65 protein-coding genes and 2 tRNA genes are annotated in these 81652 nt (G+C 68.7%); 36 read left to right on the top strand and 31 right to left on the bottom strand.

Translation table 11 applies throughout. The features are described from left to right. Positions 1-1244 precede the first annotated feature (1244 nt). From PLE19_10590 to PLE19_10560, 7 genes are all read left to right on the top strand, one after another. Positions 1245-1877, top strand: a complete 633-nt coding sequence (locus PLE19_10590) for a hypothetical protein (GenBank protein ID HPD15389.1) — start codon at positions 1245-1247, stop codon at positions 1875-1877. A 30-nt stretch (positions 1878-1907) separates the two neighbouring features. After that, the gene (locus PLE19_10585; protein HPD15388.1) at positions 1908-2165 is read left to right on the top strand and encodes a small basic protein; all 258 of its coding nucleotides are present in this window, start codon (positions 1908-1910) and stop codon (positions 2163-2165) included. Positions 2166-2243: 78 nt separating this feature from the next. Further along, the gene (locus PLE19_10580; GenBank protein HPD15387.1) at positions 2244-4496 is read left to right on the top strand and encodes a hypothetical protein; all 2253 of its coding nucleotides are present in this window, start codon (positions 2244-2246) and stop codon (positions 4494-4496) included. Between the two features lie 163 nt (positions 4497-4659). Next, on the top strand, positions 4660-5793 hold the full coding sequence (locus tag PLE19_10575) for an alanine--glyoxylate aminotransferase family protein (protein HPD15386.1): 1134 nt from the start codon (positions 4660-4662) through the stop codon (positions 5791-5793). Then, positions 5790-8363, top strand: coding sequence for an FAD-linked oxidase C-terminal domain-containing protein (locus PLE19_10570; protein ID HPD15385.1), 2574 nt, complete (start codon positions 5790-5792; stop codon positions 8361-8363). The genes PLE19_10575 and PLE19_10570 overlap by 4 nt, the downstream gene beginning before the upstream one ends. A 4-nt stretch (positions 8364-8367) precedes the next feature. Next, positions 8368-9240 carry a sugar phosphate isomerase/epimerase family protein gene (locus PLE19_10565; protein HPD15384.1) on the top strand — a complete coding sequence of 291 codons (873 nt, stop codon included), beginning with the start codon at positions 8368-8370 and terminating at the stop codon, positions 9238-9240. Positions 9241-9345: 105 nt separating this feature from the next. Then, positions 9346-10599, top strand: a complete 1254-nt coding sequence (locus PLE19_10560; protein HPD15383.1) for a (Fe-S)-binding protein — start codon at positions 9346-9348, stop codon at positions 10597-10599. Here PLE19_10560 and PLE19_10555 read toward each other — a convergent pair. Next, positions 10590-13514, bottom strand: coding sequence for a DUF4091 domain-containing protein (locus PLE19_10555; protein HPD15382.1), 2925 nt, complete (start codon positions 13512-13514; stop codon positions 10590-10592). The two genes, PLE19_10560 and PLE19_10555, sit on opposite strands and share 10 nt — an antisense overlap. A gap of 445 nt (positions 13515-13959) precedes the next feature. Between PLE19_10555 and glpK the strand changes: the two genes are divergently transcribed. The 6 genes from glpK (at position 13960) to PLE19_10525 (ending at position 19716) form a co-directional block, all read left to right on the top strand. Then, entirely contained in the window at positions 13960-15438 is a 1479-nt protein-coding gene (glpK, locus tag PLE19_10550; GenBank protein ID HPD15381.1) for a glycerol kinase GlpK, read from the top strand. After that, a complete protein-coding gene (locus tag PLE19_10545; protein HPD15380.1) occupies positions 15435-16364 on the top strand; it encodes a glycyl-radical enzyme activating protein in 930 nt (309 codons plus the stop codon). The genes glpK and PLE19_10545 overlap by 4 nt, the downstream gene beginning before the upstream one ends. A gap of 84 nt (positions 16365-16448) precedes the next feature. After that, positions 16449-17054: a hypothetical protein gene (locus PLE19_10540; GenBank protein ID HPD15379.1), complete on the top strand. Its 606-nt coding sequence runs from the start codon at positions 16449-16451 to the stop codon at positions 17052-17054. Positions 17055-17477: 423 nt separating this feature from the next. Further along, the gene (locus tag PLE19_10535) at positions 17478-17957 is read left to right on the top strand and encodes a DUF116 domain-containing protein (protein ID HPD15378.1); all 480 of its coding nucleotides are present in this window, start codon (positions 17478-17480) and stop codon (positions 17955-17957) included. Then, a complete protein-coding gene (locus tag PLE19_10530; GenBank protein ID HPD15377.1) occupies positions 17933-18634 on the top strand; it encodes a DUF116 domain-containing protein in 702 nt (233 codons plus the stop codon). Before PLE19_10535 ends, PLE19_10530 begins: the two co-directional genes overlap by 25 nt. After that, complete coding sequence (locus PLE19_10525; protein HPD15376.1) at positions 18619-19716, top strand: radical SAM protein; 1098 nt, start codon at positions 18619-18621, stop codon at positions 19714-19716. The genes PLE19_10530 and PLE19_10525 overlap by 16 nt, the downstream gene beginning before the upstream one ends. Positions 19717-19742: 26 nt before the next feature. Here PLE19_10525 and PLE19_10520 read toward each other — a convergent pair whose 3' ends face one another. The 9 genes from PLE19_10520 to gltX all read right to left on the bottom strand — a co-directional run bounded on the left by PLE19_10520 (position 19743) and on the right by gltX (position 27080). Then, positions 19743-21095 (bottom strand): hypothetical protein, encoded by a 1353-nt coding sequence (locus PLE19_10520; protein HPD15375.1) that lies wholly within the window; start codon positions 21093-21095, stop codon positions 19743-19745. Between the two features lie 110 nt (positions 21096-21205). Further along, positions 21206-21283 (bottom strand) — tRNA-Glu (locus tag PLE19_10515). Between the two features lie 5 nt (positions 21284-21288). Further along, a tRNA-Lys gene (locus PLE19_10510) sits at positions 21289-21361 on the bottom strand. A gap of 91 nt (positions 21362-21452) precedes the next feature. Then, complete coding sequence (gene frr / locus PLE19_10505; protein HPD15374.1) at positions 21453-22013, bottom strand: ribosome recycling factor; 561 nt, start codon at positions 22011-22013, stop codon at positions 21453-21455. Between the two features lie 20 nt (positions 22014-22033). After that, on the bottom strand, positions 22034-22774 hold the full coding sequence (gene pyrH / locus PLE19_10500) for a UMP kinase (GenBank protein HPD15373.1): 741 nt from the start codon (positions 22772-22774) through the stop codon (positions 22034-22036). A gap of 6 nt (positions 22775-22780) precedes the next feature. Continuing rightward, the gene (tsf, locus tag PLE19_10495; GenBank protein ID HPD15372.1) at positions 22781-23368 is read right to left on the bottom strand and encodes a translation elongation factor Ts; all 588 of its coding nucleotides are present in this window, start codon (positions 23366-23368) and stop codon (positions 22781-22783) included. A gap of 43 nt (positions 23369-23411) precedes the next feature. Then, positions 23412-24212 (bottom strand): 30S ribosomal protein S2, encoded by an 801-nt coding sequence (gene rpsB / locus PLE19_10490; GenBank protein ID HPD15371.1) that lies wholly within the window; start codon positions 24210-24212, stop codon positions 23412-23414. 224 nt (positions 24213-24436) lie between these two features. Then, complete coding sequence (locus PLE19_10485) at positions 24437-25369, bottom strand: hypothetical protein (GenBank protein ID HPD15370.1); 933 nt, start codon at positions 25367-25369, stop codon at positions 24437-24439. Positions 25370-25631: 262 nt separating this feature from the next. Further along, the gene (gene gltX, locus PLE19_10480; GenBank protein ID HPD15369.1) at positions 25632-27080 is read right to left on the bottom strand and encodes a glutamate--tRNA ligase; all 1449 of its coding nucleotides are present in this window, start codon (positions 27078-27080) and stop codon (positions 25632-25634) included. A 324-nt stretch (positions 27081-27404) separates the two neighbouring features. On the opposite strand from gltX, the gene PLE19_10475 reads away from it, so the two are divergent. After that, positions 27405-28436, top strand: coding sequence for a Gfo/Idh/MocA family oxidoreductase (locus tag PLE19_10475; GenBank protein ID HPD15368.1), 1032 nt, complete (start codon positions 27405-27407; stop codon positions 28434-28436). Beyond that, positions 28437-29492 (top strand): WYL domain-containing protein, encoded by a 1056-nt coding sequence (locus tag PLE19_10470; GenBank protein ID HPD15367.1) that lies wholly within the window; start codon positions 28437-28439, stop codon positions 29490-29492. It begins immediately after the preceding gene. 1 nt (position 29493) lies between these two features. Here the strand turns inward: PLE19_10470 and PLE19_10465 are convergent, their stop codons facing one another. Both PLE19_10465 and PLE19_10460 read right to left on the bottom strand, forming a co-directional pair. Then, positions 29494-30177, bottom strand: a complete 684-nt coding sequence (locus PLE19_10465) for a peptidylprolyl isomerase (GenBank protein ID HPD15366.1) — start codon at positions 30175-30177, stop codon at positions 29494-29496. A gap of 836 nt (positions 30178-31013) precedes the next feature. Next, complete coding sequence (locus PLE19_10460; protein HPD15365.1) at positions 31014-32369, bottom strand: sulfatase-like hydrolase/transferase; 1356 nt, start codon at positions 32367-32369, stop codon at positions 31014-31016. 225 nt (positions 32370-32594) lie between these two features. Here PLE19_10460 and PLE19_10455 point away from each other — a divergent pair, with 225 nt between their 5' ends. Continuing rightward, entirely contained in the window at positions 32595-33272 is a 678-nt protein-coding gene (locus PLE19_10455; GenBank protein ID HPD15364.1) for a hypothetical protein, read from the top strand. Here the strand turns inward: PLE19_10455 and PLE19_10450 are convergent. The 4 genes from PLE19_10450 to PLE19_10435 form a co-directional block, all read right to left on the bottom strand. Next, a complete protein-coding gene (locus PLE19_10450) occupies positions 33241-35904 on the bottom strand; it encodes a hypothetical protein (GenBank protein HPD15363.1) in 2664 nt (887 codons plus the stop codon). The two genes, PLE19_10455 and PLE19_10450, sit on opposite strands and share 32 nt — an antisense overlap. A gap of 11 nt (positions 35905-35915) precedes the next feature. Next, positions 35916-38915, bottom strand: a complete 3000-nt coding sequence (locus PLE19_10445; protein HPD15362.1) for a glycoside hydrolase family 20 zincin-like fold domain-containing protein — start codon at positions 38913-38915, stop codon at positions 35916-35918. Positions 38916-39027: 112 nt separating this feature from the next. Beyond that, entirely contained in the window at positions 39028-39831 is an 804-nt protein-coding gene (locus PLE19_10440) for a PIG-L family deacetylase (GenBank protein HPD15361.1), read from the bottom strand. After that, complete coding sequence (locus PLE19_10435; protein HPD15360.1) at positions 39828-40892, bottom strand: Gfo/Idh/MocA family oxidoreductase; 1065 nt, start codon at positions 40890-40892, stop codon at positions 39828-39830. Before PLE19_10435 ends, PLE19_10440 begins: the two co-directional genes overlap by 4 nt. Positions 40893-41092: 200 nt before the next feature. On the opposite strand from PLE19_10435, the gene PLE19_10430 reads away from it, so the two are divergent. Then, positions 41093-41488, top strand: coding sequence for a hypothetical protein (locus tag PLE19_10430; protein ID HPD15359.1), 396 nt, complete (start codon positions 41093-41095; stop codon positions 41486-41488). A gap of 56 nt (positions 41489-41544) precedes the next feature. On the opposite strand, the gene PLE19_10425 is transcribed toward PLE19_10430, so the two are convergent. Further along, on the bottom strand, positions 41545-44364 hold the full coding sequence (locus tag PLE19_10425) for a hypothetical protein (protein HPD15358.1): 2820 nt from the start codon (positions 44362-44364) through the stop codon (positions 41545-41547). A 301-nt stretch (positions 44365-44665) separates the two neighbouring features. On the opposite strand from PLE19_10425, the gene PLE19_10420 reads away from it, so the two are divergent. Both PLE19_10420 and mfd read left to right on the top strand, forming a co-directional pair. Then, positions 44666-44890: a hypothetical protein gene (locus PLE19_10420; protein HPD15357.1), complete on the top strand. Its 225-nt coding sequence runs from the start codon at positions 44666-44668 to the stop codon at positions 44888-44890. 283 nt (positions 44891-45173) lie between these two features. Next, positions 45174-48404, top strand: a complete 3231-nt coding sequence (gene mfd, locus PLE19_10415; protein ID HPD15356.1) for a transcription-repair coupling factor — start codon at positions 45174-45176, stop codon at positions 48402-48404. A gap of 233 nt (positions 48405-48637) precedes the next feature. Here mfd and PLE19_10410 read toward each other — a convergent pair whose 3' ends face one another. From PLE19_10410 to PLE19_10400, 3 genes are all read right to left on the bottom strand, one after another. Beyond that, positions 48638-49996, bottom strand: a complete 1359-nt coding sequence (locus tag PLE19_10410) for a DNA methyltransferase (GenBank protein ID HPD15355.1) — start codon at positions 49994-49996, stop codon at positions 48638-48640. Between the two features lie 7 nt (positions 49997-50003). Further along, positions 50004-50819 (bottom strand): sugar phosphate isomerase/epimerase family protein, encoded by an 816-nt coding sequence (locus tag PLE19_10405; protein HPD15354.1) that lies wholly within the window; start codon positions 50817-50819, stop codon positions 50004-50006. Positions 50820-50953: 134 nt separating this feature from the next. Further along, a complete protein-coding gene (locus PLE19_10400; protein ID HPD15353.1) occupies positions 50954-51853 on the bottom strand; it encodes a hypothetical protein in 900 nt (299 codons plus the stop codon). Positions 51854-52280: 427 nt separating this feature from the next. Here PLE19_10400 and PLE19_10395 point away from each other — a divergent pair, with 427 nt between their 5' ends. Continuing rightward, positions 52281-52808: a DUF192 domain-containing protein gene (locus PLE19_10395; protein HPD15352.1), complete on the top strand. Its 528-nt coding sequence runs from the start codon at positions 52281-52283 to the stop codon at positions 52806-52808. Between the two features lie 46 nt (positions 52809-52854). Here PLE19_10395 and PLE19_10390 read toward each other — a convergent pair whose 3' ends face one another. After that, positions 52855-53610: an NYN domain-containing protein gene (locus tag PLE19_10390; GenBank protein ID HPD15351.1), complete on the bottom strand. Its 756-nt coding sequence runs from the start codon at positions 53608-53610 to the stop codon at positions 52855-52857. 217 nt (positions 53611-53827) lie between these two features. Further along, positions 53828-54385 carry an HDIG domain-containing protein gene (locus PLE19_10385; protein HPD15350.1) on the bottom strand — a complete coding sequence of 186 codons (558 nt, stop codon included), beginning with the start codon at positions 54383-54385 and terminating at the stop codon, positions 53828-53830. Between the two features lie 508 nt (positions 54386-54893). Between PLE19_10385 and PLE19_10380 the strand changes: the two genes are divergently transcribed. The 5 genes from PLE19_10380 (at position 54894) to PLE19_10360 (ending at position 60138) form a co-directional block, all read left to right on the top strand. Then, entirely contained in the window at positions 54894-56435 is a 1542-nt protein-coding gene (locus tag PLE19_10380) for an FHA domain-containing protein (GenBank protein HPD15349.1), read from the top strand. A 6-nt stretch (positions 56436-56441) separates the two neighbouring features. After that, positions 56442-58106: a uridine diphosphate-N-acetylglucosamine-binding protein YvcK gene (gene yvcK, locus PLE19_10375; protein ID HPD15348.1), complete on the top strand. Its 1665-nt coding sequence runs from the start codon at positions 56442-56444 to the stop codon at positions 58104-58106. Between the two features lie 142 nt (positions 58107-58248). Then, on the top strand, positions 58249-59559 hold the full coding sequence (locus PLE19_10370) for an ATP-binding protein (protein HPD15347.1): 1311 nt from the start codon (positions 58249-58251) through the stop codon (positions 59557-59559). After that, on the top strand, positions 59556-60008 hold the full coding sequence (locus PLE19_10365; GenBank protein HPD15346.1) for a hypothetical protein: 453 nt from the start codon (positions 59556-59558) through the stop codon (positions 60006-60008). The genes PLE19_10370 and PLE19_10365 overlap by 4 nt, the downstream gene beginning before the upstream one ends. Positions 60009-60015: 7 nt before the next feature. Beyond that, positions 60016-60138 (top strand): hypothetical protein, encoded by a 123-nt coding sequence (locus tag PLE19_10360; protein HPD15345.1) that lies wholly within the window; start codon positions 60016-60018, stop codon positions 60136-60138. 303 nt (positions 60139-60441) lie between these two features. Here the strand turns inward: PLE19_10360 and PLE19_10355 are convergent, their stop codons facing one another. Genes PLE19_10355 through PLE19_10340 form a run of 4 tightly spaced genes read right to left on the bottom strand, consistent with a single transcriptional unit; the run spans position 60442 to position 63489 of the window. Further along, positions 60442-61326, bottom strand: a complete 885-nt coding sequence (locus PLE19_10355; GenBank protein ID HPD15344.1) for a hypothetical protein — start codon at positions 61324-61326, stop codon at positions 60442-60444. Next, complete coding sequence (locus PLE19_10350) at positions 61323-62285, bottom strand: hypothetical protein (protein HPD15343.1); 963 nt, start codon at positions 62283-62285, stop codon at positions 61323-61325. The genes PLE19_10355 and PLE19_10350 overlap by 4 nt, the downstream gene beginning before the upstream one ends. Positions 62286-62300: 15 nt before the next feature. Beyond that, complete coding sequence (locus tag PLE19_10345) at positions 62301-62603, bottom strand: hypothetical protein (GenBank protein ID HPD15342.1); 303 nt, start codon at positions 62601-62603, stop codon at positions 62301-62303. 16 nt (positions 62604-62619) lie between these two features. Beyond that, positions 62620-63489: a metallophosphoesterase gene (locus tag PLE19_10340; GenBank protein ID HPD15341.1), complete on the bottom strand. Its 870-nt coding sequence runs from the start codon at positions 63487-63489 to the stop codon at positions 62620-62622. A 168-nt stretch (positions 63490-63657) separates the two neighbouring features. Here PLE19_10340 and PLE19_10335 point away from each other — a divergent pair, with 168 nt between their 5' ends. Genes PLE19_10335 through PLE19_10315 form a run of 5 tightly spaced genes read left to right on the top strand, consistent with a single transcriptional unit; the run spans position 63658 to position 70492 of the window. Then, entirely contained in the window at positions 63658-65691 is a 2034-nt protein-coding gene (locus PLE19_10335; GenBank protein HPD15340.1) for a DUF6259 domain-containing protein, read from the top strand. Positions 65692-65703: 12 nt separating this feature from the next. Further along, positions 65704-67008, top strand: coding sequence for a radical SAM protein (locus tag PLE19_10330; GenBank protein ID HPD15339.1), 1305 nt, complete (start codon positions 65704-65706; stop codon positions 67006-67008). Between the two features lie 24 nt (positions 67009-67032). Next, positions 67033-68295, top strand: a complete 1263-nt coding sequence (locus PLE19_10325; protein HPD15338.1) for a hypothetical protein — start codon at positions 67033-67035, stop codon at positions 68293-68295. Position 68296: 1 nt separating this feature from the next. After that, the gene (locus tag PLE19_10320; protein ID HPD15337.1) at positions 68297-70111 is read left to right on the top strand and encodes a hypothetical protein; all 1815 of its coding nucleotides are present in this window, start codon (positions 68297-68299) and stop codon (positions 70109-70111) included. 6 nt (positions 70112-70117) lie between these two features. Continuing rightward, positions 70118-70492, top strand: coding sequence for a hypothetical protein (locus PLE19_10315; protein ID HPD15336.1), 375 nt, complete (start codon positions 70118-70120; stop codon positions 70490-70492). Positions 70493-70630: 138 nt separating this feature from the next. Here PLE19_10315 and PLE19_10310 read toward each other — a convergent pair whose 3' ends face one another. Both PLE19_10310 and PLE19_10305 read right to left on the bottom strand, forming a co-directional pair. Next, the gene (locus PLE19_10310; protein HPD15335.1) at positions 70631-70762 is read right to left on the bottom strand and encodes a hypothetical protein; all 132 of its coding nucleotides are present in this window, start codon (positions 70760-70762) and stop codon (positions 70631-70633) included. A 123-nt stretch (positions 70763-70885) separates the two neighbouring features. Next, positions 70886-71107, bottom strand: coding sequence for a hypothetical protein (locus PLE19_10305; protein ID HPD15334.1), 222 nt, complete (start codon positions 71105-71107; stop codon positions 70886-70888). A 1016-nt stretch (positions 71108-72123) separates the two neighbouring features. On the opposite strand from PLE19_10305, the gene hisA reads away from it, so the two are divergent. The 4 genes from hisA to PLE19_10285 are packed head-to-tail and all read left to right on the top strand — an operon-like array spanning position 72124 to position 77062. Continuing rightward, positions 72124-72849 carry a 1-(5-phosphoribosyl)-5-[(5-phosphoribosylamino)methylideneamino]imidazole-4-carboxamide isomerase gene (gene hisA / locus PLE19_10300; protein ID HPD15333.1) on the top strand — a complete coding sequence of 242 codons (726 nt, stop codon included), beginning with the start codon at positions 72124-72126 and terminating at the stop codon, positions 72847-72849. 17 nt (positions 72850-72866) lie between these two features. Further along, positions 72867-74000: an alanine--glyoxylate aminotransferase family protein gene (locus PLE19_10295; GenBank protein HPD15332.1), complete on the top strand. Its 1134-nt coding sequence runs from the start codon at positions 72867-72869 to the stop codon at positions 73998-74000. 9 nt (positions 74001-74009) lie between these two features. Next, positions 74010-75593: a phosphoglycerate dehydrogenase gene (gene serA, locus PLE19_10290; protein ID HPD15331.1), complete on the top strand. Its 1584-nt coding sequence runs from the start codon at positions 74010-74012 to the stop codon at positions 75591-75593. Between the two features lie 17 nt (positions 75594-75610). Continuing rightward, complete coding sequence (locus tag PLE19_10285) at positions 75611-77062, top strand: trypsin-like peptidase domain-containing protein (GenBank protein HPD15330.1); 1452 nt, start codon at positions 75611-75613, stop codon at positions 77060-77062. Here PLE19_10285 and tsaE read toward each other — a convergent pair. From tsaE to PLE19_10270, 3 genes are read right to left on the bottom strand one after another with little or no spacing between them, the layout of a single operon-like run. Next, the gene (tsaE, locus tag PLE19_10280) at positions 77013-77510 is read right to left on the bottom strand and encodes a tRNA (adenosine(37)-N6)-threonylcarbamoyltransferase complex ATPase subunit type 1 TsaE (protein ID HPD15329.1); all 498 of its coding nucleotides are present in this window, start codon (positions 77508-77510) and stop codon (positions 77013-77015) included. The two genes, PLE19_10285 and tsaE, sit on opposite strands and share 50 nt — an antisense overlap. After that, positions 77507-78436: a thiamine-phosphate kinase gene (locus PLE19_10275; protein ID HPD15328.1), complete on the bottom strand. Its 930-nt coding sequence runs from the start codon at positions 78434-78436 to the stop codon at positions 77507-77509. Before PLE19_10275 ends, tsaE begins: the two co-directional genes overlap by 4 nt. Before the next feature lie 23 nt (positions 78437-78459). Next, positions 78460-79623: a hypothetical protein gene (locus tag PLE19_10270; GenBank protein ID HPD15327.1), complete on the bottom strand. Its 1164-nt coding sequence runs from the start codon at positions 79621-79623 to the stop codon at positions 78460-78462. A gap of 172 nt (positions 79624-79795) precedes the next feature. On the opposite strand from PLE19_10270, the gene PLE19_10265 reads away from it, so the two are divergent. Then, positions 79796-81184 (top strand): nicotinate phosphoribosyltransferase, encoded by a 1389-nt coding sequence (locus tag PLE19_10265; protein HPD15326.1) that lies wholly within the window; start codon positions 79796-79798, stop codon positions 81182-81184. After that, positions 81181-81652 (top strand): isochorismatase family cysteine hydrolase (locus tag PLE19_10260; GenBank protein HPD15325.1); only part of this gene is annotated, 472 nt, incomplete at its 3' end. The genes PLE19_10265 and PLE19_10260, both read left to right, overlap by 4 nt.

Raw genomic sequence — 81652 nt, 5'->3', positions numbered from 1 at the left:
CTATTTCGCTCCTTCGGAGCTCCCGCAGCCACCTACAATTCCGGCCCACACCCCGGCAGGTGCGGAGGCGGTTGCGATGTTTGAAGCGGTCGAACGCAGATCACGTGGGCGCGGCTTCCGAAGATTGCCCCCCAATCGCCCCCGGCCGTCTGGCGGTTCATGGCCTCTCTGGAATGCGGCATTCTCTCTGGCGCGATTCCAGAGGCTATTGCTCCCGAAGGTTCCAATACCTTCGGGAGGGTAACAGGAAAGGCGAGCGCTGGGGCTCGTACCCTCCCGAACGTATTGGAGAGTTCGGGAGGGCGGGCTCTCATGCTCGGCCCTACGCTCCGCGTGGGGGCGGAGGTCACCGGACGCTCCTGCGTCCAATCCCATCCTCCCGCGGGTTTGCAACCCGCGGGAGGTTCAGGAAGACGAAGAGGCCGCAGAGCGGCCAAGAGGCCCGTCCCCACGCAGAGCGTAGGGACGAGAAGAGGGAGTAGAACGTGGGGACGAGAAAAGGGGGCAGGGCGTAGGGACGAGAAAGAGGGCCGCAGGCGGGATGCTCGCGGCTACCTTTGCAGCGGGCCTTGCCCTGTTCCGGGGACTCCTACACCAGAGACCGGCATAGTTCAAGCCCGCGCCCGCGGCTGGCGGGCGCAGCCTGTCCATGCTGTATCAACCCCGTGAGGGGGAGAGTGATACAGCATGGGTAGAAGGGCGAGAATGGGCGATTCTCGCGGTTTCTGCCATAGGCGCTCATCTGCGCGATGAGCAAGTATGGGAGGGGGAATGGCCGGGGAGCATAAGGCGCGGTGGCATATGGGGTTATGCGGTGGCACTCGCGGGCGCCGCAGGACCAGCCCGACGCTGCCCAATGGCGGCGACGTCGGGATCGCCAGATCCAGATGAGCCTGATCCTCCTTCTCTCTGGGGTGAGCAGGTGTGGCGCGTGAGCGACCCAAGGCCTGCCGCAGCCGTCCCGGCCCCCTGGACCTGTTTCGCTCTCACAAGGTGGGTTGAGGCGAGGAGCCGGCAGGGCTTGGACTGTCCTGTGCCGGAGGCGGCCAGAGCTGGGCGCCATGCTCTCGGCGGGTGGCCAGCAACCGGCGAAATGGCGTTGACTCGTCGCCGCTTTTCTGGTACCGTAAGGGCGAGTTAGGTGCAGGGCGACTCTCTCTGCCGGAGAGGCGCCCAGGGTCTTGATGATATCCCCGTGTTCGCTCCATCCCCGGGTATCAACCTGAGTGTTTCGGAGTTCAGCCGTGACACGCGCCAGTGGCCCGGAGGAGTTCTTCGAAGCCTTCCGGGGGATGCAGCAAGCCAAGAAGAGGCCAGAGGGCGAGGCGCCCGATGAGGCGCCCGTCCAGGGGGCCCCTCGCGCCGAGTCCCAGGTGCTCGCGACGGGCGAGGTGACCTTGAGCTACCCGGCCGTGGCGGGCGGGGTGGTGATCGTGCTGCTCCTCGTGGTGCTCGGGTATCTGGTCGGCCGCCAACACGGGTGGCGGGCCTACGAGGGCGCGATAAAGCGTCAGGCCGAGGAGGCCGCCCAGAAGCCCCAGAGCGCGACTCCAGCCGCCAAGGCCAGCGGCGCCGTGTCGTCGGAACCGGAGGTGATCGATGGCATGGTATTCACCATGCTGACCCTGGGCAAGACGCCCGCCGACCGTGCCAGCGTGGAGAAGGAGGCCGAGTACCTGAACCGATACGCGCCATTCACGGCCTTGCAGGTCGAGGCGTACGTCTGGCGCGACAAGGCCGGGCGCTACCGCTTGTGCGCCCGGGGACTTCAGGCGATGGACGCCGCGACCCGCGCGCAGGTGCGGGATCAGATTCGCAACCTTGTCTCGCGCCAGGGGCGCCGCGAGTACCGCGACAGCGACTTGTTGCCCCAGTGACCGCTACGACCCCACCAGGAGGCATCCCCTATGTCGTTGCACAAGAGCCTGGCCTCGAAGTCTGCCCTGAAGCGCCATCGGAATGTGCTGACGCGTGCGGAGCGAGTCAAGCGCCTGATGGACGACGAGGCCTGGCAGGAGGGCCAATCCATCTTCAGCCTGCCGAAGGTCAAGATTCGCCGGGTCAAGGCCGGCGGCAAGGTGAAGAAGGCGGAGAAGGCCGCTGCGGCCGAAGGCGCCGCCGAGGGCGCCGCCGCCCCTGCCGCCGACACCAAGAAAGCCAAGTAGCTTCGCATCCTCTCGGCTTGCCGCCAGCGCTTGAGTCCTCGGTTCCGCGCCGCAGCGGCGTGAAGGGGAGCGCTCGGGTTGGACGCCATCGAGGTCGTCAGCGGAGCGAGACGGGCGGTCTTCCATCGCACCGACGCAGGATGGACGCCTGACTGGTTCTACGCGGGCCAGCGGCGCATGCTGCGCTTCAAGGACCACGAGTGGCTCTCGATCGGCCACGTGAAGCCGATGGCGGCCTCGCGCGTCGAGCGCCTGGCCGACGGTGCGGTTTTCAGCGGCACGGCGCTCTATGGTCGGACGCCTGTCGCCTGGCGCGTTGCCGTGCGGGCCGATGGCGGGGCAGGCGGCTTCCTGATCGAGTGTGGCTTCACCCCCGAAGCCAGCATCGAGCTGCTGGAAGCCTACTCGACGTTCGAAACCCCCTACGAGTACGACGGCTCGGAAACGGTGACGACCGTGATCGGGATGAATCCCGTCTCGCGGTGGGTCGGCTCGCAGCGAATCACCCCGCCGATCTGGGAGAACCCGGCCTGGGTCTACTCGCGTCCGCAGGCGGTCCGCCTCACGGGGTCGTGCCACGCCCCCTTCCTCTGCCAGAGCCTCGTGGCGGCGGGCGGGCCGGGCGACCGTCATGTGACCTTCGCGGCTGACTGGGGGGTGTGCGGGGTGCACGACGTCTACGTCACCCCCACCCGCAACACCGCGGTGGGCCCTCCAAGCGTGTGGGGCGGCATTGCGGAGGCCAGAGGGTACAAGTACATCGTGGGCGCGCTCAACTGGTCCAGCGCCTTCGCGAAAGACCCGAACGTGCTGTTCGCCGGCGGCGAGGAGCACCGCCAGCGTCTCGTCCTCGACTTCGCGGCGGAGATGCCGGGCGGCAGCCTGGATGCGATGCTCTACCGTGCGTGGGAGCGTGCGGCGCGCTTCAGCCTCCCCGAGGGCGGCCGCATCGAGGCGTTCGACCGCGCGACCGCGCGGGGCGTCACCTGGCGCCAGGCGGTCACGTGGCTGCGCGACGTCTTCTGCCGCGAGGCGCCGACCGAGGGCCTCTACCGCCCGGGTCAGGGCATCTGCACCTATGCCACGGGCACCCGGCCGAAGGCGGGAGGCGACTACAGCTTCTTCTGGTGGCCGCAGTGGGCCGGGCCGCTGCACTACCGGGCGCTGCTCACGCGCGACGCCGAACTCGAGGCCGCCTGCCTGCGAAACGATGGCCAACTCGCCCGATGGGTTGAGGAACACAAGAGCAGCTACTTCGGCTGGATCAACTCCACCGTGCCGTTGCTGCCGAGCGTGTGGTGGGTGGCCGGCGCGGGCCGCGGCAGCACGCTGCACGGGGCGATCAGGCCGATTCTCGATGCGATGCTCGAGAGATCGGTGTCCGAGAGCGGCGGGGCCCGCGAGATGGACTACGGGGCTCAGGCCACGATTACCGAGGCGCTACTGCTGGGTTCCCAGGCCTACGGCGTTGCCGCCATGCGGGAGCAAGCCATGGTCCTCCTCGCCGAGATGGCCGAGCGGCTCGACGGCCGGTTCTGGGAGTTCAACGTAGGGCGCGCCGGCAGCCTGATGCACGGGGGCCAGATTCGCAGCCTCGGCCACGGGCACGCCATCCTGGCCAACCTGCTCGCCCACAGGTTGACGGGCGAGGCGCGGTTCCTGGCCAACGCCCGCCGCTTCGCCCGCTACCTGCTCGCCATCAACTACGCCTGCCACAATGGCTCGGCCGACCCCGACTTCGACCTGCGAGGCTGGTGCAACGGCTCGAACGCGGGACGCGACCAGATTGCCGAATGCCCGCCCTGGGAAACGCAGAACGGCTTGTTGTGCCTGGCCGCGCTGGCGGGTGAGGCAGAACTCGAGGGCGGCTTCTACGACGTTCTGTGGTACATCGCGCGCACTGGCCTGGCACAGTTCCCCGCCGCGCGGACGCTCAAGCGCGTGCTCGACGAGGCGATGCGCCCGCACTACGTGCCGCGCGAGGCCATCGCCAGCGAGCGCGACTTCTACGACACGTTGCCCTACCTGGCCTATGAGAACCCCCACGACCAGACGCTGCTCGCGTCGTACCAGGGCAGCGACTGCGTGCTCGGCGAGTTCGTGTACGGCGGCGGCCTGGCCCGCGCGGCCGACGCCCGCCTCGGCACCGTCGTGCCCCGCGCCGCGACGATGGACCCCGCCGAGGTCCACGAACGGCGGGTCCACGTCTGGAACCCCACCCCCGAGACCATCGAGTCCGAGGTCATCGCCGTCTGGCCTGATGGCAGCCAGTCGGCGCGGCGGGTCGCGGCGGGGGCGCGGAGCGTGGTGCGGCTCGTCCTCACTCCCTGACGGCCTCGATGCCCTCGCGTGTTGTTGCAGAGGCCCAGGGCGGGTATAATGCGCCGCGCACGGCGCCCGGCGCCGGGGGCCGCGTTTGCGTCCACACCGAGGCATTGGAGGCGGAATGGAAGCAGGAAGGTACCGAGGCGTGACAGTTCCGCAGCGCGTGCTGATGGGGCCGGGACCGAGCGACGTGTCGCCGCGCGTGCTCGAGGCGATGGCGGCTCCGACCATCGGGCACCTCGACCCGAAGTTCCTCGCCATCATGGACGAGACCCAGGAGCTTCTGCGGTACGTCTTCCAGACGCAGAACGAGTTCACCATTCCCGTCTCGGGCACGGGCAGTGCGGGGATGGAGACGTGCTTCGTCAACCTGGTGGAGCCGGGGGACGAGGTGGTGGTGTGCGTCAACGGCGTGTTCGGCACCCGCATGGCCGACATAGTGCGCCGGCTCGGCGGCAAGCTGGTCAAAGTGGAGGCCGAATGGGGCAGGGCGGTGGCGCCGGAGGCCGTCGAGAAGGCCCTCGAGGGGCGCAGGCCGAAGCTCGTGGCCGTCGTCCACGCCGAAACCTCCACGGGCGCCTGTACGCCGCTCGACGACATCGCGTGCATCGCCTCCGCGGCGGGGGCGCTCTTCCTCGTGGATACAGTGACTTCGCTGGGCGGCATGCCCGTGGGCGTGGACGCCGTGGGGATTGACGCGGTTTACAGCGGCACGCAGAAATGCCTGTCGTGCCCCCCGGGACTGGCGCCGGTCTCGTTCAGCCCCGAGGCACTGAAGGTGCTGGACGGCCGCAAGTCGCCCGTGGCGAGCTGGTATCTGGACATGACGATGGTGCGGCAGTACTGGGGCGGCGCGCGCAAGTACCATCACACGGCGCCGATCAACATGATCTACGCCCTGTATGAGGCGCTGCGCATCATCGCCGAGGAGGGCCTCGAGGCCCGATGGGCGCGCCATCGCCTCCACCATCGGGCCCTGGTGGCCGGCATCGAGGCCATGGGGCTCGCCATGTTGGTGCCCGAAGCGGAGCGGCTGCCCATGCTCAACGCCGTGCGAATCCCCGACGGGGCCGACGACACGCGCGTGCGCGCAGCACTGCTCACCGACTTTGGCATCGAGATTGGCGCGGGCCTGGGGCCGCTCGCCGGCAAGGTGTGGCGGGTGGGCCTGATGGGGCACGCCTCGACCCGCCGCAACGTCACGCTCTTCCTGTCCGCGCTCGAGTCGATCCTGCGGGCCGAGGGCGTCAAGGTCAACCCCGGAGGGCTGGAGGCCGCCGCGGCGGTCTACGCCGAACGATGATCCCCGCCGGGCTGCTCAACCAGCTTCGCCGCATCGTGGGGAAGGCCAATGTCGCGGCCGGCCCCGTCGATGCCGAGGTCTACTCGTACGACGCCTCGCTGGCGATCGGCATCCCGGATGCGGTGGTCTTCCCCGCCTCGACGGAGGAGGTCGCCGCGGTGGTGCGCGCAGCGAACGCCGCCTGCGTGCCTGTGGTCCCGCGCGGTTTCGGCACCAACCTGTCGGGCGGCAGCATTGCGCCGCGCGGCGGCGTGATCGTGTGCCTGACGCGGATGAACCGCATCCTATCCCTCGAGCCCGAGCGTCGCCTGGCCCTCGCGCAACCGGGGGTGACGAACCTGGAGCTTCAGGCCGCGTTGGCCCCTCTGGGCTTCTATTTCGCCCCCGACCCCGCCAGCCAGAAGGCGGCCACGCTGGGGGGCAACGTGGCCGAGAACTCAGGCGGGCCCCACTGCGTGAAGTACGGCGTCATGACCAACCACGTGCTGGGCATGGAGGTGGTACTGCCCAGCGGCGAGGTGACGCGCCTGGGCGCCGGGGCGCTCGACCCGCCCGGTTACGACTTGCGGGGCCTGCTCGTCGGCAGCGAGGGCACGCTTGGCGTCGTCACCGAGATGACGCTGCGCATCCTCCCTCTGCCCGAGAAAGTCATCACCCTGCTCGCCATCTACGAGAGCACGCAGGCCGCGGCGCGGTCGGTGTCGGCCATCATCGCCCACGGCATCGTGCCGGCCACGCTGGAGATGATGGACAATCCCGTGATCCGTGCGGTCGAGGCGAGCTATCCTGCCGGCTACCCGCTCGATGCGGCCGCGGTGCTCATCATCGAGGTCGAGGGGCCGGCGGCCGGCCTCGACTCGCAGGCCCAGCGCATCGAGGAGCTGTGCGCGGCCAACGGCTGCCGCAGCATTCGCCGAGCCCGCGACGCAGCGGAGCGGGACCAGCTCTGGGCCGGGCGGCGGGGCGCCTTTGGCGCGCTGGCGCGCATCGCGCCCAGCTTCTGGGTGGCCGACTGCACGGTGCCCCGCAACCGCCTGCCCGAGGCCCTCGAGCGCGTGGCGGAGATCGCGGCGCGGTTCGGATTTCCCAGCGGCAACGTGCTGCACGCGGGCGATGGCAATCTGCACCCTCTGCTGTTCTTCGACAACCGCGACGCTGGCCAGACGCATCGCGTGCACGAGGCGGGCCGCGAGGTGATGAAGGCCTGCGTGGCGCTCGGCGGCACGATCACTGGCGAGCACGGCGTGGGCGTCGAGAAACTCGATGGGATGCGGCTCATCTTCTCCGACGAGGACCTGGCGTTCCAGCAGGCCGTCAAGCAGGCCTTCGACCCCGCCCAATTGATGAACCCGGGCAAGGCGATTCCCACCATCGCCGCATCTGCCCAGCCCGCGGCTCGCCAGTCGCAATCGGGCGTCGCGGGTTCCCTCGTCCCCTCCAGTCCGGCGGAGGCCTGCGAGATGGTTGCGGCCGCCATAGCCGCGCGCCAGGCCCTCGTGCCCGTGGGGGGCGGACGCCGCGCCGACTTCGGCAACTGGTCTGACCGAGCCACAGTCCCACTCCGCACCGAGCAGCTCTGCTCCGTCATCGAACACGACGCCGACAACCAGACCGTGACTCTGGGCGCAGGGATGACTCTCGTGGCAGCCCAGGCGTTCCTGGCGCCGCACAGGCAGTGGCTGCCGTTCCGCCCTCCGCTGGCCGACGCGTGCACGGTGGGCGGCATGGTGGCGCTCGGCGCGTGCGGCCCCGAGCGGTTGGCCTATGGAGCGCCCCGGGACGCGCTGCTCGGCCTTCGCTTCGTCTCAGGCATGGCGAAGCACATCAAGGCGGGGGGCCGCGTCATCAAGAATGTCGCGGGCTACGACATCACCCGCCTCCTCGCCGGGTCGGCCGGCACGCTGGGCCTCCTCACGGAAGTGACGTTCCGGGTCTGCACCGTCCCTGAAATGTGCCGCGCCCTCTCGGCTTCAGGGACGCTGTGCCAATGCGCGGCTGCCGCTGGCGAGCTTCTGCGCTCGAGGCTGAACCCCGCCTTCGTCACGGCCGCTCCAACAGCACGTGGATCGGATTCCTGGCGGTTGAGTGTTGGGTTTGAGGGCTTCGGGGTGACAGTTGGGGCGCAGCTCGATGCCGCTGCCGGCATCCTCAGAGCCGCCCGACTGCGGGACGATGAGGCGGCAAGCTACCCCCTCTATCAGGGGACCCACGCCGAGGTTCTGCGCTCCGCGTTCGCCGCCTCGTTCGTCGTCCGTGTTGATGTTCCCGTCGGACTCATGGCGGCGGCGGTCGAGGCTCTTCCGCGCTCAGCCGATGCCCTGCTGGACTTCGGCTGCGGGCGGGCCACGCTGGGGTTTGCGGCGTTCTCAGAGGAGCAGTGGGCGGCCCTTGCGGCCGCCGCGGGGAACTGGGCAGGGCATGTGGTCATGGAGAAGGCTCCTGAGGAGTTCAAGAAGACCCACGATGTCTTCGCCCCGGAGCGAAGCGACTGGAAGGTGATGCACCGGCTCAAGGCCGCTCTCGACCCCCACGGCGTCTTCGCCCCCGGCCGCCTGCCTGGAAGGAGATGAACCGATGACACGACGCGAAATGATGGCTGCTGCCGGCCTCGGACTGGCTGCGGCGCGCGCCCGCGCGGCGGGGGAGAGGCCGGGCGGTTGGCAGATCGGCTGCTGGACGCGCCCGTGGGACAAGCACGAGTACCACGTGGCCCTCGACGCCATCGCAGAGGCGGGCTTCAAGCACGCGGGCCTGATGACTGCCAAGGGCAAGAACAACCTGGTGATCTCCACGGCCACGACCCTCGAGGAGGCGCAACAGGTTGGCGAGGAGGTCAGGAAGCGTGGGCTCAGCGTCCCGTGCGTCTACGGCGGCGGGTTCCCGCTGGGCGAGCCGGGCGTCGCCGCGCTCAAGAAGCTCATTGACTGTTGCGTCGCCGCAACCGCCAAGGCCCTCATGGTCGGCGGCACGGGCGACGCGAAGGCCAACGACGCCTACTACAAGACCATCGCCGAAGTCTGCCCGTACGCCGCCGAGAAGGGCCTCGAAATCGTGCTGAAGCCGCACGGCGGCCTCAACGCCACCGGCCCCCAGTGCCGCCAGTGCATCGAGGCCGTCGGGCACAAGAGCTTCCGCCTCTGGTACGATCCCGGCAACATCTACTACTACTCCGACGGTGAACTCGACCCTGCGAAGGACGCCGCGACGGTGGACGGCCTGGTGAGCGGTGTGTGCATCAAGGACTACAAGCACCCCAAGAATGTCGCCGTCACGCCGGGCACGGGGCAGGTGGACTTCCGGGCGGTGCTGGGCGCGCTCAAGAAGGGCGGCTTCACGAGCGGCCCGCTCGTCATCGAGACCCTCGCCCCTGGCGACCTGCCGACCCTGCTTGGAGAAGCCAGGGCGGCTCGCAAGTTCGTTGAGGGCCTCGTGGCCTCGATCAACTGAGTCGGAGGATGAATGGGTGATTGGATGGATGGATGACTCCCCGCTGTCTTTCATTCATCCACTCATCCACCCATCCATTCATCCCTTCAGGGGTCTGCTGCGCTGATGGATATCACCGACCAGTACGACCAGATCGTGCGCTGCAACCGCTGCGGCTTCTGTCAGACGGCCTGCCCGATCTTCCGCTCGACCGGGCACGAGGCGGGCGTGGCTCGCGGGCGGCTGGCACTCCTGCGCGCCATCGTCGAGGGGCGCGTCGAGTGGTCGTCGGACCTCAAGGAACCGCTCTTCGCCTGCCTGCTGTGCGGGGCGTGTACGGCCCACTGCTTCCCCGCGGTGCCGACCGCCGACCTCATCACCGCGGCCCGCGGCCAGTTCCTCCAGAAGGTCGGGCGGAGCCGCCTCCACAAGCTGCTCTTCCACCGCCTGCTGCCCTATCCAGGCCGCTTGCGCCTCGCCGCGCGCGCCGCAGCCCTGGGCAAGAAGGCGAAGCTCTCCAGCGTCGCCAAGGCGCTCGGGCTCCTTCGCATCTTTGGCCGCGACTTTCCGCGAGCCGAGGAGATCGTCGAGCGGTTTCCCGCCAGGGCATTCCGCGACAGGGTGAAGGCCGGCCGCTACGACGGCCATGGGGATGCCCTCCACATCGCCTACTTCGTCGGCTGCGGCATGGACATCATGACGCCCGACGCGGCCGAGGCGTCGCTCGAACTGCTCAAGGCGCGGGGAAAGACGGTCACCGTCCTGCCCAACTGCTGTTGCGGCCTGCCTGCCGAGACCTACGGCGACCGCGAAGCCGCGCTGAGCCTCGCACGCAAGAACCTCCAGTGTCTCGGCGCCGCCCCCTACGACCTCGTCGTCACCGATTGCTCGTCGTGCGCCTCGTTCCTCAAGAAATACCCCACGCTCTTCCCCGAGGCCGACCCGCTCCGCAGGGAGGCCGAGAAGCTCGCCTCCCGCACCCGCGACGTGGTCCAGTTCCTTGCCGCTTCTTGCTCTTCATCACGCATCACGCATCACGCATCGCATCTCGTAGTCACCTGGCACGACCCCTGCCACGCCTCTCGCGGCCAGAAACTCGTCAAGGAGCCCCGCGACATCCTGAAGTCCCTGCCGGGCGTCGAGTACCGCGAGCTGCCCGAGGCCGACTGGTGTTGCGGCGGAGCCGGCTCCTACGCCCTCGGGCACTACGACCTCGCCCGCCAGGTTCTCGACCGCAAAATGGACAACGTTGTGAAGACGGGTGCCAACGTCCTCGTCACCTCGTGCCCCGCCTGCATCATCCAGCTTTCCTACGGCGTCCGCCTCCGCAAGCTCCCGGTTCGCGTCTGCCACCTCTCCGAACTCCTCGTCTACCGCTGAGCGCCGTCGGAGCCCTTCTCGGCCACGGGCGGACGCGGCTCGGGGAGGAAGGTGGGCAGCTTGCTCACGTCGCGGGCGGGCGGACGCAGGTCCACGAGCCGACGCTTCCATTCGGGCTTGGCCCTCGACAGAATGCTGCCGACCTGCGTGCGGAGTTCCCATAGGGCGACCGGCGACAGGTCGCGAAACGAGATCCGCCCCGCATCCTCGATGCCGCCCACGTCGGGGCCTTTCTGCGCGGCGCCGACGAGGCGCAGCTTCTCCTGCACGGCTTGGCCAACTGCCCAGCGGGGGGCCTTGAGGTGCTGCGCGAGCATCGTCAGGTACTCGACGTCCTGCTGGCCACGGCGATAGGCTTTGAGGCGGACGCTGGGGATTGGCTCGGCGCTGCCCACCTTGCCGCCAGGGTAGAAGAGCGAGCACTCGTCGGCATTGGCCCACGAACCCTCGCTGCCAATGGTCTGCCAGGGCACGATGCCGTCGGCGCCCAGGCACCAGGCGCTCACGCACCAGCCGGCGGGCTGGACGTTTGACGCCTCAATTGGGTTGGACGAGCCGTACTCAAAGATAACCATGCCGTTCCGCCGCTGGCGGTCGAGGATCATACGGCGATACTTGCGGAAGACGCCGCTGCACACGTAGAAGTCGGTCAGCGGCGTCAGGCAGTCGCGCTCCCACTGGGGCCGCGAGATGTCAATGCGGTAACCGAGCTTCGTCTTGCCACGTGCCGCGGCCGAGCCCTCGTGGAAGGCGGTGGCGAACCAGCGGAGCGCCCAGTAGTCCTGGAAGCTCGCCGGCTCGTCGAGTATCCACGGCGACGCCCCCCGCGACCAGCCGCGGTCCTTGTAGTTGTTCTTGTTGTTCAGGTAGAATTGAAGGAATGTGTCATTCCAGCCTTTCTCGGCGAAGTGCTCGGCGAAGAGGCGCGAGACCTTCACAAACGTCTCGCGGTAGGCGGGCGGGAAGGCCCTATCCGCCCAATACGAGCCGTTGTAGTCCTTGAACACGTCGCCCGGCCAGTTCTCGTGGAGCGGCAGGTAGAAGGAGTCGAGCGGCACGGCGCGGCGGGGCAGGTCGGAGAAGGCCGAGCCATTGAGGAGCGGGCCGAAGCGCTTGTCCCACTCCGTCCAGTCCAGCTTCTCGCCGTCCCACTTCGGCGCGGCGCGCACGCTGCCGCTTTGGCTGTAGGGGAGAGCGTTGACGCACGTGCGGTGGGCGTGGCCCACGCGGTAGTAGCCCAGCTCTGGCGACGGCAGCCCGTAGCTGTTCATCTCGGGGATGAACGACAGGCAGTCGGGCAGGCAGAAATCCCACACGTTGAGCTCGATGGCGATGGCGAGCGAGTCGCCGTCCTTCATGAGCGTGAGGGTGCCTGTGTGTTTCCCCTCGGGGGTCTCGTGCGGCACATAGAGATCGGCAAGGAACGCGGCGCACCGCGGGCCATAGGTTGTGGGCGGTGTGTCCCCACGCCGCGTATCGCGGGACGGGGACGTCCCGCCCACAATGCCACCCGACGTGAGGGCGACCCTGATTGGCACGAGCGGGTCGGGGAGCGGGCCGCTCTTGGACTTTACGTTGTGGAACTCCAGGAGCGTGGCCTTGAGGGGCTCGGGGAGCTTGACGGCGGGCGTCGCCCCCGCCGCGGCGCCCTTGAGCACGACCTGGAAGGCGACGAACTCGTTCTTGGCGGCATAGAGGCGCACCAGCTTGTCCTTCGCTGACCACAGGTGGTTCGCCGCGAGATAGGCGGCATCGTGCGATGGGATCAGCTCCCCTGAGTCCGGCTTCACCTTGTCCAGCGGGTCAATCACCGCGACCTCGGCCCCGCCCAGCTTGGGCAGCGGGACAGCCTCGGTGAACTTCGCCGCCGGCTCGCCGCCGATTGGCACGGTGGGCGGCGTGGCGGAGAGCTTGACGGCGGCGGGCGCTGGCTGGCTTGTGTTGCCAGCGGCATCCACTGCGGCGACGCCTACGCTAAGAGTCTCCCCACCTTCGAAGCCCAGGTCTCCTATGTGCATTTCCACCCGCTGGCCCGGTGCCGCCATTGGTATGAGGTAGCGGGGCACAGCCATTGCAGGGTTGCTGCCCCGGAGCAATTTGACGTTGAAGCCTAGTGCGTCGGGGGGTGAGACCCAGGAGACGATGGCCTCGCCGGCGGGGAGGACGGCCTCGTCCTGGCGGATGTCGGTGGGAGCGGCGGGCGGCCGCTTGTCCTCGTCGCCGAGGTAGATGGTGAAGTAGGGGGCGGTCTTCGCGCCCGATTCGCGGCTGTGGACGAAGCGGTTGGGGAAGATGAACCGCTTGACCTGTTCGCCGTTCCGCGTCCACTCGCTCCCCGTGTCATCGAAGACCACGAAGCCATGGGAGAGGCCGGCGACGCGGGCGGCGACGACGCGCGGCTCCACAGCCACCGTCTGCCAGCCCTCGGCGTCGGGCGGCGTGGCGTCCCACGTGGCCCAGAGTGTGTTGCCCTCGCCCATCATCACGGCCGTGAGATCGCTGCCGGGGTAGGCCCAGGGGCGCTTGCTCAACTCCGCCTCCTCAAAGCAAGAGCTGCCCGGCTGCTTGGCATAGCCCGTGCCCGTGCCCTCGACCCACTCGGAGGCGAGGGACGAGACGGCCAGGCGCTTCTGGATGTCCTTCGACGCGCAGTGCAGGTGCAGCACGGCGCCCGTGATGACCCGCCCCTTGAGCGGCGCGGGGTCAATATCCAACAGGAAGAACTCCTGGTACGCCTTCGTCTTCAGCTTGTCGGCGCCGCCGTTGTTGCCCTGGGTTTCGCCGGGGCACGACGAAACCCACAGGTCGCGCGTCACTGGCACGCGCAGCGGCGTGCCCTTTGGCGGCCAGGCGTCGGCGGCGAGTGCTAACGAGGCGGCCAGGCAGAGCACGGCACCGGCAAGCCAACGACCCATCCGTGGACCTCCTGAGAACAGGTCGGGAAGAGAACTGTGCTACTGGCGGCACCAACTCAGGACAACTGCCTTCGCAGCCCGCCATGGGCGGGCGGCAGAGTGTAGCCACGGGCGTAAGCCCGTGGAAGGGAGGCGCAACCCCAGACCCAGCCCCCGCAAGGGGCGGCAGGAACCTGGACCTCTGCCGCCCCCCGCGGGGGCTGGTGGGTGGGGCATTGCGGTCCACGGGCTTACGCCCGTGGCCACCACCTGCCGCCCTTCGGGCTGGGCCGCGGCGCCAAGCTGGCGCCGGTCAACCGTGATGCTCTATGCTATAGCAGAGCCGCGGCGGGAGATCAACGATGCCGCCAACGCGGTTGATTTTCGTCGCGTCCCCGCGCACAATGGTGGGGGCGGGGCCTCTGTGCCCTGCGATGGTGTGGCGACGAGGACGAGGACCGGCAGAATGGCGAAGCTGGTGTTGGCGCTGGACCTGGGGACGACGGGCAATCGGGCGATTGCCTTCGACGCCAGCTTCCGCCCCGTGGCCCAGGCATACTCCGAGTTCACGCAGCTCTTCCCTCGGCCAGGGTGGGTCGAGCACGACCCGTTCGAGATCTGGGATAGTCTGCTCACGTGCCTCCGCCGCGTGTCGCGCGAGGTGAGCGTGGCCGACATCGCCGCGGTGGCCGTGACCAACCAGCGCGAGACGACGGTGCTGTGGGACCGCGAGACCGGCCGCCCCGTCCACAACGCCATCGTGTGGCAGTGCCGGCGGACCGCCGAGCGCTGCGCGGAACTGAAGGCGTACCGCGCCAAAGAGGTTCATCGCAGGACGGGCCTGGTGATTGATGCCTACTTCTCCGCCACGAAGATCGCCTGGATGCTGGAGAACGTGCCCGAGGCCCGGGCCCTGGCTGACCAGGGCCGTCTGCTCTTCGGCACGGTGGACACGTGGGCGATTTGGAACCTCACCGGCGGCCGCGTTCACGCCACCGACCCCTCCAATGCCTCGCGGACGCTCCTCTACAACATCGTCGAGGGGCGATGGGATGACTGGCTTGTGGATCTCTTTGGGATCAAGGGGGTCACGCTTCCCGAGGTGCGGCCCTCCATGTCGGTCATCGGCCTCACGGACGGGGCCGTGCTCGGGCGCGAGGTGCCGATCGCGGCCGACCTGGGCGATCAGCAGGCCGCGCTCTTCGGCCAAGGCGGCTTCTCGCCGCGGAATCTCAAGAACACCTATGGGACCGGCCTCTTCCTCCTCGTCAGCACGGGCCCACGCCTTGAGCTTTCGGACAAGCTGCTGACGACCGTGGCTTGGCAGAAGGAGGGGCAGCCGCTCCAATATGCTCTGGAGGGAAGCGTCTTTATTGGCGGCGCGGCAATCCAATGGCTCCGCGATGGGCTGAAGCTCATCGAGAAGGCGGGCGAGAGCGAGGCGATGGCGCGGTCGCTGCCCGACAACGAGGGCGTCTACTTCGTCCCCGCCCTCGTCGGCCTCGGCGCGCCGCACTGGGACAGCTCTGCCCGCGGCACCTTCGTCGGCCTGACGCGCGCCACGCGACGCGAGCACCTGGTGCGGGCGGCGCTGGAGGCCATGGCCTATCAGACCCGCGATGTGGTCGAAGCCCTCCCGCCCGAGGTGAGAGGCGAAGTCCGTGCCCTCCAGGCCGACGGTGGTGCGACGGCGAACGACTGGCTCATGCAATTCCAGGCTGACATCCTGGGGATCCCCGTCGAGCGCAGCGCCGTGGCCGAGACGACGGCCCTCGGCGCGGCAGCGGCCGCGGGGATAGCGGCTGGCCTCTGGAGCCAGGAGGGGTTTCTCGAGAAGCGCGGCGTGGACCGCGTGTTCACGCCCGCGATGGAGCGGGGGAGGGCCGAGCGCCTCTACGCGCGATGGTGCGAGGCGGTCTCGCGCGCCCGAGGATGGCAAGCATGACGGGGCGCGTGTTCAACATCCAGCGCTTCTCGATCCACGATGGGCCGGGCATTCGCACCACCGTATTCCTCAAGGGCTGCTCGCTGGCCTGCGTATGGTGCCACAACCCGGAGTCCATCGCGGAAGCGCCCGAGCTGGCCTTCTTCCCGGCCAAGTGCATCCGCTGCGGCCATTGCTTCGCGGCGTGCGAGACGGGAGCGCGAAGGCTCGAAGGAGGCGAGGCCAGGTACGACAGGGCGCGCTGCCGGGTGTGCGGCAGGTGCGCCGAGGTCTGCTACGCCGAGGCCATTGTGGTGGAAGGGCGCGAGTTGACCGCCGACGAGGTGGTGGCCGAGGTGCTCAGGGACAAGCCGTTCTACGACAACTCGGGCGGCGGCGTGACTCTCTCGGGGGGCGAGCCGCTGCTTCAGGCCGACTTCTGCGCTGAGGTGCTGTCGCGGTGTCGGGCGCGGGGCGTCCACACGGCCCTCGACACTGCGGCGTGCGTGCCGTGGGCGGCATTCGAGAGGGTGTTGCCAGATACCAGGCTGGTCCTCCTCGATCTCAAACTCGCGGACTCTGACCGCCATCGCCGGGCCACCGGCGCGGGGAACGAACTAATCCTCGCCAACGCGCGGCGGCTGGGGACGACAGGCGTGCCACTGAGGGTCAGGGTCCCGATCGTCCCTGGATGGACCGACGACGAGGGGAATCTGGCGGCTATCGCGGATATCGCGCGCGAGCTGCCCAACCTCGAAGGCGTCGAACTGCTGCCGTACCATCGCTTCGCCGAGTCGAAGTACCAGCGGCTTGGGCGCGCCTATGCGCTGGAGGGGACGCAGGCGCCCGAGGAGGCCCGGCTGTCCCGCCTGGCGGCAGTGGTCTCCGAGCGCGGGGTGCGCGTGGTGATGGCCGGCCGCGAGGGAGCCGGAGGCGGAGGCCACTGAGGGGGCCGCTTGACGCAGCGGGCCGGGACTGCGATACTACTGGAGCGCAACTCGGCCCGCACGTCCACGAACAGGAGAGTCCGAGTGAGAAGCTGGAGGCGAAGCCTGCTCGCGTTCATGCTGTGCGCCGGTGCGGCAGGGTGTGCACAACCGCCTCGAGGCTATCTGGGGAAACGCGGCGCGGACCTGACCGACTGCTTCAAGTTCACGGTCGGATACGGCCTGATCACATATACCAGGGTGATGGTGACCGATTGGGCCGTGCTTGGGATGGGAATGGCCGCGGGCGAGAACTACGGCTGGCGCGGGCGCTACGGCGACCGCGGGTGGCAGAAGCAGCGGGGCGGCGACGTCTACATCGGCGATATCCACTATCAGGCGGGCCTGCCTCTGGTGGCCAATGAAGAGGGGAGCGACGGCTCGGGGAACCGCGTGCATACCTTGGGCACGTCTATCACGAAACGCCGCTACGCCAAGGACCTGGAGCCGACGCGCGGCGGCAAGGTGGGCGAGCGCTTCTGGATCGGCATTGCCGCTACCGCGGGCCTCTCTATCGAGATCGGCTTCAACATCGCGGAACTGGTGGACTTGCTCCTTGGGATCACGACCCTGGACATCCTCGGCGATGACGAGTGGTGCCCCAGGCCGCTCCGGGGCACGGAGGCGGCGGAACGCGGGCCGGATCGGTGATCCTCTCCCCTCAAGTAACGTTCTCGCATCCTGAACGTCCTTGAGAGCAACGGCAGTTGGGCCGCCGATCGGTTTGCGGCGGTTACGCTAACATCCAAAATCTTCTCAGGCAATGACTTATGGTTACTGGGGTGTTGGGTCTGGTACCCACTGCATCATCTTTCTTGCATTTGCGCATAGATTTAGTGTACAATCAAATAGTTGACGGCCCACCGCCCCAATGACCTCACAAGGAACCTCCCTGTGGTCCTCAACCTGTTATTCGGCGCACTCGGGGTGTTATCCCTGCTCGCCGGCGCAGTACTAGTGTGCCTGGTTACAACCACGGTGGCCCTGCTGGTGGCTTACCGGAGGTCCGGTGCAGTCGCCTGGCCCCGCTTGGCTGTCCTCGGTGGCGCGCTGCTTCAGTCGCCGATGGCGCTGGTGCTGCGACGGCTGGGACGGGATGGGCGACTCTTCGACCGTTTCCTCATCGAGGCGGCCAACCGGGTTGGAGCTGCCGCCTTCTCGCACGCCGGCCCGCGTCGCCTGCTGGCCGTGCCGCAGTGTCTGCGGGCTCGCGACTGCCGGGCGCGGCTGGATCCACGGCTGGGTTACCGTTGCGTGCGGTGTGGGAAGTGCAGGCTCGGTGAGCTGGCTGAGCGGGCCGAGCGGGAGGGCTTCTACTTCTGCATCGCGCCGGGCGATGGGTGCGTCAAGCGGCTCGCGAAGGAGCTTGGAGTGGACGCGGCCATCGGGGTGGCGTGTGCGGCCGAACTCAGCGGGGCGATGCTGGCCGGACTGCGGATGGGCGTGGCGGCCCGGGGTGTGCCGCTGGCGTCGGATGGCTGCTTCGAGACCACGGCGGACCTGGACCTTGTGACGGAGGCGATGACGCAATGTGGAGCGTCGCCGAGCAGATAGGAAGAGCCGTGGCCGCGGCAGCCCTGGCCGGGCTGACGTGTGTGGCGCTGTCGCTGGCCATCGCCGTGCGTGTGGGCCATGGGGGCTCCGCTCCGCTGAAGCGGTTTGCCCTGGGTGTCCTCGAACTTCTCTACCTGCCGTTGAGGATGCTCTGGGGAGCGCTTCCCGTGAAGGCGCCGCTGGATGTCCTGATGGTGCGCCTGCGCAACGAGGCCAACCGGGGCCGGCTGGCTGTGGCGCGACGGGGGCTCGTGCTGGCGCCGGCGTGCCTGCGGCATCTTGCCTGCGCGGCGCCCAGCAGCCGACGCGGGATTCAGTGCGGGCGATGCGGGCTCTGCAAACTCCAGGCGATCCATGAGGAGGGCGCGCGCGTGGGCTGGCGGGTGTTCATCCTGACCGGCTCGGCGTACGTGCCGCGGCTGGTCGCCGAGGAGCGGCCCGAGGCGGCCCTGCTGGTCGCCTGCGCGCACGAGTGCAACAAGGTGATGATGGCCCTGGGACGCCTGCCCACCTACGGCGTGCCGCTGACCCGAAACGGATGCGTGGCGACCGATGTGGACCTCGACCGCGTGCGGGCGGCGCTGCGCCTGAGCGGCTGGACCGATGCGAACGGGGCGAAAGCAGAGGAACACGAGGGGACAGGAAGAAGGAACCCAACCGTATGCTCGACATGGTGAAGGGGTTGATGGGCTCCCTGAGGACGCCCAGGACGTTCAGCGAGTACGTCACGCAGCAGATGGGGCGGGGCCTGCTCACGGGGCCGCCCGTGCGCGCCGATGTGATGAAGCTGGCGCCCGCCTGGCTCTCGAGGATGGGCCGTTGCGAGAGGCTGCGCGCTGCCGCGCGCAAGGAGCGAGGGCTTCACGTGCCTTCGGTGCTGTTCATGGCGATCACCGGGCGGTGCAACTACCGGTGCCCGCACTGCTACACGCAGCGGTACGCCAAGGAGCACATGGCCGTGCCGATGGCCCGCCGCATCCTCCACGAGGCGGAGGAACTGGGGGTGGGCCTCATCGTGGTGTCGGGGGGCGAGCCGCTGCTGCACCGCGAGTTCTTCACGATTCCCGGGGAGATGCCGGAGGTGCCGTTCATCGTGTTCACCAACGGCAGCCTGCTCCGGGGATTCCTGGACGATGGCCTGGCGACGCCGAACATGCTCTGGCTGGTGAGCGTGGATGGCCCGCTGGAGGCGTGCAACGCGCGCCGGGGCGAGGGGAGCTTCCAGACCGCCCTGGACGCGATGGCCGCGCTCCGCGAGCGCGACATCCCCTTCGGCTTCTCGATCACGCTGTCGGGGGACAACGTCGCTTCGGCCACGACCCCGGAGTTCGTCGGCTCGCTCGTCCAGCGCGGGTGCCGTAGCGGGTTCTTCCTCGAGCAGATTCCGAGCCCGCCGGTCGAGCCTCCGTTGTCGGAGCAGATCGAGGCGGGCCTCCAGCGCTGCCGAGCGGCGCTGGAGGTGCCCATCATCGGCTTCCCCGCCGACGAGTTGCGTTTCGGCGGCTGCCAGGCGGGCGGCAATGGCATCGCCCACATCTCGCCCGACGGCTTCCTGGAGCCGTGCCCGGCCGCACGACTGGCCGCGGACTGCCTGGCCGAGGTCCCGTTGGCGCAGGCCTTGGCCAACCCGTTCTTCAAGGAGTTCCGAGACCTGAAGGATCGCTACTCGCACGACGGCGATTCGGCGTGCAGCTACTCGGGCCACGAGGAGACGTTCGAGCAGGCCCTCACACGGCTCGGCGCGCGATGCACCGTGTGAGGGCACCGGGTAAGGGGCCGTCGCGCCTACCGCGCCGGCTGGCCGGGGCGAGGCACCTTGGAGACGAACAGGGGGCACTTGCCGCCTGGCGTGCGCGGCAGGCTGTCGGCGAACGTGACCGACACGGTGAACTCGGCGTGGAGGCGCTGCGAGAGGCGATGCGCGAGGCGCGCGGCCATCGCAGATGGGTCGCACCGTTCGCGGGGAACGGCCACGACGTCGAAGTGCGACGGCGAGACCTGCACGACCTGAGCCGCCCAGACCGGCTCGCCGTGCACCAGTTCCACGTGGATGGTGGCGCAATGGGCCAACTCGCCTGAGGGGAGCACCACGAAATCGTCGCCGCGGCCCGGCGGGAAACTCAGAAGCGGCAGGGAGCGCCCGCAAGAACAGGGATCTGGCAGCATCGCCGCCCGGTCGCCGAGCCGGTAGTTGAGCAGCACGGTCGCGCGATTCACCAGGTTGGACACCACGACATCCCCCTGCTCACCTGCCGGCACGGGACGGCCCTCCGCGTCCACTAGGCGAAGGGGGTGGAGATCGATGTTCAGGTGGATCCCTCGGTGGTGGTCGCACTCCTGGCCCATGTTGAATGCCTCGACCGCGCGGTACCAGGCGAACACAGGAATGCGCAGCTCCTCGAGCAGCAGCCGTCGAACGGCGGGCGACATGGCGTCGGCGCTGTAAGTGATGGCCTTCGGGTAGTGAAACGGTGCGCCGCTCGCGCGCGCGTGGGCGAGAAGCATGTCAATGTAGGAGCCGTATGAGAACAGAAGATCGGGTTTGAAGTTGTTGAGTTCGGCCGCGGTGTGTGCCAGCGGCGCGGCAATCTTGTAGATTCGGCGCTGCACCCGGCGGCCCGGAGGGAACCACGCGTGCTTGTGGCAGAAGTCGAGAACCAGGGTCGTCTGAGCCACGTCGGGCGCGATCAGTGCCTCGCGATACCCGAAGCTTCTCCCCAGGATGGGGATGACGTTGGCCCGTTCGCGGCCCGTGTGGGCGGCGGATTGGAAGAGGGCTGGCAGGTCGAGGCGGATTCGGATCGGGACGCCGCAGCTCCCGCTGGTGGGCAGGAGCAGGCATTGGGAGTCGGGAATGGCCCGCGAGTAGAAGCGCTCGGGGTCCCGTTGGACCTGCTCGCGTTCGATGAGCGGCAGGCGAGCCAGGTCGTCTGCCGAGTGGAAGTCGGCTGGCGTGAGGCCCAGGCGCCGCATGGCCTCCTGGTAGTGGGGCACGTGGCGGTAGGCGTGGGAGAGGATGCGACGGAGGCGACGCGACTGGGCTCGGCGGATGACGGGCGGGGGTTGGAAGGCCCAGCCGCCCTGTCCCCGAAGGTGGGAGGCGATGTACGCAGCCCAGTAGAGGCGACGGAGGAGCACGGGGCGCTCCTACGGGGGCGGCATCGAGGAAGAACCGAGTCCCAGGAACATGCGGCGGTGCCACGAGGAAAAAGAGACCCGGGGCCGGCGAACCGGACCAGGTCCCTTCTTGGCGACCCCAACGGGATTTGAACCCGTGTTCCAGGCTTGAAAAGCCTGTGTCCTGGACCTGGCTGGACGATGGGGTCTGTTGTGAGGGCGGGAGGACTCGAACCTCCGACCCACGGCTTAAAAAACCGTTGCTCTGACCACTGAGCTACGCCCCCGCGGATCCGCCATGGTTACGGGTTTCTCAGTATAACAGATTCGGGGCGGCGCGGGAAGCGCGATTTTCGCCGCAGCGGGCCGCCCGGGGTGTCAGACTTCCATGATCTCGGCCGTCTTGTGGTCGAGGGTGTCGGTGATGGCCTTCTCGTGCTCGTTGGTGAGTTCCTGGATGTCCTCTTTGAGGCGGAAGAAGTCGTCCTCGGTTAGCACGCTGTCCTTCTTCTCCTGCTCGGCGAGCTTGAGGGCGTCGCGGCGCACGTTGCGGATGGCCACCTTGGCCTCCTCGGCCATGTGACGAAGTTGAGCGGCGATCTGGCGGCGGCGCTCCTCGCTGAGGGGGGGGACAACGACTCGGATGAGGCGGCCGTCGAGGCTGGGGGTGAGGCCGACGTTGCTGGCGAGGATGGCCTTGTGGATGGCCTCGGCGGCGCTGGGGTCGTAGGGCTTGATGACGAGGAGCTGGGGGTCGGGCGCGCCGATGCCGGCGAGCTGCTTGAGGGGCGTGGGCGTGCCGTAGTACTCGACGCGGATGTTCTCGACGAGGCCGGGCGTGGCGCGCGAGCTGCGGACCGTGCGGAACTCGTCCTTGAGGTGCTGGACGGCTTTGTCCATGCGGTCCGTGGTGTCGAGGTAGATGTCGTCGTATGGCATGGCGTGCCTCCTGTGCTTGGTTATCTGCCCTTGGCGACGAGGTCGTCGGTCGCCACCAGGGTGCCGAGGGGCTCCCCGCAGATGACGCGCTGGACGTTTCCAGGGGTCAGGAGGTCGAAGACGATGATGGGGAGGGCGTTCTCGCGGCAGAGGGTGATGGCGGTGGCGTCCATGACGCGGAGGTTCTTCTTGAGCACTTCCATGTAGCTGAGGGTCTCGTAGCGCTCCGCCTTGGGGTCCACGTGGGGGTTGGCGGAGTAGACGGCGTCCACCTTGGTGGCCTTGAGGAGCACCTCGGCCCCCAGCTCGGTCGCGCGGAGGGCGGCGGTGGTGTCGGTGGAGAAGTAGGGGTTGCCGGTGCCGGCGGCGAGGATGACCACGCGGCCCTTCTCGAGGTGGCGAATGGCGCGGCGCCGGATGTAGGGCTCGGCCACGTCGGCCATGTGGATGGCGGTTTGGACGCGGGTGACGACTCCGAGGGCCTCCAGGGCGTCCATGAGGGCGAGCGCGTTGATCACGGTGGCGAGCATGCCCATGTGGTCGGCGGTGACGCGGCTGATGCCGCGCTGGGCGAGCACCTGGCCGCGGATGAAGTTGCCGCCGCCGATGACGATGGCGAGTTCCACGCCGAGGCGGTTGACGTCGCGGCACTGCTGGGCGATGGAGAGGAGGGCATCGTGGTCAATGCCGCTGGCGCCCTCGCGGCAGAAGCCTTCGCCGCTGATCTTCAGGAGCACCCGCTGGTAGCGTGGGGTGGGCATGCGCGGTCATTCCCCGAGTTGAAGGCGCACGAACCGGTTCACGGCGATGTTCTCGCCGAGCTTGGCGATCAGGGCGTTGAGGAGGTCGGCGACCGTGTGCTTGGGGTCCTTGACGAAGGGCTGATCGAGGAGGCAGTGCTCCTTGAAGAAGGCGTCGAGCTTGCCAGCCACGATCTTCTCGACGGCCTGGGGCGGCTTGTCCTTGACCTGCTCGCGGTAGATCTCGCGTTCCTTCTCGATGACCGCGGGGGGCACCTGGTCCCGGGAGACGGCGATGGGCCGGGTGGCGGCCACCTGCATGCACAGGTCGCGGGCGAGCTGGCGGAAGTCGTCGTTGCGGGCGACGAAGTCGGACTCGCACTTGAGTTCGAGGAGGACGCCGATCTTGGAGTTGGAGTGGATGTAGGAGGCGATGACGCCCTCGGAGGTTTCGCGGCCGGCGCGCTTCTCGGCGGTCTTGAGGCCCAGCTTGCGCAGGTATTCGACGGCCTTCTCGAGGTCGCCCTGGGTGGCTTCGAGGGCTTCCTTGCACTTCATCATGCCGAGGCCGGTCATGTCGCGGAGTTGCTTGACGGTTTCAGCGGTGATGGCCATGTGGTTCCCCTAGGAGTGGGTGGGACGGGTGTAGGCTCGGGCGTCACGCGGTGGCCGACGCCTCGGGGGCCGCGGGCGGCGCGGCCGGGGGCGCGGGGGGTGCTGCGGGCTTCGGGGCGGGCCGCTGAGGGCCTGCGCCGGCCCCCTTGTCGGCGGCCGCCGACAGGTTCCAGCCCTCCACGACGGCTTCGATCAGATATCCCAGGATCACCTGCACCGAGCGGATCGAGTCCTCATTGCACGGGATGCAGATGCTGATGTTCTCGGGGTCCGAGTCCGTGTCAATCAGGGCGATGACGGGGATGCCGAGCTTCACGGCCTCGTTGACAGCGATCTTATCGCGCTTGGGGTCCACGACCACGAGAGCCGCGGGGCGCCCGTTGAGGTTGCGGATGCCTTCGAGGTTGCGCAGGATCTTGCGCTTCTCGCGCATGTGGATGGCCACGACCTTCTTCGGGAGCGAGGCGAACTCCGGGGTGGTCTCGATCCGTTCGAGCTCCTCGAGGCGGCCGAGGCTCCTGCGGATGGTCTGGAAGTTGGTGAGGGTGCCGCCGAGCCAGCGGTCGGCGACGTAGGGGATGCCGCGCGAACCGGCCTCTTCGCGAACGGTGGCAGCGGCCTGGCGCTTGGTGCCCACGAAGAGCACCGGGAGGCCCTGGCTCGCGACCTGGGTGAGGAAGCGGCGGGCTTTGGCGAGACCACGGACGGTCTGCCGGAGGTCAATGATGTGAATCCCCTTGCGCTTGCCGTAGATGTACGGCGCCATCCGGGGATTCCAGCGGCTCGTGCGATGGCCATAGTGCACGCCCGCGTCCAACAACTCCTTGACCGAGATGCTTGTCAACCGCGCTCTCCAGAAAAAGGGCAAACTGCTCGCGTCGCCACGCTTCGCGCGCGAAAGCTTTAGAATCATCTATTATAGCCGGATGGGCCGGCCGGTCAAGGAGTTTTTGGGGTTTGCTGGAGGCGGGTCCCAGGGGGCGTGGCTTGCCGGGCGCGCCGACGCGGGGCGAAGGCCACCCCGCGTCGGCCGGCGGACACTGCATCCTGCCGGAATTCGCCTCCTTCTCAGTGGGGAATGATCTGTGCATGGGTGGCCATGATGGTGATCCACCATCTGCCCATTGACTTCGCGTTGCCGTTGGGATTGGCATTGCGAAGGTTGACGGTCATGCTGCCGCCGGGCAGAGGGGCGATTTCGTACGTCGCGCCGTTCTGCACAGCGTACGGTTCCCCGTCTACGGTGAGCCCGTTCTGGTTGCCGTTGCCTTTGGGCCGCACGGTGATTGCGAGCGCGGGGCCTGTGTAAGTGAAGGTCCGGCCTGCCTCCTGGAGCGTGTCGCGCGTGATTCGAGTCCCGTCGGGTTTGAGGAGGTCAAACTCGAAGTCGTGGCTGTTGCCTGGGTTGATGTTCAGGTCTCCCTCGATGCGGGTGCCGGTTGGAGGGGACGGGGGGCTGTCGGGTGTCGAGGGGGGAGCGGACGGTGTGGGCGGGGGGCCGGCGGGCGGGTCGGCGAGCATGTCGAGCACAGCGGTGAGGTCGCTGGGGTCGAAGCTCAGGTGGTTCGTGCTCTCGACTCTGGCGCCGGTCTTGAGGATGACCGCGGTGCGCCCGTTGTCGGAGATGAGGGCCGTGAGGTAGTGGTCGGGGCGGTCGAGGGTGGCGAGGGTGGGGGCCTGGTAGAGGGCGGACAAGGTGTCGCCCGGGGTGCGCTCGTTGAGCAGAGGGTTCTCAAAGATCCGCGGGTCGGCGCCGAGCGGGGTGAGCGCCGCCACGAGGTCGGCGCCTTGTGGCGGGTAGGCGCCGTGCTCGCGGAAGTACAGCTCGAGGTAAGCCGCCACCTGCTTGAGATTGGACTGGGCGGCGGCCACGTGGGCGGCGAGTCGGGCGCCCCTGTAGGTGGAGACGCCGATGGCGAGCAGAATGGCCAACACCCCTGCCGCGGCCGCGCCTTCCACGAGCATGGAGCCGGTCCTTCTCCGCATGCGCGTCGCATCCATGGGAATCCATCCTTGGCATGGGGCAGGCGTTGTAGAGCAGGTGGGCTCGCGGCTCGGTTGAAGCATGAGCAATCGTCGTGCCGATGGGCCGCGAAGGCGGGCGCTGGGTTTCGGCGAGGCTGCTTATCTTGGCGGCGTGGCCACTTGCGGAGACGGGCCTCGGGGCTGCCGGGAATGCTCCCGGCCGGCCCCGAGCGGCAGGCCCACGCAAACCGCAGAGCGGTCCCGTGATTCGGGGCCGCAGCGCCTTGGGAACCGGAGGTTACGGTTGCTGGAGGGTGGCCATGGCTCGACGGATTCTGGCCAGGCTCCGGTCGCGGCCGAGCACGGCCATGGACTCGAAAAGAGGAGGGGACGCTGAGCTGCCCGTGATGGCGACACGCAGGGCCATGAAGGCGTTGGCAGGCTTCCATTGCCGCGCGGCGCACAGGGCCTTGGCGGCCTCTTCGAGCGACGCAGGGGACCAGTCGGCGACCTGGGCGAGAGCCCCCAGCGACGCCGCCAGCATGGCCTGCGCCTCTTCGCGGGTGGACTTCTTGGGGATGAGCGAGTCGGGGGGGTAGACGAGGTCATCGGCGAAGAAGAAGGAGGCCCACTGGTCGAAGTCGGCGAGTTTCTTGAGGCGCTCGCGCACGAGCGGCACGATGGCGGCGAGGTAGGCGGGCGGCGCGGAGGCGGCGTGGGCGTTGGCCTCGGCCAGGCGGCGCGCGAGCTCGGGCTCGGGCAGGTTGCGGATGTAGACGCCGTTCAGCCAGTCGAGCTTCGCGAGGTCGAACACAGGGCCGCCCGTCCTCACGCGGTCCCACGAGAAGGCCTCGATCATTTCGGCCATTGTGAAGACCTCGCGCTCGTCGGGCATCGAGAAGCCCATGAGGGCGAGGAAGTTGAGCAGCGCCTCGGGCAGATAGCCCTGGGCTTTGTACCATTCGAGCGAGGTGGGGTTCTTGCGTTTCGAGATCTTGCTGCGGTCGGCGTTGCGCAGGAGCGGCATGTGGATGAACTCGGGCATCTCCCAGCCGAACGCCTGGTAGAGGAGCACGTGCTTGGGGGTCGAGGTGATCCACTCCTCGGCGCGGCACACGTGGGTGATCTGCATCAGATGGTCGTCCACCACGTTGGCCAGATGATAGGTCGGGAAGCCGTCGCTCTTGAGCAGCACCTGGTCGTCAATGGTGGCGTTCTGGAACGTGATGTGCCCGCGCAACTTGTCGTCGTAGGTGGTCTCGCCCTCCGGGATTCTGAGGCGGACGACGTGCGGCTCGCCGGCCGCGGCGCGGCGCTCGGCCTCGGCTGCGGGCAGCGCGAGGCAGTGGCGGTCGTAGCGCGGGTCGAGCTTGGCCGCGCGTTGCTCCTGGCGCAGCGCCTCGAGGCGCTCGGCGGTGCAGAAGCAGCGGTAGGCCGCGCCGCGCGAGAGCAGCAGGTCGGCATGCTCGCGGTAGATGTCGCTCCGCTCGCTCTGGCGATAGGGGCCGAACGGGCCGCCCACGTCGGGGCCTTCGTCGTAGTCGAGTCCGAGCCAGCGCAGGGACGCGAAGATCGCCCGCTCCGATTCGGGTGTCGAGCGCGCCCGGTCGGTGTCCTCGATGCGCAGCACGAACTTGCCGCCCTGCTGGCGCGCGAAGCAGCGGTTGAACAATGCAATATAGGCCGTTCCCACGTGCGGGTCGCCCGTGGGGCTGGGCGCGATGCGAACGCGGACCTGGCTGGGCATTTCGGGCCTCACCTCGCAAGGGGCTGATTCTCGCTGAGATTGGGCGGGAGTCTAGCACAAGGCGGCCCTGAGAGCAAACGGCAGGCAGCCGGCCCGAACGAGGCGACCGACGAGTCGGAGACGTCTGACACGTCGGACAAGTCGAACACGTCCGACAACTCGCACCGGCCCGCCAAGGCGCGCTCCGGTCTTTCCCGCAATCTTCCGCGTGAGGGTCTCCGCTCGGAATGCGCCCGGTTGCCAGTTGACGCGGGGCACGCGGCGAGTAGAATGCAGTGCGCGCGTGTCGGAGTGTGCCTCGCGTTGGTCGAAAGGAGTGAAGCGATGGTCAAGGTCGGCATCGTGGGCGTGGGGTTCATGGGCAAGATGCACTTCAACACCTACAACGCCTACAAGCGCTGCAAGGTGGTGGCACTGGCCGACCACGACCCGAAGAAGCTGGCGGGCGACTGGAGCACGATCGGCGGGAACATCGCGGATAAGCGGGCGGCCCAGGTGGACCTCTCCGGCCTCAAGCTCTACTCGCCGCCGGCCGAGCTGTTCAAGGACCCCGAGGTGGACCTGGTGGATATCACGCTGCCGACCTTCTCGCACGCGAAGTACGCCGTGGCGGCGCTGGAGGCCGGCAAGCACGTGGTCTGCGAGAAGCCGATGGGCCTGTCGCTGGCCGAGTGTGACCGGATGATCGCCGCGGCCAAGGCGGCCAAGCGGCAGCTCTTCATCGCCCACTGCATCCGCTTCTGGCCCGACTACAAGGTCCTCAAGCAGATCATCGCCAGCGGCAGGTACGGCAAGGTGCTCAGCGCCACCTTCTGGCGCAAGAGCCTCACCCCCACCTGGAGCTGGGACAACTGGCTGCTCGACGCCAAACGCAGCGGCAGCGCGCTGGTGGACCTGCATATCCACGATACCGACTATGTCAACTACGTCTTCGGCGTGCCGCAGGCCGTCTCGTCGTCGGGCGTGGTGGGCGCGGTCTCGAAGGGCGGCGTGGACGCGGTGGTGACCCACTACATCTACCCCCACGGCCCGCACGTGGTGGCCGAGGGCACCTGGGCGCTGGCGCCCGGCTTCGGCTTCACCCACGGCTTCTGCGTCACGCTGGAGAAGGCCACAGTGGAGATGGACTGCCGCAGCGGCAAGCCGCTCACCGTGCACCCGCTCCAAGGCAAGTCCATCACCCCCAAGCTGCCCAAGGACGACGGCTACGTGGCCGAGCTGAAGCACTTCGTGGACTGCGTGGCGAAGGGGAGGGGGTCCGACATCGTGACCCCGCACGACGCGCGCGACGCGCTCGCCGTGTGCCTGGCGGAGGAGCGGTCCGTCAAGACCGGGAGGGTCGTGAGGACGCGCTGAGTGGCCACCCAGGAGAAGGGCCAGCGGGTGTCGCGCCTGCTGGAGATGGTGACGCTATTCCAGTCGGGCAGCGGGTGGACGGCTCGCGCTCTGGCCGAGCGGTTCGGCGTGTCGGAGACGCGCGTCTTCCACGACGTGCGGGCGCTTCGGGACGCCGGCGTGCCCGTGCAACGCTCGCGCGCGGGCTACCGCATCGCCCCGTCGTTCTTCCTGCCCTCGGTGCAATTGACGCCGCAGGAGGCGCTCGCGCTGCTCTTCCCCGTGGAGGTGTTCACAGGGGCGCTGGCCTCCGAAGAGGTGCAGCACAGCGCGCGGACCAAACTGCTCTCCTGCCTGCCGCCCACGGTGCGCCGATGGGCCGAGGAACTCAGCCAGCGCAGCGATGTGGCGCTCCCCGCGGCGGGCCTCAACCGCGAGGTCTTCGCCGCCGTGAGCGCCGCTGTGGCCGAGCACCGGCGGATCGCCATCATCTACTCGGGGCGGACGACCGAGACCCTCCGCCGCCTCGAGGTGGACCCGTACGCCGTGGTCTTCCGCAAGCACGCCTGGTACCTCGTCGCCTTCTCGGTCACCCACAAGGAGGTGCGCAAGTTCCGCGTCTCGCGGATCGGCGCTGTGGAGACGACCCCGCTGCGGTTCAGCGCGCCGAAGGACTTCTCGCTCGCGCGCTACTTCGACGGCGTGTGGTACGTCTTCGGCGGCAAGCCCCAGGAGGTAGGAATCCGCCTCGGGCCGCGCGCCGCGCGGCTCGTGCGCGAGCGCAAGCCGCACCCCGGGCAGACCATCCAGGGCTTCAGCGACGGCTCGGCCTTCTACCGGGCACGCGTGGCGAACCTCGAGGAACTCGCCTGGTGGCTCGTGCAGTTCGGGGACCAGGTGACCGTGGCCTATCCGCCCGCCCTGCGCGACCTCGTGCTCGAGCTGGCCAGGGGAGTCCTTCGCGCGCACGGCGTGCCCGTGGCCCGCGGGCCGCAGCCGTACGCCCAGGCCTCCCAGATGCCCGTGGACATGATTGCAGAGCCCGGGGGCGAGGTGCCCCCAGCCGGCCAGAGCTGAATCACTTGCCCTTCGGCGCGCCCTCGTCTTTCACCGTCTCAATCGTCACCGCCTGGATGACGACCGGCTCCTTGGCCACGTGAGTGACGTTGGCGCCAGAGCCCCTCGGCTCGGAGGGCATCTGGCTGATCGCCTCGGCCACGTCCAGGCCGCGCACGACCTCCCCGAAGATCGTGAACCGCTTGTCCAACGCCGGCGCCGGCGCGAGCGTGATGAAGAACTGGCTGCCGTTTGTGTTCGGCCCCGAGTTGGCCATCGCCACCACCCCGGGCCTGTCGAACCTGAGCGTCTCATCGGTCTCGTCGTCGAACTTGTAGCCCGGGCCGCCCGTGCCGTCGCCCTTCGGGCACCCGCCTTGGATGAGCTTCAGCACGTCGTTCTCGATGCGGTGGAACGTCAGACCGTCGTAGAACGGCTTAGCCACCCAGCGGCCGTCCGCGGCCTTCCACGGCCGCTCGCCCCTCGCCAGCTCCACGAAGTTCGCCACCGTCTTCGGCGCCTTGTCGTCCAGCAGGCGGAACACGATCTCGCCCTTCGCCGTCCTCAGGTGGGCGTAGGTGCCGGGAGCCAGCCTCTCGTGCTTCGGCGGTTGGGTCTCGGGGGGAGCCTTTTCCTTCGGGGCCTCCGCGGCCAGCGATGCGAGCGGCAGCCACCACACCAGTGCGGCGAGGGCGCGACGGGTCACCCGGGCTTCTCCTTCCACTGGGCATTGGGGGTTCGAAGCACTGACGCCCGCATTCTAGCAGAATCGCTCGGCGCCTACAAGGGCGGGACGCAGTGGGCCGCGGGCTTGCGGAGAACCGCAGCGCCGCCTCGAGCGGTCGGCGCGCAAAATGAGCGGGCGCCCGCACGAGGCGAGCGCCCGCTCGAAGGCTGTGGCCGCCGGGCCTGATAGGCCCGTCGACCTATCAGGTCGACGGCCACCTCAAACTACAGCAACTGTCCACTGGATCACCTCCTTTCATACGGGCCGGCCTGGCGGCGTGCGACGGGCAGGCTGACCAGGCCGCGCGGCCGCCCGCGCTCTCGCGCGGTTGCGGTGGCCCCGGCGGCGCTCGCGGTGCGCGCGCCGCCTCGCCAACGGTATTCTACCCCAGCCCCGACGCGCTTGCAAGCCGGAACTGGCCGTCGCCGTCAGAGGCGCCACCGTTCCCCGCACAGGCGAGCCCCCCACGAGTTGCACCTGTCCGGCGCGGCAGGCAAGTCCGACAAGTCCGACGAGTCTGACGAGCCCGACGAGTCCGACGTGTCTGACAGTTCAGCTTCAGAGCGGTGCTCAGTCGTCGAGAGGATACAATCTGGCGGATTGGCGATTCATGGGCCTCCGGGGCCGCCCACTCCATACTTGCTCAATTTCCTCGCCTGTTGGGTTGAGCGAGTATGGCGCTTTGGCGATTCGCAGGCGTCCGGGGCCATTCCCGCCATACTTGCTCAATTCCTCCCCCCTTGAGTTGAGCAAGTATGATGCCATGTTGCCGAAAAGCAACATAGCGGGCGGAATGGTGGTTGATGGCCGGGCGGCTACTGCCGGGCCTCCTCAGGAGTCACGCGCTTCTGGCCGCCGGCCCGGGCCGCCACGGGCTCAATGACGGGCGCCGCCTCGCCCGCCGCGACCATGCGGCGGACGAGGCGCGCGCGCATCACATCAGCTACCTTGCGGTGCGATTCCAGGTGGATGCGGTTATCGAGTTCGTGCGGGTCAGCCTGAAGGTCGTAGAGGAACTCCTCGACGTAGCGGTCGGAGGCGGAATCGGTCCAGCCCTTCTTGTCAGGGGCCGAGACGCTGTACTTCCAGCGGCGGGTGCGTACGCAGCGGGCCACCTGGGCCTCGCTGATCTGGACGAACACCTCCTCGGGCCAGTCCTGAGTCGCCCCTTTGGTGAGCGGCAGGATCGAGCGGCCCTGCATCTCGCGGGGCACAGGAATCCCCGCGGCGTCGAGCAGCGTCGGCGGCATATCCACGAGGCTGACAAGTTGGCGGAGGCACCCGCCGCCGAAGAAGCCGGGCCCGGTGAGCGCCATCGGGATACGGATCGAACTCTCGTGGCACGAGCGCTTGTACTCGCTGTTGCGCGTCTTGAAGTGGCAGCCGTGATCGCTGGTGAAGAGCACGATGGTGTTCTCGGCCAGGCCCAGGCTCCTCAGGGCGTCGAGCAGGCGGCCGAATGCCTCGTCGAGGCGCTTGATCATGCCCCAGTAGCCGCCCAGGTGGGCGTGGGTGGAGCCGCCCAGGGCCGCGAGGTCGGCGGGCACCCAACGGCCCGTGTAGCGCTCGCGATAGCCGTCGGGCGGCGGATAGTCGTCCAGGTGATTCTGGAAGTGCGGCTCGAGGTACGAGAGGAAGAGGAAGAAAGGCTCGTGCTGGTGGGCGTCCACGTAGCGGATGGCCGCGTCGGTCTGCGCGTCCACGCGGTAGCCGGGCAGCTTCACCTCGCGGCCGTCGCCGTCGTACATCACGCAGTCGTAAGCGTCGGAGCAGAACTCCAGCACGTCGGCCCCCAGCCAGTACTGATAGCCGCCGCGCTCATCGGGCGGCACGACGCTCTGGCTCGCGAGGTGCCACTTGCCGATGTAGCCCGTGTGGTAGCCCGCGTCGTTGAAGTGGTGCGCGAGGGTCCTCAGGCCGCGGCGCAGCGGAATACCGTTGCGCCACGTGCCGGTGGCCGTGGCGTAGAGGCCGGTCTGAAGCACGGACCGGGCCGGCGCGCACACCGGCTGGCACGTGAAGCCGAACTGGCAGTGAGTGCCCTGGGTGGCCACGCGGTCGTAGTTGGGCGTCAGGTCCAGCGGGTTGCCGAAGAGGCCCGAACCGTCCCACCGCTGCTGGTCAGTGAAGAACACGATCACGTTCGGCTTGTCGGCGCGTGGCTTTGCCATCTGGAGACTCCTTCCGCCGTCCCTCCCGAAGGTCCCAATACCTTCGGGAGGGCAGTTGTGGGGACCGCTTCCGGCACGGAAACGTTCCCCTCCCGAACGAATTGGAGCGTTCGGGAGGGCGGCCGTGCAGGGCGATTCTAGCCGCGCTCAGCCCCGATTGCAATCCAGCCGGAGGATGTGGTAATGTGGGATGGGGAGGCAACGCCTTTGGGGAAACGGAACTCGATGAGCCCACTGCTGCTCGCCGCGTGCGTGATTGTGGCCGCAGAGCCCGCCTTCGAGCCCACGGCGAACTACTCGGCCCAGAACATCGAGGGCTGGACCGTGCTCGTCCACAAGAAGCTCCTCGACGAGAAGAAGGAGCTGGGCGAGAAGACGCTGAAGCTGCTGGCCGCGCGCCTCTACGATGTGGCGCGCGTGGTGCCCGCACCCGCGGTCGAGAAGCTGCGCCAGGTGCGCATCTGGGTCGAGGAGAACCCCAAGGTCGCCTGCGCCTGCTACCACCCCTCGCGCGGCTGGCTCGCGAACAACGGCTTCAACCCGGAGAAAGAGAAGTCCATCGAGATCGGCGGGCCGACGAACTTCCTCAACTGGGCCGAGTGCCAGCCGAACATGGTCCTGCACGAACTGGCCCACGCCTACCACCATCAGGTGCTCGGCTACGATCAGCCTGACATCAAGGCGGCGTTCAAGCGGGCCGTGGAGAGCAAGTCGTACGAATCGGTGCTCTACTATCAGGGCGGCAGGAAGCGAGCCTACGCGCTGAACAACGACCAGGAGTATTTCGCCGAGTTGTCCGAGGCCTACTTCGGCACCAACGACTTCTACCCCTTCGTGCGCCCCGAGGTGCGCGAGCACGACCCCGAGATGTTCAAGGTGCTGAGGAAGGTCTGGGGGTCGTAGGGCGGGACGCTTTGAACAGACCGACGCCGCCCGCCCATAGCTCGTCCGTGGCCGGATTGAAGCGCAGGACGATGGGCTTGACGTAGGGCAGATCGCCCGTGATGTCGCTCCATGTGGCGCCGCCGTCGCGGCTCTCGTGTACCGAGCCGACCGCGCCCGTGCCCCAGGTGACGCGCGAGAGCCAGAGTACCCGATCGTCTTTCGGGTTGATCTCGAGGCCGACGATAGATACGGAGCCCTCGAAGCTCGTGAGCTTCCGCCAGGTGGCGCCGTGGTCGTCGCTGCGCCAGAGGTTGGCGCCCGGGCAATACACCACGCCCGTGGGCGACACGGCCACGTTGAAGACCCAGACCTCGTTCTTGAACACGTGGCTCCAACTCGCCCCCCCGTCGTCGCTCCGATAGAGCCCGCCGCCGGCGCCGCACGCGCCCCAGTAGAGGCGCCTCGGGTTCGTGGGGTCCACGGCCAGGCCGTAGAACACCCGCCGGCTGCCCGGCTGCGCGGGCAGAGGCGCCCAGGTGCGGCCTCCGTCGGTGGACTTGAAGATCCCGCCGCCTTGGCTCTGGCCGGGCACGGGGTCGCCGTCAATGCCCAGATAGAGCACGTTGGGGTCGGTGGGGTCGGCGGCCAGGGCGCGGGCGTAGCCCTCGCCCCACATCGTGTTGGCCGTGGGGCGGCGCGGGGGTAGCCCCTCGGCGTGGGTGGTGAAGGTCCTACCGCCATCGTCACTGACCACGGCGCAGTTGAGCGGCTTCTCCCACAGCGAGCAGGTCGAGACGATCCGCTCGGCGCTCGGCGACACGTGGACCCGCCATTGGTGGCCGCTGAGCTCCGTGGAGTACTTGAGGGGGCACAGGACGCGCCATGTGGAGCCGTTGTCCTCGCTGGCGAGAAGGCCCTCGTCCATCGCGGTCACGTAGATCCTGCTGCCGACGAAGCGGAGGTCGGTCGCGCACGTGATGTCGGCGCCGCGGTCGCGCTGCTCCCACGTCCTGCCACCATCGGCGCTGAAGGCGTTGCGCCAGTTGGCCGCGATGAACAGCTCGCCGGGGCGTTGCGGGTTGATGGCCAGGTTGCTCGGCGTGCTCAGCGGGCAGGTGCCCGTCGCGCGGCCGCCGTAGTCCTCGGGACACGTGGGGTCCGAATCGAAGTCGCGCCTCAGGGTTCGCGATTCCTCCCAGGTCTTCCCCCCGTCGGTCGAGCGGTAGAAGTAGCCCTCCCAGTTGGCCGCGCCGATGCAGTAGACGGCGTTCGGATCGCGCGGGTCCACAGCGACTTCGCGGATGGAGCAGCCCTGCTTGATGCCGGCATTGGCGACGGTCCACGTGGCGCCGCGGTCGGCCGAGCGGCGAACGCCCTCCTGCCGGAAGGCGGCATACACCGTGTTCGGGTCGCTGGGCGCCACCGCCACGCAGGCCGCGTTCCTGGGCGTGGGGAGGTGCTTCCACGTCGCGCCCCCGTCCTCGCTCCGTAGAACGCCATACTCGGTGCTCGTGATGAACAGGAGCCTGGGATCGCTCGCCGCGACCGCGACGGACGAGATGGCGCCCTTCTCCTTGCGCTCGAGGTCGGCCGACTGCCGCGCCTCGGTGACGAACAGCGCGTCCTTGATCTTCTGGTTGGCATTCCAGCCTTCGGTGTCGCCCGGCTTCTCCCAGTCGCCCAGGATGAGCGGCTTGCCGCCCTGGGCCGCGGGGTGGAGCGTGAAGGCATCGAGGTACACCTCGCCCTTGTAGCCGCGTTCGGGCGAGCGGACGACGAAGTACACGATCCGCACCTCGGCCAGGTCCTTCAGCCCGGCCAGGTCGAGGGCGACTTCCGCCCATTCTCCCGGCTTGGCATCGGTGAAGGGGCCTTGCTGCCACAGCCACTTCGGGCCGCTCTGCACCACGAGTTGGGCCTGGAGCCTCGGCGCGCCAGCGGGCACGAAGAACCGCGCCGCGGCTCGCGCGTACGCTGAGGCATCCAGCACCTTGGGGAAGAAGCCCCTCTCCACCCGCCCGTTGCGGTCCCAGTCGCCGGCCTCGCTCTCGAAGGTGAGGGCGAGGCAGCCCGTGCCCCGGAAGGCCGGAGGCGCGGTCGTCCGCTGCTGGCCGGCGAATGCCTGGAGGTAGTCGAGTCTCCGCCACGACTTGCCGCCGTCCTCCGACTTGTAGAGCTTGCCGTGCCGGCTGCCAGCGTAGACGATGCTGCCGTTCGCCGGGTCGGCCGCGATGGGGCGCACGCTGGAGGCGCGCTCGACCGACAGGTCGAGCTTGCCCTTGGCCGTCTCATCGAGGAACTCCCAGTGCTCGCCCGCGTCGGCGCTCTTGCACAGGCCGCTGACCGTGCCCGCATAGACCGTGTCGGGGCTGGCCTTGCTGGCCGCGAGGGCATAGACTGCATAGTCGGCGAGGCCGCGGTTGATGAAGCGCCAGTGTTTGCCCTTGTCCTCGCTCTTGTAGGCGCCGCCCACGTCGCCCCCCAGGTAGATCACCCCGTCGCGGGTGGGATGGAAGGCGCACGACCAGAAGAAGCCGCCGCCGCCCCAGCCCGTGGCCCGCCAGGCGGGCTCGGCCGCGCGAACGCCGCCGGCCGCGAAAGCGAGGAGCAGGGGCAAGGCGAGACGGCGCCCGCAACCGGCAGACCCCACGGATGCCTCTCCTACCAGGTGATTTCCACCGCGCCCGTGCCGCGGACCTCGTCGCTCGCCAGGGTCATCTCGAGCCGGCACTTCGGCACCAGACGCGGGAGATGGCATCGGATCGAGGGCGACCACCAGGGCGTGCGCATCCGCTCGGCCACAGCGGCCTCGCGCGTGAGCAACTCCGCGCCGTCCGGATCGATCACGCGGAGGACAATCCGGACGTTCGAGAGGGCGCCGTTGCCCACGACCTTGAGGGCGAGCATCAGGCGGCTGACCGGGCCGTCGGCTGCCATGGCCGTGGTCGGCTGCACACCGACGGCGAGGACGCGCGCCTCCGTGGCCGGCGGCTGAGCCGGCGGTTCCTGCACGGGCACCTCGACCTCGACGGGTTTGGCGTCGGGCGCGACATACATCGTGTCAATCCACACCGGGCCGCACACCTCGCCGTACGTGGCGTTGTTCAGCCCGAAGCCCGTCACCTGGGTATAGCCTCTGGGCAAGAGGCGGTCGAGGGGAATGCTCACGAGCTGCCAGGTGGCCTCGAGGTCGTCAACGGCCACATAGTCGGCCAGCGAAACGTAGGGCCACTTGGCGTCGGACGGCGCGGGGTCGCCGCCGGCGCCGCGCGCGTAGAGCCAGAAGGTGAGCTGCTGGCCCCCCGCGCCGCCGCCGTTGATGTAGAAGCGCAGGGCGCTTGCGGCGCCCGCGTAGCGCGTCACGTCCGCCGCCGGGAAGCCCACCGCGGCTCCATCCTGCCAGGGCTGTGTGAAGCCCTCGATCTGGATGGCGCTGCCGCCGCCGCCCTGCGTGGGGTAGTGCACGAGACTCAGGTGAGCGGCGCCCTTGCCACGGAGCGTGAGGGCCTCCGCCGCCTCGGGGAGCAACGGCAGCGCCTCCGGGGCGGCGGCGAGCGGCTCGCGAAGCTCGACCGAGGCGCCGCGGACCAGCTTGAGCAGCCGCTCGAGCCGCCCCACCAGGGCCGCCTCGGCCTCGGAACTGTCGAGCGCGCGCAACGAGCGGGCCACCCAATGGCTCGGCTCGGCGGCCCCGGCCCTCGGGCGAGCGGCCACGCGGGCCACCAGCCGCCTCCCCGTCGCCGCGTCGGCCGCGACGCGCGGGATCGCGTCGCTGAGTTCCGCCGCGATGGCGCGCCGGGAACGGCCGGCTCGAAGGGCCTCGGCGACCCCGAGGTGCACCGAATGGTAGCTCGCCCACACCCGCGCGTGGGCGACCTGCTCCGTCAGGCCGTAGAAGGAGGGCGCGGCGTCGGTGTAGATGAGCTGTCGCTCGCCCGTCTCGAACCGCTGCCAGACGCGCTCGAGGCTGGCGCTGGCGCGCACCAGAGCAGCATACTGCTGCCGCATCCGGGACGCCGAGTTGGCCGTTTCGGCCAGGCGCGCGACGTCGCCGGGCAGGGCGCAGTACGATGGGCTAACGCACCCGAGGAACACCTCGGCGAGCGCGGGGCCCGCCTTGTCGCCATAGGCCGCGGCCAGCAGCGGCGGCAGCGCCGCGCCGAAGAACGCCGCAGGCTCCGAGCCATCACGCTCGACGTTCAGATCCCCCGCCCACGGCTCCGCTCCGGGCGAATCCGCATTCCACAGGTACTGGGCGCCGGCGGCTGCCGCAAGGAGCGAGCACGACGTCGAGGTGGCCAGCACGCCAGCCATACGGCCTGCCCGTGCGAACGTCACGGCGTGGCGGGCCCGGCTCGAGAAGAGCGGGCACCACGCATCATCGCCCGCCGTGGAGTCGGTGTTCCATAGCACATAGAGGGGGCGCGGCTTGACGAGGCGCGAGAACGCCTCGATAGCAGGTTGCGCGCTCTCGCGCACCGCCACGGCGAAGCTCTGCGGCGCGTCGAGGTGTTCATGCAGCGAGGCCCAGTAGGCCCGCAGGCGATCATGCGTCGGGTGGTCCGGGTGGAGCAGGATGCCCGGGTCGGCTGGAGAGGGGACCGCGAGCAGGGATACTGCCGGCGCGTGCTGCCGGAAGACGCGGTGCCACAGGTTGAGCAGGTGGGCATCGGCGGTGGCGCGGTCCTCGCCCCAGCGCGTCCGGCACGCCTGGCAACGGCGCTCCCACAGGTTCGCATCGGCGTAGCGCGTGTCAGGCAGTTGCAGCAGGACCAGGCCGTAGCCCGCCTGGCCGAGCAGACGCGCGGCCTGCTCAGCTCGCCGGCGGATGCGGTCATCGAGGCTCCAGCAGTAGTATCGCCTCGTGGTGTGGTGCCGCGCGCAACGCGAGACTTCGGGGTCCGTGTCGTCGGCGGGCGAGACGCCCACGTCGCAGGGCACGGCCTCGCAGACCGTGACGCCGCGCGCCCGGGCGTAGTCGGTTACGCGACGCAAGGCGGCCAGGAAAAGCTCTGCCTTCTCACGGGTCCCGGCAGCGGCCTCCAGCGCGTCGAGCGTGTGCGGCACGCCTCCCAGCGGCAGCCACGCGAGGTTCAGCTTCAGGCGCACCAGGAAGTCCAGGGCCGCCTTGGTCTCGTGCGCGTAGGCGTCGGCGTAGCGGCCGGGCTCGTCGGGCCGGCGCCGGAGGGCATCGAGGAGGCCCGCCTCAGTCCGCTCCCTGGGGTATCGGGTCAGCGGGTTGACCATCCGGAGGGGGAAGTCGGGCCAGTCGTTCACGATCGCTGACGTGAGGGTGGGGCGGCCCCCGGGATCCGCCTGGAGCAAACGGCGCAGGGTCACGGCTGCCCAGAGCAGGCCCTGCGCGTCCCGCCCCACAAGACGCACGCGCGTGGGACCGGTGCTGTCAATGGCGTACCCCTGCGGGCGCCCCTGGGCGGCTCCCGGGGCGATGGCCAGCTCGATGCGGCGGCCGGCGAAGGCCGCCTCGTCCGGCGACCCGGCCGACACCACGCGCAGGGGCGGGTGGCCGAGTTCGCGAAGCCGCAGGTTGATCTCCTCGGCAGCCGAGAGCACGAGGTCCGATGGCGTGCCGGGCACCACGAGCACGGCGGGTCCGAGCGGCTGTTCGCCGCTCAGTTCGAACTGGCGTGGGGCAGGCACGACGCAGTGGGCTGGGTCACGGCCCTCGGCCTCGGAGTCCCTCTTGCAGCCTCCAAGGGCGCAGGCGAGGGCAAGGGCCCCGAGGAGGCGGCAGGACGCCCATGCCGCTCGCTCAGAGAGTGGCCGACTTGAAGGGTTCAGCATAACGGACACCGATTCGGCGCCCCCACTGGGCAGCGCGCCGGGCCACCATGTCCAGCCGCAGGGCCGTCATCTGGCTGGCGTGGCAGCGGCAGAGGGCGAGCTTGCGCTCGTAGTGCTCGGAGATGTCTTCGATCCAGTCGTAACCGGGGTCGAGGAGCCCGCCCTGGCACGAACTGCCAGGGGTCCAGAAACGCAGCGTCGCGTGCGCCAGGTCGGCCTTGCGGCGCTGGAACGCCTGCCAGACCATCGAGGCCACCGCATGGTGCTCGGGGTCGAGGTCGAGCGGGGTCTGCGTGAGCACGAGGTCGGGCTCGAGCGCCGCGAGGAGGTCGGCCAGGCGCGCGACGTGCTCGGGCTGCTGGAACGCGATGATGAGGGGGGGCAACTGCGGGCCGCGGGTTGCGGAGTGCGGGGTGGCAGACAGGGTGGCGGAGACGGGGGCTGGGACATGGCCATAGCCGATGCTGACGGCCCGATGGCCGTCCCAGTAGTGGCGCTGAGGATAGTCGAGGTAATGGACCTGCGCGCCCAGGAGCGCGGCGGCGGCCTCCTGCTCGCGGCGGCGGATGGCCATGGTCTCGGCCGGGGGCAGGCGGCGCGCGGCGGCCTCATCTCCGTTCGGCGGAATGATCGAGCCCGAGCAGTTGTCGGTGGCCATGAGAATGTGGATGGCGCCGCCCTGGTCGGACCACTTGGCCAGGGCGCCGCCGGCGTTGAGTTCGGCATCATCGGCGTGAGCCGCCACCGCGACGAGGGTCGGCTTGGAACTCACTGGCTGACTCGCACCTCCTTGCCCGTGGCGGCCGACTTGTAGATGGCGTCGAGTATCTGCTGGACGGCCAGGCCGTGCTCGCCCGGAGCGATGGTTTCGCGGCCCTCGAGGCAGGCTTCCACGAACTCCTGGTAGGCGGTGGGGCAGGGGACGAGGCCCTGCTGGAGCTTCGCCTCCCACAGCGCGCCGTCGTGCTCGGTGAAGAGGCGGGCCTCGAACTCGTAGGTCTCGTTGACGTTGGAGTGCAGGAGGCCGCCCTTGGTGCCGAGGAGCTGGGTGATCATCTCCTCGCGCTTCTGGGTGAAGCCGGCCCAGCTCGCCTCGGCGATGAGCGTGGCCCCGCTGTCGAAGCGGATCAGGGCGCCGCCGATATCCTCAACGTCGAACTCTTTCTTGAGCTCCTTCGCAATGCGCGCGCCGATGACGTTATAGGTGCTGGCCGACACCGACACGGGCTTGGGGCTGCCCATGAGCCACATGGCCATGTCAATGCGGTGCACGCCGAGGTCAATGATCGGCCCGCCGCCCGAGAGCTTCTTCTGGCCGAACCAGCCGCCGAAGCCGGGCAGGCCGCGGCGGCGATACCAGGCTGTGCGCCCGTAGTAGATGTCGCCGATGGCCCCGCTGTCTACGAAGCTCTTCAGCGAGCGGGTCTGGGGCATGAAGCGGTAGGAGAAGTTGATCATGAGCCGCCGGCGGGCCTTCTTCGCGGCCGCCAGCATGGCCTTGGCCTGCGCCACGTTCATGGCCATGGGCTTCTCGCACAGCACGTGCAGGCCGGCCCGCAGGCAGTCAATCGTCACGGGAGCGTGGAAGGCGTTGGGCAGGGCCACGCTGGCGGCGTCGAGTTCCAGCGCCCTGGCCTGGGCCAGCATCGCCCGATGGTCGGTGAAGCAGCGATCCTGGGGAATCTGGCATTCGGCGGCGAACTGGGCCAGGCGCGCCGTGTCCACGTCGCAGAGGGCGACGGCGCGCGCCCGGGGGTTCGCGTGGTAGTCCTTGAGGTGATGGCGCCCCATCCCGAGCCCGATGACAGCCACATTCAGGCGATCCTTGGCCACAGAGATGGCTCCTCTCGTGTTGCAGTGTGCGCGGTGGGCCGGCCACGTTCGCCGAGTCCCGCCGCGGCATGGGCGGCATGGTACGCCGGCGCAGGCGGCGGATCAAGTGCGTAATGCGGCCGGGCTTGGGCGTCCGGCCGCCGAGTTGACACGGCGGCCCGGGTGGGGTAGGATTCCCTGTGCGGGGAAGGAGAGATGAGATGGGCAAGCGGTTCAAGTTCCAGTGCGGGTGTGGCCAGCGGCTGGTGGCCGAGGAGCGGATGGCGGGGTTCCAGATTCGCTGTCCCGCGTGCGGAGGCGCCATGCTCGTGCCGCCCGGCGGGCAAGCCGTCAACGAGAAGGCCTATCGTGAGACCGAGCGCTATGTGCTGGCCTGCACGTGCCAGTATCGCATGCTGGTGAAGGCGGAGACCGCCAACCACACGCTCTACTGCCCCATGTGCCAGAGCCGGATACGGGTGCCGAGCCTGGACGTGCTGCGAAAGGGCACAGCCCGTGTGCTCGTGGTGAAGTCGTCGGCCGAGGATCGGATCAAGACCGAGCAACTGCTGCTGCTGGTGGATGACGAGGGAGGGCCTGGGCGCGAAGTGAGCTGAGGTGCGCCCGAGACGGGTGACCCGCTAGCCCGCGCGCGAGACAGGGTGCAGCACGCTCACGGCGTGTAGAGTGTGCGGCAGGGGGCGTAGGCGGCACCCGGCGGCTCCGTGCCCCCCAGCGCCCTCGCGCTGATGCGCACGCGGCTCACCATGATGCCGTTGCCCCACGTCCAGATGCCGACTCGATTCCCCGGGAGCGGGTCGGGATCCTTGTAGGTGAGCACCCGCACGCCGTCCACAAAGAAGTTGAGAGTGTTCCCGCGCTTCTCGGCCTTGAGGTAGAACCAGCGGCGGTGAATGCCGGAGGAGCGTGGGATCACCGAGTCGCAGCGGGCCACCACGGTGTTGCCGCGTGTGATCGCTGTCTCCTTGTTGTCCCAGCCTCCGTAGAGGAAGCTGTAGCCGCTGCTCAGGTCCTGCCCGTCCGCGCAGATTGTCACATTGAAATCGCGGGTGTACTTGTAGGCCGTGCCGCCCTTCGAGGTGTCCATCTTCGGGCCGACGGCGAACTCCACGCTCACGTCGCCGTCGAAGGCGTTCTTGTTCCAGATGGCGGCGAGCGACGAGGCGTCGGGCACGCCGGAGAAGAACGACCACCGCGGGTCGCACTCCCAGCGGTTGCTGATCTCCCAGGTGCCGGCGGCGGGGCGCCAGTCGCTGCTGGCCCGGCTGAAGGTGTAGACCTTCACGGTGTCGGAGAAGACCACGACGTCCTGACGCGGGATCGGCAGGTTGTGGGCGGCGAAGGCGGCCCGGCAGCCGGGCAACGGCTGCGGGTCCTTGGCGGCGAGGAGCGGCTCGTCGTTGACCGACGCCATGATGTAGTTGCCCAAGCGCTCGAAGCGCAGGCGGCGCACGGGTGCCTCGAAGGCTACGGTGCGTTGGGCGGCCTCGGCTCCGTTGCGGGTGAGGAGCGCGCGGTAGGCGGTCTCGCCCTTGGCGGCATCGGGCCACGTGAGCACGAAGCTGTAGCCCGAGAGCGCCGTCTTCGGCGAGTCGGCCGAGAGCACCAGGCGCACGGCCCGTGGCTGCTTGCCCTCGGCCGCCGCGCGGGCCGCCTCGCCCTTGAGGTCAATCTCCATGGTCGCGTCGCCGAAGAAGTCGGCCCGGTGCCAGTAGACCTCGGACGGCACGCCATCGAGGGCCTCGGAGACGGGCTCCCAGTCGTTGGCGGCGCCGGCCCAGACCTCCATGGTCAGTTCCCGGGAGAAGATCTCGTGGGTGGTGAGCACGGGCTCGGGAGGGAGGGGGAAGCGGACGCGCACGGCCTCGAACCTCGGCTGCTGGGCTTCGGCGGCGTAGAGCCCCACGGCCCCGCGCGGCAGGCCGGGCACCCAGGCGCTGGCCACGGGTTGCCCGTCGAGATGTGCCGTGGCCACGGCGCCCCGCCACTCGACGCTGAGGACGTGGCGGGTCCCCGCCGTGGCCTTGTGGGCGATGGCGTGCTCCTGGGCCACCCGCTTGCCGTCTACCGTGGCCTCGAAGCGCACGGCCCCGGCGGCCGGCTGCCAGGCGAACAGCGCGTAGTTCGTCTCGTCCAGATACCGGCTGACCACGCCCACTTCGGTGGCGGGCACCATCTGCTGGGGCAGGCGCACGCCCGCCTCGAGTGTGTAGTCGCGCCAACGGGAGCTCCCGGCGACGGCCTTGGCCGGCGCGTCGGCCGTGGCCACGCAGGCGTGGCGGCCCTCCTCCGAGCGCGGCTCCCACGAGCCGCCCAGCGGCCGCCAGCGGCCCAGCGCGGGCACCGAGAAATCATCTTCGAACCCGCGCACGCTCTGCACCAGCGTGTCATCGAAGTGCGCTTCGGCGGGCGCCTGGACCGCGGTGTGCAGGCCTACCTGGCCGAAGCAGAGCGCGCCGTCCGTGACGCTGAAGACCTCGTGCCCGTCAATGAACGTGCGGATGCGGGCGCCGGTGACCTCGGTCTCGAGTTCGTACCACACGCCCGGCTGGTAGCCGCCGGGGGCCTGGGCCAGGACTGTCTCCTCGCCGTGCCAGCGCTTGAGGAGCTGGCGGCGGCCGGCCGAGCCGTCGGGCTGGCGCGCGGCGTTCCAGCGGAAGAGATAGCAGTTGTCCGCATCGCGGTAGTAGAAGTACAGGCCCACGTCGCCCGGCCCCGCGCTGCACGCGGCGGCGCGGAAGCGGTAGTTATCCCAGAACCATTCCCCGCGGACCGCTGCCGCCGGCTTTCCGCCGGAAGCCGAGCCGACGTAGTAGAAGGCATTGCTCGACAGGCTGGGGTTGCGCAGCGTGGCCAGGTTCCAGCTGCCGGCCACAGGCTTCCAGCCGTCGCCCTCCGTGGCGCCCTTCATGAAATCGTCGGCGAAGTAGATCGGGTCGCAGGGCTGTGGGGTGCCCACCTTGAGGGTCGCGCCTGGGCCCCGCGCGCCGGCTCCGATGCTGCCGCCGTGAAACGACTCGTCCTCGGCCGCTGCGGCCACCACGTCGTTGAGCACGACCTCGAGAGTGTCGTAGCGCCGCTTGAGGATGACCTTGTTGGCTCCGACGGCGAGGCGGCAGGGGCGCGCGACGCCCAACTCGGACTCCAGCCCGCTCTCGACCTTGCAGAGGCGCACGCGGGAGCGTGTCAGCTCGGCGAAGTAGTAGTTCTGCGGGTCCTGGAGATCGAGGAGCACGCGCACCGTGGCCTCGCCCTCGGGTGCCAGTGTCACGACGACCGGCAGGTTGTAGGCCCGCGCGCGCGGCCCCTCGCGGACCTGGTAGCCGTAGGGCTCCCACTCCGCGCGCGGGAGGACGCGCGCCGCCGGCCCCTCGGTGCCCGGCAGCCAGGCGAACCCGAGGTAGCTGGCAGCGAACCAGCCGCCTACGGCGAGTGCCGCCAGCACCACGAGGGACGCAAGAAGCTTCTTCATCGCGCGGCGGGCCGCCAGTCTTCGGTGGGTGAGTACGAACTGCTTTGACGCCAGCCAAGTCGGATTATACGCCGGGCACGCGCGGCGAGTCAAGCACGGTGCCGAGCCCGGCGCCTGCGCAGCCTTGGGAAAAAGCATTTTGCACTTGACAGGCGATGGCCACGATGCTAGCATCACAGGGTGTGTAACACAGGCGTCGGCAGGTGTCGGCCCTGGGTTCGGCGGCGCGGCGCGTGCAGGCGCCAGCCGCGGTCGGCAAGTGGGGTAGCCACGGGTCCCTCTGTGTTGAAAAGGAGGAGCCATGAGACAGTGGCTTCTGGCGGCGGCGGCAGCAGCATTCATGGGCGCTGGACTGGTCGGGTGCGGCGAAGAGGCGGCCCCGCCTCCCCCCAAGCCAAAGCCCCCGGCCACCAAGCCGGCGATTGACACAGCCAAGAAGGCCGAGCCGAGCACGGCTACGCCGGTAGAGAAGAAGGAAGAGGCAAAGGGAGAGGTCAAGAAGGAAGAGAAGGCGGAAGAGAAGTAATCTCGCCGCCTCGCTGCGGGCAGTGCCGCCAGGCACCGGCGCCGGGATGCGCTGTGGCTGTTCGCGTGGCGGCGTTGCCTAGTAGAGCCAGACGGTGCGAGTCGGCTCAGGCCACCGACCGATTTCGGCTCGACACCGGGGTGCCCGACGCCGCTGGCGCGGCGCCGGGCACTCTACTTCCCGCCCCGTGCGTCGCGCACGCGGGCCAGGAGCGGCGGCCAGCGTCGCTCGCCGTACACCGCGCCCGCCGTCGGGTGCCCTGGACAAGAATGACTGGGACGGGATGGCGTCTCTGATTTCCCGTCTTCAGGGCGACGAGCGCCTGCGTCGCCTGGTCCGCCGCCTGGCTACCGGCAGGGGGGGCGCGGCCGGTGGGTTATGGGGATCCTCTGTCGCCTGCTTCCTGGCTGCCCTGTCGCGCGAGGCCGGCCGTCCGCTGCTGGTCGTTGCCCCGTCGGTCGAGGCGGCCGAGGAACTGACCGAGGACCTACGCCTCTTCACCGCGGACTTCCCCACGCTGTTCCCCGCCTGGGAGACGGCGCCCGGCGAGAGCCCCTTCCCCGGCCTCGCGCAGTCGCAGCGCCTCGGCCTCCTGCGCCGCCTGTGTAAGGCGGGTCCCGAGCCTGCCCCCCGGATCGTCGTGGCCGCCGTTCAGGCCCTGCTCCAGCCAGTCCCGTCGCCCGAGGCCGTGGCGCGGAGCACTCTGACGATCCGTGTTGGGGAGCGCCACACACTGGAAACGCTCGCGGAGTGGCTGGTCGAGCGCGGCCTTCGGCGCGTGCCCATGGTCGAGACGGCCGGCGAGTTTAGCGTCCGCGGCGGCATTCTCGATCTCTTCGCCCTGGCCACGGCCAAGCCCTGCCGCATCGAGTTCTTCGGCGACGAGGTGGAGTCGATCCGGACCTTCGACATCGAGACGCAGCGGTCCGACGCGCGGCTGGAGTCCTGCGAGGTGGTGGCATTGAGCGGCCGGCAAGTGGTGCAGGCGACTCAGGGCGCGGCGCGGTCGCTGGCCGATTTCCTGCCCGCGGATGCCTGGGTGTGCGTGCATGAGCCGCTGGAGGTCCAGCAGCGGGCCGAGCGCGCGGCCGAGCAGCTCGGCGCGAGCGAAGAGCTGCTCGGCTTCGACTCCCTCTACAGTGCCCTCTCGCGCCGGCCCATCCTGCACACTCAGAGCGTCTACACGGGCGCTGAGGAGGGGGCAGAGACCTTCGACGTTCATTCCACTCAGGGCTTCGACGGCCAGCTCGCCAGCATCGTGGCAGAGCTGGACCGCCTGACGCGTTCCAACGATGTCGTGGCGATCTTCTGCGCCAACGCCGGCGAGCGCGAGCGGCTCCAGGAACTGCTCAAGGACGCCGACTTCCCGCGCCCAGAGCGGCTGGAGTACCGCGAGGGCTTCCTGTCGGCCGGCTTCGAGTTCCGCGACCTGCGCTTCGCGTGCGTGGGCCACCACGAGATCTTCAACCGCTACGCCCAGCGCCGGCGGCCCGGCCGGCGGGCCACGGCTCCCGTCGAGAGCTTTCTCGACCTCGAGCGCGGCGACACCGTGGTGCACGTGAGCCACGGCATCGCGCGCTTCCGCGGCATGGAACGCCTGAATCGCCGGGGCGAGCTCGAGGACTTCCTCACCCTTGAGTTCGCCGACAACGTGCTCCTCTACGTCCCCGCCACCAAGATTGACCTCGTGCAGAAGTATGTCGGCTCGCTCCGCGTGCGGCCCACGCTCTCCAAGCTCGGCGGCACCCAGTGGGAGACCCGCAAGGCCGCTGTGCGCGAGGCGGTCCGGGACCTTGCGCAGGACCTCCTCCACGTCCAAGCCATCCGGTCGCAGATGCCCGGGATCCCGTACCCGCCCGACGACCCGCTGGTGGCGGAGTTCGAACGCGCTTTCCCCTACACCGAGACGCCCGACCAACTGACGGCGAGCGACGAAATCAAGGCCGACATGGAGAAGCCGCGCCCCATGGACCGCCTGCTGTGCGGCGACGTGGGCTACGGCAAGACCGAGCTGGCCATGCGCGCCGCCTTCAAGGCCGTGGCCGCCGGCAAGCAGGTGGCCGTGCTCGTGCCCACCACAGTGCTCGCCCAGCAGCACTTCCGCACCTTCCGCGAGCGGTTCGCCGACTATCCGGTCGTCGTCGAGGTCCTCAGCCGCTTCCGCAGCCCGGCCGAGCAGCGCGAGGTGCTGCGCCGGGCGGCCGAAGGGGGCGTAGACATCCTCATCGGCACCCACCGCCTGCTCTCCGGTGACGTGCGCTTTCGCGACCTCGGCCTCGTGGTGGTGGATGAGGAGCAGCGCTTCGGGGTTGAGCACAAGGAGCGGCTGAAGCGCCTCCGCGCCACCGTGGACATTCTGACCATGACCGCTACCCCGATCCCGCGGACCCTGCACATGGCCCTGCTCGGCATCCGCGACATCTCGGCCCTCAACACCCCGCCCCAGGACCGCCTCACCATCCGCACCCGCGTCTGCCGCCCCAGCCCCGACCTGATCCGCGACGCGATCCTGCGCGAGATGGCGCGTGACGGCCAGGTCTTCTTCGTGCACAATCGCGTCTACAACATTGAGGAGGTCGCCCACCACCTGCGGGCGCTCGTCCCCGAGGCCCGCTTCATCATCGGCCACGGCCAGATGAACGAGCACGAGCTCGAAGAGCACATGACCCGTTTCGTCAACGGCGAGGCCGACGTGCTCGTCTCCACCACCATCATCGAGAGTGGGCTCGACATCCCGCGCGCCAACACCCTCTTCGTCAACAACGCCGACCAGTTCGGCTTGGCCGAGCTCCACCAGCTGCGCGGACGCGTCGGCCGCTACAAGCACCGGGCCTATGCCTACTTCCTTGTCTCGCCCGAGAAGCCCCTAACCCAGGTCGCCCTGCATCGTCTCAAGGCCATCGAGGAGTTCGATGAACTGGGTGCCGGCTTCCGCATCGCCATGCGCGACCTGGAGATACGCGGCTCAGGAAACATCCTCGGCGTCGAACAGAGCGGCCACATCGCCGCCATTGGCTACGACCTCTACTGCAAGCTCCTCGAGGCCAGCGTGAAGGAACTGCGCCACGAGCCGGTCGTCGAACGGGTCGAAGTGGACGTGGATATTGACCTAAATGCCTATCTGCCAATAGAATATATCCCGGATGATGCGCAGCGCATGCAAATCTATCGCAAGCTCGCGCACGCCGCCACTCTGGAAGAGCTCGCCGCCGTGGGCGACGAGATGGCCGACCGTTACGGCGCCTGCCCGGAGCCAGTACGCAAGCTTTTAGCAAGACACGAGTTGCGCATCTACCTCGAGCCGTTCAAGATCACCAGTGTTGCTCGGCGCAAGGGCTATCTGCTCGTGCGGTATCTCGACCGCGCCAAGCTGGCCGAGCGGTTCGCCTCGCTGGGTAATCGCCAAGTGCGCGTGCTAGACGACACCACCGCGCACGTCATCCTCCCCGTCGGCCTCACCGAACCCCTTGACATCGTCGCCTGGCTCCGACGGCTGTTCGGCGGCCCAGCGTAGGTCTGCAATCTCGGCGGTCTCTCTGCCCCATAGAGAGACTGCGTGCATTGACCACATACTGCACCGCCCGCAGGCAAGGGGAGTTGCTCCCTCGGGTGGGCGCGGAAGAGGCGTTCCACAGACCGACATGGACCGATGAGGACAGATACCGACGCTGATGCGTACGGCCAGACCCTGGTGCCCGTTGGCGTCCATCTATGTCCGTGCTTCCCCGCGAGGTCTGTTTCTTGGGTTCACTTGCGTGCGATGAGGATGAACTCCTCGGGGTAGGCGTGGACGGCAGAGCCCTTGTCGGAGGTGAACTTGCCGCTCTGGGGGTTGCGCACCTGGGGCAGGGTCTTGACGGGGATAGCCCGTTTGACGACATCCACCAGCGTAAGCCCAAGATGTTCAAGGAGTTCGACGTGGACCTGTGCGTTGAGGATGGGCACGCCATCGAGGGCGGTGTTGCCGATGACGTCGCACAGGGTGCCGCCTGGCCTGAGCACGCGGCGCATCTGCCGGAAGGCGGTCTGCATATCGAGGAAGTACTGGCGCACCTCCTCGGCCTTGGCCAGGCTACGCAGGCGCAGCGCGGCGACGATCTCGCGGGCGAGCGGGCTATCGGCCTCGGCGCGCTCGCGGCTGCGCGCAGCAGCCGAGCCAATGAAGCCAGCCTTCACGAGGGGAGGGACTGCGGGCGGGAGGTCCCTGTCCCGGGTCTCGCGACGACGGGGCCCGCCTTCTTCAACGGTGTGGCCGAGCCACAGGGTGGTCAGCTCGTGCAGGTCGGCGTATTCGTAAGAGGTTACGTACGGAGGGCTTGTGACCACCAGGGCGACGCTCCGGGCGCTCCAGGGCAGGCGGCGGGCGTCGGCTAGTCGCAGGTCGCAGGCGCGCTGGGGTCTGCAGCGGAGGGCATCGGGCACGGTGTGCCAGAAGACGAGGTTGGCCCGCTGCATTTTCCGCAAGTGGCGCAGCAGTGGGCGCACAGGGTCGGGGACGCCGAGGGCGAGTTTAGCCCTGTCGCGGGTGGGTTTGCTGCTCTTCATGAGCCAGTAGGAGGCGGTCTTGAGGGTGTGCGAAAACGCGCAGCGCAGGAAGGCGCGGATGGCGGGGTCCTCCTCGGCCTCGATGAGGGCCAGGATGGTGCCGAGCGATCGCTGTTGGCCGCGGGGGAACCACCAGTCGAGGCGCTCCCGATTCAGGGGCAGGATGGGCTCGGGTGGGGGGAAGAGGGTGGGGCCGCGGCGCTCCTCGGTCAGCCAGGCGAGGCGCTGCTCGAAGCGGCGGAGGGCGACGTGCAGGCGGTCGGGCGCGATGGGCGTGGTCTTGGCACGCGCGGCAATGAGGGCGGCGGGATTGAGGTCGCAGCCGCGCGCCCGCCGGCCCGCCACCAGGGCCTCGACCAGCGTGGTGCCGGAACCCATGAAGGGGTCGAGCACGACGTCGCCCGGCGCCGAGTGCTCGCGGATGAGGCGCGCCGCTACCTGCGGAATGAACTTGGCCGGGTAGCGGTGGTAGCCGTGGGTGATGTAGCCCGTCTCGCGCGCGGTGCACTCGGCGAAAGACCAGGAGATGTCGAGCTGGATGGTGCTGAAGTCCCTTCGCATCGGTGGGTCACACACCGAAGACGCGGCGGATGAAGTCGCGGCTGATCCTGTGATTCTCCTCAAAGCTACGAGTGATCTGGGTCCCTTGCATCGTGGCGTGCTCGATGGAGATGGGACCGGCGAATCCCTTGCGCTTAAGGACGGCCGCGATGGCGGGAAAGTCTATGTCGCCCTCTCCGAGGGCCTGCACCCAGGTGGTGCCGATCGCATCGCGCACGTGGAGCGAGGCGGTGCGGCGGCCGTAGACCTCGAGCAGGGCCACGGGGTCGCCGCCGCCGTGGCGGATCCATTCGACGTCGGCGTTGAACCAGACGTTCGCAGGGTCGGTGCCGCTCATCCACGAATGCACTTCGCGTGCGGCGGAGCGCATTTCGGGCGAGTGGTTGTGCAGGGCGAAGCGGATGCCGAGGGCGCGGAGCTCGTCGCCGCAAGCGTCGAGCCACTTGGCCTGGGTGGCGAGTTCCTCGTCGGTCTTCTCGGCGCCGCCAGGTTTGACGGCGGGGTTGCAGTTGATGACGCGCACGCCGAGCTCCTTCGCCACCCTGGCATTGGCAACCATGGCGGCGATGGACTTGGGGGCTTCGTCCTCGATGTGGAAGGTGCCGCCGCTGTAGGAAGCCGGGAAGCCGAGCTTGTGGCGCTCGAGGGCGGCGGTGAAGCGCGGGTCGGCGGCCATGGCCGTGTCGCCCTCCACGTTGTCTATGCCGGCACGCTTGATGGCGGCGAACGCCTCGTCAAGCCGCTCCATGAGCGGCGGGCGGTTGGGGAAGTTCTCGGGCTGTGTCCAACCGTAGAGCTGCGTGGCGACGACGGTGGCAGGCATGACGGGCTCCTCAGGGGCATGACGGACAGAATGGATACGATAGACACCGTGGACTCAACCACGCGTGGGCGCATTGCGGGGCAGGCCGTACCGTCCATCTTGTCCGTAGTGTCCGTTGGCACGGGTCTTGTGTGCTACTTGAGCGCCCAGCGAAGCTCGGTGATCTCCTGGGGGGGCGGGGACTCGTCGCGGGGGACCTCGGAGGCCCGTCCGTGAACCAGCTTGTCCTTGCCGGGAGGTACGGCGCCCGAGAGGTCGGCCTCGACGGCATAGAGGCCGCGTCCGCGCGGGCTCTTGGCCGGGGTCCTGACTCTGGCGTGGAGGAGCACCCAGGGCGCGAGATTGGCGAGGGTGACTTCGGCAGGCAGGAGCGCCCACTGGGCAGCGGCGTTGCCTGAGGGGCTCGTAGGCGGCACGAGGCGGGTGGTGCGGACCTCGACCAGTTGGCGGGCGATCTGGAGTTGGAGCCTCTGGGCCGGGGGCACGAGGGCGGCGAGGGCTTTGGCCCTGGCCTCGTCGCGCGTGAGGGGGCACCAGGGCTTGGCGTCGGAGGCCGTGCGCACGGCGGCGGCGATCTCGACGCCGCCGTAGGCCTCCTCGTCGGGGGTAGGCGGCTCCTTGAGAACGGCCTGGATCGGCACCACGAAGGCGTCGCCGGAGCGGCGCATGACGCTGAAGCGCACCACGCAGTCGCGCTTGACGCGCAGGAACCAGCGGCGCTCTTCGCCACCGCTGAATTCGCCTTCGCGGAACACGCGGCCGCGCGTGGCCAGGACGTAGGGCGTGCTGCCGAGCTCGATGGTGCCCGCGTGTTCGACCAGAACGCGATAGGTGGGCTCGGGGTTGCCGGGGGGAGTGCTGCCGCCGGAATCGAAGAGCTGGCGGGCGGCGTCGGCCAGGCGCGCCGCATAGGTGCGGGTGTGGTCGGGGGTGAAGCGCAGAGCCGTTGTGGCCACGATTTCGAGGTCGAGGCCGGGCACGAGGACTCTGGCTGTGGCGTCCGGCTCGGCCTCGCCCGCCGCGGTGTGCGACACGGCCACTGCCCCCAGCACGGCGCAGCCCAACAGGAAACGATGCCAGCCCAGCCGTGTGCGATGTGACAGCCGCATGACCCAAATGATAGCAGCTTCGCGCCGTGTTGACAAGACCAATACGGGGGCTCGGCCCGCTCGGCCACATTCCCGAGCTCGGTGGGGTCCTTCTCTGGGTCGTACAGTTCATGGACGGCCGCTTGACGTAGGCGAGGGCGAGCGCCGCGACGCCGGCGCCCAGATGCCCGGGGAGAGCCCGACGCTTCAGCGGCGGTCCCCTCGGGAGAGGCGCACTGGCTGCGGCGACTCCAGCGCGCGCGACGGCATGTTGCAAGGCGTGGGGCGGATGCTACAATATTGGAGGGCGTGCGTACCCGCACGCGGGACTGGGAAGGTGTGCAAGCATGCGCACCCTACGGGGGTGTGGGAAGTGGCAACCGCGTGGAGATGCCTGGGGCTGTGGCTTGTCGCTGTGCTGTGCGCGGCAGGCGAGAAGGCGCAGGAGCCGCGCGCTGCCAAAGAACCGGATGCCAAGCAGGACCCGCCGTCCATGGTCTGCCGCAACCTCACGAAGGGCAACGTCGTGGCCTCGCGCCTGGCCATCGCCGACACGTTCGAGACGCGCCGCAAGGGCTTCCTGGGCCGCGCCAGCATCGAGCCGGGCGAAGGGATGCTGCTGACGCCCTGCTACGCGATCCACATGGTGGGCATGAAGTTCGCCCTGGATGTGGTGTTTCTGGACCGCGAGATGCGGGTGGTGGCCGTCTATCCGGACGTGCCGCCCGGGACGCTGAACCGGTCGAGCCGCAGAGCCCACAGCACGCTGGAGCTGCCACCCGGCACCATTGCGGCCAAGCGCATCGAGGTCGGCGACACGCTTCAGGTGCTTACCGCCGAGGAGGCGAAAGCCACGCCCGAGGTCAAGGCCGCGCCCGAGGCCAAGGCGCAAGCCAAATAGGCGCCGAGGCCGCGGCCGAGGAGGCGCGGCGCCGCATGGCGGAAGATCAAGCCTCGTCCTCGGCCTCGAGGCGGTCCAGGAAGCTGGGCGAACTGCGGCTGCGCGCCCGGGATGGGCGGGGCGGAGGTGCGGGGGCCTCCTCCTGGGGTTCATCGTTGAGGATGCCGGCGCCGAAGCTGGAGATGCGCGGCGGGGCGGGGGGCGGCGGCGTGCGGACCGGTTGGGCAGGCGCCGGTGGGCGGGTGGGCGCCGCGGGCCTGGGCTGGGGCGCGGGCTCGGGCGCCGCTGCATAGGGCTCGGCATCGGCCCGCGCGTCGCGGAAGATCATCTCCTCGCCGATGGGAGTGAAGAGATCGGCTACATCGCGTAGCTCGCGGCCCACGCTGCGCTCGAAGGCGTAGACCTCCGTGCGAACGCCTAGGGTGCGCAGCGCGTGCACCAGCTCCACGAAGTCGCCGTCGCCGCTCACGAGCGCGACCACGTCCACCTTGGGGGCCAGCATCAGCGCGTCAATCGTGATCCCGATGTCCCAGCCGCCCTTGCGCGTGCCGTCGGGGCGCACGCGGGGCTCCTTGGTGCGCAACTCGTAGCCGACCTCGCGCAGCATGGTGAAGAAGGAGTTCTGGTTGTTGCCATCGCGCATCGCGTAGGCGAGGGCGCGAACGACGTGGCGGCCGGCCGCTGCCGTGTCGAGGAGCTTCTTGTAGTTCAACCGGCCGCGAAAGCAATCGTAGGCCGAGTAGAACATGTTCTGAACGTCCACCAGCACCGCCACTCGCTGCGAGGGGTACGTAACGCTCATCATCGTCCTTCCTGTCGTGAGGGGACCAGCCGCCAGTGCGTAATGGCCGCCGCGCCAGCGCGCTCCCGCGGGGCCCGGCGCGAGGGCTCCAACCTATAGGACCTATTGTAGCAGAAGGTTCCGGGCCGCGCAAACCGGCGCCGGGCTGACAAGGATGCGGCTGGACACGCGCCGACAGGGCGGCGGAACGCCTCCGCTCCATACATGCCTGTGTCTTCTACAGGCCCAGGTCGCCCGCGACTCCCTGCATCGCCGTGAGGGAGAGCTGGACGAAGTCCTCGAGCGGGATAGCAAGCCGCTCGCATTCGCCGATGATCTCACGGCTCACGTTGCGCGCGAAATCCTTCTTCTTCATTCGCTTGAGCACGGAGCGGGCCGCGACGCTGGCGAGTCTCTTGTCGGGCATGACGAGCGCCGTGGCGACGATGAGACCCGTGAGGGTCTCGCCGCAGGCCAGGGCGATGCCGAGGCGGGATTCGCGGGGGATGCCGAGGGCCTCGGCATTGTGCTCGCGGACGGCCTGGAGGGCGTGGTCGGGGAAGCCGAGCGGGCGCAGGATGTCGCAGGTGGCCTTGGTGTGTTCGGCCGGGGCGTTGGCCGTGGCCTCGAAGTCCAAGTCGTGCACCAAGCCCACGATGCCCCAGAGGGCCTCGTCCTCGCCCAGGCGTCGGGCGAGTGCCCGGAGAATCGCCTCGGTGGCCAGGCAGTGTTTGCGCAGGGTCCCCGCCTGGACGTGGCTGGAGAGCAGGGCGAATGCCTCATCGCGCGTGATCACGGGGCCGCCTCCTATCGGGTGCGGGTATGTTGAGTGGCCAGTGGCTCTTCAGAGCCTGTCTCGGAAGGAGCCTTCCAGATCGTTCGCGGGGCAGGGACGCTCCCCCACAGCCCCATGCTTTGCTGGCCATGCTGCCGTCCTTTCGCGCCCCCATACTTGCTCATCCCGCAGATGAGCAGGAATGGCCGGAAGCGCGAGAATCGCTAATCCTCGCCATTCTGTCCATACTTGCTCACTTCCCCCCCTCAGGGTTGAGCAAGTATGGGCAGCGTGCGCCCCCCAGGCACTCGGCAGAGCCGTCCCCAGCAACCCCGGGGTCCGCAAGGAGAGGACACGTCCACCCCCCTGCATCGGCCGGTCGAGGCAAGATCGCCGAGCCCCGAAGAGCCCAATCGCTTAGAATACGCAGGCGGCCGAGGCGAGTCAACGGCGGTTCTGCCGCCGTTGCATTCGCGTTGCGCCCTGCTATAATGGGGCGGGGAGCGAGCCCTGGTCGAGGTGGCTTGCCATGGTGCGTCTCGTCGTGTCGGGGAAAGGGGAGAGCCGCGTCGTCGAGGTGCCGGGCCCGGTCATCACGCTCGGGCGTGGAACCGAGGCGACGGTGCGCCTGGCAGATGATGGCATGTCGCGCCGGCACTCGCGGCTCGAGGTGGCGCCCGATGGCTCATGCAAGATCACCGATCTCGGCAGCCGCAACGGCACTCGAGTGAACGGCGAACTGGTGCGGGAAGGGCCGATCAAGGCAGGGGACGTGATTCTGATCGGCACGACGCGGATCACCGTGGAAGCCATCACGCCGGCGGCAGGCGCGGCGGGGCAGGGCGCTCCTTCCGCCGCCCCTCCGCCGCCTCCGCCGACGGGTCCCGCCCTCTGCCTGGTGTTCCTGGCGGGCCCCAATAAGGGGCAGACCCACCCCCTCACGCACGCCACGACCAGGATCGGGCGGCGTCGGCGCGACAACGAGATCGCCCTGTTCGACACGGGCATCTCGAACCGCCATGCCGAGATCCGAAAGGGGCCCGAGGGATTGATCCTGGCGGACGTTGGCAGCAGGAACGGCACGCTCCTGAACGGCCAGCGCGTGACCCAGAGCCCCCTGAAGCCCGGCGACAGGATTCAACTGGGGCACACGCTGATCGAGGTGCGGGCGGCGGGGCCGGACGGGCACCCGACAGCGACCCTGCCGAAGCCGGACGAGTTGCGGTTCGCCCCCACGGACGAGGCGCGGGGCGCCGCGGACGACACGGCGACCGACGAGCACCACGCCGAGGAGCCCGAGGCGCCTGCCGAGGAAGGGAGCGGGCGGGGCACGCGGATTGCGCTCCTTGCTACGGCCATCGTGCTCGCAGCCGGCGTCTTCGGCACGGTGTACGCCGTGCGAATCCTGCGGAGGCAGCGGCCCGCCCCGTCGGTCCCCTCCAAGGTTGGGGAACTGCCGGAGGGCAAGAGTCCGTCCGGGAAAGCCGACCCTAGTACACGCCTGTCCCCGGGCGCACAGGCGGGGGGTTCGGCGGGTCTGAAGGCGGCCCTGGCGGAGGCGGAGACGCTGGTCGGCGCAAAGCGATACGGCGAGGCGATCCGACGCCTGGAGGACTTCGCGAAGGCTGTTGGAGCCAGCCAGGCGGATGCCCTGAAGGCTCACGAGCGAGTCGCCGAGATTGACGCCAAGGCCAGGGAGGAACTCCAGGTGGCTCTCGACGCGCTCCGCCGAGCGGAACTGACGGGAGTCGAGAGCGACTTCGCCGCGGCCCAGAAGGCCATCGAGAGCGCTGCCGAGCCGCTCCGGGGCAGTGCGCACGAGGCGGCCGTGACGAAGGCGGCGCAGGCGCTCCAGGCGGCTCGCCAGGATGCCCCGAACCGGCGGCGCGACATCGAGGCCGCCACGCTGCTGGCAGCGGCCAAGGCACACCGCGACCGCCGGGAGCCGCACATCGCAGCAATGCATTGCCGGGAGCTGCTCGCGCGATACCCCACCGCCCCCGCGGCGGCCGAGGCGAAGGCGCTTCTCGAGGCGCTGCCCCCCACGGCCGAAGGCCCTAAAGAGAAGTGATCGCTCATGGTGAAGGTGAAGGCCCTCCTGTTCGACCTCGACGACACGCTCTTCGACTGCTGCGGGCTGCTGGTCGAGGCGGCTCGGCGCCGCGCGGCGCGCGCCATGGTGCGCGCGGGGCTGCCGTGTTCCGAGGAGGAGGCTTACCGGCAGCAGATCGAGTTGGCCGAGCAGCATGGGCCTCGCTTCGACGTGTTCGATGCCATGGCCGAGATGCACGGCATGCCGCACTCGTTGGCGCAGGCGGCCCTGGCTGCGTACAACAGCGACGAGGTGGGGGAGATTCAGCCGTTCCCCGATGTGCCCGAGACCCTGTCGGAGCTGCGTTCGCAGGGGTACAAGCTGCTGCTCTTCACCACCGGGGTCACCGCGCGCCAGGAGAAGAAGGTGCAGGCCCTGGGCATCGGGTCATTCTTCGACGAGGTTGCGATCAACGACGTCGAGACGGGCGAGCATCGCGATGACGCGTTCCAGGACCTCCTGGCCCGCCATCGCCTCAAGCCCGACGAGGTGGTGTGCGTGGGCGACCGGATCCAGTCGGAGATCAAGACCGGCAATAGCCTGGGCATGATCACCGTGCAGATGCTCCATGGGCGCTTCAAGGACCTGGTGCCGAAGACCGAGCTGGAGGAGCCCGACTACAAGATCAGCCGCATCAGCGAGTTGCACTACGTGCTGCGCGTGCTCAACCGGCGGAACAAGGGCGCCGAGCCGCGCGTCGTCGCCATCGGCGGCGGCACGGGGCTGCCCGTGGTGCTCCAGGGCCTCAAGGACCTCACCTCGAACCTCACCGCGGTGGTGACCGTCACTGATTCCGGCCGCTCCTCGGGCCGCATCCGGTCCGACTTCGGCGTGTTGCCGCCGGGGGACATGCGCAACTGCCTGGTCGCGCTGTCGGACTCGAGCCAATTGCTCAACGACCTCTTCCAGTATCGCTTTGCCGAGGGCGCGTTGGAAGGAATGAGCTTCGGCAACCTCTTCATCGCGGCGATGGCCAAGGTCACCGGCTCGTTCGAGAGCGCCGTGCGCGAGACCAGCCGCATCCTGGCGATTCGCGGCAAGGTGCTGCCCTCGACCTACGAGGACGTGCATCTGTGCGCGAAGCTGGCCGACGGTGCGGTGGTCGAGGGCGAGGTGAACGTGCGACGGCCCGGCAAGGCCCCGATCACCGACGTCTTCCTGCGCCCTGCCGATGCGAAGGCCAATGAGGAGGCCGTGAACGAAATCCTGCGTGCCGACCTCATCGTGATCGGCCCCGGCAGCCTGTATACGAGCGTGATCGCCAACCTGCTGGTGCCGGCCGTGCCGGAGGCGATTCGCGCCTCGAAGGCCAGGAAGGTCTACGTCTGCAACATCGTCACGCAGGCGGGGCAGACCGATGGCTACTCCTGCGCCGACCACATTGCCGCCATCGAGCGGTGCCTGGGAGACCGCGTGCTCGACGCGGTGCTCGTCAACTCGAACGTTCCCGCCCCGAGCATCCTCCAGCGCTACCAGAGCGAAGGCGCCGACCTGGTGCGCGTGGACGACAAGATCGCTGCCCATCGCGTGCAGATCATCCTCGACGATCTGGTCGAGAACCTCGACCAGCGGCGCATCCTGTGGGAGAAGCAGGACCTGCTGCGCCACGACCCCGAGAAGCTGGCCGAACTGATCTGGAACCTGCTGTAGCTCTCGTGTTCTGTGCGGCACGGCCTGGCATCGCGATGCCCGTCATGCCCCGCGACCCTGTCTTGACTGGGGGAGGCGGGGCGACTATGATGGCTTGGAGTGAACCTCCAGCAGTCCGGAGCGGGTACAAGGGTAGAACGCGATGGATAGACTGCCGCCTGTGATTCTCCACGAGTTCACGATGCAGGACTTCAAGAGCTTTCCGGAGGCCTCGCTCCGCATTGGCCTGCTCACGCTCCTGGTGGGACCCAACGCCTCAGGTAAGAGCAACCTCATCGAGGCGCTTCGCCTGTTGTCCTGGATGGCGAGGGGCCAGAGATTGGACCGGTTCAACGAGGCCGTGGAACGGGGCGAGTTGCCTTTGCGCGGGCGCGCGGAAGACCTCCCTCTCGATGGCAAGAGGCAGTTTGGGCTGGCGGCCCGCTTTGAGTACTCTGACGCGCACGTCTTGAGCAGCCTGGATCGGTTTCGCGTGACCGTCAGTGTCGAGGGTACTGGGCTGCGAGTCCAGGACGAGTCGCTCAAGCACCTCATTCAGCCGAATGACTTCCTATACCGAGTTGCGGCGCCTGCGACGCCTCCGAGCCACGAGATTCGGGTTGCCTATTACGGCTACACTGGGCTAGACAATGAGCCTCAAGCTCTCTGTCAAGACCATCAGCTTGTTCTGACCCAGCCTGCCGTCTTCGATCCTTCTTACCGCTCGCCGACCTGGGTGATGTCGCATCTCGCAGACTGCCTTAGCCGCATCTTCTTCCTGGACCCGGCGCCGAACAGGATGCGGGGCTATGTCAGCAGGAAGGCTGATGCCCTGCACGAGGATGGAAGCAACGTCTCGGGAGTTCTCGCAAGAGTGTGCGCTGACCCTGTCAGGCGGGAGCAGGTCGCCGCGTTCATCAGATCCCTTCCCGAGCGCGAGATCCTCGGGATCGAGTTTGACGAGGCACCGCCCGATGAGGTGCGGCTGAGGCTTGCGGAGTCGTTCGGCGCCGATCAACGGTGGCGCGATGCTCGTATACTCTCCGATGGGACTATGCGCGTCCTGGCTATCGGCGCAGCCTTGCTCTCCGTGCCTGAATGGTCTATCCTGGTGATTGAGGAGATTGACAGCGGCATCCACCCCAGCCGGGTACAGGAGCTTCTGGCGAACATCCGCAGATGTGCCGAGCGACGTAACCTGGGCGTTCTGCTCACGAGCCACAATCCTGCGCTCCTGGATGCGCTGCCGCACGAATCGCTGCCCCATGTGACCTACTGCTATCGCGACCCGCGCACGGGTGGCAGCAGACTCCAGCAACTCGGAGAAAGGCCAGAACTGCTTGCGCAGGGCCCGGTGGGGCGCCTGGTGGCACGGGGGGTTCTGGAGCGCGTATTCAGGGACACACGCGACACCGAGGAACGTCGGCGCGATGCGCTCGCGTGGGTGGACACATTGGGCGAGCGACAGCCGTGAGCATCTGTCTCATTGACACGACGGTCTTCTGCAATGTGGTGCCTGTTCCCGGTCGGGACCAGGACTGCCAGGGCGTGCGCGCACAGTTGAGGGAGCATGTGCTGGAGGGCGTCACCCTGCTGCTGCCGCTCGCGACCATCGTTGAGACGGGCAATCACGTCGCAAGGCAGCCGGATGGCAACGTGCGAAGGGACACCGCGTCGAGGTTCGTCTCGATGGTGAAGCAGGCCATCGAGGGCCGGACGCCGTTCGTCCCTACGCCCTTTCTGGAGCCGGCGGCGCTGCTGGAATGGCTCGACCAGTTCCCCGACTATGCTGTGGCCGGGATGGGCCTTGGCGATCTCTCGATCGTCAAGGATTGGGAGGCACAGTGCAGGACGCACCCCGACCATCGGGTCTTTATCTGGTCACTCGATCAGCATCTCAGAAGCTACGACAGAGCGCCGTGAGGGCCGGATGCCTGGGTGCGGGCGTTGTGGAGAGGCAGCCAAGGGACGGCGCCCCATCCTCTGGGAGAAGCAGGACCTGCTGCGCCACGACCCCGAGAAGCTGGCCGAGCTGATCTGGAACCTGCTGTAGAGGGGCTCGTCCGGGTTCCGCGATCCTGACCGACAGCACTGAGAGGCCGTGGGCGGGCGCTGAAGCGCCAGCCATGCCCCCCCGTAACCAACTATGCTGCAAGGTCTTACGCTCGCCAGCCATTCTCCATCCCATACTTGATCACCGCGCAAGTGATCCGGAATGGCCGGAGCCGCGAGAATCGCCAATCCTCGCCCATCTACCCATACTTGATCACTTCCCTCCTCTCTGGGGTGATCCAGTATGGGCGAGGGGGCGCTCGGGAGGGCACCGCGCATGCGGGGCGAAGGGGCTTCCGCGGCCTCACTTCGCTGCCGGCACCTCGAAGAACGGGCAAGGGGCCTTCTCGCTGGTCAGGTAGAGGGTGACCCCGTCGGGTCCGTAGCAGATGGCCTCGCCTTGGCGGCGGGCGGGGATGACGAGGGCGCGTGGGGAGCGGGCGAAGGCAACGTCCCACTTCTCGTCGGCGGCACGCGTGTACTCATAGGCATGGCCATAGGTCAGCACCACGGCACGCAGGCCGTCAGGCGAGATGTCCATGCCGGTGACGATGGGGAGCTTGAGGCGGGCGACGGACCTGGCCACGAGCACCTCGTCGCGTGCCACCTTCTCGGGCAGGGGCAGGGCGTAGGCCGTACACTGGAAGGCGATCGCCTTGGTCACCAGGATGACCAGGCGGGATGTCGGGTCCACGGCCACGGCCTCGCAGTTGTGCGGGCCGTCCTCGTAGCGGAAGTCCACCGCTAGACCGATGCGGAGCTTGGCGCGAATGCCCCGCCTGTCGGGGTCGAGGCGCGGCTCTTCGACGAGATACAGCGTGCAACGCTCGCGCTCGGCATCATTGTCACCAGTGTCGGCGAGGAGCAGGTAGCTCTTCTTGCCGAGGGCGAAGGCGGCCATGTCCTCCCAGTCGCGGTGGATGGCGCCCTCGACGTCGAAGGCGGCCAGGTCCTCGCCCTTGGCATTGAAGGCGAAGACGCGAGGGGGGTCGCCGGAGTCGTTGTGGGTCCAGAAGACGCCGGGGTTGGCTCGGCTGGCGGCGATGCCGCTGCTCTCGTCAATCTCGGGGTTGGCCAGCGTCGCCACCAGGCGTCCCTGGCCGTACTGGATGGGCGCGGGTGGCGGCGGCTTCTCTGCGGCGAAGAGGGGGGAGAGCGCGAGGAAGAGGGGAAGCAGAGCGCGGGTCACAGCAGCCTCCTGATGGTCTCCTCGATGGCGATGGCCTGAGCCTTGACCTGGAACTCGGGCGTGGCATCGGGCGAGTTGTTCTTCACCTCGGTGCTGATGCAGTGCAGGCGCTTGTGCAACTCGCCCCAGTTGCGGCGGAAGTACTCGGCCTGCTCGCCCGTATAGGCGAGGTGAACGGGCCTGGGCTGGGGATGGTAGCCGGCCTTGGCCCAGGCGGCGACGATCTGCTGGCCCCAGGCCGTGTCCTCGGCCAGAATGTCGCCCTCCGCCAGGCCCTGGATGGGAAGGAGGATCATGCAGTTGAACTGGGACCTCTCGAACTCGGTCTGGTGGAGGTCGAGCCAGCGCTGGTAGCGGAACCGCTTGTCCATTTGGAAGAAGAGGCGGAAGAACGACGACAGGTGGCTGCGGTTGGGCTCGACGTAGCGGTGCTCGTCAATCTGCTCGTAGACGATGCCGATGCGCTTGGGGTGACGCTCGACGCGAGTGTCCCACACATCGAGGCGCTTCCACATCTTGCCCGGGTGGTCGGGGTCCTCGCCGCGCATCCAGCACCAGAACTCGTCGTTCGAGTACCCCGAGCCGTCCCAACAGAGGACTGGCGCGGCCTCGCGGCCCTGGGGATTGCCGATGGGGTTGAAGGTGAGGACAGTCGTCTCGTGGACCCTTTCGGTGTCGAGGCGGGTGGGGTTGCCGGCCAGGTCTTTGCCGGTGATGAGCTGCTCGAGGGCGTCCATCATTCCCGCCGTGGCGCCGGGCTCGTGGGCGTGAGGCTGGGAGAAGTAGGCGCGGCGCTTGCGCTCCAGCGGCACGGCCGGGTCGGTGAGCGTGAGGGCGTAGACCCTATGGCCCGAGTACGAGGCGAGAGAGTCCACACGCAGCCTGCCGCCTGCGATCTCTGTCCAATCGGCGATCTTGCCCTCGAGTTGCGCTTGCTTGGCGAGGAAAGGGTAGGGCACTGGAGGCTCCCTGGGTCATTCCGCCTCGTCAGGTGCAGGCGACGGTCTTTCCTTCTCCGCTTCCTCGTCCTCGACTTCCACGACCAGGTCCTTGCGGGCGGGCGTTTCGGCGAGGGCGGCGATGGCGCGCGGAGCATCGGCGGCGAGAACGTAGAGCTTGACGCCGCCAGCCGTGGCGCCGCCGGGGAGGCCGATGTCGCCGACAGTTTCATCGCTGATCATGCTCTCGATCTCGCCGTCGTCAAGGACCAGCTTGGCCTCCTCGGCCTCGAAGGCGGTGTCGAACCGGGCGATGAGCAGGAGTTCGTCTTCCTTCATAAAGCATTCCCTTCAGTTAGGGCGGCGCGTACTTGGCCTGGATGGCTGCGACCTTGGGGCACTCGGGCATCTCGGGCGTGACCTTGACGAGCCTGGCCTGGCGGCCGACGATCCTCTGCCCATCCCAGGTGACGACCACCTCGCCGATCGAGTCGCCGAGCGAGCCGGAATGCTGGAGGATCGCCTTGCCCTTATCGTCGAGGGTGAGCTTGTCGAATCTCCTGTGGTCATGGCCGCCGAAGAGGAGGTCAATGCGGGGCAGAGCGCCGACGAGGCCCTGGTCCTCCGCCACACCGACGTGGGTCATCAGGACCATGATGTTGGCGATTCCCTCAAGCTTGGGCAAGAGCTCGCCTACGGCAGGGGCGATGGGGTGGACCTGGAGCAGGCGGTCCGCCGCTCCGGCCATGTTGGGTGTAGCGGTGCCGATCAGGGCAACGGTGACGCCGTCCAACGTGAAAGTCCTGTAGGGCTTGAGGCGGCGGGGCGGCGCGTCGGGCCAGGTGCAGTTGGTGGCCGTGACGGGGAGCTCGTACCTGTCAATCAGCTCGGCCAGCCTCCTGGTGCCGTGCGAGTAGTCGTGGTTTCCTGGGATGAGGGCGTCGTAGCCCATTGCGCCCATCAGGGCGGCCATGGCTTCGCCGCGCGTGCCCAGGTCAGTCAGATCGCCCTTGTTGAACCAGTCGCCGGTGTCGAGGAACAGGACGTTCCTCCTCGCGGCCCGCTGCTGGCGGACGAACCCGGCGATGCGAGCGAGGGGGCCCGCGTGCTCGTGCAGGTCGGAGGTGTGGTAGAAGGTGATCGTGACCTCGCCGGCCGCTGTGGCCCCTGCCAGGCAGGCGACGAGGCTCAGAAGCCCGAGACGCATCCACGCACGGCGTGTCATCAGAACTCCTTCCGAGCTGCCCGCGCCTCGGGCCGGCTCAGGTCGCATTATAGCGCCGGTCCGTTCGCGGTCAAGCCAGATGCCGACGCGTTTGACCTGCCAGGCCGCCCATGGCATGGTAGTGGCAAGCTGGTGAAGATGTACCTGGCAGGCATTGAGGACGGCTTCATGTACACATTGGGTCTCACTTGCCTGCTCGCCACGGCGGCTGGCGCTGCCGTGGCGGGCGCCCATCGCCTCGAGTGTGGGGGGCTGGCGCTGGAGTTCGCGGACGAGGCGGCCGGCCTGGGCCTCCGCCGCATGCTATCGCATGGCCAGCCCGTCGTAGCATCGGCTGACCCGAAGCCGCTGCTCTGGCGCATCGAACTCCGCTCGGAGGACAAGGCCGCAAAGCCGATCGTACTCGACAACCGCCTACCCGCCAAGGTGTCGGCCACGCCCTCGAAGGAGGGGCTGGCCCTCCGCTGGGACCAGATCGCGCTGCCGGACGAGCCGAGCATCATGGCCGTCGAGGTGCGCGTCGTGCGCAACGAGGCCCTGGCCCACACCGAATGGGGCATCGAGGTCGAGTGCTGTAGCCGAAGCTATGGGGTCTGGGACGTGGCCTTCCCCGTGATGTCCAACATGGGCGCCGACGCGCGGCCCGACGTGGCGGTCTCGCGCGGCAACTGGGGCATGCTCTACCGCGAGTGCAAGGATCGCCAGGCGGGCTCGTATCCGTCGTACGAATGGCCGATGCAGTTCCTTACGGTGAACCGCGGCGAAGGCGGCGTCTACCTGGCCTGCCACGACCCACAGGCCTGGCCCAAGCGGTTTTCGCTGGTGCCGCAAGGAGAGTTCCACTTCCTCACCCACGCCCCCGAGCGCGGTGTGGCGGGCAACGGCTATCGCCCACGGTGGCCGGTCGTGGCGGCAGCCTATCACGGCGACTGGTGGCAGGGGGCCAAGCGCTACCGCCAGTGGGCGCTCGCGGAAGCCCCGTGGACGAAGAGGGGGCCAATCACCGCCCGAAGGGACATGCCGAAGGCCCTCACCGGCCTCGGCCTCTGGATGCAGGGCGGCGGGCACGCCAGGGACGTGGTGCCCAGGATGCACGAGGCGGCCAAGCTCTTCGAGGTGCCTCTCGGCATCCACTGGTACAACTGGCACGAAATCCCGTTCGACACCTACTATCCGAACTACTTCCCGACCAAGCCCGGTTTCGCAGAGGGCGTGAAGGAGCTCGTGAGCAAGGGCATGGTCGTCATGCCCTACATCAACGGGCGGCTGTGGGACAGCGGGAACGAGAACTTCAAGGAGGCCTTGCCCTTCGCGTGCAAGACGCCCGACGGCAAGCCGTATCTCGAGGAGTACGGCTCGGGGCGGAAGTTGGCCTGCATGTGCCCGGCCACGCCCTTCTGGCAGAAGAAGGTGCAGGAAATCTGCGAGCGTCTGATGGCCGAGTGCGGCGTGAACGCCATTTACATTGACCAGATCGCCGCGGCCGCGCCGCAGCTCTGCCACGACAAGACGCACGGCCACCCCCTCGGCGGCGGCGCCCATTGGGTCGAGGGCTACCGCACCATGCTCGAGCCCATCATGCGGGCCGCCCACGCCGACGGCCGGGAGGTGATCCTCACCACGGAGAACGACGCCGAGCCGTACATGGACAACGTCAACGCCTTCCTCACGTGGAACCCGCGCTTCGACAACGAGGTGCCGATGATGGCGGCGGTCTACAGCGGCTACACGATCTACTTCTCCAGCCCGAGCGCGGTGAACGACGAACTGCGGGCCTTTTGCGCCTCGCAGGGGCGCGACTGGCTGTGGGGCTGCCAGCTCGGCTGGATGGGCTTCGAGCTGCTGGCCCCCGAGAACCGCGCCAAGGCCGAATACCTGCGCGAACTCTGCAAACAGCGCCTCGCCGCCGCCAGGTTCATGGTCTTCGGCGAGCTTCTCGGCGAGGTCAAGCCCGTCAACGATGTGCCGAGGATCGAGATGACCTGGAACCGCGGCTGGGGCGACAAGGGGGCGCACAAGGCCGTCCTCCCCGCCGCTATGGCCACGCTGTGGCGCGCCGCCGACGGCCAACTTGCTGTGGCGATGACGAATTGGGATGATGCGGAGCGCGCCTTCCGCTATCGCATCGGACAAGGCGATGAGCGCACGCACCTGCTGAGGCCCCGGCAGGTTCTCGTGGAGCCGCTCCAGTCGGCCCAGTGAACGGAGAGAGCCTTGTACCCTATTGACCCGCCGGCCATCTACATCCACGACAGCGTGATGGCCGACGAACGCCACCGCGCTCGCGTGGACGGGGTGGCTCGCGCGCTGAAAAGGCCCGTCGAGCCCATCGTCTTCAGCGATGCCGACCTGCCGCGCCTGGTGGGCGAGGGCGGCCTGCTGAAGAACCGCGTGCCGATGGGCACGCTGACCGAGGTGCGCGACCCCATTCTGCTCTTCCACACCTTCCGTTTCGACAGCCGCTACGAGGAACGCCTCGAGGCCCTCAAGGCCGCGGGCGCCGACCCCTCCTGGCACGCCCGCCCGCTGCTGGGCTACGGGGCGTTCAACTGGGCCAACTACAACCTCAAGGGCGACCCCGCCCGCCGCGACAAAGTGTGTCGCCCCTGCTGGCGCATCCACCTTCAGAATGGCTGTGTACACCAGTGCCGGTACTGCCCCTTCGGGGGGCTGCTGGTTGCGATGGTGAATGTCGAGGACTACTGCCGCCACCTCGCCCGCCTTATCAAGCGTCACCCGTGGCAGACCACGTACCTGCTCGACGACGATGGCGATCCGCCGTGTCTCGAGCCCGAGCTGGGCACCCTCGGCCCGCTGATGGAGTTCTTCGGGCGCAAGAAGGGCCGCTACCTGGTGATCCACACCAAGACGTGGAACACCGAGTGGATGCGGCGCGTGGACCACGGCGGCGGCACGATCATCGTCTGGAGCGTGAGCGGGGCGACCCAGAGCCGCCTCATCGAGCCGAAGACCGGGACCACGGAGCAACGCATCGAGGCCGCGCGCGTGGCGCAGGACGCGGGCATCCAGATTCGCTACAAGTTCAAGCCCATCATCCCCGTGAGAGGCTGGCGCGAGGATGCCGCTCAGGCCGTGCGTCTCGTCTTCGAAAAGACGAATCCCGATGTGATCAGCCTCTGCTGCTTCATGTGGATGGACATCGAGGAGATGACGCGGCGGCTGGGCGAGGACCTGCTCGACCCCGAGTTCGTCCAGGCCGCCCGCGACGCGCGCGAGGAGACGAAGGACACGCGGACGCAGCCCTTCCCTCTCGCCAGGCGGGCCGAGATCTACGACCACTACCTGGGCGAAATCCGCAAGTGGAACCGCGAAATCCCCGTCTCGCTGTCGACCGAGAACTTCGAGATGTGGAAGCTCTTCGGCAGGAGACTCGGCTTCACCGCGACCAACTACGTGTGCGGCTGCGGCCCCGAGAGCGTGCCGGGCGCCAAGAGACTCGACTGCCATCCCTTCAGGGTCGCCGTCCGCAATGACCAGGGAATTCCTGATACCTACTGAACCCGCCGCCCAGGAGCCCCGCGGATGTTTCGCCGCCTCAAGCCGCCGGCTGTGTATGTGACCGAGGAGGTCGAGCGCGACCCGCGATGCGTGACCCGCGTCGAGCGGATGCTTGCGGCGATGGACTGTCCCCATGTCGAGCGCGGCGTCACCGACGCCCGGCTGGCCGCGCTAGTGGACGGCGAGGGCTGGAGCAAGGGCCGCCGATGGGGCGAAGTGCCGTGTCCCGCCGACCCGCCCATCGTGCTCAACACGCTCAAGAACCACCACACCAAAGAGGAGCGCCAGCGTCGCCTCGAGCGATTCCCCCAGCTCAACACCGCCTGCCTCCACGGCTACTTCGGCTTCGAGTACCGCGCCGACGGCGTGCCCGCCTGGCGCAAAGCCGAGGGGCGCGTGTGCCAGCCCGCCTGGGAGTTTCACACCGCCTGGGGCTGCCCCTTCCGTTGCGCCTACTGCTGGTTCGGCTCCGTCATCCACATCGCGGTGGACATCGAGGACTTCCTCGCCTACGCCGAGCGCCGCATCCGCGAGCTCAATCCGCCCCAGACCATCTACAAGTGGGACAATCGCACCGACATCAATGCCTTCGAGCCCGAGTACGACGCCACCCGTCTGATGGTGGAGTTCTTCGCCCGCCAGAGGAAGGACTACCTGCTCCTCTACACGGGCAAGAGCGACAACGTGGACTTCATGCTGGGCTATCCGCACAAGGGCCAGACCATCGTCCAGTGGAGCGTGAGCGCCCGCACCCAAAGCACCCTCATCGAGCCGGAGACCGCGCCCTGGGACCGCCGCATCGAGGCCGCCGCCAAGTGCCAGGAGGCCGGCTACCATGTCCGCTTCCGCTTCTCGCCCATCATCCCGGTCAAGGGCTGGCGCGACGAGAACCGCGAGTTGATCGAGCTCATGTTCCGACGCACCCGTCCCGATGTCATCTCGCTCTGCATGTTCGGGTGGATGGACCAGGCCGCGGCGCGGACGTGTCTCGACTTCGCGCTGCTCGACGAGGAGTTTGCCGCGGCGATGGACGGCGCGGCGCCGTTCCTCAAGGGCAAGCGCTATGGCCCGCTGCCCCACGAGGCCCGGGCGGCGATCTACGACTTCCTCGTCGAGCAGATCCATCGGGTGCGGCCCGACGTGCCGATCGCCCTGTGCCTCGACACGCCGGCCATGTGGGCCGAATTCCGCGACAGGCTCGGCCAGGACGCCGACAACTACGTCTGCGTATGCGGCCCCCTGTGCACGCCGGGGCATTCGCCGCTTGCCGCAGCAGGAGGGCGTTGAGGTGCGAACTTCGCTGATGTGCCTGTGCCTGCTTGGAGTTTGTGCCGCGGCCGAGCTGGCCGTGCCGAACGCCAGCTTCGAAGAGGGGGCAGGGGAGGGCGCCCTGGGGTGGAAATGGTGGTCGCGCACCAATGCGGGCTCCGCGGTTCGCACCGCCGACGCCCAGCACTCACTCGGCCACAGCATGTGCATCCGCCACGACGGGCCGCGCGACTGGGCCCTCTCCAGCGAGGGCCGCTTCCCCGCCAGGCCCGGCGAATGCTACCTCGCCACGGCCTGGGTCAAGGTCAGGAAGGGCACGGTTGAGCTGGCCGTCGTCGCTCTCCGGAAGGGCAAGACCCTGAGCTGGGACATCGGCTCGGCGAGCGCGGGAGCCGACGACAAGTGGCTGAGGCTGGAAGCCTTCGCCGAGGTGCCGCAGGACTGCGATCAGGTCTACCTCCGCTTCGTAGGCCAGGGCGACGTGCTGGCCTTTGTGGACGACGTGAGCATTGTGCCCGCCGAGCGGCCCAAGGCCAGCGAGCGGCCGAAGGTCGAAGGCTCCGCGACGCAGCGGGTGCGCGAGAAGCTCGGCCGCGGCCTCGTGGCCGTGATTGGGCAAGACGGCAAGGTGCACGTGAGCTGGCGGGCGCTCGACGGCGACCCGCCCGCGGTGGCCTTCGACCTCTACCGCTCGACGGGCGGCGAGGAGCCCAAGAGACTCAACGAACAGCCCATCGTGACGACGACCGACTTCACCGATGCTCCGCCGGTTCAGGCCGCTCAGTGCACCTACATCCTTCGCGAGGCGGGGAAGACCGACGACCTTGACAAGGCCGTCGCCAAGCCTCAATACGTTTCCATCCGCCTGGACGGCAACCACACCTTCCAGAAGGTCGGCATCGCCGACCTCGATGGGGATGGCCGCCTCGACTTTGTGATCAAGCAGCCGAACACCAACATTGACCCCGCCAACGACTACTGGAAGCGGAGCGAAACGCCCTACAAGTTGGAGGCGTACAGCGCGGACGGGGGGTTCCTGTGGCGCCACGACCTCGGGCCGGCCATCGAGACGGGCATCTGGTACTCGCCCTACATCGTCTACGACCTGGACGGCGACGGCAAGGCCGAGGTCGCCGCCAAGACCGGCGAAGGCGACCCGCGCGACGCCGACGGCCGCGTGCAGTCCGGCCCCGAGTACCTGACAATCCTCAGCGGCGAGACGGGAAAGCCGCTCGCCCGCGTGGACTGGCCTTCGCGCGAGCCGTTCCTGCGGCGGCCCAACGGCTACAACTACGCGAGCCGCAACCAGCTCGGCGTGGCCTACCTCGATGGCAGGACGCCCTGCCTCATCGTCGAGCGCGGCACCTACAACCTCATCGTCGTCGTGGCCTACGAATTCCACGCCGGCAAGCTCCGAGAGCTGTGGCGCTGGTCGAACGAGAGGGAGCCGCGCCGCTACTGGGGCCAGGGCGCCCACTGGATGCACGCGGCCGACGTGGATGCGGACGGCCGCGACGAGTTGATCCTCGGCTCGTTCGCGCTCGACGACAACGGCGCGCCCCTGTGGTCCACCGGCCTCGGCCACCCCGACCACCTGTACTTGGGCGATCTGGACCCGGCGCGGCCGGGCCTCGAAATCTACTTCGGCATCGAGGCCCGCCAACCGCGGAACGGCATGTGCCTGGCCGACGCCGCCACGGGCCAGATTCTCTGGGGCATCCAGAAGCCCACCCGGCACGTCCACGCCAGCGGCCTGTGCAGCGACATTGACCCGCGCTTCCCCGGCGCCGAGTGCTACAGCTCCGACACCGACGAGAAGAAGCAGGCCTCCTAGGCCCTGATGCACACGGCGAAAGGCGAGGCCATCGAGCAGGACGAGGTGAAGGGCTTCGGCCCGCGGACCGTCTACTGGGACGCCGATCCGCAGCGCGAGCTGCTCCACAGCGGTCGAATCCGCAAGTTCCGCGGGGGCGAGCTGGCGCCGCGAATTGAGGGAACCTATGTGGCCACCGCCGATGTGCTCGGCGACTGGCGCGAGGAGATCATCACCACCCTCCCCGGCGAGATGCGCATCTACACCACCACCATTCCCGCGGCCGACAGGAGGCCCTGCCTGATGCAGGACCCGCTCTACCGCCTCGACGTGGCTCACGCGGCGATGGGCTACTATCAGGTGCCCATGCTCAGCTACGACCCGGCCACGCGGGGGCGTTAGAAACTATCTCAAGACCCACGCGGGCGTCGCAGCCCGAGATAGTTTCCCAGGCGAGCGGTCTTTGCATGAAACACCCGCGGCTGCAACCCGGCAGCCGCGGGCGATGGGGCCTTCACGGATTCCCTGGGTGGGCAAGACCTACTTGTCGGCCTTGGCAGCCTTCTCCTCGGCCTCTTTGGCTGACTTCTTCTCCAGCGCCTCATCCCACTGCTTCTGGAGCTTCTCGGCGGCGGCGCGCGCGTCCTCCTCCTTCCGGAACGATTCAGGCATCTTGCGCATCAGCTTGGGACCCTTGGGCGGAGGCTCGGTGAACTCCTCCTTGCGCTTCTTCGCCTCGTACTTGGCCTTCAGCCAGTCGTTCCCCGCCTTCTTGTACTCCTCGTCGTACTCCTTCTAGCGCTCGCGGGCATCGAGGTCGGAAACCACCTCGAAGGTAACGGCGCCGCTGACCCCCATCACCTGGAAGACGTAGTAGCGCGATGGCTTGCGCTCGCGGTTATCGTAGCGGTCGCGGCCCACGATGTCCGTGGCACCAGCGAAGGCCGCGCCCTGCGCGAGCAGGACCGCCATTGTGGCAACGACGGGCAGCCCGAACACACTCCGTGGCACACTCATCTCGCGCCTCCTTCTGCGCAGCCCCTCTCCTCCAATGTGCGGGTCGCCCGTGCGTGGCGGCCCATCCCGCACGGCGCCCCTTACGTCCAGTATTCTAGCGCCGCGGAGTCAGGGGAGTCAATAGGGTAGTTCGGATACGTCGAAGCGGTTGCGATGTGAACCCTGGCGTTCGCCAGGGGCACACAGAGCGCGCCTGTGGCCGACCAGCGAACCCCACCGCCCGAACGTTCCGATACGTTCCCCTCGTCCCCACGCTCTGCCCCCTCTTCTCTCGTCCCTACGCTCTGCGTGGGGACGCTTCTCTCGTCCCTACGCTCTGCCCCCTCTTCTCGTCCCTACGCTCTGCCCCTTTCTCTCGTCCCTACGCTCTGCGTGGGGACGCACTCTTGGCCGCTCCGCGGCCTCTCTCGCCTCCGGGAAGATTGGACGCAGAATCCGAGAACCTCCCGCGGGTTGCGAACCCGCGGGAGGTTGGGGTTGGACGCGGGAGGGCCTGTGCCGAACGGCTGGCGGGCGCCGCCTGCCCATGCTGTATCAACCCTGTGAGGGGGAGAGTGATACAGCATGGGTAGATGGACGAGAACGGGCGATTCTCGCGGTTCAGGCCATATTCGCTCATCTGTGCGATGAGCAACTATGGGAGCGGGACTGGCCGGAGAGCGTAAGGCGTTGGGGCATAGATGGTTATGTGGCGGCCCTCGCCGGCGCCGCAGCATGGGTCCCGCGCTCCCGAATGGCGGCGACGTGGGGAACGCCAGGCCGTGATGAGCGACCTTCGTCCCCACTGGGGTGAGGAGGTATGGCGGCCGAGCGATCAGTGACCCTCCGCGAGCGGCCATGCCCAGTTACGCCTCTCGCTCTCACAGTGTGACATGCGCACTGGAGGCAGGCCTTGAATGGCGGCGTGCGCGGGCTGCCAGGGATGTTGGCTAGGCGCAGGGAGGGATGCCGCTTTGACTCGTGGCGCCCGCCCATGCTATAATCACGGCGATTCGGTGTTTTCGAGCGAGGCCCCCATGCCGATGGTGATCCCCGCCGTGGACATTCGCGGCGGGCGCTGCGTGCGACTGCTCCAAGGTCGGGCAGACCGGGAGACTGTTTACTTCGACCACCCGGCCGATGCGGCGCGGCTGTGGGCCGAGCAGGGCGCCGAGCTGATCCACGTGGTTGACCTCGACGGCGCCTTCGAGGGGCGGCCCACGAACTTCGACATCATTTCGGCCATCGCACGGGAACTGCCCGTGCCCATCGAGGTCGGGGGCGGCATTCGCACGGATGCCGCCGTCGAACGCTACCTCGAGGCGGGTGTGCAGCGGGTGATCCTCGGCAGCCGGGCGCTCCGCGAGCCCGAGTGGCTCCGGGCCATCTGCCAGCGCTTCCCGGGCCGCATTGTGGCCGGGGTGGACGCGCGCGACGGGCGCGTGGCCATCGAGGGCTGGGCCGAGACATCGAACGTGGATGCCATTGCCTTCGCTCACAAGCTGGACAGCATGCGCCTCCGCGCCCTGATCTTCACCGATGTGGCGACCGATGGCGCCCTGCGCGGGCCCAACCTGGGCGCGCTGCGCCGCCTCCTGGCGGCGGTGGCCACGCCCGTCGTCGCCTCCGGCGGCATCGCCTCCCTCGACGACGTGCGGGCCGTGGCCGCCTTGGGCGTCGAGGGCATGATCATCGGGAAGGCGCTTTTCGACGGAGCGTTCGCGCTGCGCGAAGCAATCCAAGCGGCCAGCGAGGCCGAGTAACCCAAAGGAGAGAGCCTGTGAAAGACCGCCTGTTGACGCCCGGCCCCGCCGAGGTCCCGCCGGAGACGCTGCTGGAGCTGGCCAAGCCCGTCTTCCATCACCGCACCAAGGAGTTCCGCGCCATTCTGATGGCCGTGACGCAGGACCTCAAGGACGTGTTCCAGACGAAGAACGACGTCCTGATCTTCGCCTCCTCCGGCACCGGCGCCATGGAGGCGTCCGTGGTGAACCTGCTCGCGCCGGGCGACAAGGCCCTGTGCGTGCGCGGGGGCAAGTTCGGGGAGCGATGGAGCGAGCTGTGCGAGCGATTCGGCGCCCGAACGATCAACCTCGACGTCGAGTGGGGCCAAGCGGTGAGGCCAGAGGCTATCGAGGCTGCGCTGAGGAAGGACCCCGACATCGCCGCGGTGTACGTGACCCTGTGCGAGACGTCCACGGGCGTGGCTGCCGATGTCGAGGCGATCGGCAAGGTTGTGGCCACGTCGGGCGCGTGCCTGGTGGTGGATGGGATCTCGGGCGTGGGCGCCATGCCGATGAAGACCGACGAGTGGGGTGTCGATATGCTGGTGGTCGGCTCGCAGAAGGCCCTTCTGCTGCCGCCGGGCCTGGCGTTCCTGTCGGTGAGCCCGAAGGCCTGGGCCCGCATCGAGAAGGCCCCGCGCCGCGCCTACTACTTCGACCTCCGGGCGGCGCGCAAGGCGCTGGCCAAGGAAGACACGCCCTACACGCCCGCCAACACGCTGATCGCCGCCCTCAAGAAGTCGCTCGACCTCTTGAAGAAGGAGGGACTGGAGGCCGTCTGGGCCCGCCACACCCGTGTCGCCCAGGCCACGCGGGCGGCGGTGGAGGCCATGGGCCTCAAGGTCTACGCCGCCAGGCCGGCCTCCGCGCTCACCGCGGTGTTGCTGCCCGACGGCGTGGACGCCGAGGCCGCGCGCAGCCTGCTGAAGAAGAAGTACGGCGTCGCCGTGGCCGGCGGCCAGGACCAGCTCAAGGGCAAGATTCTGCGGATCGGCCACCTGGGCTATGCCGACACGCTCGACCTCCTCGGCGCCATTGTCGCCCTCGAGATGGTGCTGGCGGAAATGGGCGTGCCGGTGCCGCTGGGAGCCGGAGTGGCCGCCGCGCAGAAGGCGCTTCTCGCCAGGTAGGAATCTCCGATGAAGGTATTCATTGCGGACACGGTGGCCCCCGAGGCCATCGAGCGACTCAAGGCTGCCGGGGGCATCGAGGTGGACTATGCCCCCGGCCTGAAGGGCGAGGACCTCAAGCGCCACGTTGCCGCCGCCGACGGGCTGATCGTGCGGAGCGCCACCAAGGTCACGGCCGAACTGATCGCCGCGGCGCCGCGGCTGCGCTGCGTGGTGCGGGCCGGCGTGGGGGTGGACACGGTGGATGTGCCGGCGGCCTCGCGCCGCGGCATCATCGTGATGAACACGCCGGGCGGCAACACCCTCTCGACCGCCGAGCACACGATGGCCCTGCTGCTGGCCCTCTCGCGGAACGTCTACCCCGCGTGCGCCTCTCTGAAGGCCGGCCAGTGGGACCGCAAGAGCTTCATGGGCACGCAACTGGCAGGCAAGACCATCGGCGTCATCGGGCTCGGCCGCATCGGCATCGAGGTGGCCCGCCGCTGCGCCGCCTTCGGCATGACCGTGGTCGGCCTCGACCCGTACATGACGCCCGAGCGCGCGAAGGAACTCCAGATCCGCCTGGCCGCGAGCCTCGAAGAGATCTGCGCGCAGGCGGACTACCTGACGGTCCACGTGCCGATGAGCGACGAGACTCGCGGCCTGATCGGCGCCGCCCAGATCGCAAAGATGAAGGACTGCGTGCGCATCATCAACTGCGCCCGGGGCGGCATCGTGGACGAGGCGGCGCTCGCCGCGGCGATCCGCGCGGGCAAGGTCGCAGGCGCCGCGCTGGACGTCTACGAGCAGGAGCCGCCGACGAGCCGCGACCTGGTGGATCTGCCGCAGGTGCTCTGCACGCCTCACCTGGGCGCATCCACCGAGGAGGCGCAAGTGAGCGTGGCCATCGAGGCCGCCGAGATCATCGCCGACGCGCTCCTGCGCTCGCGCATCCGGAACGCCGTGAACGTGCCGGCCATTGACCCGCGGGAGGCCGAGGCCCTCGCCCCCTTCGTGGCGCTGGCGCGCTGTCTGGGCGCCTTCCACGTGCAATTCCTCCGCCGCATCCCGGCCCGCGTGGCGATTGCTTACGCGGGCGAGGCCGCTAAGCTACAGACCCGCTACCTCACCGCCCATCTCCTGAGCGGCCTGCTCGAGTCCGTGCTCGAAGACGAAGTGAACGTCATCAATGCGCCCTACCTCGCCGAGGAACGCGGCATCCGCGTATCGCAGGCCACGAGCCCGCATTCCAAAGACTTCGCCACGCTCATCTCCGTGACGAGCACCACGGATGGCGAGGAGCACGAAGTCGCCGGCACCATCGTGGGGCGCAACGAGCCGCGCATCGTGACGATTGACGGCTATCGCGTCGAGGCGATCACGCGCGGCACGCTCCTCATCCTGCTCGCCGATGATAAGCCCGGCCTGATTGGCAACGTGGGCAAGGTCCTCGGCGAGAAGGGGATCAACATCGCCGCCATGACCTTCGGCCGTAAGACCGCCGGCGGCGAGGCCATCACGGTGCTGAACATTGACGGGGCCCTGGATGAGACCACGCTGCGAGCCGTCGAGGCCACGCCCCACGTGCGACAGGCGAAGATCGTCACCTTCTGAGTGCCCCGGAGGCCGCCGTGGCTGCGTCCCGCACCCTGCTCGTTCTGGCGCTTGCCTTTGCCGGCGCCGGCTGCCCGGCATTCCGCCTTCAGACGCCCGAGGCCCTGCGCCGCACGCCCCTCGTGCAGGCATTTGACCGCTGCAAAGACTCCGTGGTGAAGTTCACCGCCACCCGAGTCGAACACACCGAGAAGCCCGCGCCCGACGGCAAAGGCTCCACGCGCGTGCACACCACGCACACGCAGTGGGGCAGCGGGTGCATCCTGCATCCGGCCGGCTACGTGCTCACCAACAGCCACATGCTCCAGTTCCAGGGCCGCCGGGTCGCCCTCCTCTACGACGGCCGGACGTGTGGGGTCGAGCTGGTGGCCGATGATCCGCACAACGACCTCGCCGTGATGAAGCTCGCGAGCGACCGCCCGCTGAGGCCGATCACGCTCGGCGACAGCAGTCGCGCCCTGATCGGGGAGCCGGTCTTCACCATCGGCAACCCCTTCGGCATCAGCTTCACCGTTGCGGCGGGCATCATCAGCGGCCTGGAGCGGAGCACCAACACCGAGTACGCCGCATTGAACAATATGATCCAGACGGACGCCAGCATCAACCCCGGCACGTCGGGGGGCCCGCTGGTGAACCTCGCGGGCGAAATGATCGGCCTTTGCACGAGCAACAAGAAGGAGGCCGAGAACATCGGCTTCGCCATCTCCATCAACAAGGTGCGCGCCGCCTTCGCCGACCTGATTGCCGCTGAAGGGCGCTATGGCTTCGTGCTCGGCCTCGAGGTGGCGCACGACGGCGTGGCGCGGATCACCCACGTCGCTGCCGGCTCCCCCGCCGAGGCGGCGGGCCTGTGCGTGGGCGACGTTGTCACGGGCATCGGCGACGCCGCCATTGCGAACAATGTGGACTTCCATCTCGCCCTCGTCGGCCGTAAGGGGGGCGAGACCCTGCCGCTGACGATCCGGCGCCACGGCCGCCGACTACAAGTGGCCGTGACGCTGCGCGGGGTGCCGGCCCGGCCTGCTGACAGGGCGGAGGGCCTGGTCCCCGGCGTCGTCTGGCGCCAGTATGCCGGGTCGTGGAAGACGCTGCCCGAGTTCGCCAAGCTCACTCCCGCCGCAGTGGGCACGATGCCCGCTCTGGGCCTCGGCGGGTTCGCGGGCAAGGAGAACTTCGCGCTCGAACTCACGGGCTACGTGCAGGCGCCCGCCGACGGCGTCTATGCCTTCTACCTGCGCTCCGACGACGGCAGCCGCCTCTACATCGGCGAGCAGCTTGTGGTGGACCACGACGGCCTGCACGCGAGCAGCGAGAAGCGCGGCTTCGTGCGCCTCGCGGCCGGCAAGCACCCCCTCCGCGTGCAGTTCTTCCAGGGGACGGGTGATGCCGAGCTGAAGGTGAGCTACGAGGGCCCGGGCATCAGGAAGCAGGAGATTCCTGCGGCGGCGCTGTCACGCCCTGGGCCGTGAGCCGGGCGACCAGTCGGGCGAAGCGCTCCCCCCGCGGCTCGATCGTCACCCGCCGCCGTTCCTCGCCCGAGTGCTCCAGCGCGATCTCCAGGCGCTCGTTCGGCAGAGCTGCGGCGACCCGCTCCGCCCACTCCACAATCGTCACCCCGTTGCCGAAGAACATCTCGTCGGCGCCCAGGGCCTCGGCGTCGGCCGGCCCGTTCAGGCGGTAGGCGTCAATGTGGTAGACGGGGAGGCGGCCCTCGTACTGGTGCACGAGCACGAAGGTCGGACTGGTCACCTGGCGCGGCTCGGGCACCCCGAGGCCCTCGGCCAGCCCCTTGGTCAGGGTGGTCTTCCCGGCGCCCAGCGGGCCGCGGAGGGCCACCACATCGCCCGGCCCCAGCAGCGCGCCCAGCAGGCGGCCGAGGCGCACCGTATCGTCGCGGGAGTTTGTTGTCAGAGTCACGTAATGTGTTCCCAACCTGTCGGTTCCAGTGGGCGTTCCGTGCCGTCTGGGAGAGCGAGAACTGCCCCGGCCTCCGTGATGACGCCGATCTGGGTTACAGGCACCCCGAGCGGCTGGTCGGCCAGGAGCCGCTCGGCCGTGCCTGGGTCGGCAGCGAAAAGCAGCTCGTAGTCCTCCCCATCGCCGAGCGCGTGGTCGAGGGGGGAGCGGCCGTACAGTGCCGCGAGGCGAAGGGCGTCCTGGGAAACCGGGATGCGGTCGGCCCAGAGCGTGGCGCCGACGCCGCTCTCGTCGAGGAGGTGGTGGAGGTCGCGGGCCAGGCCGTCGCTGATGTCAATCATCGCGTGCGGGCGGTAGCTGCTGGCCAGGATGAGGCCCGCCGCCTGGCGCGGAGTGAAGCGCAGGTGTTTGCCGAGACGGGAGCCGCCGAGGGTGCCGGTGACGAGGATCGCGTCGCCGGGCCGCGCGCCGCTCCGCAGGATGGGGGCCCGGCCCCTCAGGTCGCCGAGGAGTGTGACGGCGAGGACCAAGGGGCCTGGGGTCGCAGCAAGGTCGCCTCCGACGAGACGAATGCCGAAGGCGTTCGCACACTCCAGCAGCCCCTGCACGAGCGCCTCGGCATCCGAGCGCGCGAAGCCGCGCGGGAGCGCTGCCGCCACGACAGCGGCGGTGCTCTCGCCGCCCATTGCCGCGATGTCGCTGATGTTGCGGGCCAGCGCCTTCCAGCCGGCGTCGGCAGGTGTGGCCACGGCGCGGTCGAAATGGACGCCCTCGATCACGAGGTCGGTTGTGATGAGGGTGGAGGCGTCGCGAGTGCGCACGAGGGCTGCATCGTCGCCGATGCCGACGAGCACGAGGCCGTCCGTCCGGGCCTGGCCGCGGATCCAGCGAATCAGGTCGCACTCTCGAGTACTCGGCTCAGGCATGGCTCGTCCCGTTGGGTCGCAAGTCACTTGGTGGCACGGGGCCCCCGCCGGTTCTCGGCCAGCTCGCGGAGGACGGCGGCGATGCGGCGCTGGCCAGCCTCGTCGTGCAGGACGATGAGGCGCTCGGTCGGCAGGAACACGGAGGCGGCCGGCAGGCCCCGCGCCCAATCGCCCGGGTCCACCTGCTTGCGAATGTGGGCAAGCAGCGCCTCGGGGGTTGTGTGCGGCAGCAGCGCGCGAATCTCGTAGGCCTGCACAACCGCCCGGTCCCAGGGTGTCGCACCGCTCGATGGGTAGTTCTCGTCCTGCCCCTCGAGGTAGAGCCAGATGCCGTGGCCGGGCTCGCAGTCGTAACGGCCCAGGGGAGTCTGACGCACGACCGCGTCGAGCAGCTCCCGCACGGTGTATTTGCCCTGGGGGATGGCGACCAGTCGCGCACCCAGGGCCGACGCGTCCCAGCCGAGGTTCACATCCGCCTGCTCGGCGATTGCGAGGAGCGTGTGATTCGCCGGCCGAGGCGGGGTGCTCCAGTCCAGGGTAGCGTCCAGCTTGGCCTGCAAGTCCAGCACCGAGGGGAAAGGCAGGGGGGCCAGCCCTGTGCCGTGCCGCATCGCATCCAGGATGGCCGCGACGCGGCGGTGGGCGCGAAGAGGCAGGCGTGCGACCAGCACATCCTGGGCTCCGTGAAAGGCGATGCGGCAGCCCGGGCGTCGCTCCTCGACATAGCGCAGGCAGGCCTCGAGCGTCTCCACCACAGCGGCCTGCTCGCGCTCGAACACCAGCAGCCCTCGCATGGGGCGGGTGCTCGTCAGGTGGGTCGGCACCCGGTACGAGCGGACCTCCAGCGGTTCCTCCTCCAGGAGATCGTTGCTGCGGCTGATCCACACGCCGCCCCCGGCCTCGATGGCGTACTGTGCCCGCAGCGGTCGCACGAGCCAGTCGAAGAGCGCGCGGCGCCTTACGCCCTTCATCCGCAGCGTCACGCGGTGCTGGCTCCACTCGGCTACGGGGAGAGTGGGCGACACCGTGACCGCGATGCCGGCCTCGCGCGCGAGCCTCGTGATGACCTCCGGCAGCGGCATGCCGTCGAAGGAGAACGTCCCCGTCTGGTCCATGGGGTCGGCGGGACGTTCCGGGCGCCTTTTCGCGCGGAGGGCATCGGGCAGCCCCTTGTCGGCCTTGGGCACGGGCGGTTCCTTGGCCCGTGGGCAGGCCGGGAGCAGCAGTAGCCCACACAGAAGCAGCCGCCAGGCGTGTCTCATTCCACCATGTTCAGAAATCGCCGCAAGGTTGTCAAGGCCAGCGCCTTGTCCCGTGATGGGGCTCGCGCTATCATGAACGTGACAGAGGAGGTGCGTGATGCAGCAAACGCTGGTGCCCCTGTTTCCCACGGCTGAGAATGTCGCGCTGGCGACCGATCTGTACGAGCTGACGATGGCGGCGGGGTATTTCCATGCCAAGCGCACCGAGTGGGCGTGCTTCGAGCTGTTCGTGCGCGACCTGCCGCCCGAGCGCTCGTACCTGGTGGCCGCGGGGCTCGAGCAGGCGGTCCACTATCTCAGGCATGTGCGCTTCACAGATGCCGCCATCCGCTGGCTCCGCTCGCTGCCCGTTCTCAAGCATGTCCGTCCCCAGTTCTTCGACTATCTCGGGCGGTTCCGCTTCCGGGGAGACCTCGATGCGGTGCCGGAGGGAACGATCGTCTTCGCCGGCGAGCCGCTGTTGCGCGTAACCGCGCCGCTCATCGAGGCGCAAGTTGCCGAGACCTATCTCCTGACAACCATCAACTTCCAGACTCTCGTGGCGACGAAGGCCGCGCGCATCGTCGGCGCGGCGCGTGGGCGGGCCGTGGTGGACTTTGGCTCGCGGCGCGCGCACGGGCCCCAGGCCGGGCTGCTGGCAGCGCGAGCCTCTTACATCGGCGGGTGCGCGGGCACCTCAAACGCGCTGGCCGGGCAGCAGTTGGGCATCCCGGTGTTCGGCACGCAGGCCCACTCGTGGGTGATGGCGTTCGACGACGAGCAGGAGGCATTCGAGGCTTACCTCGATGTGTTCCCTGAGCACACGACGCTGCTGCTCGACAGCTACGACACCGTGGAGGCGGCACGGAAGGCCGCGGCCCTGGGCTCGCGGGTGTCCGGCGTGCGGCTCGACAGCGGGGATCTCGCCGCCCTGAGCCGGCGGGTGCGCCGCATCCTCGACGACGCCGGCATGCGGAGAACCCGCATCCTGGCCAGCGGCGATCTCAACGAGCACGTGATCGCCAGCCTCCACCGCCGGCGGGCCGCCATTGACGCCTTCGGTGTGGGCACCGAACTGGCGACATCGCGCGACGCCCCCGCCCTGGGCGGCGTTTACAAACTGGTCGAGCAGCAGGTGGGCGGCAGGTGGGTTCCCAGGCTCAAGCTCAGCGCAGGAAAGGAGACGTATCCCGGGCGGAAGCAGGTCTATCGCGTGGCGGACGGGCATGGGCGTTTCCGCCGCGATGTGATTGCCCTGGCGAGCGAGGAACAACGGGGCAGCGCCTTGCTCGTGCCTGTGATGCGGCGGGGCCGCCTGGTTGGCCCCCTTCCGGCGCTCAGCGACGCGCGCTCACGCGCGGCCGAGGAAATCAGGCGTCTTCCCGCCAGGTTCCGCAGGCTGGAGGCGCCGGCGCACTACCCCGTGCAGTACAGCCGGCGGCTCCGGGCGCTGAGGGAACGGACACTCAAGGAGATTGGGCATGGGAGGGCCGGAGAGAAGCCATGACCGCACATCGGCGCTTTGCCAAGTCCGTTGCATTCTTCGACGTGGATACCCAGCGCGACTTCATGGTGCCCAGGGGCGCCCTCTACGTGCCAGGCGCCAGGATGGTATCGAAGAACATCCGCCGCCTGGTGGCCTACGCCGCTGCCAGGGGGCTCCGACTGTTCGCGTCCACCGACGCCCACGTGCCGGGCGACTCCGAGATGCGGCGCTTTCCCCCGCATTGCATGCTGGGCACCGCGGGCCAAAGCAAGATCGCCGGCACACTGCTCCCCGATCACGCCGTCGTGCCCTTCGGCCCACGGTTGGCCCCTGCGGCCATTGCCAGGGCGCTGGAGCACCAGCAGATCGTGATTCAGAAGCAATCGTATGATGTCTTCGACAACCCGTCTACGGTTCCCCTCCTGCGCGCAGCGGGTGTCAGGCGGTTCGTTGTCTTTGGTGTGGCCACGGATTACTGCGTCCGGGCTG

It is taken from the genome of Planctomycetota bacterium (genome assembly GCA_035384565.1).
Lineage (GTDB): Bacteria > Planctomycetota > PUPC01 > DSUN01 > DSUN01 > DAOOIT01.
This window is presented reverse-complemented; position numbering and strand designations above follow the sequence as displayed.

What these genes read in the sequence shown, in the direction of transcription:
- PLE19_10585 (HPD15388.1), top strand. Translation starts at nt 1,908, where the DNA reads ATGTCGTTGCACAAGAGCCTGGCCTCGAAGTCTGCCCTGAAGCGCCAT.
- PLE19_10575 (HPD15386.1), top strand. Translation starts at nt 4,660, where the DNA reads ATGGGGCCGGGACCGAGCGACGTGTCGCCGCGCGTGCTCGAGGCGATG.
- PLE19_10570 (HPD15385.1), top strand. Translation starts at nt 5,790, where the DNA reads ATGATCCCCGCCGGGCTGCTCAACCAGCTTCGCCGCATCGTGGGGAAG.
- PLE19_10565 (HPD15384.1), top strand. Translation starts at nt 8,368, where the DNA reads ATGACACGACGCGAAATGATGGCTGCTGCCGGCCTCGGACTGGCTGCG.
- PLE19_10560 (HPD15383.1), top strand. Translation starts at nt 9,346, where the DNA reads ATGGATATCACCGACCAGTACGACCAGATCGTGCGCTGCAACCGCTGC.
- PLE19_10555 (HPD15382.1), bottom strand. Translation starts at nt 13,514, where the DNA reads ATGGGTCGTTGGCTTGCCGGTGCCGTGCTCTGCCTGGCCGCCTCGTTA.
- glpK (HPD15381.1), top strand. Translation starts at nt 13,960, where the DNA reads ATGGCGAAGCTGGTGTTGGCGCTGGACCTGGGGACGACGGGCAATCGG.
- PLE19_10545 (HPD15380.1), top strand. Translation starts at nt 15,435, where the DNA reads ATGACGGGGCGCGTGTTCAACATCCAGCGCTTCTCGATCCACGATGGG.
- PLE19_10530 (HPD15377.1), top strand. Translation starts at nt 17,933, where the DNA reads ATGTGGAGCGTCGCCGAGCAGATAGGAAGAGCCGTGGCCGCGGCAGCC.
- PLE19_10525 (HPD15376.1), top strand. Translation starts at nt 18,619, where the DNA reads ATGCTCGACATGGTGAAGGGGTTGATGGGCTCCCTGAGGACGCCCAGG.
- frr (HPD15374.1), bottom strand. Translation starts at nt 22,013, where the DNA reads ATGCCATACGACGACATCTACCTCGACACCACGGACCGCATGGACAAA.
- pyrH (HPD15373.1), bottom strand. Translation starts at nt 22,774, where the DNA reads ATGCCCACCCCACGCTACCAGCGGGTGCTCCTGAAGATCAGCGGCGAA.
- tsf (HPD15372.1), bottom strand. Translation starts at nt 23,368, where the DNA reads ATGGCCATCACCGCTGAAACCGTCAAGCAACTCCGCGACATGACCGGC.
- PLE19_10485 (HPD15370.1), bottom strand. Translation starts at nt 25,369, where the DNA reads ATGGATGCGACGCGCATGCGGAGAAGGACCGGCTCCATGCTCGTGGAA.
- gltX (HPD15369.1), bottom strand. Translation starts at nt 27,080, where the DNA reads ATGCCCAGCCAGGTCCGCGTTCGCATCGCGCCCAGCCCCACGGGCGAC.
- PLE19_10475 (HPD15368.1), top strand. Translation starts at nt 27,405, where the DNA reads ATGGTCAAGGTCGGCATCGTGGGCGTGGGGTTCATGGGCAAGATGCAC.
- PLE19_10460 (HPD15365.1), bottom strand. Translation starts at nt 32,369, where the DNA reads ATGGCAAAGCCACGCGCCGACAAGCCGAACGTGATCGTGTTCTTCACT.
- PLE19_10455 (HPD15364.1), top strand. Translation starts at nt 32,595, where the DNA reads ATGAGCCCACTGCTGCTCGCCGCGTGCGTGATTGTGGCCGCAGAGCCC.
- PLE19_10430 (HPD15359.1), top strand. Translation starts at nt 41,093, where the DNA reads ATGGGCAAGCGGTTCAAGTTCCAGTGCGGGTGTGGCCAGCGGCTGGTG.
- PLE19_10425 (HPD15358.1), bottom strand. Translation starts at nt 44,364, where the DNA reads ATGAAGAAGCTTCTTGCGTCCCTCGTGGTGCTGGCGGCACTCGCCGTA.
- PLE19_10420 (HPD15357.1), top strand. Translation starts at nt 44,666, where the DNA reads ATGAGACAGTGGCTTCTGGCGGCGGCGGCAGCAGCATTCATGGGCGCT.
- mfd (HPD15356.1), top strand. Translation starts at nt 45,174, where the DNA reads ATGGCGTCTCTGATTTCCCGTCTTCAGGGCGACGAGCGCCTGCGTCGC.
- PLE19_10410 (HPD15355.1), bottom strand. Translation starts at nt 49,996, where the DNA reads ATGCGAAGGGACTTCAGCACCATCCAGCTCGACATCTCCTGGTCTTTC.
- PLE19_10405 (HPD15354.1), bottom strand. Translation starts at nt 50,819, where the DNA reads ATGCCTGCCACCGTCGTCGCCACGCAGCTCTACGGTTGGACACAGCCC.
- PLE19_10390 (HPD15351.1), bottom strand. Translation starts at nt 53,610, where the DNA reads ATGAGCGTTACGTACCCCTCGCAGCGAGTGGCGGTGCTGGTGGACGTT.
- PLE19_10380 (HPD15349.1), top strand. Translation starts at nt 54,894, where the DNA reads ATGGTGCGTCTCGTCGTGTCGGGGAAAGGGGAGAGCCGCGTCGTCGAG.
- yvcK (HPD15348.1), top strand. Translation starts at nt 56,442, where the DNA reads ATGGTGAAGGTGAAGGCCCTCCTGTTCGACCTCGACGACACGCTCTTC.
- PLE19_10370 (HPD15347.1), top strand. Translation starts at nt 58,249, where the DNA reads ATGGATAGACTGCCGCCTGTGATTCTCCACGAGTTCACGATGCAGGAC.
- PLE19_10360 (HPD15345.1), top strand. Translation starts at nt 60,016, where the DNA reads ATGCCTGGGTGCGGGCGTTGTGGAGAGGCAGCCAAGGGACGGCGCCCC.
- PLE19_10345 (HPD15342.1), bottom strand. Translation starts at nt 62,603, where the DNA reads ATGAAGGAAGACGAACTCCTGCTCATCGCCCGGTTCGACACCGCCTTC.
- PLE19_10340 (HPD15341.1), bottom strand. Translation starts at nt 63,489, where the DNA reads ATGACACGCCGTGCGTGGATGCGTCTCGGGCTTCTGAGCCTCGTCGCC.
- PLE19_10335 (HPD15340.1), top strand. Translation starts at nt 63,658, where the DNA reads ATGTACACATTGGGTCTCACTTGCCTGCTCGCCACGGCGGCTGGCGCT.
- PLE19_10325 (HPD15338.1), top strand. Translation starts at nt 67,033, where the DNA reads ATGTTTCGCCGCCTCAAGCCGCCGGCTGTGTATGTGACCGAGGAGGTC.
- PLE19_10315 (HPD15336.1), top strand. Translation starts at nt 70,118, where the DNA reads ATGCACACGGCGAAAGGCGAGGCCATCGAGCAGGACGAGGTGAAGGGC.
- PLE19_10310 (HPD15335.1), bottom strand. Translation starts at nt 70,762, where the DNA reads ATGCCTGAATCGTTCCGGAAGGAGGAGGACGCGCGCGCCGCCGCCGAG.
- PLE19_10305 (HPD15334.1), bottom strand. Translation starts at nt 71,107, where the DNA reads ATGAGTGTGCCACGGAGTGTGTTCGGGCTGCCCGTCGTTGCCACAATG.
- hisA (HPD15333.1), top strand. Translation starts at nt 72,124, where the DNA reads ATGCCGATGGTGATCCCCGCCGTGGACATTCGCGGCGGGCGCTGCGTG.
- serA (HPD15331.1), top strand. Translation starts at nt 74,010, where the DNA reads ATGAAGGTATTCATTGCGGACACGGTGGCCCCCGAGGCCATCGAGCGA.
- PLE19_10275 (HPD15328.1), bottom strand. Translation starts at nt 78,436, where the DNA reads ATGCCTGAGCCGAGTACTCGAGAGTGCGACCTGATTCGCTGGATCCGC.
- PLE19_10265 (HPD15326.1), top strand. Translation starts at nt 79,796, where the DNA reads ATGCAGCAAACGCTGGTGCCCCTGTTTCCCACGGCTGAGAATGTCGCG.